Genomic DNA, 114,671 nt, shown 5'->3' with positions numbered 1-114,671 from the left:
TTCCTCGAAGGGTGGCGTGGCATCGACGACGTATTCCACCCCGTGCTCGATGATGAAGCGGGCGATCCCCGCTGCCCCGCCCTGGTCACCGATGCGGACCTGCCCCGCGGGGGTGCGGCCGGGACCTGGGAGAATGGTGGTCACCCACCAATCGCGACGGACGAGTTCGTGGGCCAGCTGGTGGGCCGGCTCCGAGCCGCCGAGAATGAGTACGCGCATAGTTCTCCCCTATTTGGGCATGCGTCGCCACACCGGGCGAGGCACGCATCTCATGATCCACGCGAGGACACGCAGCCGAGCGGGAATCCACAGGGTCCGGCTGCGGCTGCCACGGCTGGCCTCCACCACCGCCTCGGCGACGTCCGAGGGGTAGACCGACATCGGTGCCGGGCTCATGCCCTCCGTCATGGAGCCGATGACAAAGCCCGGCCGGGCGAGGATGAGCTGCACCGGCGAGCCGTGCAGCCGGTCCATGAGCCCCTGGCAGAAGGCATCGAGGCCGGCCTTCGTGGAGCCATACACATAGTTGGCCCGGCGCGCCCGCCAGCCCGCAATCGAGGAAAACGCCACGAGGACGCTCGGTGTCGCTTGCGTCACGAGCCGGGAGCTCAGCTCGGTGAGGGCGCGGATCTGGGCCGTGTAGTCCACCGTGGCGATCTCCACGGCGTGCTCAGCGTCGCGCTCCGCGCGCTCCTGATCGCCGAGGATGCCGAAGCAGACCACCGCATAGGTTAGGGGCCCGTCGATGGCCTCGAGGACTGCGTTGAGGGATTTGGCGTCGGTGGCCTCGAAGGAGTGGCGGATGACCTCGGTTGCTCCGCGGGCGCGGAGCTGGGCGTCGAGATCATTGAGAGCCTCGGGTCGACGCGCGGCGAGGTGGATCCGTCGGCCGGAGCACAGGCGCTGGGCGATCTCTCCGCCGATGTCGCTGGTGGCGCCAAGCAGAAGGAGATCCCCTGGGCGCTGGGGTTCGCGGGCAGGCATGGGACTCCTAGCGCAGCGAACGCGGCTGCGTGTTGAAGCGGTGGGCACCGTCCTCGGTGACCATGACGATGTCCTCGATCCGCGCGCCGTGCTTGCCGGTGACGTAGATGCCCGGCTCGATGGAGAAGCACATGCCCGGCTGGAGGACCAGGTCATTGTCCGCGGAGATGTTCGGCTCCTCGTGCGTAGAGAGGCCGATCCCGTGGCCGGTGCGGTGGAAGAAAGCCTCGCCGTAGCCGGCGTCGGCGATCATCCCGCGGGCGATGCCGTCGATCTCGGAGGCCTTCACCCCCGGGCGCACCGCCTGGAACGCCGCCTCCTGGGCCTTCTCGAGGATGGCGTAATAGGAGCGGAACTCCTCCGGCGCCTTCTCGATGGCCGCCTCTCCCCCCACGATGTACGTGCGCGTGCAATCCGAGTGGTAGCCCACCCCGTAGGTGCCTCCGATGTCGACGACGACCGGCGAGCCCTCGGTGAGGACGCGCTCCGAGAAGGAGTGGTGCGGATTGGCTCCGTGCTCATCCGAGCCGACGATGATGAAGTCCACCGCGGAGTGCTCCTCGAGGATGAGGCGCTCGATGTCCGCGGCGACCTCGGCCTCCGTGCGGCCGGGCTGGAGCAGGCCGGGGACGGCGGCGTGGACGCGATCGATGGCGTCGGCCGCGCCCTGGAGCTGCTCGATCTCCGCGTCATCCTTGCACGCGAAGAGCCCCGCGAGGAGGCGGGTGGCCAGCACCGTCGGGCGCGGCGCGAGGAGCTCCTGGAGCGCGAGGACGTGGGCCGTCGTGAGGCTCGACCCCAACGCGACCGGGCCCTCCCCGGTGATCGCGCTCGCTGCGATCTCGTGCGCGTTGACGCCGTCGAACCAACCCCGGACCGTGATCGGCAGGTCGGGGATGGCGGAGAGCTGGAGATCGCCGCGGTCGACGTCGGGGACGACGATGATGGCCTCACCCTCCGCGGGGACGACGAGCGCGGTGAGCCGCTCGTGCGTGGACACCCACGACCCCGTGAGATACGCGAGCTCCGGGCCCGTCCCGATGATCATGCCCGAGAGGCCGTTGTCCTGGACAAGGCTCCGAGCCTTCTCCAGCCTCTGGGCATACACCTCCGAATCAAAGCACTGCGCAGAATCAGTCATGGGCCCCATCCTAACGCGCGGCCCTCAGCGGTCTAGAGGTCGAGGGAGACGACGCCGCGCTGGATGGCGCCCACCGCCTTGCGGGCGGCGCGGCGCAGATCCTCGCTGGGGCTGCCCTTCTCGATCTGCCGGAGGAGGTCCACCACCTGGCGGCACCAGCGGACGAAGTCTCCTGGGGTGAGCTCCGAACCGCTCGCGTGCGCAGCGGCAAGGCAGTACTCGAGGGGCGCGCCGGCCGTCCACTGGTGGATGGCGGTGCACAGGCCGGACTCGGGCATCCGGGTGAGGGCGAGCCCATGACGCTGCTCCTCGGTGACGAGGTCATTCCACAGGGATTCGGTCGCGTTCATCGCGGCGGCGAGCGGCTCCGTGGGCACCTCGACCTCCTCCCCACCCGTGTCCCGCCGATTCTCGAAGGTGCACAAGGCCGCAACGGCTGCGAGCTCCGCGGGGTCGAGCCCCTCCCACACGCCCTTCCTCAAGCACTGGGCCACGAGGAGATCCGAGGGGTGGTGCAGCTGGGCCAGGCGCTCCCCCTCCTCCGTCACGGTGACCTGCCCCTCCTCGGTGCGCAGGTAGCCGAGCTCCGTGAGCATCGTGGTGATGCGCTCGAACACACGGGCCAGGGTGTCCGAGGCGCCGTCGATCTTCTTCTCACGCCGCGCAATCTCCTGGCGGATCTCGACGACGCGATCAGCCGAGCGCGCAAGGAATTCTCGCTCGTCCCTCGGCCAGTGATGGACGGGGTGGGAGCGCAGCGCGGCGCGCAGCCGCTTCACCTCCGCGCTCTGCTTGATCCTGGCGCGCTGGCGTAGCTTCTTGGGGCGGTTGTAGTGGTGGCGCCGGAAGTGATCGAGAACGTAGCGGGTGTTTTTGCGACCCGGCTTGGCCATGCCGCGGGGCAGCTTCATCGTGCCGACGATCACCGGAGGGTTCCCAAACTCCCCCGCCGCGAGGCGCCCGCACCACCCCTGCTCGGAGATGACGAGCGGGCGCGGATCATTCGGCCGCTGGGCGGGCTGCACCACGACGGCCAGCACCGGGCGCTTCGCCCCCGGCATGGCGATGACATCCCCATAGTTGAGGCGGGCAAAGAGCGTCGTGATCTCGCGGTGGCGTTCGGTGAGGCCGCGGCGCCGTTGCTCCCGCTCCGCGGTGCTGAGGTCCCGACGGATACCCATGTATTCCGTGATGAGGCTTGCGGCGTCCTCGTCGTCGAGGAGTTCGGGGGCGCAGTGCTCGAGCTCCCGGTGGAGCTGGGCCTCCACCTCCTGGAGGGTGCCCTGCAACCGCTCAATGCTGCGCGCTTCCGCGACGATCGCACCATCGGATTGGAACTGCGCGAAGGACTGCTGAATGAGGGAGACCGCCGCCTCATAATCCATGGTGGCGAGGAGATTCACCGTCATGTTGTACCCGGGGCGGAAGGTGGAGTTGAGGGGGTAGGTGCGCGTGCTTGCCAGTCCCGCCACGGCCCGCGGATCGATGTCCGGGGTCCATTCGACCACCGCGTGGCCCTGCACATCGATGCCCCGACGCCCCGCCCTGCCGGTGAGCTGCGTGTACTCCCCGGGAGTGAGGTCGACGTGAGCCTCCCCGTTGAACTTCACGAGCTTCTCCAGCACCACGGTCCTCGCCGGCATATTGATTCCCAGGGCGAGGGTCTCCGTCGCGAACACCACCTTGATAAGCCCCCGGCTGAAGAGCTCCTCCACGATGTGACGGAAGGCCGGGAGCATGCCGGCGTGGTGGGCGGCGAAACCGCGGCTGAGGGCGGCGCGCCAGCGGCGGAAGTCGAGGACCTCGAGGTCTTCCGGGGCGACGTCCGCGATCCCCGTATCGACGAGCCGCTCGATCTCCTCCGCCTCCTCCTGGGTGGTGAGCACCGTCTTTGAGCGCAGGCACTGGTAGAGGGCGCCATCGCAGCCCGCCCGGGAGAAGATGAAGAAGATGGCCGGCAGCATGTCGTGGTGGCCCAGCGCGGCGATGGCCTGCGGCCGGCCGATGGGGACTCGACGGCGGCCTCGGGACTCGGAGCGCTCGGCGGCCTCGAGGAGCCGAGGATTCACCCGGGGCCTCGCCGTTGAGTCTGGCGATTCCTCCTCGAAGAGCGGGTAGACGCGGGAGCCCATCATCATCCACTGGTGGAGCGGGACGGGCCGGTGCTCGGCCACGATAATGGCGGTGTCACCCCGCACCTCAGTCAGCCAGCGGCCGAACTCCTCCGCATTGGAGACGGTGGCGGAAAGCCCGATGAGCACCACCGACTCGTCGAGGTTGAGGATCACCTCTTCCCAGACGGCGCCGCGCGAGCGGTCCGCGAGGTAGTGGATCTCATCCATGACGACATGACTCAGCCTGTCGAGCCGCCGCGACTGGGAATAGATCATGTTCCGAAGGACCTCGGTGGTCATCACGACGATTGGCGCGTCGGGATTGAGCGAGACGTCCCCCGTGAGCAACCCCACGCTCTCCTCCCCGTAGGTGGCCACGAGGTCGTGGAATTTCTGATTACTCAGCGCCTTGATGGGGGTGGTGTAAAAGCACGTGGTCCCCTGGGATAAAGCCTGGGCGACGGCAAACTCCCCCACCACTGTTTTCCCGGATCCCGTCGGGGCACAGACTAAAACCCCCTGTCCATCTTCAATATGGCGGCAGGCCTCATATTGAAAATGATCAAGGGGAAAAGAAAGACCGCGAACAAACTCCTCAAGAAAGGTCGCCATGCCCCCTACGGTACCGAATCCGAAAGGGGCATCGACGAGGGGGCGCCGGGATCGCGCACTGCCGCGCCCTAGAGCACGTCCGAGAAGTCCGTGCCGGAGCTCGAGCCGTAATTCTTCCCCGTGCTCTTCGGGGAGGAGATGCTCCCGGGACGGGCGACGGCCTGGGGCTGGGAGATCGGTGAGGGTGACTCGTTGAGCGGGGAGGACTCTTCATCGTCCAGATCCATCCACTCGGGGCGCTCCTCCCCTCGGCGCTTATCGTTGATCCGGCAGAACTGGAAGGAGATCTCCGTGAGGAGACTCAGGCAGGCGGTGAGAGCGATCATTGATGTCGGTTCTTGCCCCGGGGTGACCACGGCAGCGAGGACCGCGAGGCAGACGATAATGATGCGGCGCTTATTCTTCACCGCCGAATAGGGCAAGATCCCCATGATATTGAGCGCCCCAATGATGAGCGGAAGCTCAAAGCTCACGCCAAAAACTAGAAGAAGAATGATGACGTAATAGAAATAGGTTTCACCGGTGAGCGCGGCCGACTGGTATTGATCACCCATACTCAGCAGGAATTCCAGGCCGACCGACAGGATGACATAGGACAGCACAGCGCCGAGGAGGAAGAGAAGAACCGCGATGCTCACGAAGATCAGCGTGAAGCGGCGCTCCTTCTTATGCAGGCCCGGGGTGATGAATGCCCACAGCTGATACAGCCAGACCGGACAGGAGAAGATGCAGCCAGCCACCGCGCCCACCTTGATGCGGAGGATGAGCATTTCGAAGGGGCTCGTGGCCAGGAGGCGGCACTCGCCGTCGGCGGTGAAGGACGCTCGCTTGTCAGGAGGGAGGCTGCAGTAGGGGCCGCGAAGAATATCGCCGAGGGACTTCACCGTGAGCTCATATCCGCGCACGGAAAGAGAGAAACCGTGCTGGTACCAGATGAAGCCCACAATGGTGCCGAGCGCCAGCGCGATGAGAGACACGATCACGCGGTGGCGAAGCTCCATGAGATGCTCGACGAGCGTCATGGTGCCGTCGGGATTATCCTTCCGGCGGCGCCTCCGCGTCCTCGAGCGGGATGCTCGAGCAGGTGTGCTCATGAAGAAAGGTCCTCCGAGAGACGAGAATTTCTACTGCTGCGGCTGCTGGGGGTCGTGAGGCTGCTGCTGGGGAGCGGCCTGCGGGGGCTGCTGCGGCTGGGCCTGCGCCGAGAATCCCTGCTGCTGAGGGGTAGCCGGCTGCTGTGGGGGCAGAGCCTGCTGGGTCTGCTGAGCCTGCTGTGCGCGCTGGGCTTCGTCGCGCTCGTCGTCGCGACCCATTTCCTTGACCTCGGATTTGAAGATGCGCATCGAGCGACCCAGGGATCGGGCGGCATCGGGCAGGCGCTTTGCGCCGAAGAGCACGATCACCAGGAGGATGATGAGGGCAATCTCCCACGGACCAAGAGTCATGAGTATTTAGCCTTTCTTCGAGTGTTGAGGGCACGCCGCATAGGATCCTAACGCGGACCGGGCCCTTTCTGCGACCTGGGCCCGCAGTGACTCCGGGCCAATGAGGTGAATCCTATCCGAGTGCTCGAGGAGGAATCGGCACATCCACGCCGAGGAACTCCACGGCATCTGCGCGGTGATCCACCCATCCTCGCTGGCCTGACCCAGCTCCATGGGCCAATAGTCCGCCATCCATGTGGCCTGGGGGTGGAGCTCAATGTCTGCCCATTCGGGGGACTCCTGGAAGTGGAAGGGATCGCTCGGATCGAAGTCACGGGCGCCCGTCAACGGCCCCGCCGCCTCCTCGGTGGCGCGCACGGACTCCATCCTGTCGATCCGGAAGGAGCGCTCCTCCCCTGTCTCCGTATCGAGCCCGGACAGGTAGGTCTGCCCCTCCCGGCTGAAGAGGTGATGGGGATCGACGACGCGCTCCCGGCGCGTATTACTCCGGGCGGAGACATAGTCGCAGCGGATGAGGACGCGGCGGCGGATGGCCTCCGCGATGACGGAGGTCGCGTGCTCCTCGTCGCTGTTCGTCGTGCGGGCCGCGTCAGAGTCGTAGACCACCCCGGCCTTGACGCCCATGATGGAGCGGAGCTTCTCCGCGGCGGACACGACGGCCTGGCGGTTCTCGATGTCGGGGATCGCCTCGAGCTGCTCGAGGATGAGCAGGAGCGCGGCGGCCTCCACGCGGGTGAGGCGCAGGGCGCGGTCGAGGCCCTGATCATCATGAATGAGAACCCCGTGGTAGGAGGGCTTCTCCATGTCCACGAGCTCCCCGTGCATGTCTCCTGGGCCGCAGCACCAGAGGCAGTGGAGGTCTTTGAGCAGCTGCTGGGCGTCGATGCCCAAATCCCTTGAGGCCTCCATGAGTGAGTAGCCCGGGTGCTGCTCGAAATAAGGAATGAGGTTGAGCATGCGGACGACGTCGGACAGGTGAGAGACCTTCATTGCTGCTCCTTCCCCTCCCCGACGGCATGGCGCAGGAGGGCGATCGTGTCCTCGATGACCTCGGGCGGGGAAACCAGCACCATGTCGGGTGCCACCCCTGCCGCCGTGCGGGCCGCCCACTCGGGATCCACCTGGCGAAGGAGATACGTGCCGTCCGGCTGCTTGGTGGCCTGGCGCACAACGTCATAGACAGGTTCCCCCTCCACACGGAAGAGGACGTCGACCCGCTCCCCACCACGGTGGAGGCAGTCCTGGACGATGTCCTGAAGATTGCGCTCCCCCGGCTCGTGCCCGGCGGGCCCGGTGGCCTGGACGTGGGAGACGCGGTGGATTCGGAACGCGCGTTCCTCGCCGCGGTCGAGGTCGAAACCCACCATGTACAGCCGGGAACGGTGCGCGACGAGCCCCCAGAGGTCCATCCGGCGACGCACAACGGGGGCGGTGCTCATGGCCTGATAGTCGAACTCGATGCGCTGTTTTCTCTCGTGCGCGCCGAGCAGCGCCGTGAGGACGCCGGGGCTCATCCGGTCGATGTCCGCGGAGAGCGCGACGGCCGGGGTGGTCCCCAAGTCCCGCCGGGCCCCGCCGGCCGCGAGCTTCATCCACCCCGAGCGGGCAAAGGCCGACAGCGCCCCCGAGGTACCGATGTCCCCCGCCAAGCCCAGGACCGTCGCCTCCTCGGGACTGAGGCTCAGCGCGGGCAGGGCGTAGTCCTCATCGTTGAGGGCGTAGTGCGCGGCGCCGTCCTCGCTGAAGGCCCGGATGGGGACACCGGCGAGCTGAAGATTCTTCACATCGCGGCGAAGCTTGCGGCGCGCGCTCTCCGCGCGACCCTCCTCGTGCTCATATCCGCGCACGTGGGAGATGAGCCAGTCCGCGCTGAGGCTCGTACGGCCCGTTCGCGAGGCATGGAGAAAGGCAAAGGTCAGGTTGACCAGCCTCTCCATCTCCACGCGATTGTCTCGGCTCATCGATAGAGCCCCTGCTGCGCGTAGTTCTCCATGGTGGCGATGAGGGCGTCGACGCGCTCATCCACCGCCTGGAAGGGGTCGCTGAGCTCCACCATCTCCGGCTCGGGCCGGTCCAGCTTGAGGCGCATCCAGTCCACCGTGACCGGGGCGCCCAGTTCCTGGGCCCGGGTGAGGAAGGCCCCGCGCAGGTGTGCACGGGTAGTGGACGGAGCGTGCTGGCGGGCGTCCGAGATGGCGTCGTCGTCAATCCACCGGTGAATGAGGCCGCGGCGCTCGAGGAGGTGGGCGAGGCCGCGTGCGGGGTGGATCTCGTGATAGCGGAGGTCGAGGTTGATGAGGCGCGGGTCGAGGGGGTCGGTGGTCCCCCAGCGCTCCTCATAGCGACGAAGAAGCAGGTACTTGATGACCCAGTCGATGTCCTTGCCCACCATCTCAAGCTTCTGTGCGCGGATGGCGGTGAGGGTGCGCTCCCACAGCTCGACGACGCGCCGAAGCTCCTCCGTGGGGGTCCCCTCCCCCTCCGGCACCTCGCGCTGCCCGAGGTACTCGGTCGCCGCGGCGCAATAGGCCTCTTGAATCTCCAGCGCCGTGACCGTGGAGCTGTCCTTCATCACGATGGGGGTGGAGCCGGTGATGTCGCGGGCGATGTCGCGAATGTGCTGCGAGGGGTGGGCCACCTCGAAGGGAGGAAGCTCCCAGCCGGCCTCCATCATCTCCAGCATGAGGAGCATGGAGCCGATCTTCAGAGCCGTCGTGGGCTCCGCCATGGTGGAGTCACCCACGATGACGTGCATCCGCCGGTAGCGCGAGGAATCCGCGTGCGGCTCGTCCCGGGTGTTGATCATGGGGCGGGCGCGCGTCGTTGCGGAGGAGACGCCCTCCCAGACGTGGTCGGCCCGCTGGGAGATGCAGAAACCCGCAGGATAACCGGCATTTTTCCGGGCGATCGTGCCGGCGCCGCAGATGAGCTGGCGGGTGATGAGGAAGGCCATGAGCCGGTTCCCGAGGTTCTTGAGGATCACCTCGCGCCCCACCAGGTAGTTCTCATGGCAGCCGTAGGAGTTGCCCACCGTGTCGACATTGTTGCGCAGCAGATGAATCTGGGCCTCGATGCCGTCGCGGCGAAGAGCCTCCTCGGCGGTGAGGGAGAGCTCGTGGAGCGCCGTGTCCCCGGCACGATCGTGCGCGAGGAGCTGGGAGAGGTGATCGCACTCGGCCGTCGCGACCTCGGGGTGCGCCCCGACGTCGAGGTAGAGCCGCGATGCGTTGGGAATGAAGACATTGGAGCTGGCATAGCGGGCGACGATGGGCCGGAAGAGGTAGCGGGCGGCCTCATCCGGGCCCAGCCGCTTCTCCCCCGTCTCCCCGGTGCACGCGATGCCGTACTCCGTCTCAATCCCCATGATCCGACGGTAGAAAATCTCCGGCTGCGTCATGCGCTCTACTGGCCGCCCTTCTGGACGTAGGAGCGCACGAATTCCTCGGCGTTGTTTTCCAGGAGGCCGTCGATTTCATCGAGGAGCTCATCGGTGGCGCCGGTGTTGATGGACACCTGGCCGGCCTCAAACTCCTCCTCGGGGGCGTCCCCGCCCCCGGCATGCCGCTGAATCTGGGACTGCGATGACATTGGGCTATTCACTCTCCTTCACACAGGAACGTGGGGTAGTCTACCCTCATTATTAGGAAAAATACGTGATGCTCAGGCCGCAGGACTCCAGTGCCTCAAGCAGCGCGGAGACGTCTGCCGCGTCCTCGCAGGCCTCGCGCACCTGGGCGGCGCGGCCCGCGTCGAGAGCATCCATCCGCACGGTGGCGTTGCCCTTCGGGCTCGCGAGGATGACGCTCTGCCAGTTGGCGGCGATGACCTCCTCGCCCCACCTACTCACGAGGTAGCCGCGCAGCCAGGCCCGGGAGTCCTCGGGAGCATTCTCGACGGCCGCCTCAATCTCCTCCGTCGAAAGCAGTGTTCTCATCCGGCCCTTCGCGACGAGCGCGTGATAGAGCGAGCGCGCGGGGTCGACGTCGTGGTATTGGAGGTCGATGAGCTTGATCTTCGGGTCATCGATGCTGAGCCCCCGCCGGGTGTAGGAGGAGATGAGCGCCCACTTGGCAGCCCAGTCGAGCCGGTCAGCGGCGCGGAGCGGATCTGCGGCCAGGTCCGTCGTCACCTCATCCCACAGCGTGAGGATGGACTCCTCCTCCGGGGTGCGCGCCTGGACTTTTTGCCGGTATTCCGCGAGGATCTCGAGGGCGCTGAGGCGACGGCCGTCCTTGAGCTCCACCGTGGTGCGCAGCGTCGGGTCGTGGGAGATGACCTGGAGCGCCGCGACGGGTTCGGTGAGCGCGAGGTCGCGGAAGGACTCCCCCTCCTCGATAGCGTCCATGACCAGCGCCGTCATGCCCAGCTTGAGGAGGATGGAGGTGTGGGACATGTTGGCGTCGCCAATGATGACGTGGAGGCGGCGCCACTGGTCGGCATCAGCGTGCGGCTCATCGCGGGTGTTGATGATCCCGCGGTTGAGGGTGGTTTCCAGGGAGATCTCCTGGTAGAAGTAGTCGGCACGCTGGGAGATCTGGAAGCCGGGGGTCTGGCCCTCCTCGCCGAGGCCCACGCGCCCCGCCCCGATCACCACCTGCCTTGCCACGAAGAAGGGAATGAGCCCTTGGGCCATGGTGGTGAAGTCCGTCTCCCGGCGGAAGAGATAATTCTCGTGCGAGCCGTAGGAGGCGCCCTTGCCGTCGACGTTGTTCTTATACATCTTGATCGCCGGGCAGGGGTCCATGTTCTTGAGAACAGACACCCCACGCCCGGAGACCTCCGCCACCGCATCGATGGCCTGCTGCGCGATGACCTGCCCCGCCACGTCATAGCGGAGCGCGTCCCAGGCGGAGGTGACCTCGGGCGTCGAGAACTCGGGGTGGGCGTGATCGACGTAGAAGCGGCCCCCATTGGAGGTCACGACGTTGGCCACGCCCACGGCATCGGGCTCGACGACCGGCACCGTGTGATAGCGCCGCAGGTCAAAGCCCCGGAGATCCTTGAGCGGGGACTCGGAGACGTAGTCCCAGCGAGAGCGCGCGGAGGTGTGCAGGGCCGCGTACGTCGCAACCGCATGAGTGGAGCTGATAATCGGGCTGAACTCCGGCTGAGCCGGGGTTGCGATGCCAAATTCCGTCTCCGTACCCATGTAGCGCGTCATGGGTCACAGCTTAGCCGATGACATCGACCTGAACGACGGTCCTCCCCTGCTTGCCGGTGATCCGCGCCCACTCGTCGGGGTTGGCGGTATTCGGCAGATCTTCGCTTTCCTGTTGCTCCGCGGCGACCGCATCGACAAAGTGCCGGGAGTGCAGTCCCTGCCCCTCGCCGGAGAGGACGTCCTTGATGGCGAGCTTCTTCGCTCGGTCCACGATGTTGGCGATCATGGCCCCGGAAACGAAGTCACGGTAGTGCAGGATCTGGCAGTCCCCGTCGGCGAAACGGAGGGAGACATAGGGCTTATCGCGGAAGAGCTCCGTCACCGCGGTGTCGATGAGGGTGTCCACCGGCTCCTCCAGCGGCAGCCCCTCCGTGACGTAGCGGGTGAAGATGTCCCGCGCGGCAGAGCGATCCGGGCGGGAGACGCGGATCTTCACGTCCAGGCGTCCGGGGCGCAGCACCGCGGGGTCAAGAAGCTCCTCGCGGTTGGTGGCGCCGATGACGATGACGTTGTGGAGGTCCTCCACGCCGTCGAGTTCCGTGAGGAACTGCGGGACCACGGTGGTCTCCATGTCGGAGCTCACGCCGGAGCCGCGGGTGCGGAAGACCGAGTCAATCTCATCGAAGAAGATGATGACCGGGCGTCCCTCCGAGGCGAGCTCGCGGGCCCGCTCGAAGATCATGCGGACGCGGCGCTCCGTCTCGCCCACAAACTTATTGAGCAGCTCCGGCCCCTTAATGTTGAGGAACCACGAGCGGGAACCATCCCCGATCCGCGAGGAGAGCGACTGGGCCACCGCCTTCGCGATGAGCGTCTTCCCGCATCCGGGCGGGCCGTAGAGCAGGACGCCCTTCGGGGGCCGCAGCTCATACTTGCGGTAGAGATCCGGGTGGGCGAAAGGAAGCTCGACGGCGTCCTTGATCTTCCCGATCTGCTCGTCGAGACCACCGATATCGGCGTAGGAGACATCCGGCACCTCCTCGAGGGAGAGGCTGGACACCTCGGTCTTGGGGATGCGCTCGAAGGCGACCCCGGCGCGCTGGTCGATGAGCAGGGTGTCGCCGCTGCGGGCGTGACCTTGGATCTCGTAGGCGAGGGTGACGACGGCTTCCTCGCCGCTCGGGGTGGAGATGATGGCGCGGTTGGTGCCGATCCGCTCCATGAGGGTGGCGAGGTTGCCGGTTTCGGGAAGCCCGCAGGCCTCGACGATGACGCTGCCCTCCCCGAGGCGCACGCGCACGCCGGGAACCAGCTGGCCGCGATCCATGTTCGGGGAGACCTTCACCCTCATGCGGCGTCCTGCGGTGATGATGGTGGCGTCCCGGCGGTACTCATCGAAGCAGAGGAAGATCCCGAAGGTCGACACCGGCTCCGCGAGAGCCTCGATCTCCGCGTGGAGATCCTTGAGCCGATCGCGCGATTCCTTGAGGAGCTCGGCCAGCTTGGCATTGCGGGCCCGGGCGGCCTGGAGATCGCGTTGGAGACTCGCCGTTTCGGCGTTCACGTGCGGCTCATGAATAGTCATAAGGCTACCCTACCGCCGCACTTTGCGCTGGGGTCGCGGCGGGGTGACTCCATCGGCCAGGCGCCGGGCCATGACGAGGAACGCCGTGTGGGCGTTCATCCGGTGCTCGGGCCGAGTGGCCAACCCCTCCACCTTCCATTCGCGGACGAGGGACTCCCACGCCTTGGGCTCCGTGAAGCAGCGCTGCTCGCGAATCCCCTCCATGACCTTCATGAGCTGGGGCACCGTCGCCACATACGTCATGAACACCCCGCCCGGGATGAGGATGTTCTTGGCCGTCTCGAGGCACTCCCAGGGCTCGAGCATGTCAAGGATGACGCGATCCATCGGTCCCCCAAGGTTCTCGACGGTGGCCTCCCGCAGATCACCGAGGCGCGGTTCCCACTGCTCGGGGCGCCCGCCGAAGTACTCGTCCACGTTGGAGCAGGCGTAGTCCAGATGATCCTCGCGCACCTCGTAGGAGATGAGCCGCCCCTTCTCCCCGATGGCACGCAGCAGCGACATGGACAGGGCGCCGGATCCGGCCCCGGCCTCGAGGACTCGGGCCCCCGGGAAGATGTCCCCCTCCATGAGGATCTGGGCGGAATCTTTGGGGTAGATGACCGCCGCCCCGCGCGGCATGGACAGGACGTGGTCGACGAGGAGGTGGCGGAAGCAGAGGTACTCCGTGCCCAGGGTGGAGGTCACGACCGTGCCCTCGTCCGCACCGATGATGTCGTCGTGCGCGATCTGACCCTTGTTGGTGTGGAAGATCCCCCCTTCCTTGAGGATGATCGTGTGGTGCCGGCGCTTGGGATCGGTGAGCTGCACCCGGTCCCCTGCCTTGAACGGGCCAGAATAGGCCATACTGACTCTCCCTTATCCTCCGACGAATGAATGCGCAGTGCGCGTATCAACCGATCAAGTATGCCTCAAGAGCCCGGGCGAGTGATAGCTGATCAGCCACTCCCATGAGCTCCCGCGCCGAGTGCATGGAGAGCAGAGGGACGCCGACGTCCACCGTGTCGATGCCCAGGCGGGTCGCCGTGATGGGGCCGATCGTCGAGCCGCAGGGGACGGAGTTATTCCCCGCGAAGACCTGCAGCGCAACCCCGGCGGCCTGGCAGGCGCGGCGGAGGATCGCCGAGGTGCGCGCGGTGGAGGCATAGCGCTGGTTGGCGTTGACCTTGAGGACGGGGCCGCCGCCCATCCTCGGCAGGTGGGTGGGATCGTGCTTCTCCGGATGGTTAGGGTGCACGGCGTGGGCGGCATCGGCGGAGACACACGAGGAGCGAGAGAGCATCTGGAAGACCTCGTCGGGGCGGGCGCCGAGGCTCAACGCGATCCGCTGGAGCACCTCCCCCAGCAGAGGCCCGGCTGCGCCGGTGGGGCTGTTGGAGCCGACCTCCTCGTGGTCATTGGCAACGTAGACGAGGATGTGCTCGCCCGCGTCCTCGGACTGCGCTGCGCGGAGGAAGGCGAGGAGGCTCGCGTGCACGGAGCTTAAGTTGTCCAGGCGCCCGGAGGCGATGAACTGCCCGTCCGTGCCGATGATGGCGGGCGGCTGCGTGTCCACGGTGATGAGGTCATAGGCGCAGATGTCCTTCGCCTGGACGTGGCCTTCGAGTCCCTCGGCGATGTGCTCGAGCAGCGGCGTGCCGCCGTCGAGAAGCGCATGGAGCGGCTGGGTATCGCGCTGGCGATCGGGGTGGAACTCCCCACTGCGGTCGAGGTGAATGGCGAGGTGCGGGATCCTCGCGATCGGCCCGGTGTGGACGAGCTGCTCCGAGCCATCGGTGAGGATGACCCGCCCGGCGAAGGCCAGGTCCCGGTCAAACCAGGAGGGGATGATGGGCCCGCCATAGACCTCGACGGCGGCCTGGCGGACGTCGTGCCCCAGAATCTCCGGCTCGGGCTTGAGCAGGAAGCCCGGGGAATCCGTGTGCGAACCGAGGATCCGGAAGCCGGAGCGCGGGGAGGCATCCTCCGGCACCCACCAGGCGATGACCGCCCCATCACGGCGCAGGACGTGGCCCCCGGGGTACTCGTCCCACTCCTCATCGCGGTGCTGGGTGCGGAAGCCCGCCTCCTCGAAGCGGCGGACAAGCTCCGCCGCGGCGTGGAAGGAGCTGGGGCTCCGGGACAGGAAATCGAGGAAATCGCGCGTGTCGTGCATACTGCCCAGGGTGCCACGTCTTCGCGCCGAGGGGGAGCACGTTAACCTGGACCCTATGCCTTCTCGCCCGCGACCTCTCGCCCTGTCCCCCAGCCGGGCCAACGACTATCAGCAATGTCCGCTGAAGTTCCGCTTCCGCGCTATCGACCGGCTTGAGGAACCCTCCACCGTCGCCCAGGTGCGCGGGACGCTGGTGCACGCGGTCCTCGAGCAGATGCACCAGTGGCCCCGCGAGGAACGGACGTTCCCCCGCGTGGTCAAGCGCCTCAAGCCCACGTGGGCCGAGATGTGCGAGAAAGACGACAGCCTCCGCGAGCTCGTCCCCGAGGAGGAGTACATGGGCTTCCTCGTCGATTGCCGCGAACTCCTCCGCGGCTACTTCTTCATGGAGAACCCCCAGGGCTTCGACGCCCAGGAGTGCGAGAAGTACGTCCAGACGATCCTGCCTAACGGGGTGCCGGTCCGGGGATTTATCGACCGCATCGACGTCGCCCCCACCGGCGAGGTCCGGGTAGTGGACTATAAGACCGGCAAGAAGCCTCCGCCCCGATTCTCCCGCGAGGCGCGTTTCCAGATGCTCTTCTACGCCCTGGTCTATTGGCGTCTCTTCCGCGCGGTACCCACCCAGCTGCGACTCATGTACATCAAGGAGGTCGACTCCCTCTTCCTCACCCCCTCGCCGACGGAGCTCGAACACTTCGAGCGGGACCTCGCTGACCTCTGGGAGAAGATCACCGCCGACGGCAAGAGCGGACACTTCCGCCCCCGCACCTCGAAGCTCTGCGGCTGGTGCCACTTCCAGGATCTCTGCCCCGCCCACGGTGGGACCCCGCCCCCCTACCCCGGCTGGCCGGGGGCTCTGGGGGAGAAAACCGCCTAGAAGAGACCGGAGATTGTCCCTTCGGAGTCGACGTCGATGCGCAGGGCCGCCGGGGATTTCGGCAGGCCCGGCATGGTCATGACATTGCCGGTGAGGACCACGACGAACCCCGCGCCGGTCCGCGGGACGAGCTCTCGCACGTGGAGGGTGTGACCCCGCGGGGCGCCGAGTTGCGTCGGGTCATCGGAGAAGGAGTATTGCGTCTTCGAGATGCAGACCGGCAGCGTGTCGAGCCCGTGCTCGCGGAGCTGCTCCAGCTGCTTGCGGGCCGCCCGCGAGAACTCGACGTCGGAGGCGCCATAGACGCGGCGGGCGATGGTGCGGATCGAGTTCTCCACACCCTCCGCCGGGTCATAGATGGCTTGGGATCCGCGCTGCCCAGCATCCCGCGGGGCGTCGAGGACCTTCTCCACCGCCTCCGCGAGCTCTAGGCCGCCGTGGCCGCCGTGCGCCCACACCGTCGAGGAGACGAGCGCGATGCCCTGCTCGGACGCCCAGTCGTCGAGGAGGGCGCGCTCGGCGTCGGTGTCCGTGGGGAAGGCGTTGATCGCGATCACCGGCTCCACCCCAAACTGCCGCACAGTGCCCACATGCGCCCCGAGGTTGGCGAGTCCCTCGCGCAGGGCCTCGGTGTTCTCGGTGGTGAGGTCAGAGACCTGCACCCCGCCGTTGTATTTCAGCGAGCGAATGGTCGCGACGAGCACCACGGCGTCCACAGTGAGCCGCCCGGCCCGCGCCGTGATGTCGAAGAACTTCTCCGCCCCGAGGTCAGAGCCGAATCCCGCTTCCGTCACGACGATGTCCGAGCAGGCCATCGCCGTGCGCGTGGCCATGAGGCTGTTGCACCCGTGGGCGATGTTCGCGAAAGGGCCGCCGTGGATAAAGGCTGGGGCGCCGCCGAGGGTCTGCACGAGGTTCGGGTTGATGGCATCCCGCATGAGCGCGGTGAGCGCCCCCGCCACACCCAGCTGGGAGACCGTGACGGGCTTCCCGGCATAGGTATAGCCCACGGTCATGGAGCCGAGGCGACGCTTGAGGTCCATGCGATCCGTGGCCAGGCACAGCACGGCCATGATCTCCGAGGCCGCCGTGATGCTGAAGCCCGTCTCTGCCGGGACTCCGTGGGCGGGTCCTCCCAGCCCGGTGACGACGTGGCGCAGGGCGCGGTCATTGACGTCCATGCATCGCTGCCAGGTCACCCGACGGGGATCAATGTTGAGCTTGTTGCCCTGGTGAATGTGGTTATCAATGGCCGCCGCCAGCGTATTATTCGCCGCCGTGATGGCGTGGAAATCCCCCGTGAAATGGAGGTTGATGTCCTCCATGGGAACCACCTGGGAGTAGCCGCCGCCGGCTGCCCCGCCCTTGATCCCCATCACCGGGCCCTGGGAAGGTTCCCGGAGGGCGGCGGAGGCTTTGTGCCCGCGGAGGCGGAGGGCGTCGACAAGCCCGATGAGCGTGGTGGACTTCCCCTCCCCCGCCGGGGTCGGCGACATTGCTGTGACGAGAACCAGCCGGGCGTCCGAGCCCTCCCCCAGCTTGGTGGGATCAACCTTGGCCTTCGTCGTGCCATAGGGAATGAGCGCGTCCTCCGGGATGCCGGCCTCGCGGGCAATCTCCTGGATGGGGCGAAGGGCATGATCCTGAGCGATCGCGACATCGCTCTTCTTCTCAACTGTGTTATCGGGAATGCGCTGTTCAGAACCAGATGTGGAGGTCGTCATGCCTCCATGCATACCATTGAGTTTCGTGACACATCCGACGGAAAACGAGCGGCCCCCGCAGCGCAGTTGGCTCTCCCGTACGCTGCTCCCGGGCGGAACCGAGCCCGATGCCCGATTCACCCTGGCCAACGAGCGAACCTTCCTCGCGTGGACCCGCACGAGCCTCGCCTTCATGGCCGGCGGCGTGGCCGTCGAGGCCTTCCCCATTGAGAGGGTATCCGCCGAGCTGCGCACGGTTCTCGCCGTCGGCATTGTGAGCGTGGGCCTCCTCATCGCGCTCGGGGCCTGCGTGCGGTGGATTCGCGTCGAGCGGGCCATGAGGCACGACGCCCCACTGCCCGTACCAGCCATTGCCCCGCTGTTGTCGGTGGCGACGATTGTCGCCAGCGCGCTGGCCCTCTGGATCTTCCTCCGATGAGTCGGATGGCCCCCGGGGACACACGCCACGAGGACCCCGGCCTCCAGCCCGAGCGCACGGCGCTCGCGTGGACTCGCACGAGTCTCAGCCTGTGCGTCGCGAGCGCGACTCTCCTGCGCTGGACCCGAGTCCTCGGCCCGTGGGCCTTGGTGCTGGTGGGCGCGTTCATCGCTCTTGCGATTGTTCTCGCCGCCACTCACCATCGGCGCTATTGGCGCCATAACGCGGGCCTGAAAAGGGGAACGACCCCGACCAATGCTGGCGGGGTCGTGAGCCTGTCGGCGGCGTGTCTGCTCCTGGGGCTTCTGGCGGCCGGGCTTATCCTCCGCTCCGCGCCGCCTCTGAGCCCCTAAGCTCTGAGCTCCTAAGAAGCGAGGGCGATCCTAGAGGATTAGAGGATCACGCTGCCAAGGAGATAGCAGAGCACCACGGAGACCGCGATGTTGATGACGCCCGGCACGAGGAAGGGGTGGTTGAAGACGTAGCTACCAATCCGCGTGCTCCCCGTATCATCCATCTCGACGGCAGCGAGGAGCGTCGGGTAGGTCGGGAGAATGAAGAGCGCCGAGACCGCGGGGAACGCCGCGACGGCCATGAGCGGGCTGACGCCCAGCGCGAGAGCGGCAGGCATGAGGGCCTTCGTCGTCGCGGCCTGCGAGTAGAGCAGAGCTGCGGCGAAGAAGAGGACGACTGCGAGCATCCACGGCCACCGCTGGAGAACACCGGAGGAGAGCTCACCGATGCCGTCGATGTGAGCGTTGATGATCGTGGTGCCCAGCCAGGCCACACCGAGAACACAGACGCAGGCCGACATGCCGGAACGGAAGACCTGAGTGTTGAGGACTTCCGCAGCGGGGATCTTCGCCACGAGGACGATGATGGTGGCCGTAGCGAGCATGAGCGACATGATGGCTTCATTGCGCGGGAGCGCCGGATCGTGGATGAGGCCCACCTGATCTGAAATGGCGGTGGCATAGGCCATCACGAGGACAATGGAGACAAGGAAAATGAGCACCGATGCGCGTGCGGAGCGCGGAGGCTTGTATTCCGGAGAACGGGAGGGCGGATTAACGAGCCCTTCCTTCAGACGCTCCTGATATATCGGGTCCTTTTCCAAAGGAACGCCTAAGCGGTTAACGATAAAGGCCGTCGGGAAGATGGCGATAAAGGTTGCCGGAATAAGCACGCCAAGAATCCCGAGATAGCTGATTCCCTCTGGCTCTAATAGTGAGGCCAGGAACACAACGGCAGCGGAGATCGGCGAGGCACAAATGGCCACCTGAGAGGCGACGACGGAGATCGACAGGGGACGCGAAGGCCGTACGTTGCCCTCTTTGGCTACCTCAACGATGACCGGCAGCGTGGAGAACGCCGTGTGGCCGGTTCCCGCGAGCAGGGTCATGAGGTAGGTGACGATGGGCGCCAGATACGTGACGTACTTAGGGTTCTTCCTGAGTAGCCGTTCGGCCAGGTGTACGAGGTAATCCATGCCTCCGGCGCGCTGCATTGCGGCGATGGCCGCGATGACCGACATGATGATGCCGATGACGTCGAAGGGGATATCGTCTTTGGAGACGGGAGCCCCGGTGAGGCCCAGGAGAAGAACACCGAAACCACCGGCAAAGCCGATAGCAACGGACCCGAGGCGAGCGCCGAGGACAATGGCGATCACGACGATGATGATCTGGAGAGCGAGCAGCATGGCAGACGCTTTCTAGACGAAACCAAGGATAATCTGTCCGAGTCTTGTATCCCTGGATTATGGTTGGTCTTGACGCTTCCCATTATGCCAGCGAGAAGGGCCGTAGAAAGGGGAGCTACGCTGCGGAGAGCGTGTGTTTTGCGGGATCTGCAGAGGATATCAATAAAAATGCAGAGGCCGTGATCTCCGAGGAGGAGATCACGGCGCCCTGACGTTCTCTTATGCTCCGAAAATTATCCGTCCAGATAGAGCTTGCCGCGGAATTCGGGGTGCATGAGATTTTCGTTACTCAGAATGTGCTCGAGGGTCGCCTCATCGAGGAGCCCCTTCTCCAGGACCAGCTCCTTGACGGACTTTCCCGTCGCCGCTGCCTCCTTGCCGATGAGGTCACCGTTGTGGTGGCCGATGAAGGGGTTGAGGTACGTCACGATGCCGATGGAGTTCTCGACATAGCTGCGGCACACGTCGGCGTTGGCGGTGATGCCGGTGACGCACTTCTCGCGGAGGGTGGTGACCGCATTGCCAAGGATGCGGATGGACTGGAAGAGGGCCTCCCCGATGACCGGCTCCATAACATTGAGCTGAAGCTGCCCGGCCTCGGCGGCCATCGTCACGGTGAGGTCATTGCCGAAGACCTTGAAGCAGACCTGGTTGACAACCTCGGGGATCACCGGGTTGACCTTGGCCGGCATGATGGAGGAACCCGCCTGGCGCTCCGGAAGGTTGATCTCGTGGAGGCCGGCGCGCGGGCCGGAGGAGAGAAGCCGCAGGTCATTGCAGATCTTGGAGAGCTTCATCGCTGCCCTCTTCACCGCGGAATGCGCGAGCACATAGGCTCCGGTGTCCGAGGTCGCCTCGATGAGATCGCGGGCGGACTTGATCTCCAGGCCGGTCACCTCGGTGAGGGCGGCGGTGACCTGGTGGCGGTAGCCGGAAGGCGTGTTCACCCCGGTGCCGATGGCCGTGGCACCCAGGTTGATCTCCAGCAGGCGCTCGCTCGCGTTGCGCAGGACTGCCTGCTCCTCTGCCAGGTTATGGGCGAAGGCGAGGAACTCATCACCCAGGGACATGGGCACGGCATCCTGGAGCTGGGTGCGACCCATCGTGAGGATGTCCATGAACTCGTTGCCCTTGTCGCGGAACGAGGACTGCAGCTTGTCGAGCTCCTCAATGAGGACCTCCATCGCTGCATAGAGTCCCAGGCGGAAGCCCGTCGGGTAGGCATCGTTGGTGGACTGGCTCATGTTGACATCATCGTTGGGGTTGATGACGTCGTACTCGCCCTTCTTCTTCCCGAGGTATTCGAGGGCCAGGTTGGCCACGACCTCGTTGGTGTTCATGTTGAGGCTCGTACCGGCCCCGCCCTGGAAGACGTCGAGGGGGAACTGATCCATGCAGCGCCCCTTCTCGAGAATCTGATCACACGCCCAGACGATGGCCTTCGCCTTCTCCGCCGGAAGCGTGTGGAGACGACGGTTAGCCAGCGCCGTCGCTTTCTTTACCTGGACCATGCCCCGGATGAACTCGGGCACGTCGTTGAGAGTGGTCCGTGAGATCTGGAAGTTCTCCATGGCGCGCAGGGTGTGGATCCCGTAGTAGGCGTCGGCGGGAACTTCCCGCTCGCCGAGCAGATCCACCTCAATCCGCACGTTCTTCTTCTCATGATGCTGAGCTGCTCCGGAGGATTCCTTCGTCCGGTTTTCCTGGGCGGAAGGGACCTCAGGGTTCTTCTTCTTGCTGTCCTTTGCCGAAGAATCCTTCGAAGCGTGGCTCTTTTTGGCCTTGGCCATGGCTGTGGTCACCTCAATCGTCGAGATGGGTTAGTGGTTTTCCGACGCCCATACTAGTGAGGTGAACCCGTCGCTGCTTAGATTCTCGCAATCCTCAGATCGGACGCGAGAATCGCCTCGGCGCCAAGATCCGCCAGCTGGTCCATGACCGCGTTGGCCTGGCCTTTTGGCACCATGACCCGGACGGCAACCCACCCGTCCAGAGCAAGCGGGGATACCGTCGGACCAGACAATCCGGGGGTAATGGTGCTTGCCTCCGCGAGCTTGTCGCGCTGGATGTTGTAGTCGAGCATGAGGTAGTGGTGGGCGTGGAGGATCCCCTCGATGCGGCGCAGCAGCACGCGCTTTTCGGGGGTGATCTCCTCCCCCGCCCGGCCGAACACCACGGCTTCTGAGGTGCAGATCACCTCTCCGAAGGGGGCGAGCCCCTGCTTCTGGAGGGTGCGTCCGGTGGAGACGACGTCGGCGATGGCGTCAGCGACGCCCAACCGGATGGAAATCTCCACGGCGCCGTCGAGACGGATGACCTTTGCCTCGATGTTGTGCTTGGCGAGGTTCTCTCGAACGAGGTGCGGATAGGAGGTGGCGATGCGCTTGCCCGCCAGCTTCTCCACGCTCCATTCTTCATCCGCGGGGGCGGCATAGCGGAACGTGGAGCCGCCAAAGCTCAGCGGGAGGAGCTCCTCTACCTCGGCCTGGGAGTCGATGGCCAGGTCGCGGCCGGTGATGCCCATGTCGAGGTGTCCTTGGGAGACGTAGATGGCGATGTCCTTCGGGCGGAGGAAGAAGAACTCGACGTCGTTCTTCTCATCCACCACGTTGAGGGCCTTAGAATCCCCGCGCCCGCTGTATCCGGCTTCGCGGAGGATGGTTGTTGCAGTCTCTGAGAGCGAGCCCTTATTGGGCACAGCGATCTTCAGCATGAAGGGATGACCTCGTTTCTTTAGAGATAGCGGTAGATGTCCTCGGGGCTCAGCCCGCGAGCAACCATGAGGACCTGAGACCAGTAGACGAGCTGCGAGATTTCCTCCGCGAGCTCCTCCTTGGACTCGTGCTCAGCGGCGAGCCAGACCTCCCCCGCTTCCTCAATGACCTTCTTGCCGATGTGATGGATGCCGGCGTCCAAGGCAGCAACCGTGCCGGACCCCTCCGGGCGCTTCTCGGCACGTTCGGACAACTCAGCAAAAAGGGAATCGAAGTTCTTCACGCCGAATATTATGACACGCCGGCGTCAGCACGCCCACAGGTGGTCACAGGTGCTCCCACCAGCGCTGCACATCGGAGGCGCTCACGCCCACGAAGGTTCCCGCTTGCTCCTCGGGGCAGCCATCGCTGAGCCGCAGGTCACGGAGGGAGACGACGCCCTCCGGCATGTCCTGGCCGGGCTCCGAGGGCACCCCGATGACGCGGCACCCGGCCTCCACGGCAGCGCGCATGCCGCTGGTGGAATCCTCGAAAACGAGGCACTCCCCCGGCTCAGCCCCGGCGAGCTCGGCGGCGCGCCGGTACATGTCGGGAGCGGGCTTCGGGCGGGGCACCTCATCACCTGTGACGGAACCGTCGAAGAAGTGCGTCCCCACAGCAGCGATGGAGGAATCCGCGAGCTCGCGCTCGGTGTTCGTCGTGACGAAGAGGGGAATCCCGTGGGAGCGGAGGTCGGCGAGGAGCTCTCGGATCCCGGGCTGCGGGCTGAGCTCATCGCGGAACAGCTCCCTCATCCGATCGAAGAGGAGGTCGTGCTGGATGGCATAATCCTCGTCCTTGAGCTCGTAGCCCGCGTAGCGCGCGCAGATCTCCAGCGTGTTCGCGAAGCACCCACCCACGGTGCGGGCTCGCTCCTCGGGGCTGAGGCGACGGCCGAGCCGCTCACTCATCTCATAGGTGGCGATGCTCCACAGGGGCTCCGAGTCCACCATCGTGCCGTCCATGTCCCAAAAAATCGCGGCGACCATCCGTGTGTCTTTCCTGTCGTCAGTGTGCTGTGTGAGGGATGCCGTGTCTGGCTCTTAGGCCTCGCTGAGGTCGAGCTCCTCCAGATTCTCCTCCGTGACCCCGCACTCACTGAGGGTGGCGCGGAAGAAGGCCTCAAGATCCTTGGCCTCTTCCTGCTCGAGAACGGCATCCCCGTGCTCGTGGTTGAGCTGCGTCAGTGCCTCGTGCGTGCGTCGGAAGACTGCGAGTGCGTCCTCCGGCGGCGCCCCCTCGCGGTGGGCGTCGAGGGCCTCAAGGTAGCGGTGAAGGATCTCCTTCACCTGCGTGGCGGCCGCGGGGTCGAAGGGCGCATCCCAGTGCTCCTTCTCCCCCTCCTTGAGGTAGCCGCCCGTGGAAAAATACTCCAGGTCAGCGGTAAAAGTCTCGACGTCGGGCCCAAATGTCTCCATCATGCTCATGGGGTCATTCTCCCAGAGGCCGACGCCTGCCGCACGCGCTAGAGCCGGACTCCGAAGAGCCCGTCCACGGCCGTGCGGATGAGCTTCACCGCGGCGGGATTGTGCGCCGTCTGCCCCTCGCGGCTCGCGGCCCACCGATCAATGGCGGCAAGGGCCCCCGGCGAGTCGAGGTCATCGGCCAGTCGGGTGCGGACCTCCTGGACGAGGGCCTCCGCGTCATCGAGAGAGCCCGGGTGCTCCAGTGCCCGTCGCCAGGTCTTAAGGCGCTTCTCCGCCGTGGCGAGGACCTCATCCGACCAGTCGCGATCCCCGCGGTAGTGGCTGGCGTAGACCCCGAGGCGAATGGCGTTGGCCTCATGGCCGGCCTGGGTGAGCTTGTGAACGAAGACCAGGTTCCCCAGCGACTTGGACATTTTCACCCCATCGAGGGCGATCATGCCGGCGTGGACATAGTGCCCGGCCATCCGCGGGCACCCGAGTGCGGCCTCCGCGTGGGCGGCCGAGTACTCGTGGTGCGGAAAGGCGAGGTCGCTGCCTCCGCCCTGGATGGCGAAGTGCCGGCCCAGCCGATTCGTGGCGATCGCGGAGCACTCCACGTGCCAGCCCGGCCGCCCGGGGCCGAAGGGGGAATCCCAGGCGGGCTCGCCCTCGCGGTGCGCCCGCCAGATGAGAGCATCCAGGGGATGATGCTTGCCGGGGCGATCGGGGTCCCCGCCGCGCTCGGCGAAGAAGGTGGCCATCTCCTCCGGGGTGTAGCCGGATTCGTACCCGAACTGCGCCGTGGCGTCGACGGAGGCGTAGATATCGGGGAACTCGTCGTCGTCGACAACATACGCCGCCCCGCAGTCGAGGAGCTTCTGCACCATGACGATGATCTCCTCCACCGCCTCCATGGCGCCGACATAATCGCGCGGCGGGATGACGCGAAGTTCCTCCATGTCGGAGCGGAAGAGCTGAATCTGGCTCGTGCCGAGCTCGCGCCAGTCCACGCCATCGCGCTGAGCGCGTTCGAAGAGGGGGTCGTCGACATCCGTGACGTTCTGGACGTAATGGACCTCGTGGCCATTGTCGAGGAGCTGGCGGTGGATGAGGTCGAACGCTAGGTACGTCGCCGCGTGGCCAAGGTGGGTGGAGTCATAGGGGGTGATCCCGCAGACATAAAGCCCGGTGGGATCGCCCTGCTCGACCTCCCGCACCTCGCCGTCGGCGGTGTCATAGAGCGCGAGAGGAACGCCCGCCCCCGGCACGCGGGGCACATCAGGATAAGGCCAAGATTTCATGACTTCTACTCTAACTGTTGACGGATCACGTATTTAGAGCGGGGAGAGAATCCCGGCCCCCAGCAGGATCATCACGATGATGCCCACCGGAATGCGATACGCGGCAAACCAGCTAAAGGAGTGGTGGGAGACAAACTTCAACAGCCACGCGATCGAGGCATAGCCGATGACAAACGCGATAATGGTCCCGACGATGAGCTGGGCGCCGCTCGCCGCCTGCCCGGAGGTCGGGGCCAGCGCGTCCGGCAGGGAGAACAGCCCCGAGCCCAGGACCGCGGGAATGGCCAAGAGGAAGCTAAACCGGGCAGCCACTTCCCTCTCCAACCCGCAGAACAGGCCCGCAGAGATCGTGCCGCCCGAGCGAGACACGCCCGGGATGAGGGCGAGGCACTGCGCCAGACCCATGATGAGTGCGTCCTTCATGGTGAGGTCCTCGAAGCTGCGCTTCTTCGCCCCGTAGCGCTCCGCCGCAATGAACACGAAGGAAAACAGGACGAGGACCAGCGCGGTAATCCACAGGTTGCGGGCCGAGCTCCGGATCGCGTCCTTAAAGAGCACGCCGAGGACGACGACGGGGATGGTGCCAGCAATGACCATCCACCCCATCCGATAATCGAGGCCACGCTCCTCCTTCTTGGCAAGGCCGCGGAACCAGCCGCAGATGATCCGCCAGATGTCCTTCGCGAAGAAGACCAACACCGCCAACTCCGTGCCGAGCTGCACCACGGCCGTAAAGGACGCACCGGCGTCGTGGCCCCAGAAGAGCTCAGACACGATCCTCAAGTGCCCCGACGAGCTCACCGGGAGGAACTCCGTCAGTCCCTGGACGATGGACAGGACAATCGTTTGTAGCCAACTAACCTCAGTCACCCGCCACACCCTACTACCCTGGGAGCAATGGAGCGACGTCAACTTGGCCGAAGCGGTCTGCGCGTCCCCGTCCTGGGGTTGGGGACCGCGGGATGGGATACCTCACTACACCTCGATACCGCCCGTGACCTGCTCACAGGGATGCTCGATCACGGCAGCGACCTCGTCGATATCTCCCCCACGAGCCCAGGAAATACCGCGGAGGCGCTCCTCGGGGAGCTCCTGGAGTCGACGGCGCTGGACCGCCATGAGCTCCTCCTCTCCCTCTCCTCCGGCTATGACCCGGATGCGCCGGCGGGGCGGCGTGTCGACTGCTCTCGACGCGCCCTCCTCAGCCAGCTCGATGCCTCGCTCCGGCAGCTCGGCACGGAGTACGTCGACGTGTGGACCATCGCCGCCTGGGATCCGGCGACGCCCATCACCGAGCTCAGCGCCACGATGGACCTCGTCCTCTCTTCCGGGCGCGCCCGCTACGTGGCGGTCCACGGATTCGAGGGCTGGCAGCTGGCCCTCCTCGCCGGGAAGCGCGAGGAGCCCCTCCCCAGTGCGTGCAACTACTCCCTGCTCGAGCACCATGCCGATGAAGACCTCATCCCCGCGGCCCAGTACCTGGGCTCGGGCGTCATCGCGACGAGGCCGCTGGCGCTCGGCGTGCTGGCCTCTCCGCGGGGCCAGGGCGTGCGATCGCCCGAGGCCCACGCCTATGATTCCGAGCACGCCCGCACCGTCGTCGACGCCGTCTCCACCGCCGCCCAAGGACTGGGAACGTCCCCGGCCTCCGTGGCCCTTGCGTGGGCGGTGGACCGACCCGGGGTGAGCTGCGCCGTCGTCGGAGTAAGGAACCCCCGTCACCTCAGCGATGTTCTCGACGCCAGCGAGCGCCGACTCCCCCGTCCTATCCGTGCCGCCCTCGATGACGTGTCCGGGGCGGCTGGTAGGCTCAATGTCCGTGAATAGGGCTCAAAAATATCGTCGTCGGTGGGTGGCATCCGTGGGCGTTGCCGCCCTGTTCGGTCTCAGCCTGGCGGGGTGCCAGAATGACGCGACGAAAGAGCTAGAAGACGCGATGGGGAATGCCACACCTGCGGCCTCGCCCAGCACCTCCTCCCCCTCCGGGAAGGTGCTGGAGCTCCCCGCGGAGCTGGCCTCGGTGAAGGATATTGAGGTCTCGGGCACTGTGCTTGCGGTGCAGGGTGAGAAGCATGTGGGGGTAGGAACCGTCAAGCAATTCGCGGACGGCAGCGCCACCATTCTTCCCCTCGAGGACAGCTGCGGGACCCTCGTCCCGTCGAGTGACCACAGCGTATGGACCGTTGCCTGCGGTGACACCGCCCTCACCATTGATCCGCAACGCCCGCAGCAGGTCACGAGTATCGGTCTCGATCACCCCGCGACCTCCGCCGTCCAGCTGAGCGATGGCGCGCTGGCCACCGCCAGCTCTGACGACAACGCCATTCGTATCTACCGCGCCGGCCAAGAACCGACCACCATCACGATGGACGGCAGCGCCACCGAGCTCGCGGCGGTGAACGTCCCCGGCGGCACCGATGCGCTCGTGCGCGTTGACCGCGCCGAGACGAAAATCCAGGACGTCCACTTTGCCGACGATGAGCAGGGCGGCACCCTCCGCGTCGGATTGGGCGTCGGCCGGGTGGCCGCCGGGCGGGACGGGCTCTTCCTGGCCTCCGACACCAACGGCAACCGCCTCATGATCTACACGGGAGACGACGTCATCCGGCTCCATCAGAGCATTCCTGTCGACGAAAGCCCGTGGGCCGTGGCCTGGGACCCGAAGCGCTCGCTCGCCTGGGTGGCGTCGACGGCCACGAACACCGCGGTCGGCTACCGCATCTCTTCCGGCGTCCCGGAGGAGCAGGCCCGGGTCACCACAGTTCCCGACGCCCAATCCATGGGAGTCCTTGATGATGGCACCATTGTCCTGGGCTCCGCGAGTGGCCATGGCCTCTCCATCATTTCTCAGCCCGACTCGTCCGCACAGTAAGGAGGTTGGCGATGGCAACTCTGCGCCGCAAGGCCTACAACCTGGCTCTCAAGGGGCTCTTCCGCATCCCGCCGGAGAAGACCCACGACCTCATCTCTGACTTGCTCCGCACGCTACAGCTCATGCGCCCGGTGCATCGCGTCTTCCACCGGGTCGTGCCGGTGCGGGATCCGATTCTTTCCCAGGAGGTCTTTGGCGTCACGGTGCCCCGGCCCCTGGGGCTCGCGGCCGGCTTCGACAAGAACGCTGACTGCCCCGACGTCTGGGCGCCCGTGGGCTTTGGCTACGCGGAGCTCGGCACCGTCACGGCCTCCCCGCAGCCGGGCAATCCCGCGCCCCGGCTCTTCCGGCTGCCGAAGGACAAGGCCATCCTCAACCGGATGGGCTTCAACAACGATGGGGCGGCCGAGGTCGCCATGAACCTCCGCCGCCGGAAGACCGACGACATCATCGGGATCAACATCGGGAAAACGAAGGTCGTGGAGCCGGAGGGCGCGGCGGATGATTATCGGCGCTCGGCGATGCTCCTGGGTAACCTCGCGAACTACCTGGTCATTAACGTGTCCTCCCCAAACACTCCGGGGCTGCGCGACCTCCAGGCTGTGGATTCTCTCCGTCCCATCATCGAGGCCGTCAAAGGTGCGACGTCCACCCCGGTGCTCGTGAAGATTGCCCCGGATCTAGCGGATGAGGACATCGACGCGGTCGCCGATCTTGCCGTCGAGATGGGCCTGGCCGGGATCGTCGCCACGAACACGACGATCTCCCGGGAGAACCTGAAGACATCGGCGGACAAGGTTGAGAAGATGGGCGCCGGCGGTATCTCCGGGCCCCCTGTGGCCGACCGTTCCCTTGAGGTCCTCAAGCGCCTCTACGAGCGCGTGGGTGATTCCCTCGTCCTCATCAGCGTGGGTGGCATCTCCACCCCGCGCCAAGCCTGGGAGCGCATTGCTAGTGGCGCCACTCTCCTTCAGGGCTACACCGGGCTCATCTACGGCGGCCCGGAGTGGATCCGGTGGATTCACCAGGGCATCGCGCACCAGCTGAGAGCACACGGCTTCCACAACATCCAGGATGCCGTGGGATGCGGCCTCGACTGGCGCGACTAGGACAACGCGGACGACGAGCTCGACAGGCAGACAAGCAGACGACGCCCCGGGGACGGAAGGATTCCGCCCGGGGCGTCGCTTTTAGAGTGCGCGAACGATCCACGCGGCGAGTACCGCCAGGATTCCGACGCCAGCCACCACCACCTGGCTCACCTCCGCCAGCACGGCGTCGCCGAGGAATCGGCTGGCGATGATGAGAACGAGCGAGAGGCTGAGCGCCACCACCTGGGGGACGGTGCCCGCCTGGTCATCGCGCACCATGGCGAAGGCGCCAAGAAGCGCTGCTGCGAGAACAAGGACGATCATCCGCCACGTGATGGCGTACGGGGCGAAGAGGCCGAAGCGCAGGACGTCGAAAAAGACGAAGAAGAGCAGGGCAATGCCCGCGAGGAGGAGCGCCCCCGCAGCGCGGCGCATGCCAGACGGCGGGGCGGATGCAGTATTGACCATGAACGCTCACACTAGCAGAACGTGTCCCAGTCCACATGATCGCGCCGTCGTGGCGTGGCCTGCACGCGTGGCGCCTAGTTTTCGTCCCAGCCCCAGAGGATCGCGCGTCCCAGCGAGTGGAAGTAGAGGTTGAAGCCCAGCACGGTGGGCGTGGAGTTGGGGTCGATGTCGAGCGTGTCGACGTCCACGGCGTGGACCGCGAAGAGGTAGCGGTGAGGGCCATGGCCCTCCGGCGGCTGGGAGCCGTAGTAGGCGCGCTGCCCGCTATCCCCCACGAGGGTGACCGCCCCGTCGATCCCGCCGAGGTCGGCCTCGGAGCCCGCGCCGGTGGGGATGCTCGTCACCGAGGCGGGAATGTTAAAGACCGCCCAGTGCCAGAAACCTGAGGCGGTGGGGGCGTCGGGGTCAAAGCAGGTAATGGCGAGGGACTTGGTCCCCTCGGGAAGATCAGACCAGGAGAGCTGCGGGGAAATGGACTGGCTGCCGCGCTGCTCCGGCGCGAGCTGCTCCCCCTCCGTGAGGTCGGTTGAGGTCAGCGGAAAGCTCGGCAGATCGCGGAGCGGGGCGTAGGGATCGGGGCCAGGAAAACGATCATCGTGGGCATAAGAAGTACTCATGTGCCCGTTCTACCGTACCGGGGAGGAGCTGTCACCCCTGCGCCAGCGACGATAGAGCTCGGCGTAACGCCCGCCCGCGGCGAGAAGCGACTCGTGGGTGCCATCCTCGATGATCCTCCCCTGCTCCATGACGAGGATGCGGTCCGCGACCTTCGCCTGGTCGAGTCGGTGAGCGACGATGAGGCTCGTTCTCCCCTTCGCGGCCTGCTCCGCAGCCTTCTCGAGGAGACGAGCGTGGTCGCTGCCGGCCTCGCTGGTCGCCTCATCCATGATGAGCACTGGGGGCCGCCGCAGCAGCACGCGGGCCAAGGAAATCACCTGAGCGATTTCCGGGCCGAGCTCCTCCGAACCCGCCCCCACCCGGGTATCTAGGCCCTGCGGGAGCCAGCGCTGCCAGAGCACTCCCCCGGGTTCGACACCGGCGTCGTGGAGGGCTCGGAGAAGCTCCTCGTCGGTGGAACCCGGCGCGGCAAGCGTGAGGTCCTCGCGCAGCGTGCCGGAGAAGAGGTGCACCTCTTGGCTGAGCAGCGTGATGTGCTCCGTGATCCAGGTGTCCGGGGCCTGCGTCGTGATGTCGACGGGTCCCACCCGAATACTGCCCGCATCCGGCCGTTGGAGGCCGGCGATGAGCGCGGCGAGCGTTGATTTCCCGGCTCCGCTTGCGCCGACGAGGGCCGTCGTCGTCCCGCCGGCGAGGTGGAGGGAGAGGTGGTCGAAGATGGGCTCGCCCTGGGGATAGGAGAAGCAGAGGTCATCGATGCGGATGTCCGGCTCGTGGAGGGCCTGCGGGAGGTTGGTGCCTGTCGGACGAGGGTTCTTCTCGCTGAGCAGCGCGAGGGCGACGGCCCTCCGGGTACAGACAATGGCGCTTTGGATCTGCCCGGCGAGGTTGAGGAGGTTGAAGATGTGGATCTCCAGCCGGACAACGAGCACGACGGCGCTCGACGCCTCACCTGCGCTGATCCACCCCTGGGTATAGAGCAGCATCCCGAGCCCCACCGTGAGGAGCAGCAGCAGATAGTAGCAGATGTAGCCGCGGCCGAAGATCCACACGGTGGTGGGTGTGCCCCGGCCGAACTCGTGGACGACTCCCCAGGAGGTGCGCGTGGTCCTCTCCTCGGCCCAGGGCTCGAGGCCAAAGGCGTGGAGGGTCGTGCGCCCGCGGACGACGTCGAGAAGGGCGGCGTTGCGGTCCACCTCCGACTCGGAGATGCGGTTCATGACGACGTCCATGAACCTCTGGGTCTTCTTCGCCCATGGCACGAGCAGGCACGCCACGATGAGGAAGGGGATAAGGAAGAGGGGGTGGAGAAGCCCGATGGCGACCATCGTGAAGGGCACGGACAGCACCGTGGTGGCGAGCATCGCCCCGGCCTGGCCAAAGGTCTGCGTGGCCTGGTCAATGTCGTTCGTGAGGCGGGTGATGATGGCGCCCGTGCCCACGTGCTGAAGCTCCGGCATGGAGGTGCGGAACACGCTCCCGAGGGCGCGCACGCGCAGGTCCATCGCCAGGTAGGCCATCTTCGCCTGAAGGATCCAGGGAAGAACGCCGCCGCGCCCGACAGTTTCTACGAGCATGCACGCACCGAGCGCGACGACGGAGACGGTGAAAGCCCTTGTGTCCTCCCGGTGGTCAATGACCACACCGACGAGCGTGGCGCTCGAGACGAGGCACGTCTGGACCAGCAGCATGACGATGATGAGCGCCGCCCACCAGCGGGGCGTCGGGGCGCTCGGCAGAGAGTGGAGCACACGGAGGGTGTCGCGGGTGGAGGCGTGGAGAACCCGCCGCTCCGTCGAGGACTCAGCAGGGGATGTACTCATAGCTCCTCCACGTGATCGGCCACGGCCAACCAGGCGCGCGATGTGGTCATGACGATGGTCCTTCTCCCCGCCCGGTGCTCCTTGACCCGCTGGCAGACGCGGTCCACGGTGATGGCGTCGAGGCCCGTCGTCGGGTCATCGAGCACGAGGATGTCGGGCTCGGCGGCAATAGCGCGGGCCAAGGCCACGCGCTGGCGCTGCCCGCCGGACAGGGAGAATCCGGCCTCGCCGAGCTCCCCGTGATAGGGGTCGTTCTTGAGGCGGCGGAGGATGTCCTCACAGGCGGCGACCTCGAGGGCCGTAGACACGCGATCACGACTGTACTTCCCCAGCGGATCGATATTCTCCGCCAGGGTTCCCTCAAAGATGTGGATGGCGTGCGGGGTCCAGAGAACGCGACGGCCCTGAGTGGCGGCAAGTGCAGTGGCGAGGCGCTGCGCGTGGGCGTGGCTGCTGGCGTCGTGGATGCTCCATACCGTGAGCCCTTCGGGAGGCAGGGGCACCGCCTGCACCTCCTCCGAGACATTCGTCTGAGAGAGCTCCTCATCCAGCTCCTGGATGCGGCGCATGGAGGCCATGGCCAGCGCGATGTTTCCAATGATCTTGGACAAGGAGATGCCCGTCGCGGCCACCCCCGGCGGCACGAGCATGGAGACCGTGAGAAGGTCGCCGACGCTGATCTCCTGCCGCCATGTGAGGATGCACGCCCACACGATGATGCTGACTGTGCCAATGACGGCCGTGAACTGCCGCGCGATGTTCGCCATGCCCAGAATGGACACCTGCCGCACCTGGGCATCCCGTGCCTCACGCGCAGCAGCCCGGTAGCGCTCCTCCGCGTGCGGGACCGCCCCCAAGCCCTTGACCACGCGTGCGCCCTGGGCATAGTCCGTGGCGAGCGAGATGGAGGAGGTCTCTGCCTCGCGGAAGGCGTGCATGCTGCGGGTAATCGGGGCGGAGGTTGCGAGAGAGACGAGGAACACCGCCGTCACCGCGACGGGCACCGAGAGGGCAAGAACCCAGTTCATCGGGATGAGAACCGCCGTGATTCCCAGGACATAGCCGAGCATTCCGACGGGGAAGGCGATGTCCGCCTTGAGGCGAGAAATGGTGGTGGTGTCCTTACTCAGGGTGCTGAGCATCTCCCCCGGGGAACGCGTGATGGACTGGGCGCCGAGGATCTTCGTGGTGAGGGAGGTACGCAGCGTGTGGACAAGGCGGGCGAGGCTGATGGCGCTGAAACCCGCGTTGATGGCGTCCACGTAGAAAGCCAGGAAGGCGAGCGCGATGACCCCGAGGAAGGGCAGCACGAGGAGCCCGAGGTCGTGGTTTTCGAGGGCACGGTCCACCGTCGAGCTCACGAGGCGAACGGCGATAGCCGAGATAACAGACGCCGCCATCATCGCGACAACCAGGATGGCGAATGCCCCGCGGTAGGAGGACAGGAGGACGAGGGTGCTCTTCAGCGGCCCGCCCCACCGAGACCTGCGCAGCTCTGCCTCGTCTTGCGGGGGATCCTTCGGGAGAAACCACTGCCACGCTCGCAGCTGCCGGGAAGGGGGTGTCACAGCCATGGATAGTCCTTCCTCACCCGCAGATTCTCAGCGCGGCGGCATCAGGGTGCTGCTCGGCAGCGCAGGCGCAGGCCAGCGGCCAGAATCACGCTCTCTTGTCGATCGAAGTATATACGACGGGCAGGACATACTCCTTACACGCTTGAGATTTACCCGCTCTGACCTGGGGATTTGGCAAGAGAACGAACGCCATATAAAGTAACCGGAGTCAGCAGCGATCAGCTGTTCACCCTAGCCCGGGTGGCGGAAATGGCAGACGCGCTAGCTTGAGGTGCTAGTGTCCTATTAACGGACGTGGGGGTTCAAGTCCCCCCTCGGGCACAGATCAAGGCCACGCTTTCGAGCGTGGCCTTTTTGCTGTTTTCTCCCCTCCGCGGCGGCAAGACCAAAGACCAAAGCGAGGAAAAGAAACACCCCGCTCCCTCTCGGGGCGGGGTGCGCAGTCGGTGTCACTCCGTGGCGTCACACGCGGAGGCCACGGGGCTGCCGCGGTGGACTAGTCGTGCTGCTCGTTCGGGTCGTTGTCAGCGTCTTCCTTGGTGGCGTGAATGGTGCCGGGGACGTGATCCGGAGCCGCGTAGATGGAGTACACCTTGAGCTCCTCCTCCCCTTCATTCACGACGTTGTGCCACTTGCCGGCGGGAACGAAGATGGCCCAGTCATCGGAGATCACCTGGTCGATGTCGAGCTTGTCCTCGGACTCACCGATCATGACGTGGCCCTTGCCCGCCTCGATGCGGAGGAACTGGTCGTGATCCTCGTGGATCTCAGCACCGATCTCTCCACCGGAGGGGATGTTCATGACGGTCATCTGGAGGAACTTGCCGGTCCACAGGGTGTCGCGGAAGTTCTCGTTGTCCAGGGTGGCCTTCTCGATATCCAGCACGTAGGGGTGCGGGCCGTGATCGCGGCGGAGGTCAGCGTTCTCAGTCATGAGGAATCCTTTCACTCAATAGAACAGTGCTGCCCGGAGGCAACACTGACGATCGTGTCGCCGGTGCCGAGCATAGCGCTAAAATCCGCACCGTGAGTGTGGCGACGATATTCGACTTCTTCCAGGGCCTCGCCTCGGATGCCGTCAGCGCCGTGAAGGCCTGGCCACGGCGGCGAAAAATCCTGACGAGCATCGCGATCATCCTCTTTCTCGTCATCACCTTCACCGCGGACATCCCCTCGCTCGGTGTTCTCCGCGAGTATTCGCGCCGCCTGGGCCCCGCCTTCCCGCTCGCGTTCTGGTGCTTCTACGTCCTCATCACCCAGTTTCCGGTTCCCCGCACCGTCCTCACCCTCTCCGCAGGCATCCTCTTCGGCCCGGTGCAGGGGATTCTCCTCGCCCTCAGCGCGACGACGGTATCCGGGGCGATTTCCCTGCTCATCGTCCGCTCCCTCCTGGGTGAGTGGATGGCCCCGCGGCTCACGCACCCGGCGGTGGCTTCGATCAACCGACGGCTGAGGGAGCGCGGGTGGCTGGCCGTGACCTCCCTTCGCATGATCGCCGGTGTCCCCTTCTCCCTGCTCAACTACGTCGCGGCGCTCACGGCCGTGCCGGTACTGTCTTTCACGCTGGCCACTTTCATTGGCTCGGCGCCGGGGACGATTCTGGTCGTCGTTCTGGGTGACACCCTGACGGGCGAGGCTGATCCGCGCATGATCGTCGCGATGCTACTCCTCGCGCTGCTGGGGATTGCGGGCTTGGTCCTCGATACCCGCCTCGGGGTCAAGTCTGGGGAGTAGACTGTGTGTGGGCGCGCGGGCGCCCGGCCACCATCGTCGAGAAGCGAGGAGAAGACCGATGTTTGCTGTCCACGCGCGTTATCGGGGGCGTTCCTCCCGTCGGGCCGACCTCGTTCGCCGTTCCGCCGCGGCGCTCTCCACCTTGCAGGGCGTGGGTGAGGTCGAGGTCCTGGGCGTGGAGGACATCTGCGCGCCGGTGTCCTCGGCGGAGGCCGTCTGCGACCTCGTAATGGCTCTGCTCTCCGATGGTGAGTGGGCCATCTCCATCGGCGTCTTTCCCGGCAGCGAGTCCGCGGAGGCCGCCATGTCCGTGGCGACGGCCGCCCTGCGCCGCCACGCCCGGGCGGGCACCGTCCGCGCTGCCGTGGAGCACGCCCCGGCGAGCGCCCACCAGGACATCGAGGCAGTCTTCGCCCTGCTGGGGCAGGTGCTCCACAAGCGGACGCTGGAGGGGCGCGAGGCGACCTCCCTCGTCCGGCGCGGACTCAATCAGAATGAAGCGGCCCGGGAGCTCGGGATCTCCAAGCAGGCGGTGAGCCAGCGTCTCCACGCCGCGGGCTGGCACGCGGAGACGGCCGGTTGGCAGCTCGCGGTTAATATTCTGCGGCGGGCAGATTCTGTGTCTGCGTGATCCTCGGGATCTCCTGGGGCTCCGGCTCTGGTTCCTGCCGGCGAGCGTGGCGGGCCTCCAGCGGATCCTCCTCCACCGGCTTCTGGGCGACGGCATTCGCCGCTGCCACAGCCGCTGCGATCTCCGGGTTGCTCGCCGTGGAGAACCACTCCTCCGTATCGTCTTCGTCCGCGATCTTCTTGCTCTCTGGGTCCTTCTCGGAGGGCTCATAGCGGAAGACGCCGTCCTCGCCCTTGACCCCAAAGGCCTTGGCAAAGTGCTCGAGGGAGTCCCCGAATTGGGAGGGAACGAACCACATGGTGGAGCCCTCCCCCTCGGCGATGCGCGGAAGCTTCTCCAGGTACTGGTACGCGAGGACCTCCGGGGTCACCTGCGAGGAGCTGATCGCCGCGGTGACCTTCTGGATTGCCCGGGCCTCACCCTGGGCTTCGAGATAGCGCGAGGCGCGGGCACCCTCCGCGCGAAGGATGAGCGCCTGGCGCTCGGCCTCTGCCGCGAGGATCGAGGCGTGCTTATCACCCTCGGCGGCGAGGATCTTCGCCTGCTTCTCGCCTTCTGCCGTCTTGATGTCGGCCTCGCGACGGCCCTCCGCGGTGAGGATCATGGCCCGCTTCTCACGGTCCGCCTTCATCTGCATCTCCATGGACTTCTGGATGGAGGGCGGCGGATCAATGGCCTTGAGTTCCACTCGGCTGATTCGCAGCCCCCACTTCCCCGTCGCGGCGTCGAGCTCCCCGCGGAGGCGTCGATTAATAACCTCGCGGGAGGTGAGCGTTTCCTCCAGGGTCATACCGCCCACGACATCGCGGAGCGTCGCCACGGAGATCTGCTCGACGCCGACGATATAGTTGTCCACCCCGTAGATCGCCCGCGCGGCGTCATTGATCTGGAAGGTCACGACAATGTCAATCGCCACGGTGAGGTTGTCCTGAGTAATGACCGCCTGCGGCGGGAAGGACACCACCCTTTCGCGGGTATCGACCCTCGCCCGGATGCGGTCAATGAACGGCACGATGACCGTAATTCCCCCGGTGACGGTCTTGGTATATCGCCCCAGCCTCTCGATGATCGCCGCTTCCCCCTGCGGGATAAGCGCAATAGACTTCATCACGAGCAAGGCGATGAATACGACGACGATCACGATGGGCACAAGGCCAATGAAACTGTCCATCACGAATTCTCCTTCCATACGACGGCTGTCGACTCATCAATACTGATCACTGTGACGTGCTCCCCCGGCGCAAAGGTGTGCTCGGGGTTGAGACTGCGAGCCGACCAGATCGACCCGTCGAGCCGCACCTGCCCGCTCAGCCCGACCTCTTCGAGGACATCCGCGGTCTGCCCCACGAGGGCCTGCGGTGACGTATCCAGGGCGATCGGTGTGCTCATGCGCCTCCGCAGGACCGGCCGGAGAAAGACGATGAGTCCCACCGCCACCACCGCGAAGACCGCCACCGCACCCCAGAGCGGCACCCCGATGGCGGAGGCCCCTGCCGCCGCCAGAGCTCCTCCGGCGAGCATGAGCATGGTGAACTCCCCGGCGAGGAGCTCAAGCCCAGCGAGTACGATGGATACGATAAACCAAATCAATGACGTCACACTGGCCCAGAATACCGAAAGATCAACGTGTCCTACCGGAAGTCGCTCTTCTGCAGTTCGGGAACGGTGACAAAGTCGACGAGGCTCTCCACCGCCTTGATGAGCGTCGAGTCGACATCGCGGAATGTGGACACCGACTCATAGACCCGACGCCAGCCCTCCTTCGGATCACACCAGCCCAGCCGCCGGCACACCCCGGTTTTCCAATCCTCGCCGCGGGGAACCTTGGGCCAGGCGGGGATCCCCACGCTCGCGGGCTTCACGGCCGCCCAAATGTCGATGTACGGGTGCCCCATCACGAGCACGTGCGGACCAACGGCCTCGGTCAGGCGCGTCTCCTTGGAGCCGCGGACCAGGTGGTCAGCCAGCACCCCGACCCGCCGCTGCGCGGAGGGCTGGAACTCAGCGAGCCTGTCCGGCAGGTGGTCGAGGCCCTCTAAGTACTCGACGACCACCCCCTCCACACGAAGATCGTGCCCCCAGATCTTCTCGACGATCGCCGCGTCGTGAACACCCTCGACCCAGATCCGCGAGGGCTGCGCGACCTTTGCCTCCTGCCCATGGACATAGCGCGAACCAGAGTTCGAGTGCGTGCGCTGCGCCGGAGCGGGCTGGCTCCAGCGGGTCAGCGTGACGGGTTGTCCTTCGAAGAGGAAGGCGCCGCGACGCAGCTTGAAGAGCCTTTCGGTGCCGTAGCGATCCTCGAGACGGACGAAGTCGCCATCATAGGTTCGCTCCCCTCCGATGATCTCCCCGACGAAGCCCGTCGCCCGCACCTCGACCACGAGCCCCGGCTCGGCAGGCATACTCGGGTAGCTAGGCGGCTTCGTGCGCGCGTGCCCCTCGAAGATGTCTCCCGCATATGGATCCATACTCATAGGGATCCACCCTAGCTAATGCGCTCCTCCCGCTGAGGCCGCCCCGTCACGTGCGCGGTGCCAGGGTGTCCGGGGTGTCCAGAGTTCCCAAGGTGGCGGGGCCGCGGATTGACACAGCAGCCCCCCGCGCAGGGTGCCCCATCGAGGGTTTGCCCTGCGGCGGGGAGGCTCCCCAGGCGCCGGGGGGTCGTGCCCTCCCGGACTTCGTCGAGAAGCTCGAGGACCAGTTGAGTGAACTGCGGGAAACCGCCGACGGTATCGGCACGCACCATCCCGATCTGTGCCTCCTTGGCGGCGTCGGCCAGCTCGGTATCAAGGTCCCACACCACTTCCATGTGGTCGGACAGGAATCCCAGTGGGCAGACAACGATGGTCTCCAGCGAGCCACCGCCCAGGAGCGAGCCGAGGTGATCCACAACATCCGGCTCCAGCCACGGGATGTGCGCAGCCCCCGAGCGCGACTGCCAGGCCACGTCATAGTCCTCGACGCCCAACTCCTCCGCGACGAGCCGTGCCGCCTCCGCAATCTGCCGGGAATATAGCTGGGGGGCCTCCTGGCCTCCGGCCGCGCGGTCGGCAGCGACCGGCACCGAGTGCGCGGTGAAGATGAGACGGGTGCGGTGCGGATCAACGGCCGCGGGATCCTCGACGCCCACTTTTGCATACGCCGCGCGGAGGCTCGCTGCCTGGGCGTCGATGAAGAGCGGGTGATCATAGAACTGCCGGAGCTTGAGGAAGTGGATGTCCGCGAGCCCGTCCGCCGCCAGGTGCTCCTTCATCCGCTGGATGTCCTCGTCGTACTGGCGGCAGGCGGAGTATCCACCCCACGCCGACGTCGCCAGCACCACCGCCCTTCGCACTCCGTCCCGGGACATCTGCGCGACGGCTTCCTCCGCAAACGGGTGCCAGTTCCTATTCCCGAAGTAGACCGGCAGATCATCACCGCGCTCGCGCAGCGCTGCCTCGAGGTGCTCGATGATCTCCCTATTGAGCCTGTTGAGAGGGCTTACGCCACCGAAGTGGTAGTAGTGCTCCCCCACCTCACGCAGCCTGTCCCTGGGGATACCGCGGCCGCGGGTGACGTTTTCAAGAAAAGGAAGAACCTCCTCGGGTCCTTCGGGGCCTCCGAAGGAGAGGAGGAGCAGCGCATCGTAGACGTCGGAGGAGGGGGCAGTCATGTGAAGCACAGTATCATCCTAAAGGTTGACCCCGGCGTCCAGGGATGCACAAACCCGATGCCCATGGGGGAACCGTAACCCACGGACATCGGGTGGTCTGGAAAGTGTGTTGACGTCCAATCGGGTGCCGGGGCTGGGCCCAGCACGCCACTGATGGGACTAGATCAGGCGGACAGCGTAGGGGCTCATCCCGGAGTAGCGCACCGGGGAGACCTGCACCGTCGAGCCGGACTGCGGAGCCTCGATCATCTGCCCATTCCCGAGGTAAATCGCCACGTGATTCTCGGCGTTCGGACCCCAGAAGAGAAGGTCGCCTCGCTGGATCTCGTTGATGTTCACCTTGGTGCCCTGCTGGTACTGGTAGCCGGTGTAGTGCGGCAGGGAGATGCCGACGCCAGCGAAGGCGTAGAGCACCAGGCCAGAGCAGTCGAAGCCGATCTTGTTGTAGTCGCCGTAGGAGTCGGCAACCCCGCCGTCGCGGATGCCCTGCGAGGGGCCGGTCGCGGTGCCGCCGCCCCAGGCGTAGGGCATACCCAGCTGGGACATCGCGCGGTTGATGACGGTCTCGATCTGCTGCGCGCGATCACCCGTGGCCGCACCGCTTGCCGCCGCGGCCTGCTGGGAGACGGACTCGTTCGAGGGGACCTCGCCCAGCGGGACCTCGGTGCCGTTCACCGTGGCGCTCTGCTCGGACTGGTTGGTCGTCGCAGCGATCATGGCGTTCGCGGCGTCCTCACCCGTCGGGTAGGGGTTTTCCGTCTGCGTGTGCTCGGCACTGGCGGCCTTGATGAGCTCCGCCGCAGCCTGGGCGGCCTTGTCGGCCATCGCCTTCCGCTCGGCTTCCTTGCGCTCCTCGGACTGGCGGGCTGCCTCTGCCTGGCGCTCGCGCTCGGCGCGCTCCGCCGCAGCAGCCTTCTGAGCGGCTTCTTCCGCGAGGCGGCGCTGCTCCGCTGCCTCGGCGGCGGCCTTCTCCGCGGCCTTCCGCTCTTCCTCGGCCTTCTGGTAGGCCTCGTACTCCTTGCGCTGCTGGTGAAGCTCATCGGCCTTCTGGCGGTTGCCATCGAGCTCAGCCTGAGCGAGGTCGCGCTGCGTCACCAGTTCTTGGCGCCGAGCGTTCTCCGAGGACAGCTGATCGAAGGTCTCGCGGATGCGGGCTTCGGCCGCATCTTTGGCCTGGGCGGCCTCGGACTCGCGCTGCTCCGCGAGATCCCGGGCCGCACGCAGGCGGGACTCTTCGTTGGCGTGCTCGGTGCGGGCCTGATCCAGGTCGTGGATCGCCGCGCGCTGCTCCTCCGCGTTGGTGCGGATGTAGGTCTGCCGGTCAATCGCATCGCGAGCGGCGTCATCGCCGGCCGCCGCCTCAATGCCCCCGCCATTGGAGTGACGGTAGGCGGTACGGGAGATCTCGTCGAGCTTGGCCTGGGCAGCCTCGATCTCTTCCTGAGTCGAGTTCAGCCGATCCCGAGCCGAGCGCACACCCTGACGGGCCTGCTCGGCAGACGCCTGGGCGTCGTGGAGATCGACGAGAGCCTTGTTCACGCCCTCGCGCAGTTCGCCCATGCGGAGCTCAACGCTGTTGATCTCCTCTTGGACGCGCGCGATGGCACCGGCGAGCCCAGCGACATTGCCCTGGCCCTGCTCGACGGCACGGAGGGCGGCTTCGATATCGCTATCGCTCGGGTTCGTGGGCTCTGCTACGGCAGGGCCCATGCTCGCCATGGTGGCGGACGTGCTGACAGTAGCTGCGCACAGCACGGCGGCCATGGCCGATTTCGCTGTGCGTCGCAGGCGGCGGTGGGGTGTGGAGTTAAACATCCCGGCAAACTCCTCATTCCTGCAGATGGTCAAGGAAGTGAGCTTGACCATCCGCTGGGTTAACGGTTCCTTAATGTCGGCCACGAACCGCTAGGCAATCACGTGAGGAGGTGTCGCTCGGCCTGCTTCCCCACACGCCCGCGATCCCGCCTGCTACTCCAGTCAACGGCCCTTTCTTGACGAGAAGATTGCCGAAGCTCTGGTGTCTATGTGATTGTTCTCGACTCGTGAGCCGACACCTGAACCATAAACGACTTCCGCCCCATCCGCTTAATCTTCCTCTCCAGTCACAGCACGCATCGATTTTCACATCCGTCCCAATGCGTGTCCTCACCTGCCGTTTTCACGACACGCCGAAGGTAAATGTGAGTTTCGTCACTTTTTGCACGGGGGTGGGGATCCCTCCTCATTCCTCCATGGATATGGGAGCCTCGTCGCTAGGTAAAGTTCACGGCCTTGTCGTCGCTGCGGGGCGGCGAATCGATTGGCGCCACGCCGTCACGAGAAGCGCGATGAGCGCGATGATGCCGACGGCACCCGTCGCGCCCCATGGGAAGCTATATCCATCCACCTGGTGGATGAATCCGGCAACTTGCTCGGGATATGCTGCCGGGTCAAGGTTCTGGACTAGATCATGGCGGGCGATTTCCAGCTCCGCTCGGTGATGGGTCCGGCTCACGACGTCCACCATCGTGGGCGAACGGAGAATGATGGTGTCGAGGTCTACGAGCCCTTGGAGGTCTCGGCCAACATTGAGGAGATCGCCATGCACCGCCGGATCCTCGTCGACAATAACGAGTCCCACGCTCCCGAACCCCTCCTGCTCCGCCTGCTCGCTCACGTGGATGAGGTCCCCCTCCCGAGCCTCGAAAGGATGACCCGGCACACCCGGGTGCTCGAAGGCGACGTGATCCTCATTGAGCTGCTGGACAAGAAAGGGGAGATCGACGTCCATGAGAGTTCCTTCGATTGAGGTGATGTTCGGTCCGTGCCGGGGTGCACTCCCCCAATTTAGGGCACTATGCAGGCACGGAGCAGACAGACATGGCCCTAGACGTGTGCGGATTGGCCAACAGAACGCGCGTACTGTTAGAATGCCATCCGTGCGAGGGGTTCTTCACTACCATATAGGGAGTAGGAACCACCTGCGTTCTTTATCTGTGCGGATTGACAGCCGTTTTCCGCGTTGTGCAGAGAACTCACCCATAAAACCATAGGAAGTGGAGCTCACTGTGACTGAAAGCAAGAACTCCTTCAATGCCAAGCGCACCCTGGAGGTTGGCGACCGTACCTATGAGTACTTCGCCCTCGACGCCGTGCCGGGCATGGAGAAGCTGCCGTACTCTCTGAAGGTTCTTGGTGAGAACCTTCTCCGGACCGAGGACGGCCTCAACGTGACCGAGGACCACATTCGCGCCATCGCGAACTGGGACCCGGACGCTGAGCCGGACACGGAAATCCAGTTCACCCCGGCTCGAGTCCTCATGCAGGACTTCACCGGTGTCCCCTGTGTGGTCGACCTCGCGACCATGCGTGAGGCCGTGAAGACTCTGGGCGGCGACCCCGACCAGGTCAACCCTCTGGCCCCTGCTGAGATGGTCATCGACCACTCCGTCATCACCGAATCCTTCGGCCGCCCGGACTCCCTCGCGAAGAACGTCGAGATCGAGTACCAGCGCAACGAGGAGCGCTACCAGTTCCTCCGCTGGGGTGCTGAGAACTTCTCCAACTTCCGCGTTGTTCCTCCGGGAACCGGCATCGTCCACCAGGTGAACATCGAGTACCTGTCCCGCGTCGTCTTCGACAACGACGGCCTGGCCTACCCGGACACCTGCATCGGTACCGACTCCCACACCACCATGGAGAACGGCCTCGGCATCCTCGGCTGGGGCGTCGGCGGCATCGAGGCCGAGGCAGCCATGCTCGGCCAGCCGGTTTCCATGCTCATCCCGCGCGTCGTGGGCTTCAAGCTGACCGGCGAGATCCCGGCGGGCGTCACCGCGACGGACGTCGTTCTCACCATCACCGAGATGCTGCGTGAGCACGGCGTGGTCCAGAAGTTCGTTGAGTTCTACGGCTCCGGCGTGAAGTCGGTCCCGCAGGCGAACCGCGCCACCATCGGCAACATGTCCCCGGAGTTCGGCTCCACCTGTGCGATCTTCCCGATCGACGAGGAGACCATCAACTACCTCACCCTCACCGGCCGCTCCGAGGAGGACGTTGCCCGCGTCGAGGCCTACGCCAAGGCTCAGGGCATGTGGCTCGCCGAGGACACCCCGGAGGCCAAGTACTCCGAGTACCTCGAGCTGGACCTCTCCACCGTTGTGCCTTCCATCGCTGGTCCGAAGCGTCCGCAGGACCGCATCCTCCTCAGCGACTCCAAGGAGAAGTTCCGCGAGGACCTCAAGGTCTTCACCAACGACCCGGTGTGCGAGGACGACTCCGCCGCCGGCGCCAAGATGGAGGCCGAGGGCGGCGAGACCGCTGCAGAGGCCGAGGACATCGACAACTACAACGCCTCCTTCGCCGGCCACGGCGAGTCCGCGGCCGTCGGCGCGAAGGGCCGTCCCTCCCGCCCGGTCGTCGTCACCTCCCCGCGTGGTGGCCAGTACACCATCGACCACGGCATGGTGGCCATCGCCTCCATCACCTCCTGCACCAACACCTCGAACCCCTCCGTCATGGTGGGCGCCGGCCTCGTGGCCCGCAAGGCCAACGAGAAGGGCCTGCGCGCCAAGCCGTGGGTGAAGACCATCTGCGCCCCGGGTTCCCAGGTTGTCGACGGCTACTTCCAGCGCGCCGACCTCTGGAAGGACCTCGAGGCCCTCGGCTTCTACCTCGCCGGCTTCGGCTGCACCTCCTGCATCGGTAACTCCGGTCCGCTGCCGGAGGAGATCTCCGACGCGATCAACGACAACGACATCACCGCGACGGCCGTCCTCTCCGGTAACCGGAACTTCGAGGGCCGCATCTCCCCCGACGTCAAGATGAACTACCTGGCGTCCCCGATGCTCGTGATCGCCTACGCCATCGCCGGCACCATGGACATCGACTTCGAGACCCAGCCGCTCGGCCAGGACTCCGAAGGCAACGACGTCTACCTCAAGGACATCTGGCCCTCCGCTCAGGAGATCGAGCAGACCATCAACGACTGCATCTCCCGCGAGATGTACGTCGAGGACTACTCCGACGTCTTCAAGGGCGACGAGCAGTGGCAGAACCTCGACGTCCCGAAGGGCAAGACCTTCGAGTGGGACGAGGACTCCACCTACATCCGCAAGGCCCCCTACTTCGACGGCATGGAGCTCGAGCCCGCGCCGGTCGAGGACATCAAGGGTGCCCGCGTGCTCGCCAAGCTGGGCGACTCCGTCACCACCGACCACATCTCCCCCGCTTCCGCCATTAAGCCGGGCACCCCGGCGGCGAAGTACCTCGACGAGGCCGGCGTTCAGCGCCAGGACTACAACTCCCTGGGCTCCCGTCGTGGTAACCACGAGGTGATGGTGCGCGGTACTTTCGCCAACATCCGCCTGCAGAACCAGCTGGTGGACCAGGCCGGCGGCTACACGCTCGACTTCACCCAGGACGGCAACCCGCAGTCCTTCATCTACGATGCCGCGATGAACTACCAGAAGGAAGGCACTCCGCTGGTGGTCCTCGGTGGCAAGGAGTACGGCACCGGGTCCTCCCGTGACTGGGCGGCGAAGGGCACCATCCTCCTCGGTGTCCGCGCGGTCATCACCGAGTCCTTCGAGCGTATCCACCGCTCGAACCTCATCGGTATGGGCGTGATCCCGCTGCAGTTCCCGGCAGGCGAGTCCCACGAGTCCCTCGGCCTCGACGGCCACGAGACCTTCGACATCGAGGGCATCACGGAGCTCAACAAGGATGGCCACATCCCGAGCACCGTCCACGTCACCGCGACGAAGGAGAACGGCGAGAAGGTGGAGTTCGACGCGGTCGTCCGCATCGACACACCTGGTGAGGCTCTCTACTACCGCCACGGCGGTATCCTCCAGTACGTGCTGCGCCAGATGGTGAAGTCCTAAGGCACTGCATCACACTGAGTGAGCCTGAAGCGAGGGGCCATACCGCCGAAGCCCACGGCCGGTATGGCCCCTTCGCCGCCGCTCCCCGCCCTCACCTCCAGAAAGGAGAACGGATGTGCCGGTAGTCAGCGACTCCGAGCTCAACCGACGACGCCACGACATCCTCGAAGGAGCACGCCGCTGCTTCGCGGAATATGGCTACGAGGGGGCTACTGTCCGAAGGCTCGAGGAAGCCACTGGGAAATCCCGCGGCGCGATCTTCCACCACTTCGGTGACAAGGAAACGCTCTTCCTCGCGCTCGCCCGCGAGGACGCCGCGCGCCAGGCGGAAGTCGTGGCCCGCGAGGGCCTGGTCCAGGTCATGAGGGACATGCTCAACCACCCGGAGAGGCACGACTGGCTCTCAACGCGTCTGGAAATCACCCGCATGCTCCGCACCGACCCCGCCTTCCGAGCACAGTGGCAGCAGCACCAAGCCGTCCTCGACGAGGCCGTCACCCAGCGCCTGCGCAGCAACGCCGCCGCCGACCGCATGAGGGATGACGTCCCCGTCTCCGTGCTTCACCGCTACCTCGAGACCATGATGGAAGGCTTCATCGCCCTCCTCGCTTCGGGCGGATCCACCGAGGACCTCGACCGAGTCCTCGACCTCGTCGAAGAAACCGTGCGCGGCCGCTCCTAGGCTCCCCGCCCCGACGCCGGCCCCGCCCACCACGCGCACACTGCGCACCACCCCACCGCCACCGCGCGGTGGGTTCTTTCTTTCCCGCGGGGTCCACACCCATGCATTTGCTCCACTCAGACCAAGCAGTCTAGACTGAGCGGTATGTTTTCCCTCGCCCTCGTCTCCGCACGCCAAGACCCCGCCGCCTGCGCCTCCGAGTTCCAGGACGTCCAGCGGACAACGGGCCTGCGGCCGTCGGACATTGACCACCGCATCATCGACTCCACCACCGTGACGCTCGGTGACATGCGCGGGGTCGACGGGGTCATCGTGGGGGGAAGCTCCCTCAACGTCACCGACGACGTCCACTCCCCCTATCAGCAGCACGTGCACCGCGAGCTCGCCCAGCTCCTGGAGCTCGACGTGCCCACGCTCTTCATCTGCTTCGGCAACACCTACCTGGCCGACATCACCGGGGGCACCGTCGATCGCTGCCACCCCGAGCCCGCAGGCTCCACCACCGTCGAGCTCACCGACGCCGGCCGCACAGATCCTCTCACCCAGCACCTGCCGGACTCCTTCCACGCTTTCACCGGGCACAAGGAAGCCGTGAGCGCAGTGGGCCAGGGGGTGCGGGTGCTGGCGTCGGGACCCACTTGCCCGGTGCAGCTCGTGCGGGCGAATCGGAGCACGTGGGCAAGCCAATTCCACCCGGACCTCGACTATGAGGGCATGGCTGCCCGGATGTCCTTCAACCTCACGGGAGGGTATTTCTCGCCGGAGGATTATGAGGGGATCGTGGCTCGGCTCGCCGCGGTGGAGACGGCCGCCGCGAACTCGATCATGCGGCGCTTCGTGGAAATCTGCCGGGCGTGGCCGCTCGGGGGCTCGGAGCTCGAGGCTGAGCGGCACGCTGAACGCTCGAGGGTGGGCGCCCACTAGGGCCGCTGGCCAGGCGCGCTAGCCCATCGCCACTCCAGGTCAGACGGTGAACACGGGCGGGTTAGAATAGCCCCTATGTTTGCCATCATGACCGTCACCGGTGCTGATCACACCGGGATTATTGCCGCTGTGTCCTCGGCCCTCGCTGGGATGAACGTTAACATCCACAATGTGTCCCAGACCCTCATGGAGGAATGGTTCACCATGATTCTCCGCGTGGGATTCGATGAGGAGGCGCTCAGCCTCTCGGAGATTCAGGAGCGGATGCGCCACGTGGAGCAAGCGGAGAACCTCGTCATCCGGATCCAGTCGGAGGCCCTCTTTAGCGCCGTCAACGAGATTTAGGGGCCGGCATGAATCTTTCTCTCAACGCCCGGCACATCCTCGACACGATCGAGATGATCGAGAAGTATCGCCTCGACATCCGCACGGTCACCATGGGCATCTCCCTGCTCAACTGCATGCGCTCCACCATGAAGGAGACCTGTGAGGCCGTCTATGACCGGGTGAGCACCCAGGCCCGCGATCTCGTGTCCGTGTGCGAGGGGATTGAGCATGAGCTCGGCATCCCGATCGTCAATAAGCGCATCGCGGTGACCCCGGTGGCGCTCATCGCCGGGGGGCTCGACGAGGACCCCACCCCCATCGCCCGCGCGCTCGACGCCGCCGCCCATGAGGTCGGCGTGAACTTCATCGGTGGATACTCCGCCCTCGTGGAGAAGGGGGCCACCGCCGCCGACGAGCGCCTCATCGCCTCCCTCCCCGAGGCGCTGAGCACCACCGAGCTCGTGTGTTCCTCCGTCAACGTTGGATCCTCGCGCGCCGGTCTCAACATGAGCGCGGTGAGGACGATGGGCTCGGTCATCAGCCAGGCAGCGCAGCTCACCGCTGATCGCAGCTCGATTGCCTGCGCCAAGCTCGTCGTCTTCGCGAATGCCGTCGGCGATAACCCCTTCATGGCGGGTGCCTTCCACGGCGTGGAGGAGCCCGACTGCGTCATCTCCGTGGGCGTCTCCGGTCCCGGCGTCGTGGACCGGGCGCTCGGTGACTTGGAGGAAGCCAGCCTCGATCAGGTGGCCGAGAGCATCAAGAAGGCCGCCTTCAAGATCACCCGCTGCGGCCAGCTCGTCGGCTCCATGGCCGCGGAGCGCCTGGGAGTGCCCTTCGGCATCGTCGACCTCTCCCTCGCGCCCACGGCGGAGCTCGGCGATTCGGTCGCCCACATCCTCGAGCACATGGGCCTGGACCAGGTGGGGACCCACGGAACGACGGCGGCCCTCGCCCTGCTCAATGACGCGGTGAAGAAGGGCGGCATGATGGCCTGCTCCCGCGTGGGCGGGCTGTCCGGCTCCTTCATCCCCGTCTCGGAGGATCGGGGGATGATCGACGCGGTCCGGGCGGGGTCCATCAGCGTGGACAAGCTCGAGGCCATGACGTCGATCTGCTCGGTGGGCCTGGACATGATCGCCATCCCCGGCGACACTCCCCCGGAGACCATCGCCGGCATGATCGCCGACGAGGCGGCGATCGGCATCATGAACCATAAGACGACGGCCGTCCGCGTCATCCCCGTACCCGGCACGGTGGCGGGTGATGAGGTGAACTTCGGCGGGCTTCTGGGCTACGCCCCCGTCATCCCGGTGAACACGGTGTCGAACAGGCAGTTCATCCACCGCGGCGGTTTCATCCCGGCCCCGGTGCATGGTTTCCGCAACTAGAACAAGGAACCTGCAGACGCCGATGGCCGGCCCGCGCCACGCAGCGCGAGCCGGCCTTCACGTCTATCGAGCGCCGTGGCCTCGAGGCTTAGAGGTTCTCGGCGATAATCCGACCGATCTCCTGGGTGCCCAGCACGGAGGGGTGAATGATCATGTTGCGGGGCTGGCCCAGATCGAAGAGGGCGCCGTACCAGCGCTGGCCGTCGGGGGCACACATGCCGTGATCGGCCGTCGCCTGCTTGAGATCGATGAAGCCCGTCTCCGTTTGTGCGGCCACGGTGCGGAGCATGTCATCGGCCAGCCACTCGATGTAGCTGACGAAAGGCAGGTGCTCGCGGGTGTGGATGTTGTTGCCCATCTGGAAGAGGCAGGTGTGCTCGTCCTTCGTCACCGTCGGGTAGCCGACGAGCTTCACCTGGGCGTTGGGGGCAGCCTCCTTGATCCGGTTGACCTGGGACACGGCCTCGGGGATGACGCGGTCACGGATCTGCTGCTCGGACTCCCCGTGGAAGAGGGAGGGGTACGTGTCGTTGAAGCCGATGTTGATGATGACGACGCCCGTCGCCTCGTTGAGGGTGCCGTCGGCCAGGGCGTGATCCACTTGGTCCCGCAGCTGGACGCCGCCGGTGCGGACGGAGCCGCCGGCGCAGGAGTAGTCGATGGGATCGAGCCCCTTCTTCCATGCCGTCTGCTTCGCGATGCCCTCGGGGTCACGGGGGCAGGGGTCAGCCCCCGGGATGAACTTGGACTTGAGCATGTGGATTCCGAGGGGATTGGCCCACACGGAGTCACCAAAGGAAACGAGGGTCTGGTCCGCCGCATGGGCAGCCGGGGAACCGAGAAGCGTGCTGGCCGCCGTCATAGCCGCCAGCACGAGAGGAACAATGCGAGTTTTCTTCATCACTTCAGCCTTGGTTGATCAGGCGCAAAGCCTGCCGAGAATAGAGACATCGACAACGGCACGAGCCGAATTGGGTCACCCGCATCACAGCGCGCAGGTGTTCCCGAGACATGCCACACAGTCTCCTATGTTACACAATTGTGATATTTCCACAAGGCGTATTTTTTTCACGGTCTGAACAGGGCAAACGAAATAGACCTCTCTGTCCATTTTTGCATTCGGTTCGGTTCACCTAGTCTTGGGACAACCTATTCAGAGCGGCCGAGAGATCCGGCTCAGCGACGCCGCAGCAACCCCCGAAGCCTCGGAAGGGTGCTAACGCCGGAAGTCAATAGGGAGAATTGTGTCTACTGCTCATCTGTATGAGGGGTACCGCCCAGGAATCCCCTCGCCACACCCGACGGTGTCGTACGAGCTCTACCCCCCACGCGCGACCTCGCGAGCATCGAGCGTCTGGACGGGGATTGATCGGCTCATCGACTCCGCCCCCGACTTCGTCTCCGTGACGTTCGGGGCCGGTGGCTCGAGCGCGGATAGCCGCGATCGGTCCATCCAGGTGCTCATGGAGGTCCTCGACAAGCGGCGCGGGCTTCCCGCCGTGGCGCACCTGACCTGCCTGGGATCCTCCCGCGGAGAAATGTCGATGATCATTCGGCTCCTGCTGCGAGCGGGCATCCGTGACTTCCTGGCGTTGCGCGGGGACCCTCCCGCCGGGGGCGTCCAGCGACAGAACGACGTGCCGACGATGCAACGCGCCGTCGAGCTCGTCCGCCTGATTAGGGAGATTGAAGCCGAAGAGCTCGGTGGAAAAGGCAAGGAGGATCGCGTCTCGATTGCCGTCGCCGCCTACCCCGCAAGCACGGGGAAGGCACGGGCCAACGACATCGCCGCGCTGCTCGAGAAGGAGCGGGCGGGGGCGGACTACGCCATCTCGCAGGTCTTTTATGATCCGCGCGAGTATGACTCCATGGTCCGCGAGCTGGCGCTGGCCGGCGGCCGCATCCCGATTATCCCCGGGATCCTGCCGCTCAACGACCTCAAGCGCCTGCGCGCGCTCGAGCGCCTCGCGGGCGTTCCGGTCCCCCAGCGGCTCGTCGACATCCACGCCAACCCCGATGCCGAATCCCGGGTCCGTGAGTCCCTCCGGGCCACCGTCGAGCTGGTGGCAGGAGTGCTCGAGGCGGGCGCCCCGGGGATCCACCTCTACACCTTCAATCGGCCGCGCCCCGTGCTCGACGTCCTCGCGTACCTCCGCGGCGGCGGCTATCTCACGCGCTCGGGGACCCAGGGTGGGACACCGCGCCACCCCCTTCCTCCGGACGTGGACGTGGACCTCGTGGGGCTCGCCCTCCACCGGCTCACGCCTGGCCTCTAAACCGTTTCCCATTCATCGCACTGAGAATTCACTGAACAGCAGAAGAAAGGACACCTACCGATTATGAGCACCCCCTTCCCCACCGCGAGCATCCTTGGTTATCCGCGCATCGGCGGTGATCGCGAGCTGAAGTTCGCCCTCGAGAAGTTCTGGAGCCACAAGGCCTCCGGCGAGGAGCTCGCCGCCACCGCCCAGGGGCTGCGGGAGACACGGACGCGTCGGCTGAGCTCGCTCGGGCTCACGAAGCCGGGCTCCATCCCCGAGGACTTTAGCTACTATGACCAGGTTCTTGACCTCGTGTGTGCCTTCGGCGCCACCCCGGAGCGCTTCGCCCCGGAGCGGGAGGTCCTCGCCCAGTCGGAGCCGGAGTCTCCCGAGGCGCTCGCCGCGCAGTTCACCATCGCCCGCGGCGAGGGGGACCGCGCCGCCCTCGGGCTGACCAAGTGGTTCGATTCCAACTACCACTACCTTGTCCCCGAAATCGGCCCTGACACGGTCTTTGAGTACCTGGGCGCCCCGCGGGTCGCGGCAGCGAAAACGCTGGGTGAGGCGGTGCGCCCTGTGCTCGTCGGCCCCATCACCTTCCTTCTTCTCTCCCGCGCCGCCGAGGGTGCGCCGGAAGGGTTCCGCCCCTTCGATCGGCTCGACGACGTCCTCCCGGCGTACCTCGCGCTCGTCGATGAGCTCAAGGCAGCCGGCGCGCAGTGGGTGGAGTTTGATGAGCCGGCGCTCGTCTCGGACCGCTGGTCCATTCCGCGCGAGGAGATCCTCGCCGCCCTGCGTCACGCCTACACCACGCTGAGCAAGGAGGCCGAGCGCCCCCAGTACCTCGTGGCGCTCTCCTACGGGCATGCGGCGGATGCCGTGGATGTTCTCGCGGAGACGCCCGTCGAGGCCATTCACATCGACACCGTGCGCGGGCGCTGGCCGGAGGATGAGGAGCTCTCCCGCTGGTCGGAGTCGTTGCGCGGGCGTTCGCTCGTCATCGGGGCGATTTCCGGGCGCAACATTTGGCGCGCGGACCTCGGCGAAGCCTTCGAGCAGCTCACCCGGGTGCAGAGGCGCCTCGGCGAGGGCGTCCACGTGAGCGTGAGCACCTCCACCTCCCTCCAACACGTGCCCCATGACGTGGAGCGCGAGACGCAGCTGGATCCGGAAATCCGCAGCTGGCTGGCCTTCGCCGATCAGAAGGTCACGGAGTCCGTCACCCTCGCCCGCGGTCTGAGCGAGGGCAAGGAAGCTATTGCGCGTGAGCTCTCCGATAACGCCGCGGTCCTCGAGTCCCGGCGCCGCCACCCCGGCGTCCACCGCGAAGACATCCGCGAGAAGACGGCCGCCGTCACCGATGAGGATCGCCACCGCGCCCCCTACCCCGAGCGCCTCGCCGCCCAGGAGAAGGCCCTGGGGCTCCCGCCGCTTCCGACGACCACCATCGGCTCCTTCCCCCAGACCTCGGAGATCCGCCAGGCGCGCGCTGCCCACCGTCGCGGCGAGCTGAGCACCGAGGACTACGTGGCCGCCATGAAGTCCGAGATCGAGCACGTCATCCGCGCACAGGAGGAGATTGGGCTCGACGTCCTCGTCCACGGCGAGGCCGAGCGCAACGACATGGTCCAGTACTTCGCGGAGCACTTCGAGGGCTTCGTCACCACCGTGCACGGCTGGGTGCAGTCCTATGGTTCCCGCTGCACGCGCCCCTCGATTCTCTGGGGCGACGTCTCCCGGCCTGAGCCGGTGACCGTCGAGTGGTCCGGCTACGCCGCCTCCCTCACCGATCACGCGGTCAAGGGCATGCTCACCGGCCCGGTGACCATCATGGCCTGGTCCTTCGTCCGCGAGGACATCCCGTGGTCCGAGGTGGGTGACCAGCTCGGCCTCGTCCTTCGCGACGAGATCCGGGACCTGGAAAACGCGGGCGTCGGCGTCATCCAGGTCGACGAACCGGCGATTCGCGAGCTTCTCCCCCTCCGCTCCACCGAGGAGGATGAGTACCTCCGCTGGTCCGTCGGCTCCTTCCGGCTGGCCACGGGCGGCGCCAAGTCCGAGACCAGCATCCACACCCACCTCTGCTACTCCGACTTCGCGACCGTCGTCGACGCCATCGACCGGCTCGATGCGGACGTGACGAGCGTCGAGGCCTCCCGATCGAAGATGGCCGTCCTCCCGGCGATCGCCGCCCACGGCTTTGATCGCCAGATCGGGCCGGGCGTGTGGGACATCCACTCCCCCCGCGTGCCCTCCGTGGAAGAGATCAGCGGACTCATCTCCCGCGCGACGGATGCCCTCGATCCCCGCCAGGTGTGGGTGAACCCCGACTGCGGTCTCAAGACCCGCGGCTGGGAGGAGACGACGGCCACCCTGCGCAACCTCGTCGAGGCCGCGCACGAGGCGCGTCAGGCGAGCTCGACGAGCTCCAAGTAGTCCTCCGACCACAGGTCCTCGGTGCCGTCCGGGAGCACAATCACCCGTTCCGGCTCGAGGGCCTTCACCGCGCCGGGGTCGTGCGTCACGAGGACGACGGCCCCGGTGTATGTACGGATGGCGTCGAGGACCTGCTCCCGGGAGATGGGATCGAGGTTGTTCGTCGGCTCATCAAGGAGGAGCACGTTGGCCTGCGAGCTCACGAGGCAGGCCAGAGCAAGGCGAGTCTTCTCACCGCCAGAGAGCGTGCCGGCGTGCTGCTCCAGCTGCTCCCCGGAGAGCATGAAGGCGCCGAGGACGCCGCGGAGATCCTGCTCACCGGCATCGGGGCAGGCGTTGACGGCGTTCTCCCACACCGTTGCCTCGGGATCGAGAGTGTCATGCTCCTGCGCAAAGTAGCCGATGCGCAGGCCGTGGCCCGTGACGATGCCGCCCTCCCCATCGGAGCGCTCGACGCCCGCCAGGAGCTTGAGGAGGGTCGTTTTGCCGGCGCCGTTGAAGCCGAGGACGACCACACGCGATCCCCGGTCAATCGCGAGGTCCACGCCCGCGAACACCTCGAGGGAGCCGTACATCTTCATGAGGCCCTTCGCATTGAGCGGGGTTTTCCCGCAGGGGGCCGGCTCGGGGAAGGAAATGTGCGCGACGCGATCCGCCTGCCGCACCTCATCGAGGCTGGACATCATGCGCTCGGCGCGGGCGGCCATCTGCTTCGCCGCCTTGGCCTTCGTCGCCTTCGCGCCGAGGCGCTCGGCCTGCTGCTTAAGCGCCGAGGCCTTCTTCTCCGCGTTGGCCCGCTCCCGGCGGCGCCGGGCCTCATCGGTGGCGCGGGCCTGCTGATAGCGCTCAAAGTTCATGTTGTAGACGTCCGCTTCGCCGCGCACGGCGTCGAGGAACCACACCTTGTTGCATACGGCCTTGAGCAGGCTGACGTCGTGCGAGATGACGACGAGGCCGCCGTCGTGCTTCTCGAGGAAGCCGCGCAGCCAGACGATGGAGTCGGCATCGAGATGGTTGGTGGGCTCGTCGAGGAGAAGCGTGGTCTGGGACTTCCCCATCCCGCCGGAGGCCGCGAAGAGGATTTGCGCGAGCTCGACGCGGCGGCGCTGCCCGCCGGAGAGCGTCTTGAGCGGCTGGTCGAGGATCCGGGCGGGAAGCCCGAGGTTCTCGCAGATCTGCGCGGCCTCGGCGTTGGCCTCGTAGCCGCCGAGCTGGTGATAGCGCTCCTCGAGTCGGGAGTACTTGCGGATCGCGGCATCGCGGCGGTTGGGTTCCGTCGCGGTCTCCATGATCTCCTGCTGGCGGTCCATGGAGCTGCGGATGCGGTCGAGGCCGCGCGCGGAGAGCACGCGATCGCGGGCGGAGATCTCGATGTCCCCCTCCCGGGAATCCTGCGGGAGATAGCCAATATCCCCCGAGGAGCTCACCGAGCCCCCATAGGGTTGCGTTTCACCCGCGAGGATGCGCATAGTAGTGGTCTTGCCGGCGCCATTGCGGCCCACCAGACCGATCCGGTCACCCGGCTGGACGCGAAGATGGTGGCCAGGGGCCTGCAATAAGGTCCGCGCACCCACCCGAACCTCGAGATCATTCGTGACAATCACGACGGGTGAGTATAGCGAACCGCCGCTAGCGCGAGCTGATCGCCCTCTCGTCTTAAGCGCGCGTTACAGTGGTAAAGACTTTCTTCATTACTCGGAGTAGATCCAGGAGCGATCGTGAGCACTACCCCCTCCGACCCCGGCGAGACCTCGCACCAGGGGCCCACACTTCAGCGCAGCCTCCGGGCGCGCCACCTCAACATGATTGCTATCGGCGGGGCGATTGGCACCGGCCTCTTCGTCGCCAGCGGTGCGACTATTTCCGACGCCGGCCCCGGCGGTGCCCTCGTGGCCTACGCCCTCGTCGGGATCATGGTGTGGCTCGTGATGCAGTCCCTCGGCGAAATGGCCGCCTACCTGCCCGTCGCCGGCTCCTTCCAGGAATACGGGACGCGCTATGTCTCCCCCTCCTTCGGCTTCGCGATGGGGTGGAACTACTGGTTCAATTGGGCGATCACGGTGGCGGCCGAGCTCGTCGCCGCCGCGCTGGTCATGAAGTACTGGCTGCCGGACGTGCCGTCGATTGTGTGGTCGGCGCTCTTCCTCGCCCTCATCTTCGGCCTCAACGCCCTGTCCGCCCGCGCGTATGGTGAGGGGGAGTTCTGGTTCGCGGCGATCAAGGTGACCACCGTCGTCGTCTTCCTCGTCATCGGTGTGGCGATGATCCTCGGCATCCTCTCAGGGCATGACGCCGGCGCGCGCCACTGGGTGGAGGGCGAGGCCCCCTTCGTCCACGGCGGCATGGGCATCCTCGCGGTCTTCCTCGCGGCGGGCTACTCCTTCCAGGGAACCGAGCTGGTGGGTGTTGCCGCCGGGGAGGCGGAGAACCCGGAGGAGACGATTCCGCGCGCCATCCGCACGATCTTCTGGCGCATCATGCTCTTCTACATCGGCGCGATCGCGGTCATTGGCTTCCTCATCCCCTACACCGACCCGAACCTCCTCAACTCCAGCGAGGAGAACATCGCGATCTCCCCCTTCACCCTCGTCTTCCACCGGGCGGGCATCGCTTTCGCCGCCGCGCTCATGAACGCGGTCATCCTCACCTCAGTGCTCTCGGCCGGGAACTCCGGGCTCTTCGCCTCGACGCGCATGCTCTTCGCCCTGGCCCGCCAGGGGCACGCGCCGCGCTTCTTCGGGAAGCTCAACTCCCGCCACATTCCCATGCGCGCGCTCATCGCCACGACGTGCATCGGGATGGCCGGCTTCATCACGAGCCTCGTGGGCGACGGCGCAGCCTACGAGTTCCTCCTTACCCTGTCCGCGCTCGCCGGTTTCATCACGTGGATGGGCATCTCCTGGTCCCACTATTGCTTCCGCCGAGCGATGCGCGCCCAAGGCCACGACCTCAGCGAACTCCCCTATCGCTCGCGCTTCTTCCCCCTCGGGGCTGTCGTCGCGCTCATCATGTGCGTGGCCGTCGTCATCGGCCAGGCCTACGAGCCGCTGAGCACCGGGGAGGATCTCTTCAGCGTCCTCGCCCCCTACCTGGGCATTCCCTGCTTCCTCGCGCTGTGGCTGGGGCACCGGCTGAAGACCGGCTCCCGGCCGGTCCGCCCCGAGGAGGCCAACCTCAGCCGCCACGTCCCCAACCTCCCGCAGACGCAGGAGGGTCTGGCCTAGCCGGGCGCGAAACGCCCTGTGAGCGACGCCAAGGGCCCGGGAGAGGAAATCCACCTCCCGGGCCCGTGACGTATCCGTTGACTCGCTGCTCGTCCCGCGTCGCCGTGCTAGACGGAGAATCCGAGGGCGCGCAGCTGCTCCCGGCCCTCCTCGGTGATCATGTGCGGCCCCCAGGTGGGAACCCACACCCAGTTGATCGTGAGCTTCGTCGCCGCCCCATTGCCGACGACGGCGGCCTGGGCCTGATCCTCCAGAACGTCGGTGAGCGGGCAGGCCGGCGAGGTGAGCGTCATGTTCACCACGGCCTCCTTCTCCCCTTCCATCCAGATGTCATAGACCAGGCCGAGGTCCACGACGTTGATGCCGAGCTCCGGGTCGATGACGTCCCGGAGGAACTCCTCCACGTCATAGGCCTGGGCGATCTGCTCCTCCGTCTGCTCGGGCTTCTCCGGCACGGGGCCGAAGGCGCTTTCGGTCTCCGGGGCCGAGGGATTGTCGTCGACCATCTATTTCTCCTTCTCTTCCAGGGCTTGTGCCGTCGCCGCCTGGAAGGCCTTCCATCCCAGGAGCGCGCACTTCACTCGGGCGGGGAACTGCGCGACGCCGGCGAAGGCGATCCCGTCGCCGATAAGCTCCGGGTCTCCCTCTTCCTCGCCGCGGGAGGTTATCATCGACTCGAAGGCGGAGAGCTTCTCCATTGCCTCCTCCACGGGGAGCCCGATGATCTCCTCCGCCATGACGGATGTCGAGGCCTGGCTGATCGAGCAGCCCTCCGCGTCATAGGACACGTCCTCGACGGTGGAGCCGTCCTCCGAGAGGTGGACGCGCAGCGTGATCTCGTCGCCGCAGGAGGGGTTGACGTGGAAGACCTCGGCGTCATAGGGCTCCCTCAGCCCCGCGTGCTGGGGGTGCTTGTAGTGATCGAGGATCACTTCCTGGTACATCGATTCAATCTTCATGCGCTCACCCCAAAGAAGTCCTGGGCATACCGGATCCCGTCCACGAGGCGATCGATCTCTTCCTTCGTCGTGTAGAGGTAGAAGGACGCCCGCGCCGTGGACTGGGCCTTCATGCAGCGGTGGAGAGGCCACGCGCAATGGTGGCCCACGCGCACGCAGACCCCCTTGCTATCGAGCATCTGCCCCAGGTCATGGGGGTGGATCTCCGGCACGACGAAGCTCACGGCGCCACCGCGCTGGACATTCTCGGTGGGTCCGAGGATCCGCAGCCCGGGGATCTCCTGCAGCGCGTCCAGCGCGTAGCCGGTGATCTCGTGCTCGTGGGCGGCGATCTTCTCCATGCCGACCTCGTTGAGGAACTCCACGGCCGCGCCGAGCCCCACCACCTGGCTGGTCATCTGCGTGCCCGCCTCGAAACGCTGCGGGGGCGGCGCGAAGGTGGAGCCTTCCATCCTCACGACCTCGATCATCGATCCGCCGGTGAGGAAAGGCGGCAGCTTCTCCAGCAGGGAACCCCGGCCATAGAGCACCCCGACGCCCGTCGGGCCGCACATCTTGTGCCCGGAGAAGCCCGCGAAGTCCACATCGAGCTCGTGGAGGTCCACGGGCTGGTGCGGGACGGACTGGCAGGCGTCGAGAACCGTGATGGCGCCCACCTCCCGGGCGCGGCGCACCATCTCGGGGACGTCGGTGATCGCGCCGGTCACGTTGGACTGGTGAGTGAAGGCGAGAACCTTGACGGACTCATCGAGGTCGAGGGAGTCGAGGTCGATGCGGCCGTCCTCGGTGGCCTTGTACCAGCGGAGAGTGGCCCCGGTGCGGCGGCAGAGCTCCTGCCAGGGCACGAGGTTCGCGTGGTGCTCGAGCTCGGTGACGACCACGGTGTCCCCGGGGCCGACGCAGAGCTCGCCCGCGCGATCATCGCCGAGGAGGAAAGCCACGGAGTTGAGGGCCTCCGTCGCGTTCTTGGTGAAGCTGATTTCCTCCTGCTTCGCGCCCACGAACTGGGCAATGAGCTCGCGCGCGTGCTCGTAGGCGTCGGTCGCTTCCTCCGCGAGCTGATAGGCACCCCGGTGAACAGGGGCATTCGTGTGGAGGACGAAGCGCTCCTCCGCCCGCCACACGCGCTCCGGGCGCTGGCTGGTCGCGCCGGAATCGAGGTAGGCAACGGGCATCCCCTCACGCACCGTGCGCGAGAGGATGGGGAACTCCGCCCGGATTGCGTCAAGATCCAGAGCTTCGTTGGGTGTAGTCACTCGTCACCTCACAGGAACTTCTCGTAGCCCTCGGCCTCGAGCTGATCAGCGAGTTCGGGGCCGCCGGTCGTGACCACGCGGCCGTCGGCGAACACGTGCACCTTGTCGGGGCGCACGTAGTTGAGGATGCGCTTGTAGTGCGTGATCATGATGATTCCGCCGCCGGTCTTCTTCTGGTAGTCGTTGATCCCCTCGGACACGATGCGCAGGGCGTCGACGTCGAGACCGGAGTCCGTCTCATCCATGACCGCGAACTTCGGGCGGAGGATGTCGAGCTGGAGGACCTCGTGGCGCTTCTTCTCACCGCCGGAGAAGCCCTCGTTGACGGAACGCTCGCCGAAGCTGGCGTCAATGGACAGCTTCTCACGTGCCTCGCGGACCTCCTTGACCCACTCGCGCAGCTTGGGGGCCTCGCCGCGGACGGCGGTGGCGGCGGAGCGGAGGAAGTTGGACATGGAGACCCCGGGGATTTCCGTCGGGTACTGCATGGCGATGAAGAGGCCAGCGCGGGCGCGCTCGTCGACATCCATCTCCAGGATGTTCTCGCCGTCGAGGAGGACCTCACCCTCGGTCACCTCGTACTTCGGGTGGCCGCCGATGGTATAAGCCAGGGTGGACTTGCCGGAGCCGTTCGGCCCCATGATGGCGTGGGTTTCCTCGGAGTTGATGGTGAGGTTGACTCCCTTGAGGATCTCCTTGGGCTCGGAGTTCTCATCGGTGGGGACAACCTGTGCGTGCAGATTCTTGATCTCGAGAGTGCTCATGGAATTCTCGGTTCCTTTTGTGTCGTCGTGGTGAGTCGGTGCTTAGGCGGTGAAGCCTTCAAGTTCGTGGGCGATGCGGTTCTCGAAGTCCTCGCGGACCGCCTCCACAGGGATGCGGTTGATGGCTTCAGAGAAGAAGCCTCGCACGATGAGCTTCCGCGCCACCTTCTCCGGAATGCCGCGGGCCATGAGGTAGAAGAGGTGCTCCGGATCGAAGCGGCCTACCGTCGCGGCGTGGCCGGCTCCGGGGATCTCGCCGGTCTCGATCTCAAGGTTCGGCACGGCGTCCGCCCGCGCCCCATTGGTGAGGACGAGGTTGCGGTTCACCTCATAGGTGTCGGTGCCGGTCGCCTTCGAGCGGATGAGGACGTCCCCCACCCAGGCGTTCCGGGTGTCCTGCTTCGAGGACGACGGGTCGCCCTGCAGCGCGCCCTTGTAGAGCACATTGGAGCGGCAATTCGGGACGGCGTGGTCGACGAGGAGCCGCTCCTCGAAGTACTGGCCGTCGTCGGCGAAGTAGACGCCCACCAGCTCGGCGTCGGCCCCCGGGGCGGTGAACTTCACGCGCGGCACGAAGCGGACGATCTCGCCGCCGAAGATACCGGCGCTGTGGCGCAGCACGGCGTCGCGACCCAGCACGGCCACCTGGGAGCTCAGGTGCAGGGCGTCGTCCTCCCACGCGATGTCGGTGATGAGGGTGAGGCGAGCAGCGTCACCGAGGATGATCTCCACGTTGTCGGCGTGGGTGCCGCTGCCGCGGTAGCGCAGATCGACGGTGGCCTCGGCGCCGGACTCCACCTCAATCACGGTGATGCCGAAGGAGGTCACGCCATCCCCCGAGCCCTCCACGGTGACGGTGATGGGCTCCTCGACGACGGCGTTCTTCCCCACCGTGAGGACGTCGGCCACCTGCGCGGTGCTCCACACCTGCGCGCCGACGCGATCCACCGCACCCCCGGTCCGCCCGACGCGGGCGTCCGTACGCTCCAGGCGCTCAACGCGCACCGACTCCTCAGCCCCCTCGGGGAGGGAGACGGAGAACTTCTGGTCCACCGGCTCGCTGAACTCACCGTTGTGGAGGCCACGCAGCTTGCGCAGCCCGATGAAGCGCCACACCTCATCGCGGCCCTTCGGAACATCGAAGTCCTCCACGTTGAACGAGGTGAAGAGATCACCCTTGTTGTTGTGAGGGGTTCCCGACTGCACAGTGCTCACTGTGTCCGTCATGATGACTAACCCACCGATCCTTCCATCTGCAGTTCAATGAGGCGGTTGAGCTCGAGCGCGTACTCCATCGGCAGCTCCTTGGCGATGGGCTCGACGAAGCCTCGAACGATCATGGCCATGGCCTCGTCCTCCGCGATGCCGCGGCTCATGAGGTAGAACAGCTGCTCCTCCGACACCTGCGACACGGTCGCCTCGTGGCCGAGGGAGACGTGGTCATTGCGGATGTCGTTGTACGGGTAGGTGTCCGTACGCGAGATGTTGTCGACGAGCAGTGCGTCGCACTCCACATTGGCGGTGGAGTGGTGCGCATTGGGGTTGACCTGTACGAGCCCGCGATAAGCAGTGCGCCCACCGCCACGGGAGACGGACTTGGACACGATGTTCGAGGAGGTGTGCGGCGCCATGTGCACCATCTTGGCGCCGGTGTCCTGGAACTGACCCTCACCAGCAAAGGCGACGGAGAGCACCTCGCCCTTCGCGTGCTCGCCGGTCATCCACACGGCCGGGTACTTCATGGTGACCTTGGAGCCAATGTTGCCGTCGACCCACTCCATGGTCGCGCCTTCCTCGCACTTGGTTCGCTTGGTCACGAGGTTGTAGACGTTGTTGGACCAGTTCTGGATCGTGGTGTAGCGGCAGCGGCCACCCTTCTTCACGATGATCTCGACGACGGCCGAGTGCAGGGAGTCCGACTTGTAGATCGGGGCGGTGCAGCCCTCGACGTAGTGCACGTAGGCGTCCTCGTCCACGATGATGAGGGTGCGCTCGAACTGGCCCATGTTCTCCGTGTTGATACGGAAGTAGGCCTGCAGCGGGATCTCGACGTGCACTCCCGGCGGAACATAAATGAAGGAGCCGCCGGACCAGACTGCAGAATTCAGGGCAGAGAACTTATTGTCACCGGCGGGAATGACGGTGCCGAAGTACTCCTTGAAGAGGTCCTCGTGCTCGCGGAGCGCGGAGTCCGTGTCAAGGAAGATGACGCCCTTCTTCTCCAGGTCCTCACGGATCTGGTGGTAGACGACCTCAGACTCGTATTGCGCAGCCACGCCGGCCACGAGGCGCTGCTTCTCCGCCTCGGGAATGCCCAGCTTGTCGTACGTATTCTTGATGTCCGCGGGGAGGTCATCCCAGGTCTGGGCCTGCTCCTCCGTCGAGCGGACGAAGTACTTGATGTTGTCGAAGTCAATGCCCGACAGGTCTGCGCCCCAGGTCGGCACCGGAGTCTTCTCGAAGATGGACAGGGCCTTGAGACGCTGGTTCAGCATCCACTCCGGCTCTTTCTTCTTCGCGGAAATGTCGCGGACGACGTCCTCGTCGAGGCCTCGACGGGCCGAGGCGCCCGCCACGTCCGAGTCATGCCACCCGTAGTTATAGGCGCCAATAGACTCGATGATTTCCTCATCGGTCTGTGGCCCTATCACCTCAGGATTCTGGGTCTGGGTCATGTCAGCTCCTCTCTATAGGAGAGTGGTCAATGGGAGTCAACGGAATGTTGGTGGTGCAGATGCCGTGTCCGTCAGCGATGGACGCCAGGGTCTGGGTGTGGCGCCCAGTGAGTTCGGCGACGATCTCATGCTCGGCCTCGCAGATCTCGGGGAACTCGGCGGCCACCTGGGAGATGGGGCAATGGTGCTGGCAGATTTGCACCCCGCCAGCGGCATTGGTCATCGTTGTGGCGTAGCCGTGCTCGCAGAAGGCGTCGACGAGAGCCTGAGCGGTGTCCTCCGTGGGCTGATCTTTGAGCTCATCCGGGTCCAGCGAGGAGAGGATCTCTTCCACGCGTTGCCTGGCGAAAGCCCGAACCGCCTCGCTGCCGCCGCTCTCCCGCAGGGCGCGCAGAGCTGCGACGGCAAGCATGTCATAGGAGTGTCCGAATTGATCGCGCCCCTTATCGGTCAGGCGGAAACGCTTGGCTGGGCGGCCCCGCTGGGCTTCTCCGGGCGCTGCTGTCCGTGTCCGGCGAGGACGGCGGGCCTCGACGGCCTCCGCCATCCCCTCGTCCACCAAAATGTCCAGGTGGCGACGCACACCCGCGGCCGAAAGGCCCAGGCGCTCCCCCACATCAGACACCGTGACGGGGCCATGATGAAGCAGGTCAAGCATGATGTGCCTGCGCGTATCACCATCAACGGATCGCGTCTCTGGCTTGCGCGACGAGGACCTCATGCCATCTCACCTCCTTCGTATTCCGTCAGCGTGTGCGTGGGACGTCCACCTTTTGACAACACTAGTGTTCCATAAATATTCCCGGGATCCCAACACGCTGGCCGACGCTGCGTTCTCTCCCCTTTCCGCCGAGCATTTAGACTGGTCCCGTGCCTACCCCACGCTCCAGCTTTCTCGACGCGCTCCGCGCCACGCTCCCCGCTGCGGGGCTCGCAGGCTCGCGTTCCGCCGAGCTGCACCGCCCCGATCACGTGGGTGCCGCCGCCGAGCGTCCGATCCGCTCCGCACGCCTCATGGGCTTCATGCGCTGGCGCTGGATCGGCACGATCGGCGCACTGCTTATTGGGCTGGGCGGGCTGGGTGCCGGCGCGGTGCCCGTCGTCGGAAACCCCTATAGCTCTTTCCCCGGGGGCGCGCTGCTGAGCAGAATGCTCCACACCTCGAGCATGATGGTGTTCCTGGGGGTGGGGCTTCTGGTGATCGCGTGGGTGGCTCTGGCCCCCTATTGCGGGATGTCCTTTCACAGTGAACGCCGGCCGATCGGCAGCGTGACGCTCTCCCACTTCTTCCGGACGTTCTTGGCGTGGACACTGCCTCTTGCCCTCACGGCTCCCCTGTTTACGCAGGATATTTACTCGTATTTGGCCAATGGTTCCATCGTCAGGCAGGGACTGGACCCCTATAGCGCGGGCCCCATCGACCTCCTCGGAACTGATCACCACCTTGCGCGCTCGGTTCCCTTCATTTGGGCGCATTCTCCTTCGCCCTATGGGCCGGTGGCCCTCGGCTTCGCGCGCGTCATCTCGGCGATCACCCACGACTCCATCGTGTGGGGCGTCTACGCCCACCGCGTCATCTCGATCCTCAGCCTCCTCGTCTGTGCCTGGGCGCTCGTGCATTTGGGCCGTCGATGCGGAGTTCCACCGCTCACCGCGCTGTGGCTCTCTGTCCTTAACCCGTTGGCCCTGCTCCACCTCGTCGGCGGCATCCACAACGAGGCCCTCATGCTCGCGCTCCTGCTTAGCGGCCTGGAGCTGGGACTTCGCTCCTTCGACCGGATGGGTAAGGAACCACAGCGGATTCTCCGGGAGCCTCAGACTCTGCTCCTCTTTGTCGCCTCCAGCGTCCTCATCAGCTGCGCGGGAATGGTCAAGGTCTCTGCCTTTATTGCACTGGGTTTCTCCGGCATGTGCCTGGCCCGAGCGCTGCGTGCTCGCCACTCGGGGCTGGTCTCCTTGGCGACGGCGGCCCTCGTCCAGCTCCTCATCCTCCTTGCGACGGTCTGCCTGGTCACCGTGGTGACTGGCATCGGCCTCGGGTGGGTGACGGGCCAGGGCGGGGCGGTGAGCATCCGCAGCTGGCTGTCCTTGACGACAGAGCTCGGCGTCATCGCCGGCTGGTTCGGGATGCTGCTCGGGCTTGGGGACCACACCGAGGCCGTGCTCGCGATCACCCGCAGCGTCGGCATTCTCATTGCGGGCGCCTTCACGGTCCGCATGCTCTTCGCGACGTACCGGGGCCGCATCCACGTGATGGGCGCCCTGGGCGTCAGCCTCGTCGTCATCGTCGTCTTCTTCCCGGTGGTCCACCCGTGGTATGCGCTCTGGGCCATCTTCCCCCTCGCAGCCTGGGCAAACCGCACCATCTTCCACGGTGCGGTGGCCCTCTATTCGGGCGTGATCTGCTTCGTCGTGCTGCCGAGGGGCCTGGGGCTCCCACCCATGACGGTGTTCCAGATTTATCTCGGCTTCCTTCTCCTTCTTCTGGTGGTGGTCCTCGGGGGCCGGTGGCTACTCTCGCACCGCCGGCTGCGTCGCCTACACTAAGCCAAGTGACTACCAACGCTGCAGAATCAGCCGAGCCGCACGGGCCGGCGCTTGAGCTTCGCGGGGTGTACAAGAAGTTTGGCGATACGACCGTCGTCAACGGCCTTGACCTCCAGGTCGGCCGGGGCGAGGTCATGGCGCTTCTCGGCCCCAACGGCGCCGGTAAGACGACCACCATCGAGATGTGCGAGGGCTTTAGCTCCCCGAGCGCCGGTGAGATCCGGGTGCTCGGGATCAGCCCCGGCGATGAACCGGACCGCCTCCGCTCGCGGATCGGCATCATGCTGCAGGGTGGGGGCTCCTACTCGGGCATCCGCGTCGAAGAGATGCTGCGGCTTGCCGCCTCCTATCACGCGTATCCGCACGATCCCGCCTGGCTCCTCGACGTCGTCGGCCTCACGAAGCAGCGCCGCACGACGTGGCGCCGGCTCTCCGGTGGCCAGCAGCAGCGGCTGTCCCTCGCGCTCGCGCTCATCGGCCGGCCGGAGCTCGTCTTTCTCGACGAGCCGACCGCCGGCATGGACGCCCAGTCCCGTCTCCTCGTCTGGAAGCTCATTGGGCAGCTGCGCGCCGACGGGGTGACCGTCATCGTCACCACGCACCTCATGGATGAGGCGGAGGCGCTGGCGGATCGCGTGGTCATCATCGATCGCGGGCGGATCGTCGCGGAAGGAACCCCCGCCGAGCTCACCTCCCAGCGCAGCAACGGTGTCTCTCGGATGACGTTCGTGACCGACACCGCCGTAGACCTTCCCGACTGCGAGCAGGACCTGGCCCGTGGCGGCTATGAGGTAACACTCAGTGCTTCGCGGCCGCTCACCTATCACCTGGATGGCCGCATTCATCCGGAGCTCCTCGTTCTCCTCACGACGTATCTGGCCCGCCACCACATCGTGCTGAGGGAGCTCACGACGGGAAGCCGGAACCTCGAGGATGTCTTCCTCGAGCTCACCGGCCGAGAGATGAGGAAGTAATGGACACGACGCATTTCGACGCAGGAACCTTCCGCCCAGCACCCCAGCGCGCCCCTCTTGGCCGGATGATCCTGGCCCAGGGCACGATCGAGACGAAGCTCTTCATCCGTCACGGGGAGCAGCAGCTGCTCAGCCTCGTCATCCCGCTGGGCCTCCTTCTGGTCATGGCGCACCTGCCGCTCATTAATGACCCTCATCCCCTCGATCGCCTCGTCCCCATGATCCTCGCGGTGGCCATCACGAGTTCCGGCCTCACCGGCCCGGCGATCTCCGTCGCCTTCGATCGCCGCTACGGCGCGCTCAAACGCACGGGCGCCTCGGGGGTGCCCTCCTGGGTCATCATCCTCGGAAAGATCACCGCGGTCATCGCGATGGCTCTCTTGCAGGTCATCATCCTCAGCATCGTCGCGCTGCTTCTCGGCTGGCACCCGGCGGGATCCGGCCTCCTGCTCGCGATCCCCGTCCTCGTTCTTGGCGTGGCCACCATGACCTCCCTCGGGCTGCTCATGGGCGGGACGCTGAGCTCGGAGCTCGTCCTCGGACTGGCCAACTTGCTGTGGGTCCTCCTTCTCGGCGCTGCAGGATTTGTCCTCGTCAACGTCGGTTTGACCGACGCCGGATGGTGGAACCTCATCCCCTCCGTCGCGCTGGCCAGCGGGCTCGACGTGGCGCTGGCAGGCGGCATCCCCGGCTGGCAGCTCTGTATCCTCCTCATCTGGGCGATCCTCGGCATTTCTGCAGCGCAGCGGTGGTTTAGCTTCAGCAGCGAAGGAAAGTGACCCGGACCATGCACGGCACGCTCGGCGGTGATCTGACTTCCCCGTAGGTGCCGACTAGGGTGGAACCCGTGACTACCTCGACTTCCTCCGATGATCGAGCCGAGCGTAATCCGAGTACTGCTGGCTCGGATACGAAAAAGAAGAAGCGCCCGGCTCCGACGCTGACGACTCAGCGTCGTCTCGCTCTCATCCTCCTCCTCTGCCAGGGTGGGATCACGGGCACCGGTGCAACGGTGCGTGTGACCTCCTCTGGCTTGGGTTGCCCCACCTGGCCCGAGTGCCACCCCGGTTCCCTCGTTCCTCAGGCCGGTGCCACCCCGTGGATTCACCAGCTTATCGAGTTCGGCAACCGACTCCTCACCTTCGTCCTCGCCGCGGCGGCGGTGGCGCTCATCGTTGCCCTGTGGCGGGCGCGCCGTCGTGACGAACTCATGATCCTGGGCTGGATTTCCCTCGCTGGCGTCGTGGTCCAGGCGATCATCGGTGGTATCTCCGTGTGGCTCAACCTTGCGTGGTGGGCCGTGGCTTTGCACTTCCTCCCCTCGATGGTGCTGGTCTGGGTCGCCGCGATCCTCTATCTCAGGATCACCCAGCTCGACGACGGCATTCCCGAACGCACCTATCCGTCTATCGTGCGCTGGTTCACGGTGATCTCGGCGATTGCGCTCTCGGTGGTCCTGGTGACCGGCACGATGGTGACGGGCGCGGGCGTCCACTCCGGTGATGACACCATCGGTCTCGAGGGGCGCCTCGACGTCGACATCAGCCTCATGGCCCACATTCACGCCTACTGCATGTACACCTACCTGGCGCTGACGATCATCCTCGTGGCCATCCTCTTCATGAAGAAGGCCACCTCGGAGGCCCGTACCTTCGGCATCTGCCTCATCCTCTGCATCCTCATTCAGGGGGCGATTGGCATCATGCAGTTCCGCCTGGGTGTGCCGCGCTGGACGGTCCCCTTCCACATCCTCATGAGCTCGGTGGTTGTGGCGGTAGCCGGCTTCCTCTACGCTGCGGGATTCCGCCGCGTCGGCGGCCTGGCGACGGTCACAGGTTCCCCGGAGGGTGAGCGACTTCGCTAGCCTGGGAGCCATGAAGGCTATCCAGATCACACAGACCGGCGGACCCGACGTCCTCCACTACACTGACATCCCCGTTCCCGAGCCCTCTGAGAACGACGTTCTCGTTGAGGTCCTCGTGGCGGGGATCAACTATATCGACACCTACTTCCGCGAAGGCATCTACCCGACCACCCTTCCCTTCGTGCCTGGCAAGGAGGGCGTCGGCCGCGTTGCCCACGATCCGCGGGGAGAGATTGCGGAGGGCACTCTTGTCGCCTGGAGCGGCCCGCTCGGCTCCTATGCCCAGTACGCCTCCGTGCCCCGCGATCTCCTCGTCGCCGTGCCGGAAGGGATCGACCTCCACGTTGCCGCCTCCATGCTGCTCCAGGGCATCACGGCGCATTATCTCTGCTATGGGGTGAAGGATCTCCAGGAGGGAGACACCTGCCTGCTCACCGCGGGGGCCGGGGGCGTCGGGCTCATCCTCACCCAGATGGCCGCAGCGAAGGGGGCGCGGGTCATCTCCGTCGTCTCGACGGATGAGAAGGAGGCGCTCGCCCGCGAGGCCGGGGCCGCCGAGGTTCTGCGCTATTCGCCCCACCTTGCCGACGAGGTCCGTGACGCCACCGAAGGCGTCGGGGTGGATATTGCCTACGACGGGGTGGGCCGGGACACCTTCGAGCAGTCCCTCGCCTCCGTCCGCGGCCGGGGGATCGTGTGCCTGTTCGGCGCGGCGTCGGGGCCCGTCGAGCCCGTGGATCCCCAGGTGCTCAATAGCCACGGCTCCCTCTTCCTCACCCGCCCCTCGATGGACGGCTGGACGAGCGAGCCCGGGGAGTATCGCATGAGGGCCCAGGCCGTCACCCAGCTCGTATCCGAGGGGACCGTGTCGATTCGGGTGGGTGCCGCCTACCCCCTCGCCGAGGCGGAGAAGGCGCACCGGGATCTCCAGGCCCGCGCGACGACGGGTTCCGTGGTGCTCGACATCCCCGCCGTCGAGGGCTCCTAGGGCAGCGGAACGCTGAAGCCGAGGGTTTCCCCGATGGTCGGGAGACCAAGCACGGCGTCCAAGGCCAGGGCCAGGAAGATGAGGGCCAGGTAGTTGTTCGACAGGATGAACAGCTTGAGGGGCTTGACGTTTCCTCCGGCGACGACACCCCGGTGCAGGTGGATCGCCATGATGAGGAACCACAGGCCGCCGGCCAGGGCCACGACCGCGTAAATGTAGGAGGTTGCCGGAATAAGCAGAAGGGTGACGATGACCGTGCCCACCGTGTACCAGACGATCTGCCGGGTTACCTCCGCCGGGGTGCGCACCACCGGCAGCATGGGGACGCCGGCGCGCTCATAGTCCTCGCGGTACTTCATGGCCAGCGCCCACGTGTGCGGCGGGGTCCAGAAGAAGATGATGAGGAACATCACCACGGCCTGCCACCACTGGGCGGGAGCTCCCTCGGGGAGGTTATCGACGATGACGGCCCAGCCCACGAGGACGGGCATGCAGCCTGCTGCCCCACCCCACACGATGTTCATCGCGGTGCGCCGCTTGAGCCACTTCGTGTAGACGAAGATGTAAAAGACGATGGTGATCATGACGAAGATCGCCGCCGTCAACGAGCCGCAGAGGAGCCAGAGCCACAGGAAGCTGAGAATGGTGAGCACCCAGGCGAAGATGGCGGCCTGCTTCGTCGAGACCTTCTTGCGCACGAGCGGCCTCGCGCGGGTGCGCCCCATCTTCTGGTCAATGTCCGAGTCCGCGACCATGTTGAAGGTGTTCGCGGCGGCCGCACCCATCCAACCTCCCACGAGAGTGAGGAGGATTCTCACGATGTTATTTTCCCCACGCTCTGCCTGCAGCATCGCGGGGATGGTGGCCACCAGGAGAAGTTCGATAACCCTCGGCTTGGTCAGCGCTATATAAGCCTTGATGGTCTCCAAGGGTGGTGTCCTCCAACAACAAATGGTGCGGTACTCGAGCGTCTCTACAGGTCAGCCATGGGTGATCCCGGAGACCCGACGGTAGAGAGGGTCCAGGATGAAAACCATGGCCCCACTATGCTAGTCCACTGAGCCGACGCGTCAACAACCACCCGCCCCCTTCCCTGCGCGGGCTCCGCTCCCGCCCACCCGGAGCTTTCCCTCAGAAGGCGTGAAAAACACTACAGTAGGAGACGGTATAACTGCGGAACACTCCGTGCTGTCTCCGCATGAAGTCATAGATCAACAATGAAGTGAGGTAAGACGCTGTGACGTTGGCACCTGAACTTGAGGCCCTGACCCAAGCCAGCTACCCCGAGGGATGGACAGACCTCGACACCCGCGCTGTCGACACCGTTCGAGTCCTGGCTGCTGACGCCGTCCAGAAGTGCGGCTCCGGCCACCCCGGCACGGCGATGAGCCTCGCGCCTCTTGCCTACACCCTCTACCAGCGGGCGCTCGTCCACGATCCGCAGGACACCAACTGGGCGGGCCGCGATCGCTTCATTCTCTCCTGTGGGCACTCCTCGCTCACCCAGTACATTCAGCTCTTCCTCGGCGGTTTCGGCCTGGAGCTCGAGGACATTCAGAAGCTCCGCACGTGGGGCTCGCTCACCCCGGGCCACCCCGAGTACCGCCACACCAAGGGCGTCGAGATCACGACGGGCCCCCTCGGCCAGGGTCTGGCGTCCGCCGTCGGCATGGCCATGGCCGCTCGTCGGGAGCGCGGCCTCTTCGATCCCTCCGCCCCCGCCGGCGAATCCCCCTTTGACCACTACATCTACGTCATCGCCTCGGATGGAGACATCGAGGAGGGCGTGACCGCGGAAGCCTCCTCCCTGGCCGGCACGCAGCAGCTGGGCAACCTCATCGTCTTCTGGGACGATAACCGCATCTCCATCGAGGACAACACCCAGATCGCGTTCACCGAGGACGTCGTCGCGCGCTACCGCGCCTATGGCTGGCAGACCATCGAAATCGACGGCGGCGAGAACATCGAGGCCATCGAGGCCGCGATCGCCGAGGCCAAGGCCGACACCGAGCGCCCGACCTTCATCCGCATGCGCACCGTCATCGCCTACCCCGCCCCGAACCTCATGAACACCGGCGCCTCCCACGGCGCGGCGCTCGGCGAGGAGGAGGTCGCCGCCATCAAGGAGGTCCTCGGCTTCGACCCGCAGAAGACCTTTGAGGTCTCCGAGGAGGTCCTCGCGCACACCCGCAAGCTCCAGGAGCGCGGCGCCGAGGCCCACGCCGAGTGGCAAAAGAAGTACGACGACTGGGCCGCGCGCAACCCGCAGCGCGCCGAGTTGCACCGCCGCCTCGAGGCCCGCGAGCTTCCCGCCGACTTCGCGGACGAGCTGCCGAGCTGGGACCCGGACCCCAAGGGCGTGGCAACCCGGAAGGCTTCCGAGGCCGTGCTCCAGGCGCTTGCCGCGAAGCTGCCCGAGCTCTGGGGTGGCTCGGCTGACCTCGCCGGCTCCAACAACACCGTGATTAAGGGAGAGACCTCCTTCGGCCCGGCCAGCATCTCCACCGATACCTGGCGCGCTGACCCCTATGGCCGCAACCTGCACTTCGGTATCCGTGAGCACGCTATGGGCGCCATCATGAACGGCATCGCCCTCCACGGGGGCACCCGCCCGTACGGTGGCACCTTCCTCATCTTCTCGGAGTACATGCGCCCGGCGGTGCGTCTCGCCGCCCTCCAGGGCACCGACGCCTACTACGTGTGGACCCACGACTCCATCGGACTCGGCGAGGATGGCCCGACTCACCAGCCGATCGAGCAGCTCACCGCCCTGCGCGCGATCCCGAACCTCTCCATGCTCCGCCCCGCGGACGCCAACGAGACCGCCGCCGCGTGGAAGCACGCCCTGCTCTACAAGGAGGGCCCGAAGGGCCTGGCGCTCACCCGCCAGAACGTCCCCGTCCTCGAAGGGACCAAAGAGAAGGCGGACGCCGGGGTGGCCCGCGGCGCCTATGTCCTCGTCGAGTCCTCCACGGAGACGCCCGAGCTCATCATCATGGCCTCCGGCTCTGAGGTACAGCTGGCCGTCGAGGCAGCAGCGGAGATGGAGAAGAACGGCGTCGGGACGCGAGTTGTGTCCGTCCCCTGCCTCGATTGGTTCGAGGAGCAGGACCAGGAGTACATCGATGAGGTCCTCCCGCCCGAGGTGAGCGCCCGCGTCTCCGTGGAGGCTGGCCTCGCGACGCCGTGGTACCGCTGGCTGGGTACCCACGGCAAGCCGGTGTCGATCGAGCACTTCGGCGCCTCCGCCGACTACCAGACGTTGTTCCGTGAATTCGGCATCACCACCGATGCCGTCATCGCCGCGGCCCACGAGGCCCTGGAAGGGAAGTAATCATGAGCCATGCCATCGATCAACTGGCGGCACTCGGCACGTCCACGTGGCTGGACGATCTGTCCCGGGAGCGCATCGCCACGGGGAACCTCGAGGAGGTGATCCGGGAGAAGGGCGTCGTCGGCGTGACAACGAACCCGGCGATCTTCGCCGCCGCGATGAGCGCCGGCACCGCCTATGACGAGCAGATTGAGGAGCTCAAGAAGGCGGGCACGAAGGTCGACGAGGCCGTCTACGCCATGTCCGTGGAGGACGTCCGCCAGGCCTGCGACACGTTCCGCGAGCTCTACGACTCCACCGAGGGACGCGACGGCCGGGTGAGCATCGAGGTGGATCCGCGACTCTCCGAGCACCGCGAGGCCACCCTCACCCAGGCCCGGGAGCTGTGGCGCAAGGTCGATCGGCCCAACGTCATGATCAAGATCCCGGCCACGGAGGAGTCCCTCCCAGCTATCACGGATGCGCTGGCTGAGGGCATCAGCGTCAACGTCACCCTCATCTTCTCGGTGGCTCGCTACCGTGCGGTCATCGCCGCCTACAAGGAGGGCATCCGCCGCGCCGCGGAGGCGGGGCTCGACGTCTCCACCATCCACTCCGTCGCATCGTTCTTCGTCTCCCGGCTCGACACGGAGGTGGACCGCCGCCTCGAGGAGATCGGAACACCCGAGGCCCTCGCCCTGCGGGGCCGGGCCGGCGTGGCCAACGCACGCCGCGCCTACGCCGTGTTCCGCGAGGCCTTCGGCGAGGGCGAGCTCCCCGAGGGTGCCAACGTTCAGCGCCCGCTGTGGGCCTCGACGGGTGTGAAGAACCCGGACTACCCCGCCGGCCTCTACGTCACGGAGCTGGCGGGCCCGGACACCGTCAACACTATGCCCGAGGCCACCATCGACGCGGTTCTCCGCGAGGGCGGCCTCCACGGCGAGACCCTCACCGGGCATGAGCAGGAGGATGAGCAGCTCTTTGCCGACCTGCTGAACGTCGGCGTGGACACCGAGGATGTCTTCGCCGTCCTGGAGAAGGAAGGGGTGGATAAGTTCGTGACCGCCTGGTCCGAGCTCCTCACTTCCATGGCTGAGCGCCTCTAAACGCCCTGTCACAGAGCCTCGCGCGGAGCGGGAAAAGTCACACCGACTTCTTCCCCGCTCCGCGCTTTCGGTATTCTCAGTGAACGACCCCGCGTGGCCACATGTTTATACGTTCAGCAACGAAGGTGCTTTTCTTGATTGATTCAGCAGCTGAGGAGCGGTGGGTAAATCCGCTCCGCGATCCGCAGGACAAACGTTTACCCCGCATTGCTGGCCCCTCGGGCATGGTGCTCTTCGGCGTGACCGGGGACCTCGCCCGCAAGAAGCTCCTCCCCGCCTTCTATGACCTTGCGAATCGCGGCCTGCTCCCGCCGGGCTTCAGCCTCATTGGCTATGGGCGCCGGGACTGGTCGGCGGAGGATTTCCGCGACTACGTCCTCTCCGCGGTGAAGGAGCGCGCCCGGACGACCTTCCGCGAGTCCGTGTGGAAGCGCTTCGCCGACGGTCTGTTCTTTGTCTCCGGCAACTTCGACGATGACGAGGCCTTTGATCGCCTCGCCGAGACCGTCTCCCAGATGGACGCCACCCGCGGCACCGCGGGGAACTGGGCCTTCTACCTCTCCATCCCGCCGGGATTCTTCGCCGACGTCTGCCACCAGCTGGAGCGCTCCGGCCTCGCGCATGCGGAGGCGGGATCCTGGCGCCGCGTCATCATCGAGAAGCCTTTCGGCAGCGACCAGAAGAGCGCCCGCAAGCTCAACCGCGTGGTGAACTCCGTCTTCCCGGAGGAGTCGGTGTACCGCATCGACCACTACCTGGGCAAGGAGACGGTGCAGAATATCCTCGCGCTGCGCTTTGCCAACCAGCTCTTCGAGCCACTGTGGAACGCCAACTACATCGACCACGTCCAGATCACGATGGCAGAGGACATCGGGCTGGGCGGCCGGGCCGGCTACTACGACGGCATTGGCGCCGCCCGGGACGTCATCCAGAATCACCTGCTCCAGCTCCTGGCCCTCGTCGCGATGGAGGAGCCCATCAGCTTCTCCCCCGCCGAGCTCCAGGCAGAGAAGATCAAGGTGCTGCGCGCCACCCGCGCCGTCGAACCCTTCGAGCTGACGACCGCCCGCGGCCAGTACACCGAGGGCTGGCAGGGCTCGCAGAAGGTGTGCGGGCTGCGGGACGAGGAGGGCTTTGATCCCGAGTCCACCACCGAGACCTTCGCCGCCTGCACCCTGGAGATCGCCTCCCGCCGCTGGGCAGGGGTGCCCTTCTACCTGCGCACGGGCAAGCGGCTGGGCCGCCGGGTGACGGAGATCGCCCTCGTCTTTAAGGAGGCCCCGCACCAGCCCTTTGGGAACACGGGCACGGCGGCGCTCGGCAATAACGCCGTGGTCATCCGCGTCCAGCCGGACGAGGGCGTCCTCATGCGCTTCGGCTCCAAGGTGCCAGGCTCTGCGATGGAGGTCCGCGACGTCAACATGGACTTCTCCTACGCGGAGGCCTTCACCGAGCAGTCCCCGGAGGCCTACGAGCGCCTCATCCTCGACGCCCTTCTCGACGAGTCCAGCCTCTTCCCCACCAACGAGGAGGTGGAGCTCAGCTGGGCGATCCTCGACCCCATCTTGCGCTACTGGGCAGAATCCGGCCGCCCCGACGACTACGCCGCCGGCACCTGGGGCCCCGAGTCCGCCGACCGGATGGTCGCCCGCCACGGCCGCACATGGCGTCGTCCCTAGGCCCTAGCCCTCAGTTCACCGCGGAAAGGTACTCATGATTATTGATCTGCCGGATACGACGACGAGGTCCATCGCCGAGGGGCTCGTCACCATGCGGGAGACCTCCGCCCAGACGACGGGCCGGGTGCTCACGCTCATCGTCGTCGCCGAGGCCAGCGATGACCTCAACCGCATCGTTGGCGCCGTCACCGACGCCTCCCAGGAGCACCCTGCCCGTGTGCTCGTGCTCGTGACGGAGAAAGACACCGACGGCGCGCGCATCGACGCCCAGCTGCGCATCGGTGGCGACGCCGGCGCCTCAGAAATCGTCATCATGCACCTGCACGGGCGGATCGCCGAGCACCCCGAGGCCGTCGTCACCCCGCTGCTCCTCCCCGACACGCCGATTGTGGCCTGGTGGCCGGAGCAAGCGCCCCGCATCCCCGCCGAGCATCCCATCGGGCGCATCGCCCAGCGCCGCATCACGGATTCCCCCAAGCACCCGGAGAACGCACCCTCCCCGCTGCCCGCGCGCCGCGCTTACTATGAACCCGGCGACACGGACATGATGTGGGCCCGGATCACCGCCTGGCGCGGGCTCGTGGCTTCCGCCCTCGAGATCCGTCCGCACGAGCCCATCCACCGCGTCCGCATCTACGGGCCCGCCACGCACCCGAGCGTCGACATCGCCGCCGGGTGGCTCGCCGCCCGCCTCGGCGTCGAGGTCATTCGCGACGATGCCCACTGCGTCACCCCCGGTGCCTTCATGATTAGCCGCCTCGTGCTCGAGCGCGAGAGTGGGAATGTCGAGCTGGTCGTCGTCGATAAGCACACGATCAAGGTATGCGTCCCCGGGTTCCCGGATTCCCTCGTCGCGCTCTCGCGGCGCTCCATCGCGGACTGCCTCGCGGAGGAGCTGCGCCACCTCGACCCCGACCGCGCCTACACCGCGGCGCTCGAAGGCCTCGACCGCGTCACTTGCCTGTCCTCGCATTCCGCCCTGCCCCAAGGAGAAACGATGCCCCGCCACGACGTCACCCGCGTTCCCGTCCGCGATCGCGCCGAGCTCACCGCCACCGCCGCGCGCAGGCTCGCGGACCTCATCGTCGAGATCCAATCCTCCGAGGAGGGCGGCGCCCACGGCGATGGGATCGCGCGCATCGTGCTCACGGGCGGCGGCGCTGGGATCGGGCTCCTGCGCGACCTGCGCTCCGAGATCGACCGCATCGATCCCCAACGGATCCACCTCTTCTTCGGCGACGAGCGCAACGTCCCCGTCGACGATCCCGAGTCCAACGAGGGCCAGGCCCGCTCCGCACTCCTCGATGAGTGGGGCCTGCCCGAGGAGGCCGTGCACGGCTACGGGCTCACCGGCGGCGATATGGGGGTGGCCGTCGAGAAATACCGCCGTGACCTCGAGCTTTTCGCCCCCCTGGGGTTCGACGTCCACCTGCTGGGCATGGGCGGGGAGGGCCACATCAACTCGCTCTTCCCCCACTCGGCGGCGCTCACCGAGGAGCACGAGCTTGTCCTGCCGGTCACGGACTCCCCCAAGCCTCCGGCCGAGCGCGTCACCCTCACCATGGAAGCCGTGAAGCAGGCCGACCGCGTGTGGCTGCTCGTCTCCGGTGAGGAGAAGGCCGAGGCGGCGGCGCAGGTTCTTCGCGGCGGCGATCCCCTCACCTGGCCGGCGGCCGGCGCCCAGGGTCGAGTGGAAACACTCCTCTTCCTCGCGGAGGATGCCGCGGGAGGTGGCGATCATGCCTAAGCGCTCCCGCCACACCCTCCGCCTGGCCGTGGGTGGCGCACTCTGCGGGCTCACGCTCTGTACCTCACTCCCCGCGCAGGCCTACGCGGTGCGCCCGGATGTCCAGGCGGATCGTTGCGTCGTCGATCCCCACGCGGACTCCGCTCTCTCGCGCTTCTGGAAGGACCTCAACACGTGGACCGCAGAAGCCCGTATTGATGAGATCAATGCGGCCGATCCTGGGCTCGGCGATGCCATCCGCTCCTGGACTCCGGGCACCCCGGCGGGGGATATCCAGGATCGGCTCAATGCCCTCGGCCAGAATGACACCTTCGGCATGCTCCTGGACCTGCGCAATGGCGAGGGCTCCGAGGACACGAGCGCCGCGCAGCAAGAGGCCAATCGCTCCTCCTACACCGAGGATGAGGCCCGCGCCGCCGCCGACGCCCTCCCCGAGGACCCCTCCACCGAAGCCGAGGCCAAACTGACAGAGATGGCGGACAAGGGCACGGCACTCGACCGCGCGCGGCTCAGCCAATTCCAGGCTCACCGCGAGGAGTACAACGCCGCCCAGCGTGAGTACGAGGATGCGCTTCGCCACTGCGCGGATGAGCTTCACGACGCCCGGCCCACTCCGACCTGGGTGTGGGTGCTCGGCGGGGTCATCGCGGTGCTCGTGGTGCTCACCATCCTGCGGGCCATCCAGAACTCTCGGAAGCCCAGCAGGCACTACCGCGACAAGAAATAAGGCTCAGAAGGCAGCGCGACGGCGCGGGGCGGATCCACATCCACCCCGCGCCGTGTCGCAGGAATCTCGGTGTTCTCTAGTGGCCGTAGGCCTGGAGAAGGTTCAGCGCCACGATGCAGGCCACCCAGATGAGCGCCATGAGCACGGTGTAGCGGTTGAGGTTCTTCTCCACCACGGTGGAACCAGAGAGGTTCGACTGCACCCCTCCGCCGAAGAGGCTGGACAGGCCGCCGCCCTTCCCCTTGTGGAGGAGCACGAACACCGTCATGATGACGGCAGCCAGGACCAGGATGATTTGCAGAGCAAGAATCAAGGGGTTGTCCTTTTCACGATCGCGTTGGTTCTCCGGTTAGTGTACACGAGCCGCACCCGAGGGGGGCGACCCACGCCGCCCTCCCCCGTGAGTGCCGAGGAGGGCGAGCGCGGTACTCGAGCCGGAGGCCTAACCGGAGTTCCGCAGCGCAGTGGCCAGGCCGTTCATCGTCAGCTGGATGCCCAGGGAGACCTTCGGGGACTCATCGCCGGCACGGTAGCGCCGCATCATCTCCACCTGGATGACGTTGAGCGGGAGGAGGTACGGGTAGCGAGAGCGCACGGATCGGGCGAGCTCCGGGTTATCCGCCAGGAGCTCCTCGTGCCCGGTGATGCTGGAGAGCATCTCCTTGGTCAGCGCGAACTCCTCGAGCAGCTGGGTGTGGATGCGCTCGGCCACCTCGCGGTCATCGATGAGCTCCGCGTAGAGCCGCGCGATGCTGAGCTCCGCCTTCGCCATGACCTGGGCCATGTTCGACAGGACCGAGCGGAAGAAGGGCCACACCTCGAAGAGCTCGCGGAGCTCGGCGAGGCGTTCCTCCGGGTTGCCGTCGTCGACCCACTGCCGCAGCGCGGTGCCCACGCCGTACCAGCCGGGCAGCATGACGCGCGACTGCGACCAGCTGAGCACCCACGGGATGGCGCGGAGGTCCTCGATGCTGCGGGTCTGCTTGCGGGAGGAGGGGCGGGAGCCGATATTCAGCGAGCCGATCTCCTGCAGCGGGGTCGACTGCGTGAAGTACGGGATGAAGCCGGGGTCCTCGTGGGCGAGCGCCGCGTACTTCTCCTGGCTGAGCTCCGCGATCTCGGCCATGATGGTCTGGGCGCGCTCGGCGTTGTCGAGCTGCTCGACCTCGAGGAGGCTGGCCTCCAGCGTCGCGGAGACGAGGGCCTCGAGGTTCCGACGCGCCGTCTCCCGGGAGCCATACTTGGCGGAGATGATTTCGCCCTGCTCGGTGATACGGACCGAGCCATCCACGGCGCCCTCCGGCTGGGCGAGGATCGCCTCATAGGAGGGGCCGCCGCCACGACCGACGACGCCGCCGCGGCCGTGGAAGAGGCGCAGCTTGATGCCGTACTCGCGGCAGGCCTCCACGATGGACACCTCGCCGTCATAGAGCGCCCAGTTGGCGGCGAAGTACCCGCCGTCCTTGTTGGAATCGGAGTAGCCGAGCATGACCTCCTGGACATCCCCGCATTGGTCCAGGTAGTTGCGGTACAGCGGCAGGTCCCACAGCTGGCGGAGGATGTCCGCGCCGCCCTGGAGATCGGCGATCGTCTCGAAGAGCGGGATGACATCGACGCCGCCGCGCGGGTGGTCGCCGTCCGCGGTGATGAGTCCGGCTTCCTTGAGCAGCACCATCGGCTCGAGGATGTCGCTCACCGACTCCGCCATGGAGATGATGCAGTGCGGGATCATGCGCTGGCCGAAGCGCTCGACGGCGCGCGCCGCCTCCCGGAAGATCTCAATCTCCCGCTGGACTGGTTCGCTGTAGCCCGTGTAGCCCTGGGGCACAAGCGGCCGCGGGCTGCGCAGCTCGGAGAGGAGAAGCTCAATCTTCTCCTCCTCCCCCAGCTCGCGGTAGTCCGGGCAGACATGCGCCACGGCGAAGAGCTCCTGGAGAGCATCCTCATAGCTCTCGGAGTTCTGCCGCAGGTCCATGGAATAGAGGTGGAAGCCGAAGCTCGACACCGCGGCCCGCAGCTGCGCGAGGCGGTCCTCGGCGATGATGTCATCGTGCGAGAGCCGCAGCGACGCATCAATCGTGTGAAGGTCCGCGGCGAACTCCTCCGGGCTGGTATAGGGCTCGTGCTCCTCGTGCCAGGTTCCCTCCACCAGGTCGGAGCCGAGGAGGGTCGCCATCGTATTCCGCATCCGGCCCCGCATGCCGTGGACGGCGCGCCGGTAGGGCTCGTCGACGCGGCTCGGGACATCGTTGTGCCCGCGCGTGGCGAGGCTCACGAGGTCGACGGTCACCTCGCTGATCCGATCCGAGATGCTGAGCTCATGCTCCAGCGCGGTGAGCTCCTGCTCGTAGTACTTGAGCACCGTGTGGGCGGCTCGGTTCACGGCATAGCGCAGCGTCTCGGCGGAGACATAGGGGTTGCCGTCGTGATCGCCGCCGATCCACGAGCCCGGCCGCAGCACCGCGCGATCCGGCAGGGACTGCCCGTACATCTCCCGCAGCTGCTGGGAGACGTGGGCGTTGAGGGCCGGGATCTCGTGGAGAAGGGAGAGCTTGTAGTAGCGAAGCCCCACTTCGATTTCATCCTCAATGCGCGGGCGCGCGACGCGGATGAGCGCGGTCTGCCAGAGGATCGTCATGCGACGGCGGATATCCCGGTCGATCGCGGCGAGCCGGCTCTGCGTCCGGGCGGTGTCCGGCCCTTCGAGGAGCTGGTGGCGCTGCACCATGAGCTCCGTGATGTGCTTCTGCGCGTCAAAGACGGTCCGGCGGCGGGTCTCCGTCGGGTGCGCGGTGAGGACCGGGGCGACCTCCATGCGCGGCAGCACGTCGCGCACCTGCTCGGCAGTGACCTTGGAGTCGATGAGCTTGCGCCAGGTGGCGTCGAGCGTGGAATCCGGGGCGGGCAGTCCCGCGTCGAGGTGGGCGATGCGCGAGCCTTCGTCGTGGAGGTCCTCGACGAGGTTCGTCATGAGGGCGAAGGTGCAAAAAGCGCGGATGACCGGGTTGGCCTTGCGGGGATCGATGTCGCGGAACATGTCGACGAGCGCCGACATGTCCTTGTTCCCGCGAGCGATATCGAAGGCGAGACTGCGGGCGTTTTCGACCCGATCGAAGGTCTCCGTGCCCTCCTGCTCACGGATAATGTCACCTAAAACGGCGCCGAGATAGCGAATATCATCATTTAACTGGTCATAATCTGCCACAAGAGAAAACCTTTCTACCTGCTACGTATCAGGCCTGACACGCCGACGGCGCCGGCGGGGACATCCCCACCCGGCGCCGTCGGACGAAGGTGAAACTAAGAGGATAGCTTATGCCAGCGGGCCTGCGGCATTGGCCGCGAGCTTGGCGAACGCTTCCCCATCGAGGGAGGCCCCACCGACGAGGCCGCCGTCGACATCGGGCTGGCCGACGATGTCCGCCACCGTCTCGGCCTTCACGGAACCGCCGTAGAGGATCCGCATGCCCTGGGCCACCTCCTCGTTCGCGATCTCGGCGATGACGCCGCGGATCGCGTGGCACACCTCCTGGGCGTCCTCAGCGGAGGCCACCTTGCCGGTGCCGATCGCCCAGACGGGCTCGTAGGCGATGACGGTCCGGGAGAGCTCCTCGGCGCTAAGGCCGGCGAGGGAGGCGCGGGTCTGCTCGGTCACGAAGGAGACGTGCTCCCCCTTCTCGCGGATCTCGAGGGCCTCGCCCACGCAGACGATGGGGCTCATGCCCTTGTCCAGCGCGGCCTTGGCCTTCTCAGCGACGAGCTCGTCCGTCTCGTGGTGGTACTGACGACGCTCGGAGTGGCCGACGACCACCCAGGTGCAGCCCAGTCGGGAGAGCATCTGCGCGGAGACCTCACCGGTGTAGGCGCCGGACTCGTGGGTCGAGACGTCCTGCGCACCGTAGGTGATCTGCAGCTTGTCGCCTTCGACGAGGGTCTGCACGGAGCGGATGTCCGTGAAGGGCACCGTGAGCGCCACGTCGACCTTCTCGTAGTACTCCTTGGGCAGGGTGAAGGCCAGCTTCTGCACGGACTTCATGGCCTCGAGGTGATCGAGGTTCATCTTCCAGTTGCCAGCGATAAGCGGTTTACGTGCCATGACAGGAAAGTCCTTTCTCTTCAGCCAGTCTTAAACCTGCAGAACAGCGACGCCGGGCAGCTCCTTGCCCTCGAGGAACTCGAGGGAGGCACCGCCGCCGGTGGAGATGTGGGAGAAGCCGTCCTCGTCAAGGCCCAGGGTGCGGACCGATGCGGCGGAGTCGCCACCGCCGACGACGGAGAAGCAGCCATTGGTGCGGGTGGCGTCGATGATGGCCTGCGCCAGGCCGCGGGTGCCCTCGGCGAAAGCCTCCATCTCGAACACGCCCATCGGGCCATTCCAGAACACGGTCTTGGAGGTGGAGAGAACGTCGGCGAAGACCTTCACGGTCTCCGGGCCCACGTCGAGGGACATCCAGCCCTCCGGGATGCCGTCGAGGTCAACGACCTTGTTCTCCGCCTGAGCGTCGAATTTCTCCGCGGCGATGAGGTCGACGGGGAGAACGATCTTGTCCCCGTAGCGCTCGAGCAGGTCGCGGCAGGTGTCCACCATTTCCTCCTGGAGGAGGGAATTCTGGACGTCGTGGCCCTGAGCCTTGAGGAAGGTGTAGCACATGCCGCCACCGATGATGAGGTGGTCAGCCTTGCCAGCAAGGGCCTCGATGACGCCGAGCTTGTCGGAGACCTTGGATCCGCCGAGAGCGACGACGTAGGGCTTCTCCGGCTGAGTTGCCACGTTGTGGAGGACGGACACCTCCTTCTCGACGAGTTTGCCGGCGTAGGCCGGGAGACGACGGGCAACGTCGTAGACGGAGGTCTGGGCGCGGTGGACAACGCCGAAACCATCGGAGACGAAGGCGCCGCGATCAGCAGCGAGAGCGACGAGCTGATCAGCGAATTCGGCGCGCTCCTCCTCCTTCTTGGAGGTCTCGCGCGGGTCGAAGCGGACGTTCTCAAGCAGGAGGACGTCACCATCGTTGAGGCCGTTGGCGCGCTCGTGGGCATCCTCGCCGACGACGTCGCTCGCGAGGGCGACGTACTGCCCGAGGGCCTCACTCAGGGCCTCAGCGACCGGCTTGAGGGAGAACTTCGGGTTGACCTCACCCTTCGGGCGGCCGAGGTGCGCCATGACGATGACCTTCGCGCCGCCCTCGATGAGCGCCTTGAGGGTGGGCAGGGAGGCAGTAATACGACCCGGATCGGTGATCTCACCGGCGTCGTTGAGCGGGACGTTGAAATCCGAGCGCACCAGAATGTGGCGGGACTCGACGCCCTCATCCAGCAAATCCTGAAGCTTGTGGAGAGCCATGTTCTCAGTAACTCCTTGAATCACTAAAGGTTGAGGTAGAGATATACCGCGACGCGGGGCAGGATCATCTCCCTTCCCGGGTCGCGGTACATCGTCATCACTGTCGTTGACGGTGATGGATTAGAGCTTGGAAGCAACCAGCTCGGTCAGACGGAGCAGCTGGCAGGTGTAGCCCCACTCGTTGTCGTACCAGGACACAACCTTGACCTGGTTGCCGATGACCTTGGTCAGGCCGGCGTCGAAGATGGAGCCGTGGGAGTCGGTGACGATGTCGTGGGACACCAGCGGATCCTCGCTGTAGCCGAGGGTCTCGCCCATCTCACCAGCAGCAGCCTCCTTGATGGCGGCGTTGACTTCCTCCACCGTGACCTCCTTGGAGGCGGTGAAGGTGAGGTCAGTGGCGGAGCCGGTGATGACCGGGACGCGCAGAGCGTAGCCGTCGAGCTTGCCCTTGAGCTCCGGGAGAACCAGAGCGACAGCCTTGGCAGCACCGGTGGAGGTCGGGACGATGTTCACAGCGGCGGCGCGGGCACGACGGAGGTCCTTGTGCGGAGCATCGTGCAGACGCTGGTCACCGGTGTAGGCGTGAACGGTGGTCATGAGGCCACGCTCGATGCCGAACTTGTCGTTGAGGACCTTGGCCATCGGGGCCAGGCAGTTCGTGGTGCAGGAGGCACCGGAGATGACGTTGTGCTTCTCCGGGTCGTAGTCCTGGTGGTTGACGTTGTAAACGAAGGTGGCGTCCTCGTTCTTCGCCGGAGCGGAAATGATGACCTTCTTCACGGTGCCGCCGAGGTGAGCCTTCGCAGCGTTGGCATCGGTGAAGAAGCCGGTGGACTCGATGACGACGTCAACCTCGTGGGCGCTCCAGTCGAGGTTCTGCGGGTCGCGCTCAGCAGAAACCGCGATACGCTTCCCACCCACGGTGATGGATTCCTCGTCGAACTCGACATCCTCGCTCAGCTTGCCAAGGATGGAGTCGTACTTGAGGAGGGTGGCAAGGGTCTTGTTGTCGGTGAGGTCGTTGACCGCGACAACCTCGAGGTCATCGCTGCGCTGCAGCACGGCCCGGAAGAAGTTACGGCCGATGCGGCCAAAGCCATTAATACCGACGCGAGTGGTCACAGTAGATCTCCTCTGTCTCGGGTTTCTCTTTCTGGGGGAGCCGAACTCCCTCACGCCCTGAAGTGTACCGACGCGAGAGAGAACGTGCATGGGATTTTCTCCACATATCCCCATAGATTCCAACAGGAACGGGCACGAACGGGCGCCTCCGCTCGCAATCCCCACAGTTTCCCCTGGGCGAACGCCCCCTTCTCCCCCACCCTTACGTCCATTTACCCCCGAATGGAGTGTCTCCACCCCAAGAAACATCCTCTGCACCCCCAAAGGATCTCGTGGCGCGCGGCGCCCCTACGGCGGGATGTGATGCTGCACACATTGCCGGATTAGTCGCGGGGAACGGCCGCCCTCGTGTCGGGAATGCCCATGTCGGCGGCGTGACGGTCCGCCATGGAGAGGAGCCTACGGATCCGTCCCGCCACGGCATCCTTAGTCAGCTGAGGGTCGGATAGGCGACCCAGCTCCTCGAGCGAGGCATCCTGATGCTGGATCCGCAGATAGCCGGCCTCCGCAAGGTGCTCCGGCACATCCTCGCCAAGAATGTCGAGGGCCCGGGTTACTCGCGCTGCGGCGACCTCCGCCGCCCGGGCGGAACGGCGCAGGTTGGCGTCGTCGAAATTGGTCAGCCGAGCCTGGTTGTGGCTCTCACGGCTGCGCAGCTTCTCCTCCCAGACCATGCGGGTGACGTGGGCACCCATGCGGCTAAGAAGCGCGCCGATGGCGTCGGGCTCTTTCACCAGGACCTTGTCGATCCCGCGACTCTCCCGCGGCTTGGCACTCATGCCCAGGCGCCGCGCGCAGCCCACCAGCGCCAGGCCCGCCTCCATGCACGGGGCGTTCACCTCGATGCTCGTGCTCCGGCCCGGCTCCACGAGCGTGCCGGAGGCGATAAATGCTCCGCGCCAGGCCGCCTCGATGTCAACGATGTCCCCGGAGATGACCTGAGGGGGCAGGCCGATCACCCGGTGCCCCGCCCGGGTCACCAGCCCCAGCTTGCGGACAAGTTCCGTGCTGCGGTCCGAGACCTCCACCCGATAGGCGGGGTCGCGACGCTCGTGAGAATGCCCCGGCAGGCCCCGGAGGGCGCAGGGAATATCGAGGAAATCGCGGATGAGGCTCACGAGGCGCTCGGCGGCGGCCGCGCGCGAAAACTCCGCGCTCACCTCGACGGCACCCTGGACCACATCGACGCTCCCCGCGAAGCGGATGAGCGCCGCGATCTCCGCCGCCCGCGCCGACTGCTGCGGCGGCCTCACCTTCACGAGCTCGTCAATCACCTGCGTCGTCAACGTCATGACGTCCTCCCCTCGCTCTTCTCCTCGCTCCACTCCGTCCAGATCCGGCGCAGCGCATCCGACAAGCGCTGCGGGCAGTGCCGGTCCGTAAACCGACCCCGATCATCCTCTTCGCGCACCGGCGCATAGGACACGGTGGCGCCCAAGGCACGCGCGGCGCGCTCGACGTGGCTGCGCTCGCTCGGGGAGGTCACCACGTCCTCATCGATGAGAATCCGATCCACCTGGAGTCTCGGCGCATGCTGGGTGAGCATGTGAATGTGGCGCTCCGCCGTGAAGCCCGAGGTCTCACCCGCCTCCGGGGTGAGGTTGAGGATCACGACCTTGAGCGCGGGGCTCGCAGAAATGGCCTCCACCACCGAGGGGATGAGGAGGTGCGGGATGACGCTGGAGAACCACGAGCCCGGCCCCAGCGTGAGAAGATCGCACTCCCCGATAGCCGCGAGCGCCTCCTGGCAGGCCACCGGCCGGTCCGGAATGATCCGCACGCGGCGCACCTGGCCCACCGTGGAGGCCACCGCCACCTGGCCGCGCACGGTGCGCATGATGCGCGGATCCTCGTCGAGGCCAGAGACGTCAGCCTCCATGTCCAGCGGCTCCGTGCACACGGGGAAGACTCGGCCGGCGGAGCCGGTGAGCTCCCCAATGGCGTCGAGGGCGGCGAGTTCATCGCCAAGGACCTCGTTGAGGCCGGCGATCATGAGGTTGCCGACGGCATGCCCGGCGAGAGCCCCGTGCCCACCGAAGCGGTGCTGAAGGGTGCGCGCCCAGAGCTGGCCGCGTTCGTCGTCTCCGGCGAGGGCGGCGAGGGCCATGCGCAGGTCCCCCGGCGGGATCTGGGAGAGTTCTCGACGCAGCCGGCCGGAGGATCCGCCGTCGTCGGCGACGGTCACCACCGCGGAGATGGTCTCCGGCGAACACAAACGTGCCGCGCAGAGAGTCTGGTACAGGCCGTGCCCGCCGCCCAGACACGCCATGCTGCGCAGTGAGGAGGGCAGGGCAGAAGAAGAGGAATGCTCAACCATGATGAAAACTCAGCCGCCTTCCTAGTGTCGAGCAATGTCCCGGTGGACGACGTTGACGTCCAGGCCGTCGATCATGCGCAGGCGGCGGCCCACCTCCTCCGCGACCGCGACCGAGCGGTGGTGCCCACCCGTGCAGCCGACGGAGAGGGTGATGAAGTTCTTCCCCTCGTGGCGGTAGCCGGGGCGCATGGTGTCGAACATCGAGAGGAGGTCCCGGATGAAGGGCTCGGCCCCCTCCTGGCTGAGCACGTAGTCCGAGACGGCTTCATCCGTGCCCCGGAAACGGCGCAGCTCAGGCACCCAATAGGGGTTCGGGAGGAATCGGACGTCGACCGTGACGTCACTGTCCGGCGGGGCCCCGTGCTTGAAGCCGAAGGATTGCACCGTGACGTGCTGGTGGCCGCGCTGCATCGTGGCGAAGCTCTGCTCAATGGCTCGGCGCAGGTCGTGCACGGAGAGATCGGAAGTGTCAATGACGATGTCCGCGCACTCCTTGATCTCCGAGACGGAGAGCCGCTCGCGGTGAATCCCCTCGTTGAGGGTGTCCCCCGCCTGGAGCGGGTGCACCCGGCGGACGGAGTCGAAGCGCTTGATGAGCACGTCGTCGCGAGCCTCAAGGAAGAGGATCGTGGGGCCCAGGCCGCGCGCGCGGAGCTCGTCGAGAGTCTGGAGCATACTGCCCGGGAACATGCGCGCCCGGACGTCCGTCACCACAGCCACCCGGTCCACGGGCGAGTCCTCCCGCGCGCAGAGCTCAAGGAGATCGAGGATGAGCTGGGAGGGCAGGTTGTGGGACACATACCAGCCGTGATCCTCCATCACGCGCGCCGCGCTGCTCAAACCGGCGCCCGACATCCCGGTGATAAGGACGGGAGGTTGGCTGAAACGGGTGTCCCGGACAGGGTGATCCTGCTGGCTGTTGGTCATGCCCACTATCCTAACGGGCAGCCCGGACATGAGCCCTCCCGCCCGCCCTCACTCAGGAGGCCGCCCCGTCACGAGCAGCGGATTCGGGGTGAAGGGCGCGCCAGACCTTCTCCGCCAGCACAGGGCCAAAGCCCTTAACCTCAGCGATGTCCTCCACGCTCGCCTTCTTCAGCCGCGCCACCGACCCAAAGTGCTGGACAAGAGCACTGCGCCTCGAGGCGCCCAACCCCGGGATGGAATCCAGCTGGGAGTGGCGCATGCGCTTGCTGCGCTGCTGTCGGTGGTAGGTGATGGCGAAGCGGTGGGCCTCATCGCGGATGTGTTGGAGCAGGTAGAGGCCCTGGGACTGGCGCGGCAGAATAAGCGGCTCCTCCTCGCCGGGCAGCCAGACCTCCTCCAGTCGCTTCGCCAACCCGATGAGGACGACGTCGTGCACCCCCAGCTCGTCGAGAACATCCTGGGCGGCGTTCACCTGGGGCGCCCCGCCGTCGACGATGAAGAGCTGCGGGGCATAGGCGAAGCGGCGGTGATCGGTGGACATTTCCTCCACGCGCTCGTCGCTGAAGGTGCTGCCGTCGAACTCCTCGGCCTCCGGGACCGCGAGCTTGTCCTTCGTGTAGCGGAGGAAGCGCCGCCGCGTCACCTCCGCGATGGAGGCGACATCGTTGGAGTGCCCCTCGCCCGCGGCCTCCTTGATGCGGTAGCGGCGGTAGTCCGCCTTCTTCGGCGCCCCGTCCTCAAAGACCACGAGTGAGGCCACCACGTCCGTGCCCTGGATGTGGGAGATATCGGTGCACTCAATGCGCAGCGGAGCCGCGTCCATCTCCAGCGCGTCCTGAATATCCTGCAGCGCCGCCGAGCGCGCCGTGAGGTCCCCGATTCGACGCAGCTTGTGCTGCTTGAGGGCCTCGCGGGCATTGTTCTCGACGGTGTCAGCCAGCGCTCGTTTGTCCCCGCGCTGGGGGACGCGCAGGTCCACGGCGGCGCCGCGGCGCTCGCTCAACCAGGCGCGGATGTCCTCGGTGTCCGTGGGCAGCACGGGGACAAGGATCTCGCGCGGGATGACGTGGGTCCGCGCGTGCTGCTCGTGGGACTCGTGGTCCACACCTCGGCGCTCGATGAGCTCCTCATCCTCCTGAGCCTCGGCGGCGGCGCGCTCGATGGCGTCACCATAAAACTGCAGGAGGAAGTTCTGGACGAGGGCCGGCAGGGCGGGGTCCTGCTCCCCCTCGGGCACGGGGCCGGTATCGGTGGCCTGGTCCCCTGCCTTTTCCACCACCCAGCCGCGCTGGGCGCGAATCCGCCCTTCGCGCACCTGGAAGATCTGCACCGAGGCCTCGAGCTCATCCGAGCAGATCCCGATGAGGTCGGCGTCGGTCCCATCCCCCAGCACGACGGCCTGCTGCTCCATAACCTTGTGGATGGCGTGGAGGTCATCGCGCAGCCGGGCGGCCCGTTCAAAGTCCAGTTCCTCCGCGGCCTTCTCCATGTCCCGGGTGAGCGAGCGGGTGACGGCGTCGGTCCGGCCGGACATGAAGGACACGAGGCCGTCGACGATCTGGCGGTGCTCCTCCTCGCTCACGCGACCGACGCACGGCGCCGCGCACTTGTCGATATAACCGAGCAGGCAGGGACGCCCGAGCGTCTCGTGCCGGTGCAGAACCCCCGCGGAGCACGTGCGCATGGGGAAGACGCGGGTGAGCAGGTCGAGGGTTTCGCGGACCGCCCAGGCGTGGGAATAGGGCCCGAAGTAGCGCACTCCTCGACGGCGGGGCCCCCGATAGAAGAACGCGCGGGGAAAGCGCTCCCGCACAGAGACCGCAAGCGAGGGATAGGTCTTATCATCGCGGTACTTGACGTTGTAGCGGGGATCGAACTTCTTAATCCAGGTGTATTCCAGCTGGAGGGCCTCCACCTCGCTGGCCACCACGGTCCACTCCACGCTGGAGGCGTGAAAGACCATCTGCCGGGTGCGGGGGTGCAGCTGGGTGACGTCCTGGAAGTAATTGGAGAGGCGGGCGCGAAGGTTCTTCGCCTTGCCCACGTAGATGACCCGTCGCTCGGGGTCGCGAAACTTATAGACGCCCGGCTGCGTCGGAATGGTTCCGGCAGCTGGGCGGTAGGTCTGTGGATCAGCCACGACGGAGGCTCATCACTCCTTCGGCATGTAGGCGGACTCCAGGCGGCGGAACTCCTCGACCGCTTTGATCGCTCGCACCCCGTCCATCGACTGGATGGCCCACAGGGGAACATACTCAAAGTCAGGAAGCTCCAGCAGTGCCATCCGGCTGCCCTTGGGGAAGCGCAGCCCGTAGATCACCGACCACGGGTAGAAACGGGTGCCGATGATGTTGCGCACCTGCACCCCATCCTCGTTCGCGCGCACGCGCGGGCGGAGGAAGGCCAGCAGAGCGAGAATCGCGATGACGATACCAACCCCCAAGAAGGCCCACTTATCCACCGCAGTGAGGGCCAAACCCGTGCTCCCCTTGTCCACGACGAGCGACATCCCCAGGTGCACCGCCAGCACCACCACCGCCAGCACGATCGCCACCACGCGGAGGGCCGGGGACGAGGCCTCGAACTCCCAGGGCTTCGTCGTCGTCAACGCGGCATCGGCGGCGGTGTACACCTGGCGATCAGCGTCGGAAACGGAGTAGCTCTTCGTCGGCTTCTTTTCAGGCTTGTTCGTCACGTAGACCTACTTTACTCATCGCGCATGTCGCGGAGGAGACACGCCGTGTGGAGGGCGGCGATCATCGCCTCGGCACCCTTGTCCTCCAGGGAGTCCGGGAATCCCGCGCGCTCCCGGGCCTGCTCCTCGGTGTAGGTGGTGAGCACCCCATTGCCCACGGGGGTAGAGCTATCGAGCGCGATCCGGGTGAGGCCCTGCGTCACAGAATCGCAGACATAGTCGAAGTGCGGGGTGCCGCCCTGGATAACGCAGCCGAGCGCCACCACCGCGTCGTTGACCTCCGCCGCCTCCTGGACGACGACCGGCAACTCCAGCGCCCCGATGACGCGGTAGGCGCTCACGTCCGCATGGCACTCCCGCGCCGTCTCGATGGCTCGACGGTGCAGCTGGCCGCAGATCTCCTCATTCCACGAGGACGTCACGACGGCCACGCTGAGCCCCGTCGCGTCAACATAGTGGACTCCGGGTAAGCCTTCTTTACTCATGCTTCTCCTTGATATGCCGCAGATGTGCCGCATCCCAGCGCGCCACCGAGGGGAGGTCATGCCCCATGCGATCGCGCTTCGTCCTGAGATAACGGATGTTGTCCTCATTGGGCTCCAGGTCGATGGGAACCCGGCCGGCCACGCTCACCCCGTGCCCGTGGAGGGCGTGATGCTTATCGGGGTTGTTGCTCATGAGCTTAATAGAGTGAATCCCCAGGTCACGAACGATCTGGATGGCCGCCGAGTACTCCCGGCTATCCGCCGGCAGCCCCTGTTCGAGGTTCGCGTCGACGGTGTCCGCCCCCTCGTCCTGGAGGCGATAGGCCCGCAGCTTCGCCATGAGGCCGATCCCGCGTCCCTCCTGGCCGCGCAGGTAGACGATGACGCCCCGGCCGCGCTTGTGGATTGCCCGCATGGACTCGTGGAGCTGCTCGCCGCAATCGCAGCGTCGGGAACCAAAGACGTCCCCGGTGAGGCACTCCGAGTGGACGCGCACCCACACGTCCCCGGCATCGGGGGCGCTGACATCACCGCAGACGAGGGCGATGTGCTCCAGGCCCGTGATGGTGTTGCGGTAGCCGATCGCGCGAAACTCGCCATAATCGGTGGGAAGGCGCGTCTCTGCCACGCGCTCCACCTGGATCTCGTTCTCGCGGCGCCAGTGAATGAGCTGCTCGATGGAGATCATATGCAGGCCATGGCGGTCGGCGAAGGCGCGCAGCTCCGGGGCACGGGCCATGTCCGTGGGGTCCTTCTCGCTGACGATCTCGCAGAGCACCCCCGCCGGGCGCAAGCCGGCAGCGCGGGCGAGATCAACGCTCGCCTCCGTGTGCCCATCACGCACGAGGACGCCTCCCGGGCACGCCTGCAGCGGCACCACGTGCCCCGGCCGGGTGAACTCCCCGGGGGTCGACGTCGGGTTAGCCAGCCGCAGGATCGTCTCGCAGCGGGAGCGCGCCGAGATGCCCGTCGTGCCGGTCGCGGCGTCGACGGTGATGGTGTACGCGGTGCCGCGAACATCCTCGTTGCGGGCCACCATGGGCGGGAGGTTGAGCCGCGCCGCGTCCTCCCTCTCGAGGGGGACGCAGATGTAGCCGGAGGTGTATCGCACCATGAACGCCACGAGCTCGGGGGTGGCCTTCTCTGCCGCGAAGATGAGGTCCCCCTCGTTCTCGCGGCCCTCGTCGTCCACGACCACCACCGCCCGGCCAGCAGCGATATCGGCGATGGCCTCCTCGACGCTGTCTAAGCGCACAGAACTCGACTGTTCTTCTCTCACCGTGCCCACCCTAGTCAGTCGTTCCCTCAGCGAACGGCCGGGGGTAGCTCTCCGCGGAGAGCAGCCGTTCCACGTATTTACCGAGCACATCGACCTCGACGTTCACCCGGTCACCGACCTGCAGTTCCCCATGGGTGGTCTCGGCGAGAGTCGTCGGGATGAGGGAGACCTCACACCAGTCCTCCCCCACGGCGCTCACGGTGAGCGAGGTGCCGTTGAGCGCGATCGATCCCTGCGGGACAACATAGCGCCGGTATGCGGCGGGCAGCGCGAAGCGCAGGACGTCCCACTGCTCGGTGTGCTGCCGGCTGATCAGCTCCGCGGTGGTGTCCACATGCCCCTGGACGATGTGCCCACCGAGCCTCCCGCCCACGGCCAGGGCCGGCTCGATATTCACGCGGTCACCCGGCTGGAGGCTTCCGAGCGTCGTGAGGTCGAGGGTCTGCTTCATGCAATCAGCAGTGAAGGTATCCCCCTCCGTCGACGTCACGGTCAAGCACACGCCGTTGACCGCGAGGGAGTCGCCGAGGTGGGCGTCGTCGAGCACCCCGGGGGCCTTGATGCGAAGCTGGATCGACTCCTCGCCGGAGATGATCTCCTCGATGCTGCCGATGGCCGTCACTATTCCGGTGAACATGCGGGATTCCTTTCTTCGTCCCGGTCGAGGGTGAGCTCCCACAGGATGTCCTCACCCACCTGATGGAGAGATCGTTGGTGCAGTCGCGTGGCCTCGGCGAGGGTCCGGGCAAGGGGGCGGCAGAGCGTCCCGCGCCCCTCACCAAGAAGGAGCGGCGCGACGTAGACCTGGAGGGCATCAGCCAGGCCCTCCTCGAGAAAGCTCGTGAGAAGGCCGGCCCCGCCGTCGACGAGGACATCCCGCGCACCCTCCTCCCAGAGCGCCGCGAGCGCCGCCGCGGGCGAATCATACTGCTCAAAACCCAGACGATGGAGGTTGCTGGTCCGCTCAGGATCGAGGGACCGCCTCCCGATGACCACCCGGCGAGGCTGCCGCTCCAGCAGCTCCCCTTCCGGGGTTCGCGCCGTCAAGGAGGGGTTATCGGCCAGCGCCGTGCCCGTGCCGATAATGATGGCATCGCGCCGGGCGCGGTCCCGATGCACCCAGGCGCGGGCCTCCAGCCCGGTGATCCACTGGCTCGTGCCGTCCGGCGCGGCGGTGAAACCATCGAGGGTTTGCGCACACTTCAGCGTGACGTGCGGCCGGCCGAGCGCCATCGCGCGCAGCCACGGGCGCAGGGTGGGCACCTCGACGTCGAGCCGATGCACCTCCATCCCCTGCTGGCGCAGCCACTCCGCGCCGCCGGCGGCAGGGGGCGTGGCGTCCTCATGGGCGTAGTAGAGCGTACGGATACCCGCCCCCAGGAGGGCATGGCTACACGGTCCCGTCCTCCCCACGTGATGGCAGGGCTCGAGGGTGACGACGGCCGTCCCCCCGCGCGCCCGCTCCCCCGCGGCGCGCAGGGCCATCACTTCCGCGTGGGGCCCGCCGGGCGGTTGGGTGGCGCCCACTCCCACGAGTTCACCCTCGGCGGAGAGGATGGCCGCCCCGACGGGAGGGTTCGGGCTCGTCGTCCCTACAACCTGCTCAGACGCGGCGATGGCCGCCTCCAAGGCGGCCATCACGGTAGGGGGATTAGTCATGGTGTTCAGCGTTCCGGGCGCCCGCTGCGAGGGCACGCAGGGTCCGAATCTCCTCGTTGGGGTCCTCCGCACCGTACACGGCGGAGCCCGCCACGAAGGCATCGCACCCGGCCTCGGCAGCCTGCTCGATGGTTGCGGCGCCGATCCCGCCGTCGATCTCAATGGTCACATCGAGCCCGTTGGCATCAATGACGGCGCGGAGAGTGCGGACCTTATCCAGCTGATCCGGCATGAAGGACTGCCCGCCGAAGCCCGGCTCCACGGACATGACGAGCACCTCATCGACGTGTTCGAGGACGTGGAGGTAGGGCTCAATCGGCGTGCCCGGGCGCAGCGAGAAGCCAGCACGCACCCCGTGGCTGCGGATCTGCTTGGCCACCTTGACCACGTCAGAGACAGCCTCCACGTGGAAGATAATGCAGTCTGCCCCCGCCTTGACGTAGGTCTCAATCCACCGCTCCGGGTTCTCGATCATGAGGTGGACGTCGAGAACCTTGTCCGTGATCTGGTCAACAGTGGCGGTGATCCCTGGTCCGAAGGACAGGTTGGGAACAAAGTGGCCATCCATGATGTCCACGTGGATCCAATCGGCCTCCGGGACCCGCGCGATCTCCTCGCCGAGGCGGGAGAAATCGGCAGCAAGGATCGACGGCGCAATGATGGGGGCAGCACTCATACCGTTTAGTGTAGCCGGACTAGTCTGTCCGACGAAGTGCGGCAAAGAACATGGCGTCCGTGCCATGGCGGTGCGGCCACAGGGTCACCGAGAGGTGATCGCCTACCCCGGGCATGGCGACGGGCAGAAGCTCCTGGGCATTGAGTTCCGTCGCCCCGGTCTCCGCCACCGCGCGGTCGACGATATCGCGGGTTTCCCGCAGGTCAGGCGAACACGTGGAATAGACGACGACGCCACCCGGGCGCACCAGTCTCAGCGCCGAGCTCAGGAGCTCCCACTGCAGGGCAGTAAGCTCCGCGATGTCGGACTCCTTCTTCCGCCACCGGGCCTCCGGCCGGCGCCGCAGCGAGCCGAGGCCCGAGCACGGCGCATCGACGAGCACCCGGTCATAGCCGCCGGGCAGATCGGGGTGACGCCCATCCATCGTGTGGACGGTGACGGGGAGCCCAGTCACGGCGTGGCGGATGAGCGTGCTCCGGTGCTCGGAGACCTCCACCGCGTCGACGTGCGCCTGCTCAATGCGGGCCAGCGCCCCCATGAGGGCCGCCTTGCCGCCGGGGCCCGCGCAGAGGTCGAGCCAGCGGCCGCCGTCGTCGCCCTCGAGAGGGGCCTCGACGAGAGCCCGGGCGATGAGCTGCGAGCCCTCGTCCTGCACCGCGGCCATGCCCTCTTTCACGGCGGGGATATCCCCGGGCGCGCCGCCCGGAAGGTAGACCGCGTAGGGCGAATAGCGACCGACCTCGCCGCCGCAGCTGAGCGCCAGCTCCTCGGCGGTGATTTCCCCGGGCCGGGCGGCAAGGTGGACCGTCGGGCGCTGAGAGTCCGCCTCGAGGGCAGCCTCCAGGTCACCGAGACCCAGGACGCGGGAGAAAGAGTCCGCGATCCAGCGCGGGTGGTGATAGCGAAAAGCAAGAGCATCGATCTCCCCCGCGGGGCACAGCGTGTCCAGCCACCACTCACGTGGGTGGCGAGAGATCTCGCGGAGAATCGCGTTGGCAAAGCCCCGCACCCGCTGAGAGGCCATGGAACCGACGATGGTCACGCTCGTGTCCACGGCGGCGTGGGCATCCACCTTGGTGTACAGCAGCTGATAGGCGCCGAGGCGCAGGGCGTCGAGGACCAGCGGATCAATGTCCCGGAGCGGGCGGGAGGAGCAGTGCTCGATGATGCGATCGAGCGTCCCCTCGGTGCGCAGGGTCCCGTAGGTGATCTCCGTCGCGAAGGCGGCATCCCGCCCATGCATCCGCCGATCTCTGAGAAGCGATGAGAGCGCGATGTTGCCATAGGCATCCTCCGCGTGAACAGCGCGGATGACCTCATAGGCCACGGCCCGCGCCTTGTCCACGCCCAGGGCGCGTCCCCTCTTCTCCGCGCGCACCGCCTGGGTGCGCTGGGCAGGGCTGCGACGGTCCTGGGCCTCCGAGCGCCCATCCCGCCGAGGCGAGCGCCGGGATCGGGAACGAAAACCACCACTCATGACAGCCACAGCTCCTCATCGGTGTGCAGGCCGCGGGCCCAGTCGCGGGCACCCATGCGACGCTTGCCGGGTGCTTGCACCTCGCTGAGGCGGACCGGGCGCGTGGCGGTACCCACAAACACGTCCTTCTTGGTCAGGCCGATCTGGCCCGGGCGAAGCTCACCGAGCGACTCCGGCACGGCGTCCTCCCTGCTCACGGGGGCGATCTTCAGGCGAGACTCCCCGAGCATCGTCCAGGCGCCGGGGCCTGGGGTGTGGGCGCGGATCTTCCGGTCAATGTCGAAGTCCGGCGCGTTCCAGTCGATGCGGGCATCCTCGACGGCAATCTTGGCCGCATAGGTGGCCTCTCCGCGCTGCGGCTGCGCCTCCAGCGTGCCGGCGTCGAGCCCATCCATCGTCGCGGCGAGAAGATCCGCGCCCGAGTAGGCGAGGCGGGTGAGGAGGTCATCGGCGGTGTCCTTCGGCCCGATCGGCTCCGTGACAGTCCCGAAGACCGGGCCCGTGTCCAGGCCCTCCTCGATGCGGAAGGTGGAGGCCCCCGTGATGTCATCGCCGTGAGCGATGGCCGCCTGCACCGGCGCCGCCCCACGCCAGGCAGGCAGCAGGGAAAAGTGCAGGTTCACCCAGCCGTGCGGGGCGACATCCAGCAGATCGGGAGTGATGAGCTGCCCATAGGCGACGACGGGGAGGCAGTCCGGGGCAAGCTCGCGGAGGCGCTCACGCAGCTGCTCACCATCCTCAGTGCCGGGTTTGAGGCTTCGGGGAGTAAGGACCTCAATCCCATGCTCCTCCGCGCAGGCCTTCACCGGCGAGGGGCGCAGGCTTCGGCCTCGCCCGCGCTGGGCGTCGGGCCTGGTGAGGACCGCGAGGACCTCGTGCTCCGACTCGATCAATCTGCGCAGCGCGACGACGGCGGGCTCCGGCGTCCCTGCAAAAACTAGACGCATGCCTTCCGGCACTCCTTCCCCAGAGTGGTGTTTAGCTGTTGAACCAGGGTGCGACGCGGATCTCCGCCATCGCCCGGCGACGCGCCTCGGGGCGGAGCCGGCGAAGGAACAGGATGCCGTCGAGGTGGTCCGTCTCATGCTGGATGCACCGGGCCATGAGGCCCTCGGCCTCCATCTCGATGGGGTTGCCGTCCCGGTCCTGGCCGGTCACGCGGACCCGGTCGAAGCGCTCGACATCCTCCTGGATGTCCGGGATTGACAGGCAGCCCTCCGGGCCGTCCTGGAGGTCCTGCCCCAGCGGCTCCCACACCGGGTTGACGATGTGCCCGCGGCTGCCACCATCCATGGTGCAGTCGAAGACGAAGACCCGGCGGGTGACACCCACCTGATTCGCCGCCAGCCCGACGCCCTGAGCAGCATCCATGGTCTCGAGCATGTCATCGATGAGCACGCTCAACGAGTGGTCAAATTCCGTGACCTTCTCCGCCTTGGTCGTGAGAACCGGGTCACCGAACAGGCGAATATCGCGAATAGTCATCGTGTGTTGAAATCTCCTCACTAGTAGTGGTGTCCATGCTATCCCCCACGAGTAGAATGTCGAGAATGACTGTACCAGCACGCGCGTTTGTCGTCGCCGGCTCTGAAGCCACAGGTGGGGCCGGCTTCCAAGTTGATCTCAAAACATTCCAGGAACTGGGCGTGGTGGGCGCAGGCGCACTGAGTTGCATCGTCGCCTTCGACCCCGCGAATTCCTGGGCACACCGCTTCCACCCCGTCGCCCCGGAGATCATCGCCGAGCAGATCGAGGCCGCCCTCGCGTGCCACGGTGAGGATGTCCTGGACACGGCAAAGGTCGGCATGCTCGGCACCCCGGAGACCATCGATGTGGTTGCCGAGGCCCTCCGCCAGCGCTCCTGGCGCCACCTCGTCGTTGACCCGGTCCTCATCTGCAAGGGCCAGGAACCGGGTGCTGCCCTCGACACCGACAATGCCCTCCGGGAGAAGATCCTCCCGCTGGCCACCGTCGTCACCCCCAACGTCTTTGAAGCCACGACGCTCTCTGGGATGGAGTCCATCCAGTCCGTCTCCGATCTCGAGGAGGCGGCCCGCCGCATCGGTGACAAGGGAGTTCCCTACGTCGTCGCGAAGGGCGGAGTAGAGCTGCCCGGAGAGGATGCCGTCGACGTCCTGTGGGACGGCTCCTCCATCACCCACTTCCGCCGGCCGAAGATCGGTGAGCAGCGCGTCTCGGGCGCCGGCTGCACCCTGGCTGCCGCGATTACCGCTGAGCTCGCGAAAGGCGCGGAGGTGGCGGATGCCGTCGAGACCGCCAAGGAGCTCGTCACCCACGGCATCGAACAGCGCCTCGCCTGCGGCACCCCCTTCGACGTCGTCTGGCAGGGCGCCGCACGCCTGTCCTAGGCCCCACGCGGGCCGGCCCCTAGCCGATCCGCAGCGGGTCCACCTGGATCCGCAGCGGACTATCATTCTTCCGCGCCGAGCGCGCGCTTCGCGCCGAACGCAGAGCCTGCCCCAGCTCGGAGCGCGGGCCCAGCGGGCAGCGCACCAGCACCCGCTGCGCCTCCCCGTGCACCGCGGCATCCCACTCCCCAGGGAGCGTCACCCCCGGCGGAAGGTCCACGGGCCCCAGAATCTCCGTCCCCTCGGGGAGGGAGACGCTCCTCACGAACTCACTGAGCGCCGAGCCCACCCCATCAATCGCGGCCATGTGGACCGCCGGGGGGAAGCGCGCCTCCCGCCGCTGCCGCAGCTCCCGGCTCGCAGCGCCGACGGGATCCCAGCTGAGAAAATCCTGCACCACGATCAACGCGTTATCCGCGACGACGACGACTTGCCCGCCCCGCTCGGCGGGCTCCACCCGCGCCGCCGCGTGACACCAGGAGTCGAAGGCCTTCTCCGTCGCCCGGACATCTTGGCGCCCGAGCAGCGCCCACGTATCCACAAGCACCGCCGCGCCAAAGTGCCCGTTCTCCGCGATCCTCGGCTCCGCCCCAGGCGTGCTGATGACGATGCTCCCCCGGTCCCGCACCTCATCGAGAACCCGGTTGCCGCCGGAAATCATGATGGGGACCCCGGGAAAGGCCGAGCCCAGCTCCTCGGCGGTACGCCCCGCACCGAGGACCACGGCGCGCAGAGCCGTCGAACCGCACTCCGGGCACGTGTAGTGGGTGTCGGGGCGGCCGCACCAGCGGCACGTCGGGATGGCCGGCCGCCCGGGCTGGGACTCCCGGAGTTCGAGCGGGCCGTTGCACGCGCGGCAGCGCGCCGGGGTGCGGCAGGAACCGCAGGCCAGGACGGGAATATAGCCCTTACGGGGGACCTGGACGAGCACCGCGCGGTCCCGGTCGATGGCCGCGCGCATGGCCTCAAAGGCGATCTTGGGCAGACGCGCCTGCCGGGCCCGCGGATCCCGCTGCAGCTCAAAATCGGAGTCCCCCACCGCACGGATCCACGGCGCAGTCTGGCGCAGCACCTCCCGCGGCGCGACGAGGTCATGCGCCCAGCCCGCCTCCACGAGGAGCTGGGTCTCCGCCGTGCGCGACCACCCTGCCGAGATAAACGCGCAGCCCTCCTGCACGCTGCGGGTGGTGAGGACTTCCCTCGCATGGGGATAGGGTGCGCGGGGATCGACGAGATTATCGTCCCCATCGTGGACGATGACCGCAAGCCGAAGGTCTTGGACGGGCGCGAAGGCCGCGGAGCGCGTCCCGATGACCAGACGCCCCTGCCCTGCCAACACGGACAGGAAGCGGCGATAGCGAGCCTGGGGCCCCAGCGCCGCGGTGAGCGTCGTGATGTGACGGGCGGCCACCCACGTGCGCAGGGCGCGTTCGAGGACGTCGACGTCGCGCTGATCAGGCACAACAATGAGCGCCCCGCCGCCATCAATGGCGACCTTGGCTGCCAGCGCGGCAATCGGTTCTGCCCAACTCTCCCCCGGCAGGACCTGCCAGGCGGCGCGGGCGGGCGCCCCGGCGAGCACGGAGTCCACGAAGGAGGGCCCAAAGCGATAGCTGCTCCACGCGGAGAGATCGGGCTCAGTGAGGCTGCCGAGCTCCGCCCATGGGGTGGAGATGTCGGAGTCTTCGGCGGAGGCGTGGCGGGACGGGATCGCCGCGCGGATGATGTCCGAGCGCACGCCCCCATAGCGGTCCGCGAGAGCCTCCACCAGATTGGCCGTCCGCTCTGGGTAGACCACCCACGGTGAGATCACGCGGTCGAGGTAGCGCAGCGACCCGGAGTGCTCCTGCTGCTCGGTGCGCTCGAGGAGGATGCCATCGACGAGCCGCCCCGAGAAACGGATGCGCACCTTCACCCCGGGCTGCGCCTCCTCATCGAGGTCAGAGGGCACAAGATAGTCGAAGGGGCGGTCGAGGTGTGCGATCCCCAGAAGCGGCAAAACCCGCGCCACCGGCAGCGATGATGCGGGGACGCGGGGTGAAGCCATGGGGAGGGATTATACCCCCTACACTCCAGCGGCGCGGCGGAGTTCCTCCACACGGTTGGTGTGCTCCCACGGGAGGTCCACATCCGTGCGACCAAAGTGCCCGTAGGCCGCGGTCTGCGCGTAGATGGGGCGCAGGAGATCAAGCTCGCGGATGATCGCCGCGGGGCGCAGGTCAAAGACCTTGTGGACGGCGTCCTGGATGGCGGTGTCGGTGAGGCCATTCTTCGCGGTGCCGAAGGTCTCGACGTACAGTCCCACGGGGGCAGCCCGGCCGATGGCGTAGGCCACCTGCACCTCGGCCTTGTCTGCGAGCCCGGCGGCCACAATATTCTTGGCCACCCAGCGCATGGCGTACGCAGCCGAGCGGTCTACCTTGCTCGGGTCCTTGCCGGAGAAGGCTCCGCCGCCGTGGCGGGCCATGCCGCCATAGGTGTCGACGATGATCTTGCGCCCGGTGAGCCCGGCATCGCCCATGGGCCCACCGACGATGAAGGAGCCAGAGGGGTTCACCAGCAGGGTGATGTCGCTCGTGTCCAGCGTGCCGATGATGTTCTCATCGCTGAGGACGTGGTTGAGGACGTGCTCGCGCAGCTGCTCGGCGAGCCACTTCTGGTCCACGGCATCGTCGTGCTGCGTCGAGATGACCACCGTGTCGATGGCGACGGGGCGATCATTCTCGTCATAGGCCAGGGTGACCTGGGTCTTGCCGTCGGGACGCAGATGGTTGACGATGCCCTCCTTCCGTACCTCGGTGAGGCGCCGGGCCAGGCGGTGCGCCAGCGCAATGGGCAATGGCATGAACTCGGGCGTCTCGTTGGTGGCGTAGCCAAACATGAGGCCCTGGTCACCGGCGCCGGCCTGGTCATCCGCGTCGTGCTGTTCCCCAGCGCGGACCTCCTGGGAGTTATCGACGCCCTGGCCGATCTCCACGGACTGCTCGCCGATCGCCACGTTGACGCCACAGGTCCGGCCATCGAAACCCATGTCCGAGGAGTTGAACCCAATGGACAGGAGTGTCTCGCGCACGAGCTGCGGGATCTCCACGTAGCCGCTGGTCCGGACCTCCCCCACGACGTGGACCTGGCCGGTCGTCACGAGCGTCTCCACCGCCACGCGGGCGTGCGGATCCTGGCCCAGCATGGCGTCGAGGATGGTATCCGAGATAGCATCACAGATTTTGTCGGGGTGCCCCTCGGTGACAGATTCACTGGTAAAGAGTCTCAATGCATCCATTCCCACTGGCAGTTCTTCCTTCTCAATCAACACTATCGGCACAGTCTACCCTGACATGATAGACCGAGCAGTCTACATTTGGCAACGGAATTGTTCAGCAATGATGTCTAACAGTTCGGCGGCCACTACCTGTTTACTCCCCTGCGCGATGGTCCGGCGCTCAGGACACTCCCCCTCCGGCCGACGAATGAGCGCCACGCCACCGTTTGTCGGCTGGCCAAAGACCTTATCGACGCCCACCTCATTGCACATGAGCACGTCACAGCCCTTCCGTCGGAGCTTAAGCTCCGCGAGCTCCACCGCACTATGAGAAGAATCACCCGTCTCTGCGGCGAAACCAGCAATGCGCACCCCGGGGCGCAGGCGTCCCGCCTCGCGCATTTCGACGAGGCCGCGGAGGATATCGGGATTCTCCACCAGCTCGATGGTGGACAGGGCGTCGTCGTCCCGCCCCTTCTTCATCTTGGCCTCCGCCACGCGAGCCGGTCGGAGATCCGCCACGGCGGCCGCCATGATGATGGCGTCCTGGGAGGCGGCGCGGGAGGACACGGCCTCGTGCATCTCCCGGGCACTGCGTGCGCGGATGAGCTCAGCGCCGGGAGGGACTGGGAGGTCCTCGGTGTCCGCGGCCACGAGGGTCACCGCGGCGCCACGCTGGACCGCGATCTCCGCAAGCGCCCAACCCTGGCGCCCGGAGGATCGGTTCCCGAGGAAGCGGACGGGGTCGAGGTTCTCCTGCGTGCCCCCGGCTGTCACGAGGAGGCTCCGCCCCTCCCAGTCCCGCCGCAGGGAGACGCCGGCCAGCACCGAGCGTGTGAGCTCCGCGATCTGCTCAGGCTCCGGGAGGCGGCCGGGCCCGGAGTCCCGGCCTGTGAGGCGCCCGTGCGCGGGTTCCAGGACGATGAGCCCCCGCTGGCGGAGGGTGGCGACGTTCGCCTGGGTGGCGGGATTCTGCCACATCTCGGTGTGCATGGCGGGGGCCAGGATGATCGGGCACGTGGCGACGAGCACCGTGGCGCTGAGGAGGTCATCCGCCCTCCCGGCGGCGAGCCGGGCGAGGAGGTCGGCTGTCGCCGGGGCGATGACGATGGCATCGGCCTGCTGCCCGATGTGAACGTGCTGGACCTCATCGACGGCCTCGAAGACCGTGGTGGAGACCGGCTGGCCGGAGAGCGCCTCCCACGTGGCCTCGCCAACAAAGCGGAGGGAGGCGGGCGTGGGGACCACGCGGACGCTATCGCCTCCCTCCGTCAAGGAGCGAACGAGGTGGCAGGCCTTATAGGCCGCGATGCCGCCGGCCACACCGACGACGATGCGCCGCGGAGCTGAAGTATTCATGGAGTCCTTTCCCAAACCCGAGCGGAGATGAGCGAGAACCCCCGCGAGAGGCACTGCACCTTCTCGCGGGGGTCTATTGAAGCGTCGTCACGTGAGCCTCGTGATCGCGCGTGCCTAGCGGCCTTCCTCGTGCTCGATCAAGCCTTCGTCGATCTCGCGGAGAGCCGTCGACAGCGGCTTCTCCCCCGGCTCCGGGGTCACGAGCGGGCCGACGAACTCAAACACGCCGTCATCAGCATCCTGGTAGTAGCTGTTGATCTGGCGGGCGCGCTTCGCGGCAAAGATCACCAAAGCGTACTTCGAGGATACTTTGTCCAGAAGTTCGTCGATCGGCGGAGAGGTAATGCCGACGGGCGGATCAAAAACGGCCTTCGTCCGCGAAGTCTCAGTACTCACCTTGGTCACTGTCACCTTTTCTTGACTACTTAGCTGTTCTGTGCCAGCAGAATATCACTGATCGAGGCCACCGCCTGATCCACATCCTCGTTGACGACGACGCGATCAAATTCATCCCGGGCGGCGAGCTCATTGCGAGCGGTCTCCAGCCGACGCTGGATGACCTCCTCGGTCTCCGTCCCGCGGCCGGTCAGCCGCTGGACGAGCTCGTCCCACGAGGGCGGGGCGAGGAACACGGTCGTCGCCTCCGGGAGCAGGGCCTTGATGGCCCGCGCTCCCACGATGTCGACTTCGACGAGGACCGGGCGCCCCTCCTCCAGGGCGGTTTCCACCGGCTTGGCCGGGGTTCCCGAACGCTGGAGGCCACCGTGGATATCCGCCCACTCCAGCATTCCGCCGTGGTCGATTTCCTGCTGGAATTGCTCGGGGCTGACGAAGAAATAATCCTCTCCATCGACTTCCCCGGGCCGCGGCTCGCGAGTGGTCATCGACACGCTGAAATACAGGTTGTCGATTTGTTGACGCAGCTGGTGAACCACCGTGGACTTCCCCACTGCCGAGGGGCCGACCAAGACGACAAGCCGGCCACGACGGGTCTCACCACAGGTCATCGTTAGTCCTCGCTGAAACCGAAGCGATCGAGGAGAGCGCGACGCTGCCGCTCACCCAGCCCACGCAGACGGCGGGTCGGAGCAATCTCGAGCTCCTCCATGATTTCCTTAGCCTTCACCTTGCCCACCTTAGGGAGGGCTTCCAGCAACGCAGAGACCTTGGTCTTGCCGATAATCTCGTCATCCTGGGCCTGGGCCAGGACTTCCTTGAGGTTGGTGCCGCCGCGCTTGAGCTTGTCCTTCAGCTCCGCGCGAGCCTTGCGGGCCTCAGCGGCCTTAGCGAGAGCTTCCTTGCGCTGCTCATCAGTCAACTTGGGAAGGGCCACGGGGATTCCTCCGATTCGTCTCGTTGAGTAGTTCTTCCTGGGGAGTGCGACCTAGCGCTATGACACACCATATCGCCGTCGAGTGCATGAACCTAGCACACATCTCCCACGTGTGGACGTTGGACCAGTCTAACACCGGTGTGGTTTAGATCCATGCTCCTGGCCGCCCAGAACGTTCGTCCTGGGCGATCCCCGGGAGTCTTAGAACAAAATACCAGCATATCGGGCTAGGCGCACATCCCTATGCAGGAAATTCCCTGCTAGCTTCCGCCACGGCGGCGCGGAGAGCCTCGACGTCCGGCCCCGCGCGGAGAATTCCCCGCGAGATGTTCGGAAATGCCAGGTGCTCCACGCCCGCGCAGATGCGCGCCACGTCCGCCGCCCCGGCCCCCTGGGCTCCCACGCCCGGGAGGAGGACAGGACCGCCGAGGTGCCCAAGAGCTGGGGGTTCGCTCACCGTTGCGCCGACGACGACGCCGATGCTGCCGGCCTCCTCGCCCAGATCAGCATTGAGCTTCGCGACGCCGTCGACGATCTGCTGGGCGATGCTGCGCCCCTCCCCATCGCTCGCCCGCTGGATCGAGTGGGCTTCCGGGTTGGACGTCGCGGCGAGGACGAAGATCCCGCCGCCGTGCTCGGCAGCAGTGCGGACAGCCGGCTCCAGAGAACCCAGGCCCAGGTAGGGGCTGAGCGTCACCGCGTCGCAGGCCAGGGGCGCAGCGGGATCCAGCCAGGCGCGGGCATAGCCCTCCATGGTGGAGCCAATGTCGCCCCGCTTGGCGTCCGCGAGGACGAGCGCTCCCCCATCCCGCAGGGCGCTGATGGTCTCCTCGAGCACCGCGAAGCCCGCGGCACCGAAGCGCTCGAAGAAAGCGACCTGCGGTTTGACGAGCGCCGCCGTGTCCGCGAAAGCCACCACGCAGATCCGGCAGAATTCGCGGAGGCCGTCGACGGATGCCGGCAACCCCCACTGCTCCAGGAGGTGCTCGTGGGGATCAATGCCGACGCACAGCCGCCCGCGCTCGACCGCAGCGTTGCGAAGCCTCTCGCCGAAGCCCCTCACTGGCGCCCCACCACCGTGTGGTCGAGCTCCTGCAGCGCGCGAACCTTCAGCCCGCCGCGCTGGAGCGCCTCAATGCCCTGGACCGCCGCGTTGATGCCCTGGACAGTGGTCACCAGCGGAACGCCGGCGCCCACCGCCGCGGCGCGGATAGCGTAGCCATCGTGCCGGGTGGAGGCGGAGCCTGCCGGGGTGTTGAGGATGAGGTCGACGTCGCCCTTGCGGATAAGGTCGACGATCGACTCGCCGCGAGCCCCGGAGTGGACGTCCTTCTGCTTGAGGACGGTCTCGCACTCGATGCCGTTGCGGCGCAGCATCATCGAGGTGCCCGAGGAGGCGAGGATCCGGAAGCCGAGGGAGGCCAGGCGCTGGATCGGGAGGAGGAGGGTGCGCTTGTCCCGGTTAGCCACGGAGACGAACACCGTGCCGCCCGTGGGCAGCGGCCCGTACGCAGCGGTTTCAGCCTTGGCGTAGGCCGCGCCGAAGTTATCGGCCAGGCCCATGACCTCACCCGTGGACTTCATCTCGGGGCTGAGCAGGGTGTCCAGCATGCTGCCGTCGGGACGGCGGAACCGGGTGAAGGGCAGCACGGCTTCCTTCACCGCGATGGGCGCGTCGAGGGGCAGGGAGCCGCCATCGTAGTCGGTGGGCAGGAGACCCTCCTCCTTGAGCTCCGCGAGGGTGGCGCCCATCATGATGCGGGCGGCGGCCTTCGCGAGGTGCACGCCGCTCGCCTTCGAGACGAAGGGCACCGTGCGGGAGGCGCGGGGGTTGGCCTCGATGACGTAGAGGATGTCGTCCTTGAGGGCGTACTGGACGTTCATGAGTCCCTTCACGCCGATGCCGCGGGCGAGCGCCTCGGTGGACTCCCGGACCTTCTCGATGTCCTCCGCGCCAAGCGTCATGGGCGGCAGGGCGCAGGCCGAGTCGCCTGAGTGGATGCCCGCCTCCTCAATGTGCTCCATGACGCCCGCGAGGTAGACCTCGTTGCCGTCGCAGAGGGCGTCGACGTCAATCTCGATCGCGGAATCGAGGAAGCGATCAACGAGCACCGGGTGGTCGCTGGAGAGCTCGGTCGCCCGGTCGATGTAGTCGTTGAGGGACTTCTCGTCGTAGACGATCTCCATCCCGCGCCCGCCGAGGACATAGGAGGGGCGCACGAGGACCGGGTAGCCGATGGAGCTGGCCACCTCGCGGGCCTCGGCGAAGGACGTGGCCGTGCCGAAGTCCGGCGCGGGCAGCTGGGCGCGGCGAAGGACCTCGCCGAACTCGCCGCGATCCTCCGCGAGGTTGATGGCCTCCGGGGTGGTGCCGACGACGGGAACCCCGGCGTCGCGAAGCCGCTGCGCCAAGCCGAGCGGGGTCTGCCCGCCGAGCTGGACGATGACCCCGGCCACGGTGCCGGACTCACACTCCGCGTGGTAGACCTCCATGACGTCTTCGAAGGTCAGGGGCTCAAAGTAGAGGCGGTCTGCGGTGTCATAGTCCGTGGAGACGGTCTCCGGGTTGCAGTTCACCATGACGGTCTCGTAGCCCACCCGGGAGAGCTCGAGGGCCGCGTGCACGCAGGAGTAGTCGAACTCGATGCCCTGGCCGATGCGGTTCGGGCCCGAGCCGAGGATGAGGACCTTGTCCTTCTCCGTCTGCGGGGCCACCTCGGACTCCGCGGCGGGGTCGAGCTCATAGGCCGAGTAGTGATACGGGGTCTTCGCCTCGAACTCGGCGGCGCAGGTGTCCACCGTCTTGAACACGGGCCGGATGCCCAGCGACCAGCGCAGGCTCCGCACACCGTCCTCCCCGGCGAACTCCGGCCGCAGAGCGGCGATCTGGGCGTCGGACAGGCCGTAATACTTCGCGTGGCGGAGGAGATCGGCGTCGAGCACCGGGGACTTCTCCAGGACCTCGCGGAAGTCGACGAGCCCCCTGAGCTCGGCGAGGAACCACGGGTCGATGCCGGAGGCCTCGTAGACCTGCTCGATGCTCGCGCCCTTGCGGAGAGCGGCCTCGACGTCGTACATGCGCCCCTGGGTGGGCCGGCGGAGGGACTCGAGGAGCTCCTCGACGCTGCGCTCGTCGTCCGGGGTGGTCCAGAAGCCGGCGGACTTCTGCTCCAGGGAGCGCATGACCTTGTTCAGCGCGGAAATGTAGTTGCGGCCGAGCGACATGGCCTCGCCGACGGACTTCATCGTGGTCGTGAGGGTGTCGTCCGCGCCGACGAACTTCTCGAAGGCAAAGCGCGGGGCCTTGACGACGACGTAGTCAAGGGTGGGCTCGAAGGCGGCCGGGGTCTCGCCGGTGATGTCGTTGGTGATCTCGTCGAGGGTATAGCCGATGGCCAGCTTCGCCGCGAACTTCGCGATGGGGAATCCCGTCGCCTTCGAAGCCAGCGCGGAGGAGCGGGAGACGCGCGGGTTCATCTCGATGGTGATGATCCGCCCATCATCCGGGTTGATGGCGAACTGGATGTTGCAGCCGCCAGCGGCCACGCCCACCTCGCGGATGATGGCGATGCCCTGGTCGCGCATGGTCTGGAACTCGCGGTCCGTGAGCGTCATGGAGGGGGCGACGGTCACCGAGTCGCCGGTGTGTACGCCGAGGGCGTCGACGTTCTCAATGGAGCAGATGACGACGACATTGTCGTCCCCATCGCGCATGAGCTCGAGCTCATACTCCTTCCAGCCGAGGATCGACTCCTCGATGAGCACGTTGGCCTCCGGAGAGGCCGCGAGCCCGCCGCCGGCGATGCGATCGAGGTCCTCCTCCGTGTACGCCAGGCCGGATCCCAGGCCGCCCATGGTGAAGGAGGGGCGAACGACGACGGGAAGGCCGAGCTCCGCGACGGTGTCCCGGACCTCCTCCATCGTGTGGCAGACGCGGGAACGGGCGGAGGAGCCGCCGATCTTCTCGACGATGTCCTTGAACATCTGCCGGTCCTCACCGCGCTGGATGGCGTCGATGTCCGCGCCGATGAGCTCCACGCCGTAGCGATCGAGGATCCCCCGGCGGTCGAGCTGAATGGCTGCGTTGAGGGCGGTCTGCCCGCCGAGGGTGGCGAGGACGGCGTCGACCGGGTGCCCCTGCTCCTTTTCCTTCTCGAGGATCGCCTCGATGTACTCGGGCTCGATGGGCTCCACATAGGTGTGGTGGGCGAACTCGGGGTCCGTCATGATGGTCGCCGGGTTCGAGTTCACGAGGGTGACCCGCAGGCCCTCTTCCTTGAGGACGCGGCACGCCTGGGTGCCGGAGTAGTCAAACTCGCACGCCTGGCCGATGACGATGGGGCCAGAGCCGATGACGAGGACGTGGTTGATGTCAGTACGCTTCGGCATGTGCGTTAAGCCTCCTGGGTCTCAGAGCGGGCGGCGGACATGAGCTCCACGAACTGGTCGAAGAGCGGCTGGGCATCGTGGGGGCCGGCGGCGGACTCCGGGTGATACTGCACCGAGAAAGCGCGGCCGTCGGCAAGCGCCACACCCTCCACCACGTCGTCGTTGAGGCAGGTGTGGGTGATGATCGCGGGGCCGAAGTCAGAGTCGAAGCGCTCCCCGCCCTGCCCCTTGAGCGCGAAGCCGTGGTTCTGCGCGGTGATCGAGATGCGCTGGGTGGTGTGGTCGATGACCGGCACGTTGATCCCGCGATGGCCGAACTTCAGCTTGTAGGTCTCAAGACCCAGCGCCCGGCCGAGGATCTGGTTCCCGAAGCAGATGCCAAAGAAGGGGATCTTCGCGGCGAGGACCTCGCGGACCACCTCCACCATGGCGTCCGCGGTGGCGGGGTCGCCCGGGCCATTAGAGACAAAGACGCCGTCGGGATCATAGGAGGTGATCTCCGAGAAAGGCGTGTTCGCCGGGACGACGATGGTGCGGATCCCGCGCTGCACGAGGTACCGCGGGGTGGAGGACTTAATACCCATGTCATAGGCCACGACGGTGAAGCGGGCCTCGCCCTCGGGCTCGAGGGTGTAGGGCTCGGTGGTGCTGACCTCGGCGGAGAGGTCCGCGCCGGCCATGTCCGGCTGGGCCTTCACGGCCGCGACCAGCTCCTCGACGTCCGCGCGGGCGTCCTCCCCAGAGAAGATGCCCGCCTTGATGGAACCGAAGTTCCGCAGCCGCCGCACGAGCGCGCGCGTGTCCACACCCCGGATGCCGATGATCCCCTGCGCGATCATCTCATCTTCCAGGGAGCGCGTGGCGCGCCAGTTCGAGACGGTCATGGAGAGGTCGCGGATCACGTAGCCCGCCACCCAGATGCGGCCGGTGTGGGACTCGCTGTCCTCGTCGTTCCAGCCGGTGTTTCCGATCTGCGGCGCCGTCGCGACGACGATCTGACGGTGATAGGAGGGGTCCGTCAACGTTTCCTGGTAGCCCGTCATGCCGGTGCTGAAGACGGCCTCTCCGAGCGTCGTTCCTGTCGCCCCGAAAGCCACGCCCCGGAAGACACTTCCATCGGCGAGAACCAGCACGGCTGGCTGATGAGTTCCTGACGTCACGGCGTCACCTTTCTGCATCCCACTCAGTGCAATTTTTCCGTTGTTGTGCATTATATTCATAGCTCTCGCCGCGGGGCGCTCACCTTCCCGTCCTGGTAGGTCACGCGCCCGCGGAGGATCGTCGTGCTCACCCGAGCGTGGAAGTCCATGCCTTCATAGGGGTTATTGACGGACTTCGACTCCGACTCGTGGCCGTAGGAGGTCCACGGGTCATCCGGGTTCACGAGGCAGAGGTTGGCCGGCTCCCCCACCGCGACGGGGCGACCGTGCCCCGGAAGGCGGGTGATTTCCGCGGGCTTCTCGCTCATCACCTTGGCCAGCCAGCGCCAATCCGCCTGGCCCGTGCGTACGAAGGTGTCCGCGATGATGGCCAGGGAGGTCTCCAGGCCCAGCATGCCCGGCCGGGCGAGGTCGAACTCGCAGCACTTCTCCTCCGAGCCATGCGGGGCGTGATCGGTGGCCACGCAGTCGATGATCCCGTCGAGCAGCGCCTGGCGCAGCGCCTGAACATCGCGATCCTCCCGCAGCGGCGGGTTCACGCGGTTGACGCCGTCATAGGTTTCCAGTCGCTTGTCGGTGAGCAGCAGGTGGTGCGGGGTCACCTCGGCGGTGAGCGGAATGTCGTGCTCCTTCGCCCAGATCACGAGCTCCACCGTGCCCTCGGTACTCGCGTGGCAGATGTGCGTGCGACTGCCATAGTCCCTGGCCAGCAGGGCGTCGCGCGCAACGATGGACTCCTCCGCGGCCCGCGGCCAGCCGCGAAGCCCCAGCCGCGCGGCGATCTCGCCCTCATGCGCGACGGCCCCTTCGGTGAGCCGGGGCTCCTCGCAGTGCTGGGCGAGGAGGACGTCCAAGCCCCGGGCGTATTCCAAGGCCCGGCGCATGACGAGGGGATTGTCCACGCACTTGCCGTCGTCGGAAAACATGCGCACGCGGGCATCGCTGCGGGCCATCATGCCGAACTCGGTGAGCTCCTTGCCCTCCAGACCCTTGGTGATGGAGCCCACGGGGTGGACATCGCAGAGGTTGATGCGCTGGCCTTTGGCCCAGATGCCCTCGGCGATGATGGGCTGATCCACCGTGGGGCGGGTATTCGCCATGGTGAAGACGGCGGTGAAGCCGCCCTTCGCGGCGGCTGCGGAGCCCGTGGCGATGGTCTCGGTGTCCTCCCGGCCCGGCTCGCGCAGGTGGACGTGCATGTCCACGAGGCCAGGGAGGAGCACCTGCCCCTTGGCGTCGATCGTGCGATCCGCCGGGGTGTCCTCCGCAGCGTCCATGTCAACGATGACCCCGTCCTCAATGAGGACGTTCTGGCCCTCGCCCTCCCCATAGGGGCGGGCGTGAAGAATGAGGAGGCTGCCCGACTCGGCGTCTGCAAGCAGCCCGGTTTCTGGATACTCCGTCATCTCTCTTCTCCCGTTCTGCTCTTAGAAACCCGGCGACTGCTGCCCCGCGATGAGCGTGAACAGCACCGCCATACGGACGTGAACACCGTTGGATACCTGCTGGAGCACCGCAGTGTGCGGGGCATCCGCCACGGCATAGTTAATCTCCATGCCGCGCAGCATCGGGCCGGGGTGCATGACGAAGGCATCCTTCTTCATGCGGCGGCTGCGCTCCTGGCTGAGCCCGAAGAGGGCCGCGTACTCGCGGTGCGAGGGAAAGAATCCGCCATGCATGCGCTCGGCCTGCACGCGGAGCATCATGATGGCGTCGGCGTCGGGGATTTCGGCGTCGAAATCGCTGGTGGCGCGCACCGGCCAGGACTCCACTCCATACGGCAGAAGCGTCGGGGGCGCGACGAGGACCACCTCGGCGCCCAGCGTGCTGAGAAGGTCCACATTGGAGCGCACCACACGCGAGTGGAGGCAATCCCCCACGATGACGATCTTCCGGCCGGCGATCTCCCCCATCCGCTGGCGCATCGTCACCGCGTCGAGGAGAGCCTGCGTGGGGTGCTGATGGGCACCGTCGCCGGCGTTGATGATGGCCGGGCTCGAACCGGGGTGCGGGTTCGTCGGGTGCTGGGCATCCTCGTCGAGCCAGTGCGCGAGAAGCTGCGCCGCCCCGGAGTTCGGATGCCGGATGATGATGGCATCCGCGCCAATGGCCGCCAGCGTTGCGCCGGTGTCCTTCAAAGACTCCCCCTTGGCCACCGAGGAGGATGAGGCGGAAATGTTGATGACATCCGCGCTCATCCACTTCCCGGCGGTTTCAAAGGAGGAGCGGGTACGGGTGGAATTCTCGTAGAAGAGTGTGTAAATGGTGCGCCCCCGCAGTGTCGGGAGCTTCTTCACCTCCCGCCCCTCGATAGCCTCCCGGAAGCGGTCGGCCTCATCCATGAGCTCAATGATTTCATCGCGGCTGAGATCCGCGATGCTCAGCAAGTGCTTCACTTTTCCTTCTCCCCCGGGCTCAACTCGACGGCGTCCCGGTCATCGATCGGTTCTAGAAGGACGGTGATCTTTTCCGCCCGCGAGGTCGGCAGATTCTTGCCCACATAGTCCGCCCGGATGGGCAGCTGACGGTGGCCCCGATCAACGAGGACGGCCAGCTGGACGGTGTCGGGCCGACCGATATCGCGGAGGGCATCCAGCGCCGCGCGGATGGTTCGGCCGGAGTAGAGAACATCATCGACGAGGATGACCGTGCGCCCCTCGATCCCGCCCGCGGGGATGCGCGTGGGCCTCAATGCGCGGTGCGGGGTGCTGCGAAGATCATCGCGATACAGGGTGACGTCCAAGGCCCCCGCGGATACCTCAACCCCCGAAAACTCAGTGATCCGTGCCGCCAAGCGCTCCGCGAGCGGCACCCCTCCCGATGGAATTCCTAGTAGCACGACGGGCTGAGCATCTGCCTCGTCGAGCGCCGTTTTTTCAATGATTTGGTGCGCGATGCGTGCGACGGTACGTCCGACGTCGTCGCTCGACATGAGCTCCGTCGTGGACGCGGCGTTTTCACTCATCGTGACCTCCTTCCCCGCCTCTCTGTGCGGTCATTAAAGGATGTCTGATTGATGAACCGTCCCCGATCATAGCAAAGCGCAGGCCCATCTCCAGTGATGGGCCTGCGCAGCAGGGGAATTCTAGGATTCCTGGGGAGACTCCTCAGGCTCCTGGGGCTCAGAGTTCTCCGGGTTCTCCGGCGTATCCGGGGTCTCGACGGCCACCTCGGTCTCCGGCGCCGGCGCCTCGGCGGGCTCCTCCGTGGCGTCCTCCGTCGGGGTACTCTCCGGCTCCTCGGAGCCTTCGGCCTCCTCGTCTTCGCGCTGGAATTCCTCGCGGAAGTGCTCGGCCTTCTTCGCTACGTCGTCGAGGAGGGCATTGATGTAGGAGGAGGCCTCCTCATCGGCGTACTCACTCGCGAGCTCTACGCCCTCCACCACGGCGGTGGGGCGCGGCACGTCGGGGTTGAACAGCAGCTCCCAAGCGGACATGCGCAGGATCGCGCGGTCCACCGCGGGAATGCGGTGCAGCTCCCAGTCGTCGGCGAGGACGGCATCCAACACATCATCGATGCGGTCCAACTCGACGGCCACCCCGGCCACAATGGTTCTCGTGTAGTCCGCGATAGGCTTCACCGGCTGATCAGGCCGGCGGGACAGCTCAACGCGGTCTTCCACGATGGCCACCGGATCGATGTCTCGAGCCTCGGCCTCGAAGAGAATGTCCACGGCGCGGCGCCGGGCACGATACCGGGCCCCGTGGCGCCGGTTGTTCTTCCTCGAATTCTTTTCCACTGCAGTTTCGCTCACTGAGTTCTCGATGGGCCGCTTTAGTTCGACACGCGGGAGAGGTAGGAGCCATCCCGGGTGTCCACCTTGACGACGTTGCCGGTCTCCAGGAAGAGCGGGACCTGGATCTCCGCGCCGGTCTCGAGGGTGGCGGGCTTGGTGCCGCCGGTGGAGCGGTCACCCTGCAGACCCGGATCGGTGTGCTCGATCTTCAGGTCCACGGAGGTGGGCAGCTCCGCGAAGAGGGCGTCGCCCTCGTGGAAGGAGACCTGGACGCGCATGTTCTCCAGGAGGAAGCGCGCCGCGTCACCGAACTTCTCGGCCGGAAGCTCGACCTGCTCGAAGGTCTTATCGTCCATGACGACGTAGGAGCTGCCGTCGAAGTAGAGGTAGGTCATGTCGCGGCGGTCGACCGTCGCGGTCTCCACCTTCACACCAGCGTTGAAGGTCTTATCGGTGACCTTGCCGGAGACGACGTCCTTGAGCTTGGTGCGCACGAAGGCGGGCCCCTTGCCCGGCTTCACGTGCTGGAATTCCACGATCTGCTGAAGCTTGTTGTCAATTTTCAGGACGAGACCGTTCTTAAAATCTGCAGTGGTAGCCACTGACGTTAACTCCTCTTGTGAATCGAGAAAACCGGGTCAAATATCGGGTTTATACCCTACACCACCGTGAGGTCCTTGGAGACACCGGTAATGATCTCCGCATCCCCGCGCGTGATGATGAGGGTGTCTTCAATGCGGACCCCGCCCTTGCCCGGCACGTAAATACCCGGCTCGATGGTGAGCGTCATTCCCTCGCGCAACTCGCCGACCCCGGATTGGGAGGCAAAGGGCGCCTCGTGGACCTCCAGGCCCACGCCGTGGCCGGTCGAGTGAACGAAGTACTCCCCATAGCCGGCGTCCGCGATGACCCTGCGGCAGGCGGCGTCGACGTCCACTAGCCGGGCGCCAGGCCGCGCCGCGGCGATGCCGGCCAGCTGCGCCTCCAGCACCACCTCGTAGATCTCCCGGGAGAAGTCCGAGGCCTCCCCCATGATGAAGCTGCGGGTCGCATCCGAGTTGGCCCCCTCGCGGTAGGCCCCGTAGTCGATGGTGACGATGTCCCCGCGGGCGATCACCCGATCGGAGGCGCCGTGGTGCGGCTTCGCCGAGTTCGGCCCCGAGGCCACAATCGTGTCAAAGCTGGTCCGCTCCGAGCCCAGGCGCCGCATCCGGTACTCAAGGTCCGCGGCGACCTCCCGCTCCGTCCTCCCCACAGCGAGCTCCCCCGCCTCGAGGAGATCGGCCAGCGCCTGCGTCGCGAGGCTGGCAATCGAGCGCAGATCCTCGAGCTCCTGGGGGTCCTTCACCTCGCGCAGTGCCTCGACGAGGCCTGTCACGGGCACGAGCTCGACGTCCTCCGCGCAGGCCTCACGGAAGGATTCCAACTGGGAGACAGACACCGCGTCGGCCTCGAAGCCAATGCGGCGCGGGCCTGTGACCTCGCGGAGGAGGGCCTCGGCGCTCGGCCGGGCGATGAGCGCCGGGATGTCGGGGGCTTCCTCCGCGATCTGCGTGGTATAGCGCCCATCCGTGCAGATGCGGGCAC

General features: G+C 66.4%; 105 protein-coding genes, 1 tRNA gene, 1 pseudogene and 1 riboswitch (2 of these 108 cut by a window edge). Of the genes and pseudogenes, 30 read left to right on the top strand and 77 right to left on the bottom strand.

Annotated elements, in window-relative coordinates; all coding sequences use genetic code 11:
* The 14 genes from L1O03_RS05640 to L1O03_RS05575 all read right to left on the bottom strand — a co-directional run.
* Positions 1–219: the beginning of a precorrin-6A/cobalt-precorrin-6A reductase gene (locus L1O03_RS05640; protein WP_236118446.1), read on the bottom strand. Its footprint begins 522 nt before the window's first position; 219 of the gene's 741 nt are visible here — the first part of the coding sequence; it begins with the start codon at positions 217–219; the stop codon falls past the left edge of the window.
* 9 nt (positions 220–228) lie between these two features.
* Positions 229–984, bottom strand: a complete 756-nt coding sequence (locus L1O03_RS05635; protein ID WP_236118445.1) for an SDR family oxidoreductase — start codon at positions 982–984, stop codon at positions 229–231.
* 7 nt (positions 985–991) lie between these two features.
* Complete coding sequence (locus L1O03_RS05630; protein WP_236118444.1) at positions 992–2,125, bottom strand: M24 family metallopeptidase; 1,134 nt, start codon at positions 2,123–2,125, stop codon at positions 992–994.
* 32 nt (positions 2,126–2,157) lie between these two features.
* Positions 2,158–4,851: a DEAD/DEAH box helicase gene (locus L1O03_RS05625; RefSeq protein ID WP_236118443.1), complete on the bottom strand. Its 2,694-nt coding sequence runs from the start codon at positions 4,849–4,851 to the stop codon at positions 2,158–2,160.
* Between the two features lie 68 nt (positions 4,852–4,919).
* Positions 4,920–5,945, bottom strand: coding sequence for a twin-arginine translocase subunit TatC (tatC, locus tag L1O03_RS05620; protein ID WP_236118442.1), 1,026 nt, complete (start codon positions 5,943–5,945; stop codon positions 4,920–4,922).
* 30 nt (positions 5,946–5,975) lie between these two features.
* The gene (gene tatA / locus L1O03_RS05615) at positions 5,976–6,296 is read right to left on the bottom strand and encodes a Sec-independent protein translocase subunit TatA (RefSeq protein WP_236118441.1); all 321 of its coding nucleotides are present in this window, start codon (positions 6,294–6,296) and stop codon (positions 5,976–5,978) included.
* Between the two features lie 6 nt (positions 6,297–6,302).
* Positions 6,303–7,286 carry a helix-turn-helix transcriptional regulator gene (locus L1O03_RS05610; protein WP_236118440.1) on the bottom strand — a complete coding sequence of 328 codons (984 nt, stop codon included), beginning with the start codon at positions 7,284–7,286 and terminating at the stop codon, positions 6,303–6,305.
* The gene (locus L1O03_RS05605; RefSeq protein ID WP_236118439.1) at positions 7,283–8,257 is read right to left on the bottom strand and encodes a helix-turn-helix transcriptional regulator; all 975 of its coding nucleotides are present in this window, start codon (positions 8,255–8,257) and stop codon (positions 7,283–7,285) included. The genes L1O03_RS05610 and L1O03_RS05605 overlap by 4 nt, the downstream gene beginning before the upstream one ends.
* Positions 8,254–9,693 (bottom strand): Pup--protein ligase, encoded by a 1,440-nt coding sequence (gene pafA / locus L1O03_RS05600; protein WP_236118438.1) that lies wholly within the window; start codon positions 9,691–9,693, stop codon positions 8,254–8,256. Before pafA ends, L1O03_RS05605 begins: the two co-directional genes overlap by 4 nt.
* 5 nt (positions 9,694–9,698) lie before the next feature.
* Entirely contained in the window at positions 9,699–9,884 is a 186-nt protein-coding gene (locus tag L1O03_RS05595; protein ID WP_236118437.1) for a ubiquitin-like protein Pup, read from the bottom strand.
* 52 nt (positions 9,885–9,936) lie between these two features.
* Positions 9,937–11,457, bottom strand: coding sequence for a depupylase/deamidase Dop (gene dop / locus L1O03_RS05590; RefSeq protein ID WP_236118436.1), 1,521 nt, complete (start codon positions 11,455–11,457; stop codon positions 9,937–9,939).
* Positions 11,458–11,467: 10 nt separating this feature from the next.
* Positions 11,468–12,982, bottom strand: coding sequence for a proteasome ATPase (gene arc / locus L1O03_RS05585; protein WP_236118435.1), 1,515 nt, complete (start codon positions 12,980–12,982; stop codon positions 11,468–11,470).
* Positions 12,983–12,991: 9 nt separating this feature from the next.
* A complete protein-coding gene (locus tag L1O03_RS05580) occupies positions 12,992–13,828 on the bottom strand; it encodes a tRNA (adenine-N1)-methyltransferase (RefSeq protein ID WP_236118434.1) in 837 nt (278 codons plus the stop codon).
* A 46-nt stretch (positions 13,829–13,874) separates the two neighbouring features.
* Entirely contained in the window at positions 13,875–15,137 is a 1,263-nt protein-coding gene (locus L1O03_RS05575) for a M18 family aminopeptidase (protein WP_236118433.1), read from the bottom strand.
* Between the two features lie 55 nt (positions 15,138–15,192).
* On the opposite strand from L1O03_RS05575, the gene L1O03_RS05570 reads away from it, so the two are divergent.
* Positions 15,193–16,017 (top strand): RecB family exonuclease, encoded by an 825-nt coding sequence (locus L1O03_RS05570; RefSeq protein WP_236118432.1) that lies wholly within the window; start codon positions 15,193–15,195, stop codon positions 16,015–16,017.
* Here L1O03_RS05570 and L1O03_RS05565 read toward each other — a convergent pair.
* The gene (locus L1O03_RS05565) at positions 16,014–17,741 is read right to left on the bottom strand and encodes a formate--tetrahydrofolate ligase (RefSeq protein ID WP_236118431.1); all 1,728 of its coding nucleotides are present in this window, start codon (positions 17,739–17,741) and stop codon (positions 16,014–16,016) included. The two genes, L1O03_RS05570 and L1O03_RS05565, sit on opposite strands and share 4 nt — an antisense overlap.
* 25 nt (positions 17,742–17,766) lie before the next feature.
* On the opposite strand from L1O03_RS05565, the gene L1O03_RS05560 reads away from it, so the two are divergent.
* Together L1O03_RS05560 and L1O03_RS05555 are read left to right on the top strand one after the other, a co-directional pair.
* Positions 17,767–18,159 (top strand): YidH family protein, encoded by a 393-nt coding sequence (locus tag L1O03_RS05560; protein ID WP_236118430.1) that lies wholly within the window; start codon positions 17,767–17,769, stop codon positions 18,157–18,159.
* On the top strand, positions 18,156–18,512 hold the full coding sequence (locus tag L1O03_RS05555; protein ID WP_236118429.1) for a DUF202 domain-containing protein: 357 nt from the start codon (positions 18,156–18,158) through the stop codon (positions 18,510–18,512). The genes L1O03_RS05560 and L1O03_RS05555 overlap by 4 nt, the downstream gene beginning before the upstream one ends.
* Positions 18,513–18,550: 38 nt before the next feature.
* On the opposite strand, the gene L1O03_RS05550 is transcribed toward L1O03_RS05555, so the two are convergent.
* The 8 genes from L1O03_RS05550 to L1O03_RS05515 form a co-directional block, all read right to left on the bottom strand.
* Positions 18,551–19,861 carry an anaerobic C4-dicarboxylate transporter gene (locus L1O03_RS05550; RefSeq protein WP_420830296.1) on the bottom strand — a complete coding sequence of 437 codons (1,311 nt, stop codon included), beginning with the start codon at positions 19,859–19,861 and terminating at the stop codon, positions 18,551–18,553.
* Between the two features lie 233 nt (positions 19,862–20,094).
* A complete protein-coding gene (aspA, locus tag L1O03_RS05545; RefSeq protein ID WP_236118428.1) occupies positions 20,095–21,651 on the bottom strand; it encodes an aspartate ammonia-lyase in 1,557 nt (518 codons plus the stop codon).
* A 77-nt stretch (positions 21,652–21,728) separates the two neighbouring features.
* Positions 21,729–22,574 carry an ATP phosphoribosyltransferase gene (gene hisG / locus L1O03_RS05540; protein WP_236118427.1) on the bottom strand — a complete coding sequence of 282 codons (846 nt, stop codon included), beginning with the start codon at positions 22,572–22,574 and terminating at the stop codon, positions 21,729–21,731.
* A 20-nt stretch (positions 22,575–22,594) separates the two neighbouring features.
* Positions 22,595–22,858, bottom strand: a complete 264-nt coding sequence (locus L1O03_RS05535; RefSeq protein WP_236118426.1) for a phosphoribosyl-ATP diphosphatase — start codon at positions 22,856–22,858, stop codon at positions 22,595–22,597.
* A 43-nt stretch (positions 22,859–22,901) separates the two neighbouring features.
* A complete protein-coding gene (locus L1O03_RS05530) occupies positions 22,902–23,603 on the bottom strand; it encodes an HAD family hydrolase (RefSeq protein ID WP_236118425.1) in 702 nt (233 codons plus the stop codon).
* 54 nt (positions 23,604–23,657) lie between these two features.
* The gene (locus L1O03_RS05525) at positions 23,658–24,035 is read right to left on the bottom strand and encodes a hypothetical protein (protein ID WP_236118424.1); all 378 of its coding nucleotides are present in this window, start codon (positions 24,033–24,035) and stop codon (positions 23,658–23,660) included.
* A gap of 44 nt (positions 24,036–24,079) precedes the next feature.
* Positions 24,080–25,321, bottom strand: coding sequence for a cysteine--1-D-myo-inosityl 2-amino-2-deoxy-alpha-D-glucopyranoside ligase (gene mshC / locus L1O03_RS05520; protein WP_236118423.1), 1,242 nt, complete (start codon positions 25,319–25,321; stop codon positions 24,080–24,082).
* A 33-nt stretch (positions 25,322–25,354) separates the two neighbouring features.
* Positions 25,355–26,191: an undecaprenyl-diphosphate phosphatase gene (locus L1O03_RS05515; protein ID WP_236118422.1), complete on the bottom strand. Its 837-nt coding sequence runs from the start codon at positions 26,189–26,191 to the stop codon at positions 25,355–25,357.
* Positions 26,192–26,218: 27 nt separating this feature from the next.
* Between L1O03_RS05515 and L1O03_RS05510 the strand changes: the two genes are divergently transcribed.
* The 3 genes from L1O03_RS05510 to L1O03_RS05500 are packed head-to-tail and all read left to right on the top strand — an operon-like array spanning position 26,219 to position 29,302.
* Complete coding sequence (locus L1O03_RS05510) at positions 26,219–27,148, top strand: aldo/keto reductase (RefSeq protein ID WP_236118421.1); 930 nt, start codon at positions 26,219–26,221, stop codon at positions 27,146–27,148.
* Entirely contained in the window at positions 27,141–28,193 is a 1,053-nt protein-coding gene (locus tag L1O03_RS05505; RefSeq protein ID WP_236118420.1) for a YncE family protein, read from the top strand. The genes L1O03_RS05510 and L1O03_RS05505 overlap by 8 nt, the downstream gene beginning before the upstream one ends.
* A gap of 11 nt (positions 28,194–28,204) precedes the next feature.
* Positions 28,205–29,302: a quinone-dependent dihydroorotate dehydrogenase gene (locus L1O03_RS05500; protein WP_236118419.1), complete on the top strand. Its 1,098-nt coding sequence runs from the start codon at positions 28,205–28,207 to the stop codon at positions 29,300–29,302.
* 81 nt (positions 29,303–29,383) lie between these two features.
* Here the strand turns inward: L1O03_RS05500 and L1O03_RS05495 are convergent, their stop codons facing one another.
* The 4 genes from L1O03_RS05495 to L1O03_RS05480 all read right to left on the bottom strand — a co-directional run bounded on the left by L1O03_RS05495 (position 29,384) and on the right by L1O03_RS05480 (position 33,767).
* Entirely contained in the window at positions 29,384–29,752 is a 369-nt protein-coding gene (locus tag L1O03_RS05495) for a hypothetical protein (RefSeq protein ID WP_236118418.1), read from the bottom strand.
* A 74-nt stretch (positions 29,753–29,826) separates the two neighbouring features.
* Complete coding sequence (locus L1O03_RS05490) at positions 29,827–30,369, bottom strand: YbhB/YbcL family Raf kinase inhibitor-like protein (RefSeq protein WP_236118417.1); 543 nt, start codon at positions 30,367–30,369, stop codon at positions 29,827–29,829.
* Between the two features lie 9 nt (positions 30,370–30,378).
* Positions 30,379–32,061: an ABC transporter ATP-binding protein gene (locus tag L1O03_RS05485; RefSeq protein WP_420830305.1), complete on the bottom strand. Its 1,683-nt coding sequence runs from the start codon at positions 32,059–32,061 to the stop codon at positions 30,379–30,381.
* 128 nt (positions 32,062–32,189) lie between these two features.
* Positions 32,190–33,767 (bottom strand): ABC transporter transmembrane domain-containing protein, encoded by a 1,578-nt coding sequence (locus L1O03_RS05480; RefSeq protein ID WP_236118415.1) that lies wholly within the window; start codon positions 33,765–33,767, stop codon positions 32,190–32,192.
* Between the two features lie 234 nt (positions 33,768–34,001).
* Here L1O03_RS05480 and L1O03_RS05475 point away from each other — a divergent pair.
* Positions 34,002–34,088 (top strand) — tRNA-Leu (locus L1O03_RS05475).
* A gap of 175 nt (positions 34,089–34,263) precedes the next feature.
* Here L1O03_RS05475 and L1O03_RS05470 read toward each other — a convergent pair.
* The gene (locus tag L1O03_RS05470; protein WP_236118414.1) at positions 34,264–34,701 is read right to left on the bottom strand and encodes a cupin domain-containing protein; all 438 of its coding nucleotides are present in this window, start codon (positions 34,699–34,701) and stop codon (positions 34,264–34,266) included.
* A 98-nt stretch (positions 34,702–34,799) separates the two neighbouring features.
* Here L1O03_RS05470 and L1O03_RS05465 point away from each other — a divergent pair, with 98 nt between their 5' ends.
* Both L1O03_RS05465 and L1O03_RS05460 read left to right on the top strand, forming a co-directional pair.
* Positions 34,800–35,501, top strand: coding sequence for a TVP38/TMEM64 family protein (locus tag L1O03_RS05465; RefSeq protein ID WP_236118525.1), 702 nt, complete (start codon positions 34,800–34,802; stop codon positions 35,499–35,501).
* A 58-nt stretch (positions 35,502–35,559) separates the two neighbouring features.
* On the top strand, positions 35,560–36,132 hold the full coding sequence (locus tag L1O03_RS05460) for a MarR family transcriptional regulator (protein WP_236118413.1): 573 nt from the start codon (positions 35,560–35,562) through the stop codon (positions 36,130–36,132).
* Here the strand turns inward: L1O03_RS05460 and L1O03_RS05455 are convergent.
* From L1O03_RS05455 to L1O03_RS05435, 5 genes are all read right to left on the bottom strand, one after another.
* Complete coding sequence (locus L1O03_RS05455) at positions 36,095–37,303, bottom strand: SPFH domain-containing protein (protein ID WP_236118524.1); 1,209 nt, start codon at positions 37,301–37,303, stop codon at positions 36,095–36,097. The two genes, L1O03_RS05460 and L1O03_RS05455, sit on opposite strands and share 38 nt — an antisense overlap.
* Positions 37,303–37,731, bottom strand: a complete 429-nt coding sequence (locus L1O03_RS05450) for an NfeD family protein (protein ID WP_236118412.1) — start codon at positions 37,729–37,731, stop codon at positions 37,303–37,305. Before L1O03_RS05450 ends, L1O03_RS05455 begins: the two co-directional genes overlap by 1 nt.
* A gap of 32 nt (positions 37,732–37,763) precedes the next feature.
* Positions 37,764–38,609 (bottom strand): DUF3097 domain-containing protein, encoded by an 846-nt coding sequence (locus tag L1O03_RS05445; protein WP_236118411.1) that lies wholly within the window; start codon positions 38,607–38,609, stop codon positions 37,764–37,766.
* 11 nt (positions 38,610–38,620) lie between these two features.
* Entirely contained in the window at positions 38,621–39,787 is a 1,167-nt protein-coding gene (locus L1O03_RS05440) for a ferrochelatase (protein WP_236118410.1), read from the bottom strand.
* A gap of 159 nt (positions 39,788–39,946) precedes the next feature.
* A complete protein-coding gene (locus L1O03_RS05435) occupies positions 39,947–41,551 on the bottom strand; it encodes a DIP1281 family NlpC/P60 protein (RefSeq protein WP_420830304.1) in 1,605 nt (534 codons plus the stop codon).
* On the opposite strand from L1O03_RS05435, the gene L1O03_RS05430 reads away from it, so the two are divergent.
* Positions 41,496–41,696: a hypothetical protein gene (locus L1O03_RS05430; protein ID WP_236118408.1), complete on the top strand. Its 201-nt coding sequence runs from the start codon at positions 41,496–41,498 to the stop codon at positions 41,694–41,696. The genes L1O03_RS05435 and L1O03_RS05430 overlap by 56 nt on opposite strands.
* A 354-nt stretch (positions 41,697–42,050) precedes the next feature.
* On the opposite strand, the gene L1O03_RS05425 is transcribed toward L1O03_RS05430, so the two are convergent.
* Positions 42,051–42,557, bottom strand: a complete 507-nt coding sequence (locus L1O03_RS05425) for an Rv1476 family membrane protein (protein ID WP_236118407.1) — start codon at positions 42,555–42,557, stop codon at positions 42,051–42,053.
* Between the two features lie 277 nt (positions 42,558–42,834).
* Here L1O03_RS05425 and acnA point away from each other — a divergent pair, with 277 nt between their 5' ends.
* The 5 genes from acnA (at position 42,835) to L1O03_RS05400 (ending at position 48,975) form a co-directional block, all read left to right on the top strand.
* Entirely contained in the window at positions 42,835–45,651 is a 2,817-nt protein-coding gene (gene acnA / locus L1O03_RS05420) for an aconitate hydratase AcnA (RefSeq protein ID WP_236118406.1), read from the top strand.
* 115 nt (positions 45,652–45,766) lie between these two features.
* Entirely contained in the window at positions 45,767–46,333 is a 567-nt protein-coding gene (locus L1O03_RS05415; RefSeq protein WP_236118405.1) for a TetR/AcrR family transcriptional regulator, read from the top strand.
* Positions 46,334–46,477: 144 nt separating this feature from the next.
* The gene (locus tag L1O03_RS05410; protein ID WP_236118404.1) at positions 46,478–47,257 is read left to right on the top strand and encodes a glutamine amidotransferase; all 780 of its coding nucleotides are present in this window, start codon (positions 46,478–46,480) and stop codon (positions 47,255–47,257) included.
* Between the two features lie 75 nt (positions 47,258–47,332).
* Positions 47,333–47,602 (top strand): ACT domain-containing protein, encoded by a 270-nt coding sequence (locus L1O03_RS05405; RefSeq protein WP_236118403.1) that lies wholly within the window; start codon positions 47,333–47,335, stop codon positions 47,600–47,602.
* An 8-nt stretch (positions 47,603–47,610) separates the two neighbouring features.
* A complete protein-coding gene (locus L1O03_RS05400; protein ID WP_236118402.1) occupies positions 47,611–48,975 on the top strand; it encodes a PFL family protein in 1,365 nt (454 codons plus the stop codon).
* Between the two features lie 88 nt (positions 48,976–49,063).
* On the opposite strand, the gene L1O03_RS05395 is transcribed toward L1O03_RS05400, so the two are convergent.
* Positions 49,064–49,876: a GDSL-type esterase/lipase family protein gene (locus L1O03_RS05395; RefSeq protein WP_236118401.1), complete on the bottom strand. Its 813-nt coding sequence runs from the start codon at positions 49,874–49,876 to the stop codon at positions 49,064–49,066.
* A gap of 245 nt (positions 49,877–50,121) precedes the next feature.
* Positions 50,122–50,214, top strand: a riboswitch (SAM riboswitch).
* A gap of 5 nt (positions 50,215–50,219) precedes the next feature.
* On the opposite strand from L1O03_RS05395, the gene L1O03_RS05390 reads away from it, so the two are divergent.
* The gene (locus L1O03_RS05390; protein ID WP_236118400.1) at positions 50,220–51,251 is read left to right on the top strand and encodes a methylenetetrahydrofolate reductase; all 1,032 of its coding nucleotides are present in this window, start codon (positions 50,220–50,222) and stop codon (positions 51,249–51,251) included.
* Between the two features lie 63 nt (positions 51,252–51,314).
* Entirely contained in the window at positions 51,315–53,672 is a 2,358-nt protein-coding gene (gene metE / locus L1O03_RS05385; RefSeq protein ID WP_236118399.1) for a 5-methyltetrahydropteroyltriglutamate--homocysteine S-methyltransferase, read from the top strand.
* Here metE and L1O03_RS05380 read toward each other — a convergent pair.
* Positions 53,645–55,276, bottom strand: coding sequence for an ABC-F family ATP-binding cassette domain-containing protein (locus L1O03_RS05380; RefSeq protein ID WP_236118398.1), 1,632 nt, complete (start codon positions 55,274–55,276; stop codon positions 53,645–53,647). The genes metE and L1O03_RS05380 overlap by 28 nt on opposite strands.
* A 198-nt stretch (positions 55,277–55,474) precedes the next feature.
* On the opposite strand from L1O03_RS05380, the gene L1O03_RS05375 reads away from it, so the two are divergent.
* Positions 55,475–56,896: an amino acid permease gene (locus tag L1O03_RS05375; RefSeq protein ID WP_236118523.1), complete on the top strand. Its 1,422-nt coding sequence runs from the start codon at positions 55,475–55,477 to the stop codon at positions 56,894–56,896.
* Between the two features lie 107 nt (positions 56,897–57,003).
* Here L1O03_RS05375 and L1O03_RS05370 read toward each other — a convergent pair whose 3' ends face one another.
* Genes L1O03_RS05370 through L1O03_RS05340 form a run of 7 tightly spaced genes read right to left on the bottom strand, consistent with a single transcriptional unit; the run spans position 57,004 to position 63,271 of the window.
* A complete protein-coding gene (locus L1O03_RS05370) occupies positions 57,004–57,402 on the bottom strand; it encodes a metal-sulfur cluster assembly factor (protein WP_236118397.1) in 399 nt (132 codons plus the stop codon).
* The gene (gene sufU / locus L1O03_RS05365; protein WP_236118396.1) at positions 57,403–57,855 is read right to left on the bottom strand and encodes a Fe-S cluster assembly sulfur transfer protein SufU; all 453 of its coding nucleotides are present in this window, start codon (positions 57,853–57,855) and stop codon (positions 57,403–57,405) included.
* Positions 57,852–59,111 (bottom strand): cysteine desulfurase, encoded by a 1,260-nt coding sequence (locus L1O03_RS05360; RefSeq protein WP_236118395.1) that lies wholly within the window; start codon positions 59,109–59,111, stop codon positions 57,852–57,854. The genes sufU and L1O03_RS05360 overlap by 4 nt, the downstream gene beginning before the upstream one ends.
* A gap of 8 nt (positions 59,112–59,119) precedes the next feature.
* Entirely contained in the window at positions 59,120–59,875 is a 756-nt protein-coding gene (gene sufC / locus L1O03_RS05355; RefSeq protein ID WP_236118394.1) for a Fe-S cluster assembly ATPase SufC, read from the bottom strand.
* 42 nt (positions 59,876–59,917) lie between these two features.
* Positions 59,918–61,102 (bottom strand): Fe-S cluster assembly protein SufD, encoded by a 1,185-nt coding sequence (gene sufD / locus L1O03_RS05350; RefSeq protein ID WP_236118393.1) that lies wholly within the window; start codon positions 61,100–61,102, stop codon positions 59,918–59,920.
* Between the two features lie 5 nt (positions 61,103–61,107).
* The gene (gene sufB / locus L1O03_RS05345; protein WP_236118392.1) at positions 61,108–62,550 is read right to left on the bottom strand and encodes a Fe-S cluster assembly protein SufB; all 1,443 of its coding nucleotides are present in this window, start codon (positions 62,548–62,550) and stop codon (positions 61,108–61,110) included.
* A 1-nt stretch (position 62,551) separates the two neighbouring features.
* Positions 62,552–63,271 carry a helix-turn-helix transcriptional regulator gene (locus L1O03_RS05340; RefSeq protein ID WP_236118391.1) on the bottom strand — a complete coding sequence of 240 codons (720 nt, stop codon included), beginning with the start codon at positions 63,269–63,271 and terminating at the stop codon, positions 62,552–62,554.
* 149 nt (positions 63,272–63,420) lie between these two features.
* Between L1O03_RS05340 and mptB the strand changes: the two genes are divergently transcribed.
* The 5 genes from mptB (at position 63,421) to L1O03_RS05315 (ending at position 68,923) form a co-directional block, all read left to right on the top strand.
* Positions 63,421–65,097, top strand: a complete 1,677-nt coding sequence (gene mptB / locus L1O03_RS05335; RefSeq protein ID WP_236118390.1) for a polyprenol phosphomannose-dependent alpha 1,6 mannosyltransferase MptB — start codon at positions 63,421–63,423, stop codon at positions 65,095–65,097.
* 65 nt (positions 65,098–65,162) lie between these two features.
* Positions 65,163–66,071, top strand: a complete 909-nt coding sequence (locus L1O03_RS05330; RefSeq protein WP_420830303.1) for an ABC transporter ATP-binding protein — start codon at positions 65,163–65,165, stop codon at positions 66,069–66,071.
* The gene (locus L1O03_RS05325) at positions 66,071–66,850 is read left to right on the top strand and encodes an ABC transporter permease (RefSeq protein ID WP_236118388.1); all 780 of its coding nucleotides are present in this window, start codon (positions 66,071–66,073) and stop codon (positions 66,848–66,850) included. The genes L1O03_RS05330 and L1O03_RS05325 overlap by 1 nt, the downstream gene beginning before the upstream one ends.
* Before the next feature lie 161 nt (positions 66,851–67,011).
* A complete protein-coding gene (locus L1O03_RS05320; protein WP_236118522.1) occupies positions 67,012–67,935 on the top strand; it encodes a COX15/CtaA family protein in 924 nt (307 codons plus the stop codon).
* Positions 67,936–67,945: 10 nt separating this feature from the next.
* Positions 67,946–68,923 carry a quinone oxidoreductase family protein gene (locus L1O03_RS05315; RefSeq protein ID WP_236118387.1) on the top strand — a complete coding sequence of 326 codons (978 nt, stop codon included), beginning with the start codon at positions 67,946–67,948 and terminating at the stop codon, positions 68,921–68,923.
* Here L1O03_RS05315 and L1O03_RS05310 read toward each other — a convergent pair.
* A complete protein-coding gene (locus L1O03_RS05310; RefSeq protein ID WP_236118386.1) occupies positions 68,920–69,852 on the bottom strand; it encodes a heme o synthase in 933 nt (310 codons plus the stop codon). The two genes, L1O03_RS05315 and L1O03_RS05310, sit on opposite strands and share 4 nt — an antisense overlap.
* Before the next feature lie 308 nt (positions 69,853–70,160).
* Between L1O03_RS05310 and tkt the strand changes: the two genes are divergently transcribed.
* The 6 genes and pseudogenes from tkt (at position 70,161) to L1O03_RS05280 (ending at position 77,495) form a co-directional block, all read left to right on the top strand.
* Positions 70,161–72,257, top strand: a complete 2,097-nt coding sequence (gene tkt / locus L1O03_RS05305) for a transketolase (RefSeq protein ID WP_236118385.1) — start codon at positions 70,161–70,163, stop codon at positions 72,255–72,257.
* 2 nt (positions 72,258–72,259) lie between these two features.
* Positions 72,260–73,342, top strand: coding sequence for a transaldolase (gene tal / locus L1O03_RS05300; protein ID WP_236118384.1), 1,083 nt, complete (start codon positions 72,260–72,262; stop codon positions 73,340–73,342).
* Positions 73,343–73,476: 134 nt separating this feature from the next.
* Positions 73,477–75,021: a glucose-6-phosphate dehydrogenase gene (zwf, locus tag L1O03_RS05295; protein ID WP_236118383.1), complete on the top strand. Its 1,545-nt coding sequence runs from the start codon at positions 73,477–73,479 to the stop codon at positions 75,019–75,021.
* Between the two features lie 34 nt (positions 75,022–75,055).
* Positions 75,056–75,979, top strand: a pseudogene (locus tag L1O03_RS05290) (glucose-6-phosphate dehydrogenase assembly protein OpcA); the annotation flags it as partial.
* Positions 75,980–76,018: 39 nt separating this feature from the next.
* The gene (pgl, locus tag L1O03_RS05285; RefSeq protein WP_236118521.1) at positions 76,019–76,768 is read left to right on the top strand and encodes a 6-phosphogluconolactonase; all 750 of its coding nucleotides are present in this window, start codon (positions 76,019–76,021) and stop codon (positions 76,766–76,768) included.
* Positions 76,761–77,495: a hypothetical protein gene (locus L1O03_RS05280; protein ID WP_236118382.1), complete on the top strand. Its 735-nt coding sequence runs from the start codon at positions 76,761–76,763 to the stop codon at positions 77,493–77,495. The genes pgl and L1O03_RS05280 overlap by 8 nt, the downstream gene beginning before the upstream one ends.
* Positions 77,496–77,571: 76 nt before the next feature.
* On the opposite strand, the gene secG is transcribed toward L1O03_RS05280, so the two are convergent.
* The 18 genes from secG to def form a co-directional block, all read right to left on the bottom strand.
* A complete protein-coding gene (secG, locus tag L1O03_RS05275; RefSeq protein WP_236118381.1) occupies positions 77,572–77,808 on the bottom strand; it encodes a preprotein translocase subunit SecG in 237 nt (78 codons plus the stop codon).
* Between the two features lie 129 nt (positions 77,809–77,937).
* Positions 77,938–80,700 (bottom strand): phosphoenolpyruvate carboxylase, encoded by a 2,763-nt coding sequence (gene ppc / locus L1O03_RS05270; RefSeq protein WP_236118380.1) that lies wholly within the window; start codon positions 80,698–80,700, stop codon positions 77,938–77,940.
* A 108-nt stretch (positions 80,701–80,808) separates the two neighbouring features.
* Positions 80,809–81,591 (bottom strand): triose-phosphate isomerase, encoded by a 783-nt coding sequence (tpiA, locus tag L1O03_RS05265; protein WP_236118379.1) that lies wholly within the window; start codon positions 81,589–81,591, stop codon positions 80,809–80,811.
* Between the two features lie 30 nt (positions 81,592–81,621).
* The gene (locus tag L1O03_RS05260) at positions 81,622–82,839 is read right to left on the bottom strand and encodes a phosphoglycerate kinase (RefSeq protein ID WP_236118378.1); all 1,218 of its coding nucleotides are present in this window, start codon (positions 82,837–82,839) and stop codon (positions 81,622–81,624) included.
* Positions 82,840–82,959: 120 nt separating this feature from the next.
* Positions 82,960–83,964 carry a type I glyceraldehyde-3-phosphate dehydrogenase gene (gene gap, locus L1O03_RS05255; RefSeq protein WP_236118377.1) on the bottom strand — a complete coding sequence of 335 codons (1,005 nt, stop codon included), beginning with the start codon at positions 83,962–83,964 and terminating at the stop codon, positions 82,960–82,962.
* Between the two features lie 323 nt (positions 83,965–84,287).
* Complete coding sequence (whiA, locus tag L1O03_RS05250; protein WP_236118376.1) at positions 84,288–85,256, bottom strand: DNA-binding protein WhiA; 969 nt, start codon at positions 85,254–85,256, stop codon at positions 84,288–84,290.
* Entirely contained in the window at positions 85,253–86,281 is a 1,029-nt protein-coding gene (locus L1O03_RS05245; RefSeq protein WP_275949256.1) for a gluconeogenesis factor YvcK family protein, read from the bottom strand. The genes whiA and L1O03_RS05245 overlap by 4 nt, the downstream gene beginning before the upstream one ends.
* 21 nt (positions 86,282–86,302) lie before the next feature.
* Positions 86,303–87,208, bottom strand: a complete 906-nt coding sequence (gene rapZ / locus L1O03_RS05240) for an RNase adapter RapZ (RefSeq protein ID WP_236118375.1) — start codon at positions 87,206–87,208, stop codon at positions 86,303–86,305.
* Positions 87,209–87,260: 52 nt separating this feature from the next.
* Positions 87,261–89,348 (bottom strand): excinuclease ABC subunit UvrC, encoded by a 2,088-nt coding sequence (uvrC, locus tag L1O03_RS05235; RefSeq protein WP_236118374.1) that lies wholly within the window; start codon positions 89,346–89,348, stop codon positions 87,261–87,263.
* Between the two features lie 12 nt (positions 89,349–89,360).
* A complete protein-coding gene (locus tag L1O03_RS05230) occupies positions 89,361–89,903 on the bottom strand; it encodes a PH domain-containing protein (protein ID WP_236118373.1) in 543 nt (180 codons plus the stop codon).
* Positions 89,904–89,914: 11 nt separating this feature from the next.
* Positions 89,915–90,388 (bottom strand): 6,7-dimethyl-8-ribityllumazine synthase, encoded by a 474-nt coding sequence (ribH, locus tag L1O03_RS05225; protein ID WP_236118372.1) that lies wholly within the window; start codon positions 90,386–90,388, stop codon positions 89,915–89,917.
* Positions 90,381–91,697, bottom strand: coding sequence for a bifunctional 3,4-dihydroxy-2-butanone-4-phosphate synthase/GTP cyclohydrolase II (locus L1O03_RS05220; protein WP_275949259.1), 1,317 nt, complete (start codon positions 91,695–91,697; stop codon positions 90,381–90,383). The genes ribH and L1O03_RS05220 overlap by 8 nt, the downstream gene beginning before the upstream one ends.
* Complete coding sequence (locus tag L1O03_RS05215) at positions 91,678–92,304, bottom strand: riboflavin synthase (protein ID WP_236118370.1); 627 nt, start codon at positions 92,302–92,304, stop codon at positions 91,678–91,680. The genes L1O03_RS05220 and L1O03_RS05215 overlap by 20 nt, the downstream gene beginning before the upstream one ends.
* Positions 92,289–93,326, bottom strand: a complete 1,038-nt coding sequence (gene ribD / locus L1O03_RS05210; protein WP_236118369.1) for a bifunctional diaminohydroxyphosphoribosylaminopyrimidine deaminase/5-amino-6-(5-phosphoribosylamino)uracil reductase RibD — start codon at positions 93,324–93,326, stop codon at positions 92,289–92,291. Before ribD ends, L1O03_RS05215 begins: the two co-directional genes overlap by 16 nt.
* Positions 93,319–94,002, bottom strand: coding sequence for a ribulose-phosphate 3-epimerase (gene rpe / locus L1O03_RS05205; RefSeq protein ID WP_236118368.1), 684 nt, complete (start codon positions 94,000–94,002; stop codon positions 93,319–93,321). The genes ribD and rpe overlap by 8 nt, the downstream gene beginning before the upstream one ends.
* Positions 94,003–94,021: 19 nt before the next feature.
* The gene (locus L1O03_RS05200; RefSeq protein WP_236118367.1) at positions 94,022–95,479 is read right to left on the bottom strand and encodes an RsmB/NOP family class I SAM-dependent RNA methyltransferase; all 1,458 of its coding nucleotides are present in this window, start codon (positions 95,477–95,479) and stop codon (positions 94,022–94,024) included.
* Positions 95,476–96,426: a methionyl-tRNA formyltransferase gene (fmt, locus tag L1O03_RS05195; protein WP_236118366.1), complete on the bottom strand. Its 951-nt coding sequence runs from the start codon at positions 96,424–96,426 to the stop codon at positions 95,476–95,478. The genes L1O03_RS05200 and fmt overlap by 4 nt, the downstream gene beginning before the upstream one ends.
* A gap of 31 nt (positions 96,427–96,457) precedes the next feature.
* Positions 96,458–96,964, bottom strand: a complete 507-nt coding sequence (gene def / locus L1O03_RS05190; protein ID WP_236118365.1) for a peptide deformylase — start codon at positions 96,962–96,964, stop codon at positions 96,458–96,460.
* A gap of 65 nt (positions 96,965–97,029) precedes the next feature.
* Here def and thiD point away from each other — a divergent pair, with 65 nt between their 5' ends.
* Positions 97,030–97,848 carry a bifunctional hydroxymethylpyrimidine kinase/phosphomethylpyrimidine kinase gene (thiD, locus tag L1O03_RS05185; RefSeq protein WP_236118364.1) on the top strand — a complete coding sequence of 273 codons (819 nt, stop codon included), beginning with the start codon at positions 97,030–97,032 and terminating at the stop codon, positions 97,846–97,848.
* Positions 97,849–97,867: 19 nt separating this feature from the next.
* Here the strand turns inward: thiD and L1O03_RS05180 are convergent, their stop codons facing one another.
* From L1O03_RS05180 to L1O03_RS05110, 15 genes are all read right to left on the bottom strand, one after another.
* Positions 97,868–99,895 carry a primosomal protein N' gene (locus L1O03_RS05180; RefSeq protein WP_236118363.1) on the bottom strand — a complete coding sequence of 676 codons (2,028 nt, stop codon included), beginning with the start codon at positions 99,893–99,895 and terminating at the stop codon, positions 97,868–97,870.
* Positions 99,896–99,913: 18 nt separating this feature from the next.
* Positions 99,914–101,128: a methionine adenosyltransferase gene (gene metK / locus L1O03_RS05175; protein ID WP_236118362.1), complete on the bottom strand. Its 1,215-nt coding sequence runs from the start codon at positions 101,126–101,128 to the stop codon at positions 99,914–99,916.
* Between the two features lie 72 nt (positions 101,129–101,200).
* Complete coding sequence (coaBC, locus tag L1O03_RS05170; RefSeq protein ID WP_236118361.1) at positions 101,201–102,466, bottom strand: bifunctional phosphopantothenoylcysteine decarboxylase/phosphopantothenate--cysteine ligase CoaBC; 1,266 nt, start codon at positions 102,464–102,466, stop codon at positions 101,201–101,203.
* Positions 102,467–102,580: 114 nt separating this feature from the next.
* Complete coding sequence (gene rpoZ, locus L1O03_RS05165; protein WP_236118360.1) at positions 102,581–102,871, bottom strand: DNA-directed RNA polymerase subunit omega; 291 nt, start codon at positions 102,869–102,871, stop codon at positions 102,581–102,583.
* A 20-nt stretch (positions 102,872–102,891) separates the two neighbouring features.
* Positions 102,892–103,473: a guanylate kinase gene (gene gmk / locus L1O03_RS05160; protein ID WP_236118359.1), complete on the bottom strand. Its 582-nt coding sequence runs from the start codon at positions 103,471–103,473 to the stop codon at positions 102,892–102,894.
* Between the two features lie 2 nt (positions 103,474–103,475).
* Positions 103,476–103,799 (bottom strand): integration host factor, actinobacterial type, encoded by a 324-nt coding sequence (gene mihF, locus L1O03_RS05155; RefSeq protein ID WP_236118358.1) that lies wholly within the window; start codon positions 103,797–103,799, stop codon positions 103,476–103,478.
* A 241-nt stretch (positions 103,800–104,040) separates the two neighbouring features.
* A complete protein-coding gene (pyrF, locus tag L1O03_RS05150; RefSeq protein ID WP_236118357.1) occupies positions 104,041–104,862 on the bottom strand; it encodes an orotidine-5'-phosphate decarboxylase in 822 nt (273 codons plus the stop codon).
* Positions 104,859–108,188 (bottom strand): carbamoyl-phosphate synthase large subunit, encoded by a 3,330-nt coding sequence (carB, locus tag L1O03_RS05145; protein WP_236118356.1) that lies wholly within the window; start codon positions 108,186–108,188, stop codon positions 104,859–104,861. Before carB ends, pyrF begins: the two co-directional genes overlap by 4 nt.
* Positions 108,189–108,193: 5 nt before the next feature.
* Positions 108,194–109,366 (bottom strand): glutamine-hydrolyzing carbamoyl-phosphate synthase small subunit, encoded by a 1,173-nt coding sequence (gene carA, locus L1O03_RS05140; RefSeq protein ID WP_420830295.1) that lies wholly within the window; start codon positions 109,364–109,366, stop codon positions 108,194–108,196.
* Positions 109,367–109,404: 38 nt separating this feature from the next.
* Positions 109,405–110,754: a dihydroorotase gene (locus L1O03_RS05135; protein WP_236118354.1), complete on the bottom strand. Its 1,350-nt coding sequence runs from the start codon at positions 110,752–110,754 to the stop codon at positions 109,405–109,407.
* Positions 110,755–110,775: 21 nt separating this feature from the next.
* Complete coding sequence (locus L1O03_RS05130) at positions 110,776–111,744, bottom strand: aspartate carbamoyltransferase catalytic subunit (protein WP_236118353.1); 969 nt, start codon at positions 111,742–111,744, stop codon at positions 110,776–110,778.
* A complete protein-coding gene (gene pyrR / locus L1O03_RS05125) occupies positions 111,741–112,313 on the bottom strand; it encodes a bifunctional pyr operon transcriptional regulator/uracil phosphoribosyltransferase PyrR (protein ID WP_236118352.1) in 573 nt (190 codons plus the stop codon). The genes L1O03_RS05130 and pyrR overlap by 4 nt, the downstream gene beginning before the upstream one ends.
* A 120-nt stretch (positions 112,314–112,433) precedes the next feature.
* Positions 112,434–113,102: a transcription antitermination factor NusB gene (gene nusB / locus L1O03_RS05120; RefSeq protein ID WP_420830294.1), complete on the bottom strand. Its 669-nt coding sequence runs from the start codon at positions 113,100–113,102 to the stop codon at positions 112,434–112,436.
* A gap of 20 nt (positions 113,103–113,122) precedes the next feature.
* Entirely contained in the window at positions 113,123–113,686 is a 564-nt protein-coding gene (gene efp, locus L1O03_RS05115; RefSeq protein WP_236118351.1) for an elongation factor P, read from the bottom strand.
* A 56-nt stretch (positions 113,687–113,742) separates the two neighbouring features.
* A protein-coding gene (locus L1O03_RS05110) for an aminopeptidase P family protein (protein ID WP_236118350.1) crosses the window boundary here: on the bottom strand, positions 113,743–114,671 show its 3' portion. Its footprint extends 163 nt past the window's final position; 929 of the gene's 1,092 nt are visible here — the last part of the coding sequence; the start codon falls outside the window, past its right edge — the gene reads right to left on this strand; its stop codon occupies positions 113,743–113,745.

Source organism: Corynebacterium uropygiale (assembly GCF_021568315.1).
Lineage (GTDB): Bacteria > Actinomycetota > Actinomycetes > Mycobacteriales > Mycobacteriaceae > Corynebacterium > Corynebacterium uropygiale.
Note: the sequence above shows the minus strand (reverse complement) of the source record. Positions and strands in the feature narration are given on the sequence as shown.

What these genes read in the sequence shown, in the direction of transcription:
- L1O03_RS05135 (WP_236118354.1), bottom strand. Translation starts at nt 110,754, where the DNA reads ATGACGGAGTATCCAGAAACCGGGCTGCTTGCAGACGCCGAGTCGGGC.
- tatC (WP_236118442.1), bottom strand. Translation starts at nt 5,945, where the DNA reads ATGAGCACACCTGCTCGAGCATCCCGCTCGAGGACGCGGAGGCGCCGC.
- L1O03_RS05370 (WP_236118397.1), bottom strand. Translation starts at nt 57,402, where the DNA reads ATGGTCGACGACAATCCCTCGGCCCCGGAGACCGAAAGCGCCTTCGGC.
- L1O03_RS05440 (WP_236118410.1), bottom strand. Translation starts at nt 39,787, where the DNA reads ATGACTGCCCCCTCCTCCGACGTCTACGATGCGCTGCTCCTCCTCTCC.
- coaBC (WP_236118361.1), bottom strand. Translation starts at nt 102,466, where the DNA reads ATGAATACTTCAGCTCCGCGGCGCATCGTCGTCGGTGTGGCCGGCGGC.
- L1O03_RS05215 (WP_236118370.1), bottom strand. Translation starts at nt 92,304, where the DNA reads ATGTTCACCGGAATAGTGACGGCCATCGGCAGCATCGAGGAGATCATC.
- tpiA (WP_236118379.1), bottom strand. Translation starts at nt 81,591, where the DNA reads ATGGCACGTAAACCGCTTATCGCTGGCAACTGGAAGATGAACCTCGAT.
- def (WP_236118365.1), bottom strand. Translation starts at nt 96,964, where the DNA reads ATGACTATTCGCGATATTCGCCTGTTCGGTGACCCGGTTCTCACGACC.
- L1O03_RS05245 (WP_275949256.1), bottom strand. Translation starts at nt 86,281, where the DNA reads ATGGTTGAGCATTCCTCTTCTTCTGCCCTGCCCTCCTCACTGCGCAGC.
- L1O03_RS05530 (WP_236118425.1), bottom strand. Translation starts at nt 23,603, where the DNA reads ATGGTCGCCGCGATTTTTTGGGACATGGACGGCACGATGGTGGACTCG.
- L1O03_RS05490 (WP_236118417.1), bottom strand. Translation starts at nt 30,369, where the DNA reads ATGAGTACTTCTTATGCCCACGATGATCGTTTTCCTGGCCCCGATCCC.
- ribH (WP_236118372.1), bottom strand. Translation starts at nt 90,388, where the DNA reads ATGAGTAAAGAAGGCTTACCCGGAGTCCACTATGTTGACGCGACGGGG.
- L1O03_RS05580 (WP_236118434.1), bottom strand. Translation starts at nt 13,828, where the DNA reads ATGGCCTATTCTGGCCCGTTCAAGGCAGGGGACCGGGTGCAGCTCACC.
- L1O03_RS05565 (WP_236118431.1), bottom strand. Translation starts at nt 17,741, where the DNA reads ATGACGACCTCCACATCTGGTTCTGAACAGCGCATTCCCGATAACACA.
- L1O03_RS05405 (WP_236118403.1), top strand. Translation starts at nt 47,333, where the DNA reads ATGTTTGCCATCATGACCGTCACCGGTGCTGATCACACCGGGATTATT.
- L1O03_RS05480 (WP_236118415.1), bottom strand. Translation starts at nt 33,767, where the DNA reads ATGGCTGTGACACCCCCTTCCCGGCAGCTGCGAGCGTGGCAGTGGTTT.
- L1O03_RS05570 (WP_236118432.1), top strand. Translation starts at nt 15,193, where the DNA reads ATGCCTTCTCGCCCGCGACCTCTCGCCCTGTCCCCCAGCCGGGCCAAC.
- L1O03_RS05200 (WP_236118367.1), bottom strand. Translation starts at nt 95,479, where the DNA reads ATGAGTGGTGGTTTTCGTTCCCGATCCCGGCGCTCGCCTCGGCGGGAT.
- L1O03_RS05495 (WP_236118418.1), bottom strand. Translation starts at nt 29,752, where the DNA reads ATGGTCAATACTGCATCCGCCCCGCCGTCTGGCATGCGCCGCGCTGCG.
- tatA (WP_236118441.1), bottom strand. Translation starts at nt 6,296, where the DNA reads ATGACTCTTGGTCCGTGGGAGATTGCCCTCATCATCCTCCTGGTGATC.
- pyrR (WP_236118352.1), bottom strand. Translation starts at nt 112,313, where the DNA reads ATGAGTGAAAACGCCGCGTCCACGACGGAGCTCATGTCGAGCGACGAC.
- ribD (WP_236118369.1), bottom strand. Translation starts at nt 93,326, where the DNA reads ATGACTAATCCCCCTACCGTGATGGCCGCCTTGGAGGCGGCCATCGCC.
- L1O03_RS05340 (WP_236118391.1), bottom strand. Translation starts at nt 63,271, where the DNA reads ATGAGGTCCTCGTCGCGCAAGCCAGAGACGCGATCCGTTGATGGTGAT.
- carB (WP_236118356.1), bottom strand. Translation starts at nt 108,188, where the DNA reads ATGCCGAAGCGTACTGACATCAACCACGTCCTCGTCATCGGCTCTGGC.
- aspA (WP_236118428.1), bottom strand. Translation starts at nt 21,651, where the DNA reads ATGGCCAAGGCCAAAAAGAGCCACGCTTCGAAGGATTCTTCGGCAAAG.
- L1O03_RS05555 (WP_236118429.1), top strand. Translation starts at nt 18,156, where the DNA reads ATGAGTCGGATGGCCCCCGGGGACACACGCCACGAGGACCCCGGCCTC.
- fmt (WP_236118366.1), bottom strand. Translation starts at nt 96,426, where the DNA reads ATGCGTCTAGTTTTTGCAGGGACGCCGGAGCCCGCCGTCGTCGCGCTG.
- rpe (WP_236118368.1), bottom strand. Translation starts at nt 94,002, where the DNA reads ATGAGTGCTGCCCCCATCATTGCGCCGTCGATCCTTGCTGCCGATTTC.
- L1O03_RS05455 (WP_236118524.1), bottom strand. Translation starts at nt 37,303, where the DNA reads ATGGACAGTTTCATTGGCCTTGTGCCCATCGTGATCGTCGTCGTATTC.
- L1O03_RS05550 (WP_420830296.1), bottom strand. Translation starts at nt 19,861, where the DNA reads ATGCTGCTCGCTCTCCAGATCATCATCGTCGTGATCGCCATTGTCCTC.
- L1O03_RS05280 (WP_236118382.1), top strand. Translation starts at nt 76,761, where the DNA reads ATGCCTAAGCGCTCCCGCCACACCCTCCGCCTGGCCGTGGGTGGCGCA.
- hisG (WP_236118427.1), bottom strand. Translation starts at nt 22,574, where the DNA reads ATGCTGAAGATCGCTGTGCCCAATAAGGGCTCGCTCTCAGAGACTGCA.
- thiD (WP_236118364.1), top strand. Translation starts at nt 97,030, where the DNA reads ATGACTGTACCAGCACGCGCGTTTGTCGTCGCCGGCTCTGAAGCCACA.
- mshC (WP_236118423.1), bottom strand. Translation starts at nt 25,321, where the DNA reads ATGAAATCTTGGCCTTATCCTGATGTGCCCCGCGTGCCGGGGGCGGGC.
- L1O03_RS05435 (WP_420830304.1), bottom strand. Translation starts at nt 41,551, where the DNA reads ATGGCCGCCGTGCTGTGCGCAGCTACTGTCAGCACGTCCGCCACCATG.
- carA (WP_420830295.1), bottom strand. Translation starts at nt 109,366, where the DNA reads ATGCAGAAAGGTGACGCCGTGACGTCAGGAACTCATCAGCCAGCCGTG.
- arc (WP_236118435.1), bottom strand. Translation starts at nt 12,982, where the DNA reads ATGACTATTCATGAGCCGCACGTGAACGCCGAAACGGCGAGTCTCCAA.
- L1O03_RS05595 (WP_236118437.1), bottom strand. Translation starts at nt 9,884, where the DNA reads ATGTCATCGCAGTCCCAGATTCAGCGGCATGCCGGGGGCGGGGACGCC.
- L1O03_RS05425 (WP_236118407.1), bottom strand. Translation starts at nt 42,557, where the DNA reads ATGGACGTCGATCTCCCCTTTCTTGTCCAGCAGCTCAATGAGGATCAC.
- L1O03_RS05510 (WP_236118421.1), top strand. Translation starts at nt 26,219, where the DNA reads ATGGAGCGACGTCAACTTGGCCGAAGCGGTCTGCGCGTCCCCGTCCTG.
- L1O03_RS05325 (WP_236118388.1), top strand. Translation starts at nt 66,071, where the DNA reads ATGGACACGACGCATTTCGACGCAGGAACCTTCCGCCCAGCACCCCAG.
- L1O03_RS05315 (WP_236118387.1), top strand. Translation starts at nt 67,946, where the DNA reads ATGAAGGCTATCCAGATCACACAGACCGGCGGACCCGACGTCCTCCAC.
- L1O03_RS05470 (WP_236118414.1), bottom strand. Translation starts at nt 34,701, where the DNA reads ATGACTGAGAACGCTGACCTCCGCCGCGATCACGGCCCGCACCCCTAC.
- sufD (WP_236118393.1), bottom strand. Translation starts at nt 61,102, where the DNA reads ATGACGGACACAGTGAGCACTGTGCAGTCGGGAACCCCTCACAACAAC.
- L1O03_RS05630 (WP_236118444.1), bottom strand. Translation starts at nt 2,125, where the DNA reads ATGACTGATTCTGCGCAGTGCTTTGATTCGGAGGTGTATGCCCAGAGG.
- L1O03_RS05485 (WP_420830305.1), bottom strand. Translation starts at nt 32,061, where the DNA reads ATGCTGCTGGTCCAGACGTGCCTCGTCTCGAGCGCCACGCTCGTCGGT.
- L1O03_RS05635 (WP_236118445.1), bottom strand. Translation starts at nt 984, where the DNA reads ATGCCTGCCCGCGAACCCCAGCGCCCAGGGGATCTCCTTCTGCTTGGC.
- L1O03_RS05605 (WP_236118439.1), bottom strand. Translation starts at nt 8,257, where the DNA reads ATGAGCCGAGACAATCGCGTGGAGATGGAGAGGCTGGTCAACCTGACC.
- L1O03_RS05500 (WP_236118419.1), top strand. Translation starts at nt 28,205, where the DNA reads ATGGCAACTCTGCGCCGCAAGGCCTACAACCTGGCTCTCAAGGGGCTC.
- metK (WP_236118362.1), bottom strand. Translation starts at nt 101,128, where the DNA reads ATGGATGCATTGAGACTCTTTACCAGTGAATCTGTCACCGAGGGGCAC.
- L1O03_RS05395 (WP_236118401.1), bottom strand. Translation starts at nt 49,876, where the DNA reads ATGAAGAAAACTCGCATTGTTCCTCTCGTGCTGGCGGCTATGACGGCG.
- L1O03_RS05610 (WP_236118440.1), bottom strand. Translation starts at nt 7,286, where the DNA reads ATGAAGGTCTCTCACCTGTCCGACGTCGTCCGCATGCTCAACCTCATT.
- metE (WP_236118399.1), top strand. Translation starts at nt 51,315, where the DNA reads ATGAGCACCCCCTTCCCCACCGCGAGCATCCTTGGTTATCCGCGCATC.
- L1O03_RS05625 (WP_236118443.1), bottom strand. Translation starts at nt 4,851, where the DNA reads ATGGCGACCTTTCTTGAGGAGTTTGTTCGCGGTCTTTCTTTTCCCCTT.
- pgl (WP_236118521.1), top strand. Translation starts at nt 76,019, where the DNA reads ATGCCCCGCCACGACGTCACCCGCGTTCCCGTCCGCGATCGCGCCGAG.
- L1O03_RS05410 (WP_236118404.1), top strand. Translation starts at nt 46,478, where the DNA reads ATGTTTTCCCTCGCCCTCGTCTCCGCACGCCAAGACCCCGCCGCCTGC.
- L1O03_RS05445 (WP_236118411.1), bottom strand. Translation starts at nt 38,609, where the DNA reads ATGAGTATGGATCCATATGCGGGAGACATCTTCGAGGGGCACGCGCGC.
- L1O03_RS05460 (WP_236118413.1), top strand. Translation starts at nt 35,560, where the DNA reads ATGTTTGCTGTCCACGCGCGTTATCGGGGGCGTTCCTCCCGTCGGGCC.
- L1O03_RS05430 (WP_236118408.1), top strand. Translation starts at nt 41,496, where the DNA reads ATGCTCGCCATGGTGGCGGACGTGCTGACAGTAGCTGCGCACAGCACG.
- sufB (WP_236118392.1), bottom strand. Translation starts at nt 62,550, where the DNA reads ATGACCCAGACCCAGAATCCTGAGGTGATAGGGCCACAGACCGATGAG.
- sufU (WP_236118396.1), bottom strand. Translation starts at nt 57,855, where the DNA reads ATGAAGATTGAATCGATGTACCAGGAAGTGATCCTCGATCACTACAAG.
- L1O03_RS05400 (WP_236118402.1), top strand. Translation starts at nt 47,611, where the DNA reads ATGAATCTTTCTCTCAACGCCCGGCACATCCTCGACACGATCGAGATG.
- rapZ (WP_236118375.1), bottom strand. Translation starts at nt 87,208, where the DNA reads ATGACCAACAGCCAGCAGGATCACCCTGTCCGGGACACCCGTTTCAGC.
- whiA (WP_236118376.1), bottom strand. Translation starts at nt 85,256, where the DNA reads ATGACGTTGACGACGCAGGTGATTGACGAGCTCGTGAAGGTGAGGCCG.
- L1O03_RS05260 (WP_236118378.1), bottom strand. Translation starts at nt 82,839, where the DNA reads ATGGCTCTCCACAAGCTTCAGGATTTGCTGGATGAGGGCGTCGAGTCC.
- dop (WP_236118436.1), bottom strand. Translation starts at nt 11,457, where the DNA reads ATGACGCGCTACATGGGTACGGAGACGGAATTTGGCATCGCAACCCCG.
- sufC (WP_236118394.1), bottom strand. Translation starts at nt 59,875, where the DNA reads ATGAGCACTCTCGAGATCAAGAATCTGCACGCACAGGTTGTCCCCACC.
- pafA (WP_236118438.1), bottom strand. Translation starts at nt 9,693, where the DNA reads ATGACGCAGCCGGAGATTTTCTACCGTCGGATCATGGGGATTGAGACG.
- L1O03_RS05375 (WP_236118523.1), top strand. Translation starts at nt 55,475, where the DNA reads ATGATTGCTATCGGCGGGGCGATTGGCACCGGCCTCTTCGTCGCCAGC.
- gmk (WP_236118359.1), bottom strand. Translation starts at nt 103,473, where the DNA reads ATGACCTGTGGTGAGACCCGTCGTGGCCGGCTTGTCGTCTTGGTCGGC.
- L1O03_RS05525 (WP_236118424.1), bottom strand. Translation starts at nt 24,035, where the DNA reads ATGATGGAGACATTTGGGCCCGACGTCGAGACTTTTACCGCTGACCTG.
- tal (WP_236118384.1), top strand. Translation starts at nt 72,260, where the DNA reads ATGAGCCATGCCATCGATCAACTGGCGGCACTCGGCACGTCCACGTGG.
- L1O03_RS05180 (WP_236118363.1), bottom strand. Translation starts at nt 99,895, where the DNA reads ATGGCTTCACCCCGCGTCCCCGCATCATCGCTGCCGGTGGCGCGGGTT.
- L1O03_RS05575 (WP_236118433.1), bottom strand. Translation starts at nt 15,137, where the DNA reads ATGCACGACACGCGCGATTTCCTCGATTTCCTGTCCCGGAGCCCCAGC.